The following is a 115343-nucleotide window of genomic DNA, read 5'->3' as shown; positions in this document are numbered from 1 at the left end:
GTTGATTGTATTAGTATGGGAGGCAATTTACTTCTGGATATTGGACCTAAACCAGATGGTACTATTCCAGAGGAGCAAGTGGCTATTTTAAAAGGAATTGGCAGGTGGACAAATAAGCATGCAGAAGCTATATATGGCACTAGAGCAGGAATCCCTTTTGGACATTTTAATGGTTATACCGCATTATCTAAAGACAAAACTATATTGTATTTATACGTTGATAATAATCCTAACGGACCTCTTTTAATAAAAGGTTTGAAAAATAAAGTCAACAGAGCGTGGGTGGTTGGTAATGGCACAAAATTAACGACAAATGTAGTAGGAAAACAATATTGGAGCGACGTGCCAGGCTTATTGTATATTGATTTGCCTGAGGAAGTTCAAGATACAGAGGTTACCGTAATCGCATTACAGCTAGAGGGCGAAGTGGCGCTTTATGGAGATAAAGGACAAGTAATAGAGAACAATTAAAAAATCATCATGATGAAAACAATTAAATTTCTTCTTTTTTTTCTTATGCTAGGATTTGTTTCATTCAGTCAAATTAAGCAAAAAAGTAAGAATGAAAATAGTTTAGAAACTAATAATCTAGCTGATTTAGTCAATCCTTTAATGGGAACTGATTCTGATTTTTCTTTATCTAATGGGAATACGTATCCTGTTATTGCAACTCCTTGGGGCATGAATTTTTGGACACCAATGACTTCAAAAATGGGCGATGGCTGGACGTATAACTATAATGCTAAAAAAATTAGAGGAATCAAACAGACACATCAGCCAAGTCCTTGGATTAATGATTATGCAGCGTTTTCATTAATGGCTGTAACGGGGAAATTAAAGTTTAAGGAAGAGGAGCGTGAATCTTGGTTTTCGCATAAGGCAGAAACTGTACATCCGTATTATTATGCTGTTTATTTAGCAGATTATGATGTTACAGTCGAAGTGGCTCCTACAGAGCGAGCGGCACAATTTAAGTTTACATTTCCAGAATCTGAAACTTCATATATAATGCTTGATGCTTTTTTTAAAGGTTCAATGGTGAAAATTATACCCGGAGAACGCAAAATTATTGGATATTGCAGAAATAATAGTGGTGGTGTTCCAGATAATTTTCATAATTATTTTGTTGCCGAATTTGATAAAGATTTTGAAATAAATCACACTTGGAATGACGGTTGGCAGTTAATAAAAAATTCAATTTCAGCCGAAGGAAAACATGTTGGAGCTATAATAGGTTTTAAAACCAAAAAAGGAGAAACAGTTCATGTAAAAGTAGCTTCTTCCTTTATAAGCCCTGAACAGGCGACATTAAATTTAGCAGCGGAAATTGGCACAGACACTTTTGAGCAGACTAAAGAAAAAGCCAGACAGACTTGGGAAAAAGAATTAAGCAAAATAGAAATAGAAGATGATAATATAGACAATATCAGAACATTTTATTCTTGCTTATACCGGGTTTTACTTTTTCCAAGAAAATTTTATGAGGTTGATAAACATAATGAGGTTGTACATTATAGTCCTTACAATGGGAAGACTCTTTCGGGTTATATGTTTACCGATAATGGTTTTTGGGATACTTTTAGAGCCGTTTATCCATTTTTTAATATGATGTATCCCGAATTGAATAGTCATATTATGGAAGGTCTTGCCAATACGTATAAAGAATCCGGCTGGCTGCCAGAATGGGCTAGTCCGGGACATAGAGATTGTATGGTCGGCTCCAATTCGGCTCCAATTATTGCAGATGCTTTTTTAAAAGCCGGAGAAAATAAAGATACAAAAGTGTTATTTGAAGCTGTTCTAAAAAATGCAACTGTTCAAGAAGGCAGGCCTGTAAGCTCTGTTGGCCGTGAAGGGCTTAATTATTATAATAGTTTAGGTTATGTTCCTTATAATGTTGATGTTAATGAAAATGTGGCAAGAACATTAGAATATGCTTACGCCGATTTTACAATAGCCAAAATGGCCGAGAAGTTAGGTGATAAAGAAATCGCTGCAACGTATTTTAAAAAAGCAATGAATTATAAAAATGTATTTGATCCCTCAACCCGCTTTATGAGAGGAAAAAATAAGGAAGGTGATTTTCAAACGCCTTTTAATCCTTTAAAATGGGGTGATGCATTTACCGAAGGTAATAGTTTGCACTACACTTGGTCTGTATTTCATGATGTTCAAGGGCTAATTGATTTGATGGGAGGAAAAGAAAAATTTGCTTCAAAATTGGATGAAGTATTCCTAATGCCACCAAATTTTGATGATTCGTATTATGGTCAGACTATTCATGAAATTAGAGAAATGCAGGTAGCAGACATGGGGAATTATGCCCATGGAAATCAACCCATACAACACATGATTTATTTGTATAATTATGCCAATAAGTCTTATAAAGCACAAGAGAAAATAAGGGAAGTGTTAACAAAATTGTATAAGCCAACGCCAGATGGTTATTGTGGCGATGAAGATAATGGACAAACTTCCGCTTGGTATGTTTTTAGTGCTTTAGGGTTTTATCCTGTTACTCCGGGTGTTAATCAATATGTTATTGGAAGCCCTTTATTTAAGAAAGCAACAATACATTTAGAAAACGGAAATGTGTTTGAAATAAATTCGAAGGACAATTCAAAAAGCAATTTCTACATACAGTCGGCAAGCCTTAATAAAAAAGCATATTCTAACAGTTTTATCAATTTTGAAACCATTCAAAATGGAGGAAAATTAGAATTTCAATTGGGAGACAAACCAAATAGAGACTGGGCTGGTAAGCCAGAAAATGTTCCTTATTCTTTGAGTAATGAAATAAACAAAAATAAGTAAAGAATTTAAATATAAAGGAGAGAGAACAATGAAAAAAAGAATAGCAATTTTAGCCCTGTTATTTTCGGTGCAGTTATTTTCACAAGCGATTTATGAAGACGAAAGATATGTACCGGAAACAGATCCGTTAGTATTAAAAAATTTGGATGTATGGCAAGGCGAAAAATTTGGTCTGCTGATGCACTGGGGAACTTACAGCCAATGGGGAATTGTTGAATCCTGGTCTATCTGCCCGGAAGATTATGGATGGTGCGAACGAAAAAAAGGAAGCAATCCAGCTAATTATAATCAGTATGTAAAGGATTATGAAGGATTGATAAAATCATTCAATCCAGTAAAATTCGATCCTAAAAAATGGGCAAAAGCGGCGAAATATGCAGGAATGAAATACATGGTTTTTACCACAAAACACCATGATGGATTCAATATGTTTGATACCAAGTATTCGGATTATAAAGTAACCAATAAAGACGTTCCTTTTAGTACTAATCCAAAAGCGAATATTGCCAAGGAAGTTTTTAATGCTTTTAGAAATGAAAATTTATCTGTTGGAGCTTATTTCTCAAAACCAGACTGGCATAACGAAAACTACTGGGATCCTTATTTTCCTCCATTCGATAGAAATGTAAATTACGATCCAGCATTATATCCAGAAAAATGGCAGAAATATGTTGATTTTACACACAACCAAATTTTAGAATTATTATCTGATTACGGTAAAATTGATATTTTATGGCTAGATGGAGGATGGGTTAGAAAAAGAGACCAGCTGAACATCAAAGAAAACTATGATGAAAAGTTTGCCGAAAACGAAGCGAAAAATGGTTTTATCAAACACAGAGTTGTAAATCAAGATCCAAAAATGGATGAACTGGTTGTAAAAGCCCGTCAGAAACAGCCAGGATTAATTGTTGTTGACAGAGCAGTTCATGGTAAAAACCAAAACTACCTAACACCAGAAAACAGAGTTCCAGAAAAAACGCTTCCTTACCCTTGGGAATCTTGTATTACTTCTGGCGGAGGATGGTCTTATACTCCAGATGCGGCCTATTTAACTGGAAGACAAGGAATACACATGCTTATTGATGTTGTGGCTAAAGGCGGAAATTTATTGTTGAATGTAGCTCCAAGTCCAGAAGGAGATTGGCAGCAAGGTGCGTACGATTTGTTAAACGCTTATGGCGATTGGATGAAAGTAAACAGTACGGCAATTTATAACACAGCACCCATTGCACCGTACAAAGAAAATAATATTTGCATGACCCAGAATAAAGCAGGGAATGTATTCTTGTTTTATATGGCGAAAGATGGAGAAGATAAAATTCCGGCAACACTTACGGTAAAATCTATCAGTCCTAAAAAAGGAACTAAGATTACGATGTTAGGTTCTAAAATAACTTTAAAATGGACAAAAGAAGCTGAAGGATTTAAAATTATAATTCCAGAAAGCTTAAGAAATAACTTGCCGGCAAAAGAAGCTTGGACATTAAAAATTGAAGCTGTTAACAGATAAAATTAAAAGTATGGTTTTGAATAAAAGGAGTATAATACAAACAGCATGTTTACTCATGCTGTTTTTTAGTAACGCAGTTATTTATGCGCAGCAGCCTGCAGATTACGTAAACCCATTTATTGGAACTTCAAATTATGGTGCCGCTTTTCCTGGTCCAATTGCGCCAAGAGGAATGGCGAGTATTAGTCCGTTTAATGTAGCTGGGCCTAAAAATTTACCATTAGAGAAAGACAGCCGCTGGCTCTCCAACCCGTATGTAAATGAGAATACCTTTTTAACTGGTTTTTCTCAGGTAAATTTAAGCGGGGTAGGCTGTCCAGAATTAGGTGTTATATTATTAATGCCTACAACCGGTAATGTTGAAACGGATCATTTAAAATATGGTTCGGCTTATTCTGAGGAAGTGGCAAAAACGGCTTATTACAGTTCAAAAATTGATAAATACAATGTTAAAGCTGAATTTACCGCTTCGAAAAGAGTGGGTGTAAGCAGATTTACGTTTCCAAAAGGGCAGTCTAATATTTTATTAAATCTTGGTTTGGGTTTAACAAATGAAGAAGGCGCGATGGTACAAATAGTTTCATCAACTGAAATTGAAGGAATGCGCAGTGTGGGTTCTTTCTGTTACAACAGCCCGGAAGCTGCTTATCCGGTATATTTTGCTGCCAAGTTTTCTAAACCCGCAGCAAAGTTTGGAGTATGGAAAAAACCGTCAAAATACAATGGAGTCGAAGCACAATGGATGACTTATAATGGAAAAACCAGATTGATGGAAAATAATACCAAAATGGTCGTTGGCGACAGCATTGGGACTTATTTTACGTATCATTTTGATAAAGAAGAAACTGTCGAAGTTAAAATTGGCGTTTCGTATGTAAGTATCGAAAATGCCAGAGAAAATTTAGAAAAAGAGACTGGAAATAAATCATTTGATGCCGTTTATAAAGATACCTATAACGAATGGAATCAGGAACTTTCGAAGATTTTAGTCGAAGGAGGTTCAAAAGAAGAAAAGACAGTTTTTTATACGGCATTGTATCATACCTTAATCCATCCAAATACTTTAAACGATTTTAATGGCCAATATCCTGAAATAAAAACAGGTAAAATTGGTCAAACAGCAGGAACCCGCTACACTGTTTTTTCACTTTGGGATACCTATAGAAATTTACATCAGCTCATGTCTTTGGTGTATCCAAAACAGCAGTCAGATATGGTAAAAAGCATGCTTCAGATGTATGATGAAAATGGCTGGTTACCCAAGTGGGAATTAAATTCGACAGAAACATTTACGATGGTCGGCGACCCTGCAAGTATTGTTATTGCGGATACTTATCTAAAAGGGATTCGGGATTTTGATGTGCAAAAAGCCTACAAAGCCATGCTGAAAGGAGCTGACCAGATTGAGAATAATCCTTTGCGTCCCGGACTTCAGGACTATATTCAAAAAGGGTTTGTGACGACCAAAGACAGAGGTTCTGTTTCTACGACTCAGGAATATAACGCTTCCGATTATTCGATTTCACTTTTGGCGGATGCCTTGGGTAAAAAAGAAGATTATATCCGTTTCAAAAATCGTTCCTTATCCTATAAAAAATTATATGATAAAGAATTGAAAATGCTCCATCCAAGAACAGAAAATGGCAGTTTTTATGAGCCGTTTGATCCTTTGTCGGGAGCTAATTTCGAAGAAAATATTGGTTTTATCGAAGGCAATGCGTGGCAATATTCTTTTATGATGCCCCACGATATCAAAGGACTCATAAAATTGATGGGAGGAGAAAAAAACTTCACGAATCAATTGCAACAGCTTTTTGATGTAAAACAATTTGATATGGCAAACGAGCCTGATATTGCCTATCCTTATTTGTTTAATTATGTAAAAGGCGAGGAATGGAGAAGTCAGGAATTGGTCAAGAAATTAGTGAAGGAATATTTTCAGAATAAACCAAATGGATTACCTGGAAATGACGATACCGGAACAATGTCTGCATGGCTGGTATACTCAATGATGGGAATTTATCCAATTGCTCCCGGTAATCCAATATACACGATTACAACACCAATGTTTGATAAAATAACGATTCAATTAGATTCAAAATATTATAAAAATAAAAGTATCGTAATTGAACGTGAAATCAATAATGACGGGAAAATTAAAAAAATCCAATTAGACGGAAAAGACCATAACAGCTTTTTTATCACTCACGATGATTTTGTAAATGGAACGGCACTAAAAGTGATTCAAAATTAAAAAAAACAAATTATGTTACGATCAATACTAAAAAAGAAAGCGATTGTTTTAGTTGCTTTTCTAGGCTTTTTTAACCCGATTTCGGCACAGAATAAATATCCGTATCAAAATGCTGCTTTGCCAGTTGAAGAGCGCTTAAATGATTTATTAAGCCGAATGAGTCTTGAGGAAAAAGTACGCCAGATGGATATGTATAAAGGCGAATTTTTTAAGGAAGGCGAAGACTTTTCAAAAGCCAAAACCAAAAACAAAGCTGGTAATCTAGGAATAGGAGCCATTCACGATATTTATCCAAGATCGGCTAAAATGATTAATGATCTTCAAAAAGAGATAATCAAAAGTAACAAATGGGGAATTCCAGCCCTTATTATGTGCGAGATGCTTCACGGTTATTTAGATGACGGAAGTACGGCTTTTCCAATGAACATTGGTCTTGGAGCAACCTGGGATACGGATGTTATTGGTAAAGTAGGAAAGGTTATTGCTACAGAAGCCAGGGCACACGGAGTACATTTTGGTTTAGGTCCAAATTTAGATTTAGGACGCGAACCACGCTGGGGAAGAGTTGCTGAAACTTTTGGGGAAGATGCGTATTTAAACAGTGAAATTGGTTTGGCATTTATAAAAGGGATGCAGGGCGATGATTTAAAATCAGATCGTTCTATAATTGCAGAACCGAAACACTTTGCAGTTCACGGTATTCCACAGGCAGGAGGAAATTCTTCGCCAATTTTGGTCGGAGAACGTTCGGCTCGTGAAGATCATCTTCCGTCATTTCAAAAAGCATTTACAAAAGGCGGTGCTTTAGGAACAATGTGTGCGTATTCAGAATTAGATGGAATTCCTTGTGCAGCAAATCATTGGTTATTAACTGATGTTTTAAGAAAAGAATGGGGGTTTAAAGGGATTGTAGTCTCCGATTTAGGGGCAATTAAATACCTTCAAACCACGCATCATGTAACAGATTCTCCAAAAGAAAGTATCAGACAAGCCGTTTTGGCTGGTGTCGATATGCAGTTTTATGATTTTACAAATGAGTTTTGGCAGCAAAGCCTTATTGAATTGGTGAACGAAAAAAAACTCACTATAGAGCAGATTGACCGTGCAGCTGGTGGTGTGCTGCGTCTTAAATTTTTATTGGGACTATTCGAAAACCCGTATACGGCAGACCATTTAATCAAAGAGCGTTTTCATACCAAAGAAAATCAGGATATTGCTTTGGAAGCTGGTCTTAAATCTATTGTTTTATTAAAAAACGACAATAGTATTTTACCTTTAAAAAAAGACATTCAAACAATTGCCGTTATCGGACCCAATGCTGATGCGTCAAGATTGGGAGGATATTCAGTTCATAACAAAGTGGGGAAAACCGTTCTAGAAGGAATTAAAGAAGTGGTTGGCGTTAATACAAATGTGCTTTATGAAGAAGGAGTCCCCTTAATTGTAAAAGGACAAATTATTCCGTCGAAATTTTTATTTACACCAGACGAATCACAAAATGGTTTAAAGGGAGAATACTTTAACAATAGAAATTTAGAAGGAAAGCCGGCATTAACCCGCACAGATAAACAATTGGAATTTGACTGGCCTTGGTCTCCGGGTGATGGCGTTACCGATGATGATTTTTCTATTCGCTGGACAGGTTACATAAAATCGGAAAAGTCTTTTGACGGCTGGTTAGGACTAAGTTCTGATGACGGAATCAGAATGTGGATCGATGATCAGCTTGTTATTGATAATTGGACAAAGGGAGCAACTAGTATAGTTACGACTCCAAAGAATATCGAAGCAGGAAAAAAATACAAAGTCCGTATCGAAATGTGGGAAGGTGGCTGGGGAGCCAGAGCTCACTTGCGCTGGAATTTAGAAAAAGTAAACTTTCAGCCGGCGATAGATATTGCTAAAAAAGCGGATGTTGCTATTGTGGTGTTAGGAGAATCTAACGAATTGGTAGAAGAAAACAGAGATGTTGCATCTTTAGACTTACACGGAATGCAGCAAGAACTTATTGAAGCAATTCAGAAAACAGGAACTCCTGTAGTTTGTGTACTGTTAAATGGCCGTCCGCTTTCGGTAAACTGGATCAACGACAATATTCCTGCAATTGTTGAAGGCTGGTTTTCTGGTGAAGCAGGAGGAAAGGCAGTAGCTGATGTTTTATTTGGAAATTACAATCCAGGAGGAAGACTGCCAATTACCTTTCCTAAATCTGTCGGACAGCTTCCTATTTATTACAATCAGAAACGATCTGCTATTCATAGATATGTCAGCGAAAGTGAAAATCCTTTATATACTTTTGGATATGGTTTGAGTTATACAAAGTTCGAATATTCGAATTTAGCTATCAGTTCGGCTGAAATAAAGACAAACGGAGAATTGAAGGTAAGTATTGATGTGAAAAACGTCGGAAATTTTGATGGTGATGAGGTTGTTCAGTTGTATATTAATGATGTTTACAGTAGTGTAACAACTCCAGAAAAAACATTAAAAGGTTTCAAAAGATTATTTATAAAGAAAGGTGAAACTAAACGTGTCGATTTTACTATTACTCCCAATGAGCTGTCTCTTTGGAACCGCGAAATGAAAGAGGTTGTCGAACCTGGAAACTTTGTTGTAATGGTAGGAGGAAATTCGACAGATTTACAAAAGTTAAGCTTCAGTGTCTTAAATAATTGATTTAGTTTGAATACTATTGATAATATTTAAATTAAATGTTAACAGTAAAACTAATCCTTGTGAATGAATATTTGATATCAATATTTCGATAGGATTTATAAAAATAAAAAGAGAGGCTGTATCACATAACCGGTGATAGAGCCTCTCTTTTTATTTGTTAATTTATATTTAACTCAAATAAAGACAAATTTTATTCTTTTAACATTTTGCTAAGTATAGTTTTTTTACTTAATCAGCGGTTATTATTGTGATTTATATGTCTTAAGAACAATTTGACTGATAATTATAGTTGAAATGAGTTTTTTTAGTGAAAAATTATAGCAAAATTAACGAACAGCGTGGTTGGTTAGTCATTGGTCGAAAATTTAGTTTTTCATTGGTTTAATGTTGTTAAATTTAACTAAATATTAACCAACAGTTAGTGTTGGCAGTTAACTTTTTTAACCCAAAAACTAAATTTATGATTCAAAAAGTATTAAAACTACTGTTTGTTTTTTGCATGCTCAGTTTCTATAGCGGTAATGCTCAAACAACAGTTACAGGTAAAATTACAGATGGTGCTGGTATGCCTTTGCCAGGAACCACTATCGTTGTTAAAGGATCTTCAACGGGTGCTTCTGCAGATTTTGATGGAGCCTATAGTCTTAAGGTGCCAAATTTGTCTGCGGTATTAGTAGTTTCTTACGTAGGATATGTAACAAAGGAAGTTACACTTACAGGTTCTGCTGTTCTTAATGTAAAATTGATATCATCTTCTCAAAATCTTAATGAGGTTGTTGTAACAGCACTTGGACAATCTAAAGAGAAAAAAGCTATAGGATATGCTACTAGTGTAATTAAATCTGAGGCAATCGTTAAGACAGGTTCACCTACCGTTGCTAACGCTATCTATGGAAAAGCTCCTGGGGTTCGTATTACTTCTACTCCGGGTGGTGCTGGAAATATCAATATCCAGATTCGTGGGATTAATTCTGTCACGGGTAAAAACCAGCCGCTTATCGTTCTGGATGGTGTGCCAATCCGTGATGGTGATGTGAAAAATAATGATTATTGGAATGATAATCGTATTAGAAGCAATGGTTTGGCAGATATTAATCCAGAGGATATTGAGAATATCTCCATTCTTAAAGGAGCTTCGGCTGCTGCATTATATGGTTCTGAAGCCGTAAACGGGGTGGTATTAATTACTTCTAAATCAGGTAAAGGAAAAAAAGGGTTAGGTGTAGACTTTAGTACCAGTTACTCAAATAACCAAATAGCATACTTGCCAAGATTCCAGTATGAAAGAGGTCCAGGCTGGACAAATGCAAACTATTCTTCAGGATACTTAGCACCTGATGGATTTGCTCATTATGATACAAATGGTGATGGTGTTGCTGATACTAGAGGTGTTTCAAATAGCACTAATAATTTTGGACCTTGGTTCGATGGACAGCCGGTTATGTCATGGGATGGAGTTGTTCGTCCATATTCTGCTCAAAAAGACGGATACAAAAATATGTTCCAAAATTCATGGGATGCAGTAACAAACATTGCACTATCTAATAATACAGATAATAGCAATATCCGTTTTTCTTATACTCATAATGAATCACGAGGTTTGAGTATGGGTAATATGAACAAAAAAAATACACTTAATTTGAATACATCATTCAAAACAGGTGAAAATTTGAAAACAGATGTGATTGTGAGTTATATGAATCAAAATGTTCATAACCGTGCTGTTGCTATGGATCGATTGATAAATAACTTTACCGGTATGATAAGTCCATTCGATAATGGTGATTGGTACAAAGCCAAATATCAAACCAGCCTAGGATACAAATATGTTACCGGTACAAATCAAAGTCTGACTCCAGATGAAAATATCATCCGTAATGGCTTCAAAGCAGATGTTGCTGATTATTTCTGGAATACAAATGCAAATCAGCAAGATGAAATTACAAACCGATTGATTGCAAGTGTTACTGAAACCTATACTATTTATAAAGATTTGAAATTACGCGGACGTGCTTCTACGGATTTAACTTCAGTAAACGTTGAAACTAAAAATCCTGTTGAAAAACCTTTGATTTACAAAAGTGGGACTGGTGCTTTTTTAATGGATTCTAAAGACTATAATATTCTTTATGGGGATGTGATGCTGACTTACAACAAAAAAATAAATGATGATTTTAGTATTGCTGCTATAGCTGGTTATACAGCAACAAAGGAAACAAGCTTTCTTTTAAATAGATCAACCAGAGATGGTTTGAGTGTTGAAGGCTGGTATGATATGAATTCTTCATATAATACTCCAAGTAGTACTTCATCAAGATATAAAGTTCTAAAAGACGCCATATTTGGAACTGTAAGCGGCAGCTACAAAAATTATCTTTTCCTTGAAGGAACAATAAGAAAGGATCGTACTTCTACTATGAATCCAAATAATAATGCCTTTACATATCCGTCTGTGAACTCCTCTTTTGTATTATCTGATGCAGTTACATTACCTGACGTAATCAGTTATGCAAAACTTCGTGCCTCTTGGGGTATTGTGGGTAATTATCCAGAAATGTATCGAGCAAACGTAGCATACAATCAAAATACATTGGGAACTCAGGATACAAAATCATCAATTTTATATACAGAATCGATGAACAATTATGGTAACGACCTTATCAAACCTGAAATGAAAAACGAGTACGAGTTTGGTTTTGAAACTAAATTCTTTGACAGAAGATTGGGATTAGATCTTTCGTACTATAATGCGCATGTTTATGATCAAATTTTAGATTTGACATTGGCACCTACAACGGGAGCATCGTCAATTTTAGCTAATGTTGGAGAATTGAGTAACCAAGGGGTTGAAATTGCTTTGACCGGCACTCCAATAAAAACAGCATCTTTCTCTTGGGATGTTACTTTGAACTGGGCCAAAAATGTGAATAAAGTTGTAAAATTGGCAAACGGTGCATCTGAATTATTACATGCTGACTATGATGGATCTGCAGCTCAATTAAAATCAGTAGTTGGAGACCCAATGGGAGGTATTTATGCACACCCTGTTAAGACAGATGCTAGCGGTAATAAAATGGTTGATTCTGATGGATTTTACATGATTGATGGAGACAAATGGGAAAAATATGGTAATGCTATGCCTCAAGGTGTGGGAGGTTTGCTGAATACTTTCGCTTATAAAAATTTCACTTTAGATATGAATATCGATTATTCTTATGGAGGTTATTTGATGCCAACAGGGGTTAATTGGATGACTTCAAGAGGTTTGACTGAAGAAAGTTTGAGCTACAGTACAAATGAGCGTGGAGGTTTAACTTATTATATGGATGCGAATGGTAAAGGTGTTCAAGTTCCTAATAGCACTACTGCCGGACCAGGCGGGCAAACATTATACCGTGATGGTATGCTGATGAATGGTGTTACAGCTGATGGCGCAGTAAATACTAATGTAATTTCTCAGGCAGGTTATTATAATATGACGTATAACTGGGGAGGTCCTCAATACAGCAGCTCACGTTACGAATTATATATTCAGGAAAATAACTATGTAAAAATGAGAGAGATATCTTTAACTTATAATTTACCATTTGCCTGGGCTAACAAGATTGGTGCTACTAAATTTAGTTTTTCTGCTTACGGGCGTAATTTGTTCTTTATCTACAGATCAATTAAGGATATGGATCCTGAGGCAACTACTGCAGGTTCTAAATGGTCTCAAAACATAAGCAATGCAGGAACTAATCCAGCTACTCGCAGTATTGGATTTATGTTGAGAGCCTCTTTTTAATTAGATATTTCATAATTTAAAAAAAATATAACATGAGAAAATTATTATATATATCATTAACAACTGCAGCTGTTTTTTTTAGCTCTTGTTCGAAAGACGATTTTGCAGAAGCTTATCCTGATCCGTCTAAAGTTCCAACGACCATCGTACCTAGACAGTTTACTGGGTTCATGAGGATTAACTTTGAAGATGTAATTCCGTCCTATTGGAATTATTATACGGTGCTGCAATCTACTTCTTTAACTTATACTCAGGGTCATGGATTTACAAATTCATCTGGTCGTTATGTTCCAGGTGCGGCGTCATTTGATAGATGGGGAAGGTATTATAAATTTGTTACACAATATAGGGAGTTGGAAACAGTGATGGCTTCTTTGTCTTCGGCAGAACAGGCTAGAAATAGAATCTATATGATTGCTTCAACTATTTATTTATATGATCATACACAAAAAATGATTGATAACTTTGGAGATATTCCTTTCTCCGAAGCTGGTAAAATTAGCTTAACTGGCGGTAATTATGCTGCTGCCTCAGCAAAATATGATAATCAAACGGAATTATATACCTTGATGCTGGATAAATTGAAAGCGTTTTCAGCCGAATTGAATTCAATTACTGTACCACAAGATATTGCTACTGATTTCAAAACTCAGGACTTGATCAATAAAGGTGACATGACGAGTTGGAAAAACTATTGCAATTCTTTGCGTTTAAAAATGTTGAACAGGGTTTCGGCTGTTCCAGCTTTCGCAGCAAGAGCAAATACTGAAATAGCTGCGATCATTGCTGATGGAAAAATTGTAGATGAAAATACTGAAAATATTGCCTTCAGAGTGTACACTCAGGAGGGTGATTTAGATACTTCAGGGTTTCATGATGCTATGGAAGACGGAAACAACATTGCTCCAAAACCAATGATTGATCACATGAATGCAAATAATGATCCTCGCAAACCTTGGCTGTTTGAAGCGGCTGTTAGAACTCCAGGTGTTTATACAGGACTTGATCCAATGCTGGCATCTGGAGCTCAGGTGCAGTTAATAACTGACGGTAAAATTTCGACTTACAATCGTTCTGTAATTAGTAGAAATGATTGGCTGCCTGGCACATTGATTAATGCTGCCGAGGTAAACTTGATTCTTGCGGAGTACTACGTGAGAACGGGTAATGCTGGTACAGCAAAAAATCATTTCGAGAAAGCGATCAGACAATCGGTTGAATATTATGTAAGATTAGGTGATAAAGCTGATGATTTAACTTGGAAACCAGCTACAGAACCAACAACAGCTGAAATTAATACTTATATTGCCACTATCAACTTTGCTGGAGCTACGACACCTGCAGCTCAATTAGAGTTAATTGCTTTCCAAAAGTATATTCACTACAATATGATGCAAGTAGACGAATCCTGGGCTGAACAAAGAAGATTAAAACTTCCGGCTTTAACATTTCGTGAGGATGAAACAAGCAGTATCAGAAAAACACCTCCAACACGCTGGACATATCCAATTTCTGAAAGTATTTATAATACTGCAAATTACAATGTTGTGAAAGCAAATGATAATTTAAGTACCAAAATATTCTGGGATATTAAGTAAAAATCAATAATTAAGAAAGTGCAGTAAAGTGCATATTTCTATTAGTTAAAACAGAGGTAAGATGTAATTCTTACCTTTGTTTTTTTAAATTTTTTCCAATTTAGTTTTTGTTTTAAAAAAAATATTTATAAACAAATGATGAAATTTTTTAATGCCATATTGTTGTTTTTTTCTGTAATACTAGCTGCTCAAACCAAATCTGAGGTGTATAAAATTAAGTATGATAAATTTGAAAACGGAAAAAAAACAGGCGGAAACACCGAAATCTATGTGTATAACCAAATGGTTTTTTTATCAAAACCAACTGATAATATACAGCAATACATTGATTTAAAAAACAATTACAACGTCAGCACCATTAAGGATGGAAATACTGTTTTCAAGAAAATAATTCCATTTGACAGTCTGCCAAAACCTAAATTTGATAATGATACCCAAATAATACTGGGTTATAAATGTAAACACGCTAGATTTTCGTATTTTTCTAATACTATAGATGTTTGGTTTACTGAGCAGACTACTGTAAAAGGAACTCCAAACAGCAGTTATTTACCAAACAAGAATGCTCTTGTGCTGCAACTGGTTTTTAACGGAAATTATGCCCTTACTGCAAGTGCCGTCAATAAAGAAAATAAATATATTCCGCAGCTTAATTATGATGATAAAACGCAAGAGGTTAATGCATCAGAATTTGAAGAAATTGCAATAAATTCAAGGTATAAAGTCGTAAAAATTTTCGATAACGAAATTTTAAATTTTGATCCCAATCGTATTATTCCTAAGGAATCAGAGCTTGAAACTGGTAAAGTCTATCATTTTTCGAAAGGAAGTGTGGTGTTGAAAAAAATTAAAATGACTCCCGAATTAAAAAACAGTGCTGCTGTATTTGTAAAATTAAGATGCATGTCTAATGGCGATGCTTATGACAGAACAGGTTCTGTTTTTATTATTCCTTCAAAGAAGCCGGGAGAAACAACTTCCTTGTTAGATGCTTATTTATACGGTATTGAAAAACTTCCAGTGTATAGAGATAAAAAAAACAGCCAATATCAAGGAATTGTAAAGGAAAATGAATATAGTCCACCAATTGAAATACTTAGTTTTTTTACGCCATTTGGAGTTAATTATTTTAATGATAAACGAAAAATAAATAATTATAACTGGGCAAAAGATGTAGTTTATAAAGAAGAAGTCAGTTCTCTTATTCCTACTGATGAAGATGAAATCTGGATTGGTGTTTTTATTGGTAATTATGATAGTGGAGGTCACAAAATAAGTCTGGAACTCGATTGTTATCCAGAGATGTCTAAAAACGATATTGTTTCAAAAAATAACTATATAGCACCTTTGTTTTCTACAGTCAATACTTTAGAAATGTCGGGACAAAACTACGGCAGCCTTTTTGCCAATGATACGCTAAAGGTTAATTTTGAAATTACTGCTGATGTCAGCAATTTACAGCTTTTATATACCACAACAGGTCATGGAGGCTGGGATGGCGGTGATGAATTTGTACCTCGAATGAATAAAATACTGATTGATGGAAAAGAAATGTTTAAAATTATTCCTTGGAGGACCGATTGTGCTACCTATCGATTATCAAATCCAGCATCGGGTAATTTTCCTGATGGTTTGTCATCGAGTGATTTAAGCCGTTCTAACTGGTGTCCAGGAACATTAACTCCACCCTACATTATTCCGCTTCCAACATTGTCAAAAGGGAAACATCTTTTAGAAGTTGTTATAGAACAAGGACCAGACTATGGTTCAAGCTCAAACCATTGGAATATTTCAGGAGTTCTTGTGGGACAGTCCAAGAGTAAATAATTTGTAAGCTTAACTAGTAGTTTTTATTTCAAATATTGATTCGTATTAGGAATGAAAACCTATTGTTTTAAAAAATAAATTTCAATAATAGTAATGAAAACAAGTATAGTAAGAAATTCTTTTTTAATGATTACACTAGCTTTTAGTGTTGTTGTAAACTCTCAAAATACGATTAACAGCAGCACATTTTATAAGCATGATAAATTTTTGTCATCGGATAAATTGGAAGGCCGTTTTCCAGGAACCAAAGGAAACAATGCAGCAGCAGCTTATATTCAAAAATATTTTAAGAAATATGGTCTTAAAAAATTCGGTGACATTTACTTTCAATCTTTTAAATTATTTGTGAAAGAAGGCATAAATAAGATAAAATCGGATAGTGTTACGACACAGAATGTAGTTGGTTATCTAGAGGGAACTGACAAAGAACTGAAAAATGAATTTATAGTAATAGGAGCGCATTATGATCATTGGGGATGGGGAGGAAAAGGATCAGGCAGTAAAAAGAAAGACACCATCGCAATTCATAATGGTGCAGATGACAATGCTTCGGGAGTTGCAGCTTTACTTTGTATTTTAGAAGAATTGTCTAAGTCAAATAACAAGCCCAAGAGGAGTATCATTTTTATTTCTTTTAGCGGAGAAGAGGAAGGACTATTTGGATCGAGATATTTTGTTAATCATTTGCCTGTTGATAAAAAAGACGTAAAAGTAATGCTGAATATGGATATGGTAGGAAGACTAAATAGTGAAAAACAACTCTATATGGGTGGTGCAGGAACTTTTCCAGAAGGGGTTGATTTAATGAAGAGTTTAGGTGTAAACAGCGGACTAAATCCTATTGTTCACGCTGGAGATGTAGGAGGGTCAGATCATGTTTCTTTTTACAAATCTTCAATATCTGCTGTGGGATTTCATACAGGAGGACACCCGCAATATCATACACCCGAAGACGATATAGAATTAATTAATAGTAAGGGAGGAGAATTGGCAGTTAAATATATTTATAATGCTTTGACAGCTATAGCTAATTATAGCCAGCCACTTTATTTTATTAGCCAAGATTAATATTTTGATATTCCTTAATTGTAATCTGTAAAGGAAGATATAAAATACGATCCTCATTTTTTAAGCAAACAGCAAAAGCATTAACCTTAAAATAAAGATTAATGCTTTTTGTTTAAAGGATATTCCAAATCGTTATGGAATAATTGCTATTTATATTTTTCATTAGTACTAATTTGTTAAATAGAATTTTTTTGGTTTGAAAAAATAGTGAAAACAAACTAACACCTTTTTAAATTTGTTATTGGTCGAAATTATAAAACGATAACAAATTATAGTTTTAAGTTTAACAAACAAAATGCTGTTATAGATGGAATCATAAAAGAGGAGTAACTCAATCAGGCAGAACTATACTTTACTTAATACAAATAAATAAGTTGTATTAAGTAAAGATAAAGAGATTCCTTGCTTGTAAATTCATAAAAACAAGATCTTCTTTTTGTTTTTTATGGATATTTTTTGTCACAAATAAAGCAGAATTTTAATTAGTACTGGTTGTGCAGATTTTTCAAATCATAATCTATCTTAAATATATAGTTTAACAATTAAATCACTAAATATGACTATCCTTAACTAATACCAAACAGATCGAATCAGCCACAGATTAAAAACATTTACACAGATTTTTTTAAAAAAAGTAATGAAATCTGTGAGAATTTGTGTAATCAGTGGCGAAAAAAATACATGGTATTATTTACGGAGTCATATCACTAAATATTAATTTTGCGATAAATGAGGGTTCCAAAATCAAACTTTTCGATAGTTTTATTAGTTCTGGTATGTGTATCTTGTGCATCGATAAAGAAGATGCCAAATGCAGATAATATTAGCAGCGAATTTATAACAGATCAGCCAGTTACCAACAATAGCCACGCGGCAACATTGGCAGAGATTAAACCTAATGTACTTATGGCCGCATGGTTTGGAGGAAAACATGAAGGAGCTGCAGATGTAGGTATTTATTATTCGACTTATAAAGAAAAAAAATGGTCTCCGCCTCAAAATATTATTAAACCGTCCATAATTCAAGGGGATACGTTACCATGCTGGAATCCTGTATTATTCAAAAGTAAAAGCGAATGTCTATACTTGTTCTATAAAATTGGAAAAAATCCGAGAGAATGGTTTGGAGCCATGATATTATCTCATGATAATGGAGTTACTTGGAGCGATCCTAAATATTTGCCGGATAATTTTCTAGGACCTATTAGAAATAAACCTATTGAGATAACTCCTGGAGTAATTCTGTGTGGCAGTAGTACAGAAAGTACTGAAAACAATAAGTGGAGAGCACATATAGAAAAATATACTGAATCAACGGGCAGGTGGTCTAAAATTGAGATTGAGAATAACAAGAATTTCGAGATTATTCAGCCAGCATTTTTAGTCCATTCTAATAAAAGTATTCAGGTTTTATTTAGAAGCAGGCATAATAAACTGATTACAAGCTGGTCTAAAGATAAAGGTGAAAAATGGATTCATACTGACAGTCTGGATGTTGTAAATTCAAATTCAGGCATTGATGCTTTGACAGTGTCTAAAAAAGGTTTTTTATTGGTAAATAATCCATTAAAGCAGGGAAAAGACTGGTTTAATGGGCGAAATGTATTAGATGTCGAATATTCAACAGATGGGATGCATTGGAGAAAATTATTTGATCTAGAAAACCAAAAAGAAGGAGAATTCAGTTATCCAGCAATTATCCAGACCGCTGACAGAAATATTCATATTTTATATACTTACAATCGAAAGTATATTAAACATGTCGTATTTGAATTAAATTAAATTGTAATCAAAAAGAAGTTGTTTCGAATCATAAAAAAACCTCCAAAATTAAAAGACTTTGGAGATTTGTATTTTGTAGATTACCAGTTTTACAATCGAAAACTTTTACCTGTTGTGGTATCTTTGATAAATTAAATCAAGTTAACTTAAATCTGAATCCCTTATACATGGTGAATACAAATATTGTCTGCTATTTTCAGACAATTATGTTTAATTCCATAGTTCAGGATTGTTTATGATTAGTTCTGCCTTTTTTTACTTTTAAAGAAAATCTGTTAAATAAGTTGCGATTCTTTTTCCGTATTAATTTTGCATCTTATGCAAAAAAAACATGGTTTCGTTCCTTTTTTTTAGCTCCAAATAAGTTGCCATACTAATTTTATTAAACTTATTAAAAATGGTTTATAAACTAAAAAAAACAATAGTATGGCAACATTAAAAGTAATTTTTAAGAACAACAGCGGTTTATCCGATAAACTTGTATCAATAGGTTTTGTTTCCGGAAGTGATACGGCTCCATTTTGTATTAGCTATCCGGCTCCAAATCAATTACAGCCTTTAGAATTGGAAATACAGCCTTTAAATCAAGAAGTAGGAAAAGGGAATTGGTATTCTTTAAACGATTTGAGCAAAGGAGTGTCTATTCAGAATTTTAGCGGTAGAATTTATATATCTTATGGTCAGACATGGTCTGTTTTGAATGCAGGTTATGAACCCGCTCAAAATATTACTGATCCTAATTTTTTTCTTCGTTATGACAAAATGGAAGTAACGTTTAATGGAAATCCGACTGATGTAGCCGATTTGACCAGTATTGACTATTGGAGTATTCCCATGCAGCTGGAGACATTTTTGAATAATTCAATTGTACAAACAGACAATGGCATCAAAACAGGCAAAACTTCTCAAATGATTTATACACAATTAAGTGCTATTACAGCTATACCACAGTCTGGCTTAAGCAATGCTTTGCCTGCTCTAGTTCCAGGAAGTTTTGATCAGCTGCCAACACAGCCCGGTACCGGTTTTGCACGTATTATAGGGCCTTCTTCTTATCCGCCAATTGGAGGTGTTCCAGTTACGCCTTATGACCTTTTTGAAGACTATCTTAACTCACTGATTCAAAATTTTGGACCAAATACTACTGTTGGAAAAGTGATTCCCGGATTAGGAAATGGAATTATAGCCATAATTGCAGGTCAGTTTAATGGTGTTGGGCCAAATGTACCAACTACCGGACCTCAAAGTGCCCAAGCTTATAATTTAACTGCTACAATTGATAATACGGGTGACGTTACTTTAACTGGCACTATAGGCAGTGTAATAGGGACAACAACTATCGTTTATAAAAAAAATGATTTAATCAATCCAAGTGGTATTTATGGTGCCAATGCCTCTTTTTCAATTAATGGAGGAGCTTCGCAAAATCCTGCTAACGATGTTTATGGGTGGATAACGGGTGATTTATTGGCAGGGTTTAATATTGGAGCAATTGGTTCGGAAACAGCCATTTGTAAAACAAAAGTGGGCGCAATGTCTAGTTCTGATTGGTTTTCCATACCCAGTACTTCCCTGTTTAGTGCTTTGCAAAATAGCCCATCATACTATAACCAATATGCAGCTGTTTTACAAAAACTTTCTGATGCTTATAATTTTGCTTATTCAGATCGTTTTTCACCTGTATTGGTTTCCGTGAGCCCTGCTATTGCAGATACATTGCAAATTTCCTTGCTTAATGTTGCAGAAGACAACTAATTAATAAATACACTTTCTTTAATCCAATGGGCTCAACAATTGTTGAGCCTATTTTGTATATTATAATTGACAGGCGAAACCTATTTTGTTTTGTAAAATGCTGACAAAAAAACCTTATTCCAGGGTTTCGCCTTCTTATGGTTGAAAAGCTCATACTTATGGTTATTTTGAATTTTAAACTATTATACCACAATACTTTTACTAAAGAAATTAAAAACTAGCTAGGTTTATTTCAACAATCAATACATAAAAGTGGAGTTCAGAAACCACTATAAAAGCGAGGCAAAATCCGAAAAGCCTTATGAGTAGGAACAAATGAATAAATTTTAGAAATCATGGGAAGTACAAAAGAAACAATTTTAGAAAAAGGAGATGCAATTACAGCAACTGACAATTCTCGCAGTTGGGGAACAGTTTCATGCATCGGAACAGCATATGGCAAAGTTGTTGTGAATTTCAATCCGTCCAATAATAGCCAATATCAAACAGTTATTGTTCCTGAAAATCTTCAAGAGTTTGCATTAATTGCGTTAAGAGAAAAATTAAGTGTATTAGCCACATTTAGCGGACCATTAGCTCCGTATGTATCCGTAACCGATCTTTTAATTTACAATTGATTACCAAAACAAATATTACTAGGACTACTTAACTCTTATTTTAATAGTCTTAGTCATTTTATATCACTTATGATTGTAAATAAGTCTTATTGCACGGCATTCGCATTTAAAAAAAGATAAATACGAATTTCACCAATTAATACTAATTCTTATCAAAATTGAAATCAAATTTTACAACTTTTACAGTTTCGAATATTTTGTGTAATTAAACAGCAATTTTAATTCGTGCAGATTAGTGTAATTCGTGTCAGAAACTTTTAAAAGCGAATGCCGTGGTCTTATTGTCAGTTCAAGCGCAGTCGAGAACACTTGAGACATTTTCGACTGCACTCGTTGTGGTAAAAACAAACGGACTATTATATATTCATAAATAGTATTAGTTATTTTATGAGAAAAGAAAAAGTGAATTCGATTTCTCACAAGAGTATATGGAACGATTAAAGCATATACCTATTCCAATAGATACAACTTTAAGACTATAAAATTTTAATTTAATTAATAAAAAATGACAACAAACAAAGTATTTCAATTATCTGCTCTAAGTCAAAACGATGCAGGGGCAGCAGACGGGAGTCAACTATTCTGTAAAGTAACCAAAATTACTAATGGAAATTTAAGAGCTGGCTCTTTTTCAATTAACGAAATGATAGCCTTACCAATTCCTCCTGGGCAAAATGGCTCTGCGCCTACGCCTACTTGGTTTTTAGTTCCAGATGATAACATTTTAGACACTTCTTTCAATCTGGAAATATCATGTCCGTCCGATTCGAACTACCCTATAACTACTATTACAGTTAAAGCTTCTGACGTTCAAAAATGGGCAACTATACCTTATAATGAAAGAGACAACCAAATCTATCAGCAAGGTCAATATGGTATTTTTGGTTTTGCACAAGATGGACCTAATGGGTTGATTTATACGGTTACTGCCGGGGTCTTAAATCCACAACTGCAAGGGTAATAAATAGTTTAGTTATGCGATTATTATCAGTTGTGTAATCTTATTTCAAAAAAAGCCGTCTCAAAACTAGATTTGAAGCGGCTTTTTTGTACCTTATAACAACGCTGTTTTTTTTGAATTCCAATTATATCTGTTATCTAATTCAAAAAGATTATTGGAACATTACTTTAGATAAAAATATCAAAAACTATTTTAATTATATGCTTTTGAATATAATAAAGAGTATTAATACAGAAAATAAAAGTATAACTCAATAAATGATAATCTGTCGATGAAATTTTAGCTAAAAATAATTTAAATCGAGAAGATTTTAAAACTTGGACAGGTTTTGATTTTTTGGTAGACTTTTACCGTTTAAGAAGCGCCGATGAATTGGCAATTACGGATGTAGATTTCTAATTCTGAATCTGGGTTTAATAGATTTCTACAGGAAGTTCCTGCAGATCATTTTAGTTACGACTTAAAATCAGGAGAAATTAAAAACCTTAAGTAAATTTTCAGCCGCAATTTAAACTGCGGCTGAAAACTAAATTTTACTTCTTCACGCCATTTACAGGATTTGGTCTGACATAAGTATTGTCATCATACTTAATCTGGTAAGGTGAATTAAAAAGAGTACTTGGCAGATAATAATCAGTTGTAATAATTTGTGCTCCTGATTTTTTGGCAGCTTCAAAATGCGAATAATCATTAGCTCTCGCTTCTTTCGTGTCAGAATCGGCTCTCGTACGAATGATATATCCTTTTGTTACTAACGACGGTATTTCTGGATCTTCAGAGTTATTTCGGAATAAAGCTGCAGCTTCTGGTTTTCCTGGTTCAGCATTTATAAAAACAGCGCGTCCTTTTAACGATGGATGATTTAAAGCATACATATCTCTTTTTGCTCCATTATTATCCAAAAGAAATAAAAATCTTCCCTTTGCTTTTTTTAGTGTTGGCCAGTTTTGATGTAAAACAGCTTCTTCGAGCGTACTATATTTTCCACGCACCATATCTGGTGTGATTAATTTATCGTTTCCTAATTCTTTGCGGATAATTTTATCTAATGCATCGAATAATTCAGGAGTAAAATCTTCTGGTTTGGTTCCGAAAAAATTTGCGTCACCATCTTTAGGTTCCAAAGTAATAAAAACAGGAATGTGGTCTGGATTCGCTTCAGACCATTTTTTTAATTCTTGAAGACAGATTTCAAAAGTATAACAAGAAGTTCTAAAATCGATATCGGGCATATGAAAAACCTTAAAACCAGGTTTGTTCATTAATCCTTTTGGATCATAATCTTGCTCAGATTTTGCAATATCTAAGCCTTTTGGATGTGCATATTTACCGCCTTTAGTGTCGGCATAAATATCGATTTCCAGGTTTCGCAGCCCTTTATTTAATTGTTCTTTAATTTCGATATGTGTGTATTGTAAGCCTTTTAGAGAACGTGATGTATCTTTTGCTTGGATAGTATTGTATAAATCAGTTTCAATATTTTGTCTGTAACTGTTGTGGGAGCCAATTACTTGAATTTGATTTATTTTAAGATTTTCGTCTTGTGCTTTTACACTGAATGGTATAGTGCCGGCAAGAAATAATGTAAACAGAATTTGTTTCATAATTTGAAGTTGAAATTAATAATTAGAAGATAAGAGGAAGAAGAGCTGAGAATACTGCCGCTTTTTGAGATTACTAAATTAAAATCAAGCTTTGATTTAAGTGTTATTAAAATAAAAAGAAAACGGAAAGGGATTGTCATTTCTGCTTAAAAATAGTAGTAATAGTAAAATAAACGCTTTCAATATTTAATTAAAAGTTAACCTTCATGCAGAAAATAATGGGTTTTCGTTTCATTATTTTGTACCTAATAATACCACACATGTTACTTATGAAGAATCCTCAAATCTTTAATCAAATGTATACTTCTTATTGGAAAAAGCTTAATGCCTTTTCGTATACAATGACACAGGATAAAGAGTTGGCACAGAATATTGTTCAGGATGTTTTTGTTGATTTATGGGAGCGAAAAGAGGAGCTGCATATAAATGCAATTGAACCGTATTTATTTCGTGCAGTAAAAAATCAGGTCTTTAAACATTATCAAAATAATAGATTTGATAAGACGGTTTTAGAAGATAAATTCGAAGACTACATTATAGATAATTTTTCGGCTATAGATCCTGAATTAATGGATTTACTTTATAGTTTATTAGAAAAACTTCCAGAGAAACGTAAAGAGGTTTTATTGATGTATAAATTTCAAGATATGTCTATCGATCAAATTGCAGACGAACTTGGAATATCCAGACAAACAGTAAAAAATCAAATTTCATCTGCTTTAAAACAGCTGCGCGAAGGCCTAAAAGACTTGACTTGGATGTTGCCGCTTGCAATTTTTTATAGAAACTTTTAAGATAACTTTCTGTTGATGTTTTCATAATATTTCCAGATAGTACGATTTTGCTTTTCTTGTACTTATAGGTAACAATAAGTATTATGGTAAAAAGAATTAAGCATAGTTTAGAATATCTTATAGATAAAAGTTTACAGAAAAAAACTTCTGAGGCGGAAGAAAATTTATTGAATGATTTTGTATCAAACGAATATAAAAACTCCAATTGGGATGAAACCGCTATGGGAAGTTCTGATGAAGCTTCCATAAATATATTTGAAAATATTCAATTTCGAATAGAAAAGAAAAAAACATTCAATCCATTTTTAAAATATATGGCAGCTGCCAGTATTCTTTTTCTTATCGGCTTAGGGGTTCTCTTTAAACCCAGTATTTCTACAGCAAAGCAATTAACATTTAAAACGTTAGATATCCCCAAATCAATCCAATTAAGTGACGGTTCGAAAATTTATCTGGCAGCAAACTCATTATTCAAATATCCTGAAAAATTTGATGCTGATGAAAGAAAAGTATCGCTTTTAAAAGGTAACGCTTTTTTTGAAGTAGCCAAGGATAGAAAACATCCATTTATTATTCAGTCAGGTGATCTGAAAACAAGAGTTGTCGGGACATCATTTCATATTCAATTGTCAAAATCTAAATGCGAAGTGATTGTTGTAACTGGAAAAGTAAATGTTGCAGCAAAAGGACAAAACGTGGATTTGGTTCCAAATGAAGAAGCGTTGTTTACAGAAAATAAACTGACCAAACAAATGGCTGAGAAGGCGTATCTGGTAAATTGGTACAATACCGATATTACATTAAATCAAACTACTCTTAAGCAGGTTATTGCCATTCTGCAATATAAATATGGTATTTCATTCGAGTATAAAAATGATAAAGTTTTGGATATGCGATTAACGGTATTCATTAAAAAAGAGGCATCACTAGAAAGTGTTTTAGAACAAATAAATTATATAACAAACCTAAAATTTAAAGTTTATGACGAAATAGTAAAAGAGAATTAAAAAACAAAAAAGCAGTTGCTGAGAACAACTGCCATCAATAATTAAGTATCGTAAAAAAACCAATAACTTAAATCATGTATTTTAAACTTTCCTATTTAAATCTAAAGAGAATTATCTTTTTAGTACTCACATTACTGTCATTTCATAATGGACACAGTAATACTAATTTTCTTGAAAATTCAAATTTAAAAAATAAAACAGAAAAAGCGACTCTTGTTTCCATTTTTTCAAAACTTAGTCAGCAAACGGACTATAAATTTAGTTACGGACAGGCTGTTATTGCTGATAACACTATTTATACAGTAGATTATAGCAACGAATCTGTTGCAGTAATTTTGAATGAACTTTCTAAAAAAGCTGATTTCAATTACAATATCAATGGTAAATTAGTTTTGATTCAAAAAACTAAAAAAAGAGTTCTTAAAACGGTCCAAACTATTGATAAACTAAAAGGAAAGATTTTGGATGAAAATGGAGTGCCAATTCCTGGAGCAACGATTTTAGAAGCGGCTACCAAAAATGCAGTAGTAACAGACTTTGATGGAGGCTTTGAAATTACAGTAGAGGAGGGCAGGACTCTTGAGATTTCATATTTAGGATATAAAACTAAAACGGTAATTGCCCAAAAAAGTTTTATGACAATTCAATTAGAACCTAATGCTTCTGTGCTGAATGAGGTTTTAGTTGTTGGATATGGTAAGCAATCAAAAAAAGATGTTACGGGGGCAGTAACACAGCTTACAGCAGAAAATTTTAAACAAGGTGTAAGCATTTCGCCAGACAATTTAATACAAGGAAAAGTGGCTGGAGTTCGTGTTGTAAGCACAAGCGGTGAGCCGGGAGCTGGTGTAAATGTTACTATTAGAGGTGTTGGGTCTATTCGTAGCGGAAGCACACCTTTGTTTGTTGTTGATGGTGTACCATTGTCTAATGATGATGTTAGTCCATCTGGTACCAATGTAGGTTTTGGCGCTTCTGCAGCTAAAAATCCATTAAATTTTTTAAATAATAACGATATTGAGTCGATTACAGTTTTAAAAGATGCTTCTGCTGCGGCAATTTATGGTGCAAGAGGATCTAATGGAGTTGTTTTGGTAACTACAAAAAAAGGAGCAAAGGGAGAGGGTACAATGACTTTTGACACATCTCTAGGGATTTCTGCTGTAGCAAATAAATTAGATGTTTTAAATGCGGATCAATACAAATCGGCTATTAAAGATCCTGCTTTTAATCATGGTGGAAATACAGATTGGCAAGATGTCATTTTTAGAGAGGCAATTACGACTAGTAATGCTTTATCTTTCGCTAAACAAACAGAATCAGGGAATTATTATGCTTCTATATCGCAGTTGGATCAGGAAGGGATCATTCATAATAGTAGTTTCAACCGCATGACTGGCAGAATTAACGCTGCTGAATCATTTTTAGATAATAAACGTTTGAAATTAAAAATGAATCTTACTGCGAGCGAAACAAAAGATAACGGTGTGCCTACAAGTGATGATGGTGGTTCTAACGGACAGTTATTAGTACATACTTTGATGGCAAATCCAACACGTTCTGTTTATGATGCCGACGGAAAATATACAAACTTCAATATGAATGCGCATTATAATCCAGCATATTTATTAAGTATTTATGAAGACCAAACACGTACTCTGAGAGTTTTAGGGAACTTTGAAGCTTCATTGAGAATAGTTAACGGATTAGAATATAAAATTAATTTTGGAATTGATCGTTCTATGGCGGAAAGAAATACAACAATTTTTCCAAACTTGACAGATTTAAATCCAAAGGGAAAATACGTTCAGAATAATCTCGATTCTAAAAATACTTTAACTGACAATTACCTGACTTATAATGGTTTATTTGGCAAACATAAAATCGAAGTTTTGGGTGGATTCTCCTATCAAAAGTTTGAAAGATCCGGAACTAGTTTCAGTGTAGACGGAGTTGCAGCCGAAGGAACCGGTGTTAAACCGTCAATTAATCCTGGTTTTACAGGAACACAGTCAGGAACTACTGGTTATGCTCAGGAAAACGAATTGCAATCTTACTTTGGAAGATTAAATTACACTTTTAATGAGAAGTATCTTTTGACAGCTTCTATGAGAGCAGACGGTTCTACTCGTTTTGGAGAAAATAATAAATATGGATACTTCCCTTCTTTTGCAATAGGATGGAATATTAATAAAGAAAGTTTTTTAAAAAATGTTGAGGCACTTAGTAATTTAAAAGTAAGAGGAAGCTGGGGACAAACTGGAAATCAGGAAGTAGAAAATAAAATTACAAAAGCAAGTTATTCTTTAGCTGGTGCTGATGGTTATTATTTATATGATGATTTGAATTTAGTAAATGGTGTTTCTGTAAACAGAACTCCAAATCCTGATTTAAAATGGGAAGTAGTAACACAATACAATGTAGGTTTAGATTTTAGTTTTTGGAATGATAAATTCTACGGAACACTTGATTATTTTAATAAAACGACTACAGATGCAATTTTAAAAATTCCTTCACAGGCTTTGAGTCCAACACCAACAGTTTGGACCAATGTTCATGGAGAAATTATAAACAAAGGGTTAGAGTTTATGATTGGTTCAAAATTAATCGATACAAAAGATTTCAGTTGGAATATCGATATGAACGGAGCTACTTTAAATAACAAAATTGAGAATTTACCAGTTTCCGAAATCTTAACAGGTACTATTTCGGGCCCAGGGCAGTCAGGTGTAAATGCCAATATTTACAGAAGCGGCTATGCAGCAGGGTCTTTCTATTTATTAGATCATATTGGTTTTGATGCTAATGGTGCTAACATTTTTAGAGATACTAATGGAGATGGTAAAATTGATAACAGCGACAGAGTTATTATCGAAGGAGCTTTGCCAACTTTCTATTATGGATTTAATAGTGATATGAATTATAAAAACTTTAGTTTTTCCTTCTCTATCATCGGTCAAACAGGAGGTTATCTGTTGAATAATACAGGATTGAATGCATTAAACATAAACAATTTGGCTTCGGACCGAAATGTTGCTACAGGGTATTATGAGTCGGGTGCAAATCCGGCAAATTCACCAATTTTATCCACTTTATTCTTAGAGAAATCTGATTTTATTAGATTAAATACAGCCCGTATTGGATATAATTTTAATCTAAAAGGAGTGAATTGGTTAAACGGATTAACACTTTTTGTTACAGGTCAAAATTTGCTTACGATTACGAATTATACAGGATATGATCCTTTAATTAACAGTCCTAAATCAAACGAAGGAAACCAATCTATTGGTATTGATTATGCTAGTTACCCAACTTCTAGAACTTTTAGTTTAGGAGCAACTTTAAAATTATAAATTTATTATGAACACAAAGACAATTTTTAGTACAAAGACATTAATTCTATTCTCTTTTGCAGTGCTTTTTAGTAACTGTACTAATCTGGATGAAGTTGTTTTAGACGAGGTTTCAAGTGGTAATACTTCTAATCCTGCTGGCGCACTTGCTGCAGCTTATGATAGATTAGGAGACGGAACTTTTACAGATCATGGAGCTGTTTTTTCTATGCAGGAATATAGTACAGATGAAGCTATTTTGCCAACACGGGGAAGTGATTGGGGCGATGGCGGAAAATGGAGAGCAATGCATGAGTTTACTTGGGCTTCTGATAATGCAGTTGTTGGAAACAACTGGAATTTATTGACAAATGGAATCACACGTTCTCTTACTGCAATTCAATCTGCTGAAGAAAGTACCATTCCTGAAAAGAAATTATTTTTGGCCGAGGCAAAAGGTTTGTTAGCGTATTATTTATACACAACATTAGATTTATTTGGGCAGGCTCCCTATAGAGATCCAATGAATCCAAATGCACCTTTACAGATTTTAAAAGCAGATACACAAATTGATAAATTAATTACTGATGTTGAAGCATTACTTCCTGATTTAGCCGATATGGGTTCTCAACAGACACATCACGGCAGATTTACAAAACAAGCAGCTTATGGTTTTTTGAGTACCATGTATTTGAACCGTGCAGTATTCAAAGATCGTTACAATGCGTCTTCTAGTTTTAATTTTAATGAAGCAGCAGTAAGCGGAAGCGGAACAGATATGGATCGAGTGATTTATTATACATCATTACTTATTGATTCGGGAAAATACAGTTTAGAAAGTAATTATTTTAAAAATTTTGCAATAGACAATACAAAAGGGACTGAGCTTATTTTCGCTATTTCCCAGAAAATAGATTATATCAGAAATGGTTCCAACAGTTTCGCTTACGTATCTATGGAGCGTAACCAAAGGACTTCTGCTGCAAACAGAGGTACAAATGCAGCTTGTATAACTCCAGAATTTTATGCAACATGGGATAATAATCATGAGGATCCTAGATTCAACCAAGCCTACCAATATTCTGACGGGACATGGTTTACAAATGATGGTACAACTCCAAGTGTTCCTGCAACAGATATTGTTCCTAAGAGTGCTGGTTTACCATGGTTTCACTTTACAAGAGGTATTATAGCCGGCCCTCAATATGGACCAATATTGTTGTCATCAGGTTCTTTAGAAATGGTAGGGAATCGTATAAAAGTTTCTCCATTGTATATGGAAAAAAGTTCGACTACCAGAATGGATTTTACACCATCATTAACTTTCAAAAATCCTACTCAAGCTGTTTTTGCTCAAAATGAAATCAACCAAGGAGCACGCGTTTTTAAGTATGAATTTGATCCTGAAGAAGGAAATGGTTCAAGTAATGTTGATATTCCTTTGTATCGTCTTGGAGGTATTTATACCATGAGAGCAGAAGCTTATTTTAGAAAAGGAAATACAGCAGCTACGCTTCAGGATTTAAATAAATTACGCACTAGCAGAAAAAGGGAATCATTGTATGCCAGTGCTCCAGGAAAAGAACTTACTGCTGTGGATGCGACAGTACTATATAATGAAATAGGTTTTGAATTATACTGGGAATTATACAGAAGACCACAGATGATACGTTTTGGAAAATTTGATTTAGCAGGAACTGCAAAACCTGTATCACAGCCATTCAGAAGAATATTCCCAATACCCCAGTCAACAATTGATGTGACTAAACAATTTAAACAAAATCAAGGTTACAAGTAAGTTTGTGTTAGTTAATTTTTTTTTCTTCAAAAGTCTATTTTAAAAAATAGGCTTTTGTTTTTTTTTAAGATATTTTAATGAAAACTATCTTGAAAACAATCATTTATAATTTATTTTCGACATCTGTTTTTCAATATGAATACGAATAAAAATTTAAAAAAAAACAGCTATTACACAATTTATATAATTGCCTCAAACTTGTAAATTTTAGATTGTTTTATATGATTGTCAGCAAATAGTACCTTGTATTTTTTTTCGCCGCTAATTAAAAAGATTCTCACAGATTTCATTACTTTTTTTTTAAAATCTGTGTAAATCTTTTTAATCAGTGGCTAATTCGATCTGTTTGGTAGTAGTTAAGGATAGTCATATTGTTTTAAGGTATTTTACTCAAAAGAAATTTAGCGAATAACAGACAAAAGTTATTTTCGTTTCAATAGTTTTCTAGTTTTACAAAACTGATAATTTATCTAAATTTGTTTTAGATGTTTTAAAATCGGGATTTTGTTTATGCAGGAAAACAAGTGTATATTACTTTCTTTATTAATTGTGTATTTTCAAGCATAGGGAATAGAAAAAAACGGATTGGTTACTAAATTAAACAAAGGAACTGAATTCTAATTTTATAAAATAATTATTTGTCATATGAAGAAGATTACCATTTTAAAATATATTTTTTTATGTCTGATGGTTTCCCACTCATTATTGTCGCAAAGCACAAAATCAAAAAAATATAAATATAATTTTATTGTAGCACAAGACGGAAGCGGTGATTATAAAACGGTACAGGAAGCATTTAATGCTGTTTCAAAATTAAATCCTGAACGCACTGTTATTTTTGTGAAAAAAGGGACATATAAAGAGGTTATAACTTTGGAAGCAGATAAAAATAATGTGGTATTGATAGGGGAAGAGGCAGACAAAGTTATTCTGATCTACGATAATTATTCCAGTAAAATAAATCCGGTGACAGGCAAAGGTTACGGGACAAGCAATTCTTCCAGCTGTTTTATTATTGGGACAGGTTTTTATGCAAAGAATATAACATTCGAAAATTCTTCTGGGCCGGTAGGGCAGGCGTTGGCAATTAATATTCAGGGTGATAAAGCGGTTTTCGTTAATTGTAAATTTTTAGGTTTTCAGGATACATTGTATGGAGCAGACTGCAGGCAGTATTTCAAGGACTGCTATATAGAAGGCTCTACAGATTTTATATTTGGCAGTTCTACAGCATTTTTTGATCATTGTACCTTACATACCAAGGGAGGCAGCGCTATTACCGCAGCTTCTACCAAGCAGCATGTAAATTTTGGCTATGTATTCAATAATTGTAAAATTACAGGCACAGGAGCACATATAACCACTTTGGGCAGACCTTGGAGACCTTATGCTGCTGTTGCTTTTATAAATACAGAAATGTCAGATGCAGTAAAACCTTCAGGATGGAATAACTGGGGCAAAACAGAAAATGAATCTACAGCGCGATACAGCGAATACAAATCTTCGGGCTGGGATGCATATACTGATGAAAGAGTAAAATGGATGAGAATTTTAACCCCAGATCAGGTAAAGCTCTATTCTATGGAAAATGTTTTAAAAACAATTAATGCAAATCCTCCAGTGGCTGATAATTGGAATCCGAATGTGGTCATTGAGACATATAAATGATTGTTTTAAAAGGAAACTTCTCCAAAAATAACGGGATATAGCTGCCTCAAAAGAAATTCTTCATTCTTGAGAGCAGTCATGGCTGATTAGTTAATTAAAATTATTAAAAGAAACTTATTGGAAATTTAACATCTGATTTTAGAATTATTTTTTATATGTTTGTAAAAACAATCGGTTGCGTAACTTTGTTTTCGCTGATTGTTCAAAGATTTTAAATCGTTTAGAAACCGCCGATACCGTTATTAAAAAAATTAACACCATAAATTATGAACCAAAAAATTGACAATTTAGCTGCCGACAACATAAGAGCGCTGGCTATCTCTATGGTAGAAAAAGCAAATTCAGGACACCCAGGAGGTGCCATGGGAGGTGCTGATTTTATGCATATTTTATACACGGAATATTTAAATTATGATCCATCACAAATGGACTGGCCTTTCAGAGACCGTTTCTTTATGGATGCGGGACATTTATCCGCTTTGATGTATGCACAGTATTATTTATTAGGAAATTATAAAAAAGAAGATGTACAGCAGTTCAGACAATGGGGATCGGTAACACCGGGCCACCCTGAAGTGGATGTTTTAAGAGGAATCGAAAACACCTCAGGACCTCTTGGACAAGGCCACGCAATGGGGGTTGGAGCAGCAATTGCGGCCAAATTCCTTGGAGCAAGATTCAAAGACCTTTTTGACCACAAAATATACGGATTCATTACCGATGGGGGCGTTCAGGAGGAGATTTCGCAGGGAGCCGGAAGAATCGCAGGACATTTGGGACTGAACAATTTCATTATGTTTTATGATTCAAATGATGTGCAGCTTTCCTCGATTACCGATGAAGTAACATCCGAAGATACTGCCATGAAATACCAGGCCTGGGGATGGAATGTAATTACAATTGACGGACACGACCATTCGCAGATCCGTAAAGCACTCGATTCTGCCAATCAGGAAACAGAAAGACCGACCTTGATTATCGGAAAAACAATCATGGGCAAAGGCTGTGTTACTGCTGATGGTTCTATGTATGAAGGTGAATGCGAACTGCACGGAAAACCTATCGGCGATACCAAAGCGGATTACACAAAAACCTTAATAAACTTAGGAGCCAACCCAGAAGATCCTTTTACAATTTATCAGGAAGTAGCTTCGCATTATGCATCTATTCTGTCCCAAAAAACAGAAAAAGCGTCTGCCAAAAAACAGCAGATTGCACAGTGGGAGAATGAAAATCCGGCATTGGCACAAAAAATGGAACTGTTTTTATCGGGAAAATTGCCTGAACTGGATTTGAGTAAAGTGGTTCAGAAACCAAATGCGGCAACCAGAGATGCTTCGTCTGCAGTGCTGGCTTATCTGGCTGAAAATGTTGAAAATATCATTGTTTCTTCTGCCGATTTATCCAACAGTGATAAAACTGACGGCTTTTTGAAAAAATCATCTGTACTGCAGAAAAATAATTTCAGCGGTGCCTTTTTACAGGCAGGAGTTGCCGAACTGACGATGACTTCCATTGCAAACGGTATTGCGCTGCATGGCGGTGTGATTCCGGTAGTGGCAACATTTTTTGTGTTTTCAGATTATATGAAACCAGCCATCCGACTGGCGGCCATTCAGGAACTTCCTGTGAAATATGTGCTTACGCACGACTCTTTCCGCGTGGGAGAAGACGGCCCGACACATCAGCCAATCGAGCAGGAAGCACAAATGCGTTTATTAGAAAAAGTAAAAAATCATAAGGGTCACCAAAGCCTTCTGGCTCTGCGTCCTGCTGATGCTGTTGAAACTTCAGTGGCATGGGATATGGCTTTGAAAAATACTAATACACCAACGGCTTTAATCCTTTCCAGACAGGGAATTAAAGATATTCCGGCTGTCCAAAATTCAAGATATGATGAAGCTCTTGGAGCCCAAAAAGGAGGCTATCTGGTAAAACAGACTGCAGATCCTGACATTACTTTAATCGCAAACGGATCGGAAGTTTCTACGCTTATCGGAGCTGCAGTGATTTTAGAAGAAGAACATAATCTGAAGGTAAATATCGCTTCAATCATATCCGAAGGATTGTTTAAATCACAGTCCAAATCGTATCAGGAGAGCGTTATTCCAAAAGGGAAATTAGTTTTTGGACTTACGGCAGGATTACCAGTTAACCTTGAAGGATTAATAGGCGACAGCGGAAAAATTGCAGGACTGGATCATTTTGGATATTCAGCTCCGGCGGGTGTTCTGGACGAAAAATTCGGATTTAACAGCCTAAGCGTTGCTGCAGAAATACTGAAATATATTGAGGAGAGTAAAATAGCTGCTGAGAAACTAAGTTTCTAAACGGTTTTAAATTTGTTAGTTAGAAGCTGGGAGTTAAATCTCTTGGCTTTTTTTAGCTTTATGTACTAAAAAAAGGTTAAACAAGATAAAAAACCGTATAAATTTTTCGCCGGCATTAATTTTTTAATACTTTTACACAACCGATTGTTTTTTTAAATTAAAGAGTAAAAAATAATCCATTGCTTGCCATTAACCCCACAAATACCCCTCACAAATAATGAGTACTATTTCTCAAAAATTATCCGTAAAGGAAAAAATCGGATACAGCCTAGGCGACTTAGCAGCCAATTTAGTTTTTCAGACCCTGATGACGTATCTGGCTTATTTCTATACCGATATCTACGGATTATCTCCCACACATTCATCAATAATTATGCTGACAGTGGGCTTGATTGCCGCTTTTGGTTTTAATCCTATTATAGGTGTTCTGGCAGACAGAACCAGTACCAGATGGGGCAAGTTCCGTCCCTGGATCCTGATCACGGCATTACCGCTGGGCTGTGTTGCTCTGGCGGCTTTTACCACCCCCGATTTTTCATACAGCGGCAAAGTAGTTTATGCCGTTGCCACTTATACATTATTACTGCTTTTTTACGCAGGGAACAACCTGCCGTATTCAGCCCTGAGCGGGGTGATTACAGGAGATATGTCCGACAGGAACAGCCTGTCTTCGTACCGTTTTGTTGCAGTGATGTTTGCACAGTTTTTTGTTCAGGTTTTCATGCTTGGGATCATCAAGAGTGCCGGAGGAGGGGACAAGGCAGTAGGAATTGAAAAAGTGATGACAGTACTGGCCGTCATCGGCACCATTATGCTTTTTATCACCTTTCTGACCACCAAGGAACGTATCATTCCAAAACCGGAGCAGAAGTCAAGTGTGAAGGAAGATCTAGCCGATCTGGTAAAAAACAGACCGTGGGTAATCATGCTGACACTGACAACATTAGTGTTTATCACTCTGGCTCTAAAAGGCGGTTCGTATGTTTATTATTTTGAAAATTATGTAGATAAACAGCAGCTGGCACTTTTTATCCAGCCGATATTGGATACGCTGACCAGTGCCGGATTAAACTATTTTGGTAATGACCCTGTTGCAGCAGGATTCGGACTGTTTAATGCGGGCGGGATTATTTTTATGATAATAGGAATCACTTTATCAAAAGGCTTGGCTGATAAATACGGAAAGAGAAATATCTTCGGAATATTTCTGTTTATTTCGACAGTCTTCGTTCTGGCTTTTTATTTCTTTTCAGCCGACAGTATTTCCCTTATTTTCCTTTCGCAGATTCTGCACGGGTTTTTCTACGGAATCACCATTCCGATTCTCTGGGCAATGATCGCCGATGTAGCCGATTACTCAGAATGGCTCAATAACCGCCGTGCTACAGCCATTATATTTTCAGCAATGATGGTCGGACTGAAAGCCGGACTAAGCATAGGAGGATCTTTAACGACTTTATTTTTAGGATATTTTCAGTATATACCTAATTCACCGGCACAGTCTGAGGTAACGATAAACGGCATTAAATTATTAGTGAGTGTTTTTCCGGCAGTTCCGTTTTTGATAGGATGCGGTCTGCTGTTTTTCTATAAGATAGATAAAAAAATGGAGACTCAGATAGAGAGCGACCTAAAAGAAAGAAGAAATTAATTATAAAAAACGAAAAAAAGAGTATGCCAGAAGATAGTATTGAACAAATTAATTTTGAGCAGATTAACAAAACAGCCATTTCACAGCCTTTGGTGTCACATATGTATACCGCTGATCCTTCGGCGCATGTATTTAACGGAAAAATTTATATTTATCCATCGCATGATATTGATGCGGGAATTCCGTTTAATGACAACGGGGATCATTTTGGGATGGAGGATTACCATGTTTTTTCGATGGAAAGCATAACGTCCGACACGGTAGATAACGGAGTTGCCCTGCATGTGGATGATGTTGCCTGGGCCGAAAAACAGATGTGGGCTCCAGATGCAGCGCACAAAAACGGAAAGTATTATCTGTATTTCCCGGCCAAGCGCGCCAATGGTATTTTTCAGATTGGAGTTGCTGTGAGTGATTCACCCGCAGGGCCTTTTACAGCCGAAAAAGAACCCATTAAAGGAAGCTACAGCATTGACCCGGCAGTTTTTGAAGATCAAGACGGTGCACATTATATCTATTTTGGAGGTATCTGGGGCGGTCAGCTTCAGAAATACCGAAACAATCAATATGCAGAAAACAACGAAGAACCGACAGAAAAAGAACAGGCATTAGGGCCTATAGTGGCAAGACTCAGAGACGATATGCTTGAGTTTGCAGAGGAGCCGAGAGAAATCGTGATTCTGGACGAGAACCGAGAGCTTCTGCTGGCCGGTGACAATGACCGCCGTTTCTTTGAAGCTTCATGGGTTCATAAATACAATGGGAAATATTATTTTTCCTATTCCACAGGCGATACGCATTTTATCTGTTATGCGATAGGAGACAGCCCATACGGACCGTTTGTGTATCAGGGACGCATCCTGAATCCGGTTGTGGGCTGGACCACGCACCATTCAATATGCAGGGTTGAGAATGACTGGTATCTGTTTTACCATGATTCGAGTCTTTCCAAGGGTGTTACTCATTTGCGGAGCATGAAAGTGGCTAAAATCGAGTATAATGATGACGGGTCAATTGTGACTATTGATCCCTATGGCAGAGAGATTTAAAACAGGAAGAGATTCTTTTTTTAATGTAAAAAATAGAGCAGTTAGTGCATAATTTTTCGGCGAAAAATAAATATTCATATACTAGTCTGCTGAGGCTGTAGATGAGAATTTGTCTTTCGTCGGAAAAACATAAAAGTTTTCAAATAATAAATGTTGAGAAGACAAAAAAATAGGAGCAAATATTTTTTTTATTAGATAAAAGTGACTAGTTTAGCAGACCAGAACAGAACGGAACGGAATGACAAACGAAGAAGAAGATAAATTTGTATTTGTAATAAATCATGACAGTGATATTCCAAAATACCAGCAGCTGGTAAATGGGATTACAAATGCAATAGCTGAGAATATATTACAGAAAGGAGAACTGCTTCCTTCGGTTAACAGCATATGTAAAAATAATCAGCTGTCAAGAGATACTGTTTTTAAAGCGTATTCAATATTAAAAGAGCAAAAAGTTATTGAATCGGTTCCTAATAAGGGCTATTATGTTTCGGGTGAAACGAGAAAAGTGCTTTTGGTGCTGGATACTTTCAAAGCTTATAAAGAAGTTTTATATCATTCTTTTGTAAATAATCTGGCTGATAATGTAATTACTGATGTTCAGTTTCATCATTATAATATAGATGTTTTTAAAACGATAATTAATAATAGTGTTGGAAAATATTATAAATACGTGGTCATGAATTTTGATCATGAAGAAATAATCCCAACACTGTCGTCAATTTCTAATGATAAGCTGCTCTTGATTGATTGGAATGTACATTCAAAAAAAGAGAACAATTATATTTTTCAGGATTTTGGAAAAGCATTTTATGATTCTTTGACACAGGCGGCTGATTTATTCAGGAAATATAAAAACATACAATTTGTATATCCTGAATATACTAATCATCCAAAAGAAACAATTCAATATTTTGAGAAATTTTGTGCTGATTATGATTTTGATTATAAAATTATCACGGACTCAAAAGAGTTTATCATAGAAAAAAACATTGCTTATATAAGTGTGAGTGACAGAATTTTAGGTCATTTTTTAGAGCAATGCAAGGAGAAGGATTTTGAGCCTGGTACAGATGTTGGTTTTTTGTCATACAATGAAACACCAATGAAGAAATTTATATACAAAGGAATTTCAGTAGTATCGACTGATTTTGCCGCATTAGGAACAAAAGCAGCAGTATTTATCACGCATGACGAAATAGTTCAGTGTTACGTGCCGACAAATTTAATATTAAGAGAATCATTATAAGTTATAGTTATGTATTATATAGGATATGACATTGGAAGTTCTTCGGTTAAGGCAGCCTTAGTTGAAGCAGCAACAGGAAAAAAAATAATTGTTTTGAATGAGCCTCAAAACGAAATGGAAATTGTTTCGCTTCAGTCTGATTGGGCAGAACAAGATCCTGAAGTTTGGTGGGAACACATTTGCACAGCAACTAAAAGAGCTATTCGTGAGGCTAATATTGATGCTTCAAAAATTCAGGGTGTTGGTATTTCGTATCAGATGCATGGTTTGGTCGTTGTTGGTGAAGATGGCAGCTCTTTACGCAACTCCATTATTTGGTGTGATAGTAGAGCAGTTGAAATTGGAAACAAGGCTTTTGCAGAATTAGGCGAAGATAAATGTATGACACATTTGTTGAATTCTCCGGGAAATTTTACTGCTTCAAAATTAAAATGGGTAAAAGAGAATGAACCTGAGATTTACAAAAAAGTATATAAATACATGCTTCCGGGAGATTATATCTCTTATAAACTGACAGGCGATATTACTACAACCAAAAATGGTCTGTCAGAAGGAATGCTTTGGGACTATAAAGAAAATAAAGTAGCAGATTGGTTATTGGAGTATTACGGAATTGAAACTTCTATGACACCTGCTATTGTTGAGAATTTTAGCAATCAAGGGGTTACAAATGAAAAAGGTTCTCAGGAATCAGGGCTTCCCGTTGGAATTCCGATTGTGTATAGAGCAGGAGATCAGCCTAATAATGCTTTGTCATTAAATGTATTAAATCCTGGTGAAGTAGCTGCTACGGGAGGAACTTCAGGAGTTTTTTATGCCGTAACCGATGCTACAATTGGAAATAGTACACGTGTGAATAATTTTGTGCATGTTAATTTTGAAGAAAAAAATCCTCGAATCGGAAAGTTATTAAATATCAACGGAGCTGGAATTCAGTACCGATGGCTGCGTAATAATATGGGAGACGAAACCTATGAATCTATGAACCACAAAGCTGCCAAAATTGCAATTGGTTCAGAAGGGTTGGTAGTAATTCCTTTTGGAAATGGTGCTGAGCGTATGTTTAACAACAAAAACATTGGAACGCATTTCCTAAATCTTAATTTAAACATTCACAGTAATTCTCATTTATTTAGAGCGGCTTTAGAAGGAATTGCCTTTTCATTTGTTTACGGAATGGAATGTCTGAAAGATGACAATGCTGCCATTGGAGTAATTCGTGCAGGGAATGATAATTTATTTCGTTCGGAAATATTTTCGAATACTGTTGCGTCTTTAATTGGTCACGAAATTGAAATTTATAATACAACAGGAGCAGTGGGAGCAGCAAGAGCAGTCGGATTAACCGATGGTGATTTTGAAAAATTTGGTTCAAATATTTCAAAAAATGATCACGTTATGACATTTTTGCCTTTGCAGAATAGCGAACCATATCAAGCAGCTTATCAAAAATGGAAAAAAGAATTAGAATTAATATTAACAAATAAATAGTAGAGAAATGATAGTTTTAGGAAACAAAGAGTACTATAAAGGTATCGGACAGATTAAATTTGAAGGAAAAGAATCTGACAATCCTTTAGCATTTAAATATTACAATCCAGACCAAGTTGTTGCTGGAAAAACAATGCGTGAGCATTTTAAATTTGCCATTGCATATTGGCATACTTTCTGCGGACAAGGGAGCGATCCTTTTGGACCAGGTACACAGCATTTTGCCTGGGATCAGCCTGCTGATGCAATTGAAGCAGCAAAAGAAAAAGCGGATGCAGCATTCGAATTCATTACTAAAATGGGTTTTGGTCATTACTGTTTTCACGATTATGACTTAGTTAGAGAAGGTGCAACTTTTGCAGAATCAGAAAGCAGATTAGCTACGATAACTGATTATTTGAAAGAAAAACAAGCCGCTTCTGGAGTAAAATTGCTTTGGGGAACTGCAAACTGTTTTTCTAACCCGCGTTATATGAACGGAGCGGCAACCAATCCTGATTTTAATGTTGTTGCTAGAGCAGGAGGGCAGGTAAAACTGGCTTTGGATGCTACTATTGCATTAGGAGGAGAAAACTATGTATTCTGGGGAGGACGTGAAGGATATATGACTTTGCTTAACACTGATATGGGAAGAGAATTGGATCACATGGGACAATTTTTGGTACAAGCCAGAGATTATGCAAGAGCACAGGGATTCAAAGGAAATTTCTTTATTGAGCCAAAACCTATGGAGCCTTCAAAACATCAGTATGATTTTGACTGTGCTACTGCTATTGGATTTTTACGTCAATACGGTTTAGATAAAGATTTCAAAATGAACATTGAGGTAAACCACGCTACATTGGCACAGCACACTTTTCAGCATGAAATTGAAGTGGCCGCCAAAGCTGGAATGTTAGGAAGTTTAGATGCGAACAGAGGTGATTACCAAAACGGATGGGATACGGACCAATTCCCAAATAACATTCAGGAGACTACCGAAGCTATGCTTGTGTTCTTGAAAGCTGGCGGTTTACAAGGAGGAGGAATCAATTTTGATGCTAAAATCAGAAGAAATTCTACAGATATGGAAGATGTTTTCTTAGCGCACATTGGCGGAGCAGATACTTTTGCAAGAGCATTATTGACTGCTGATAAAATCATCACTTCTTCTCCTTACGAAAAATTAAGAACAGAAAGATATAGTTCTTTTGATTCTGGAAACGGAAAAGCTTTCGAAGAAGGAAAATTAGATTTACAGGCTTTGTATAAAATTGCCCAGGAAAATGGAGAATTAAATTTACAGAGCGGTAAACAAGAATTGTTCGAAAATATAATTAATCAGTATATTTAATAGTAAAAATTGAATACTGCAGAAATGTGTGTTCCGATTGCTGCCAGCTTGATTGTCATTTAAGATTTTTGAAAAAAGATTTAAAGGTTTAGTTACTTTTTTATGAATTTTATTTGAGATGTAAAGTCAGCTTTAGTAATGTTTTTAGGTTATTTGTTATCAAATGTTTTAAAGACTAACGCAATTGGAGTGCACATTTTTTTTGCTTTATAACGAAGCAGTTTATTTCTAAAGAAATTTATTTAACTGTTTTTGAGATAATTGAATTTTATTAGAAATCATTAATTTAAAAAATAGATAAGTCAGGAAATCAGAGGGAATCTGATTATTGTTTAAAGTTAAAAAACTAGAATATGAAATTTTTTATAGATACAGCCAATTTAGGAGATATTAAAGAAGCTCAGTCATTGGGAGTTTTAGATGGGGTTACAACCAATCCGTCATTGATGGCAAAAGAAGGAATTACTGGAAAAGCAAATATTTTGCAGCATTACCTTGATATTTGCAATATTGTTGACGGAGATGTTTCAGCCGAAGTTATTTCTACAGATTATGAAGGAATGGTAAGAGAAGGTGAGGAACTTGCTGCTTTACATCCGCAGATCGTAGTGAAACTGCCTATGATTGCTGATGGTGTAAAAGCTTGTAAATATTTTTCGTCAAAAGGTATCAGAACGAATGTTACTCTGGTATTCTCAGCAGGTCAGGCACTTTTGGCGGCTAAAGCCGGAGCAACTTATGTTTCTCCTTTCTTAGGCAGATTGGATGATATTTCTACAGACGGAATACATTTGATTTCTGAAATCAGAGAAATATATGATAACTATGATTATCAAACACAAATTCTTTCTGCTTCAATCAGGCATACTATGCATATTGTCGATTGTGCAAAAGTTGGATCTGATGTAATGACCGGTCCGCTTTCTGCAATTAAAGGATTGTTGAAGCATCCTTTGACAGATATTGGTTTAGCACAGTTTGTTGAAGATGCTAAAAAGATGAATTTGTAAAATATTCTAATTTCTTCTTTATAATTTATGGAACTCTCTTCAAAATAATATTTGGAGAGAGTTTTTTTATGCAACCGCTTGTTTTACTCTTCGCTTTTGAATATCTCTCTTTTTTTTAAAATAGCACCTATATTATACTGAATATTTATGTAATCTTTTTTTTAATTAGACTTAGTTATTTGAAAGAATATAATTCTAAAGTTTTATAAATTTTGTTTTTTTTTAGAAAAATATTTTTTTTTTAACTTTTTATATTTTTTTTAATTTTTCAGTCTAAATGACTTTTTATTTACAGTAAAGATACTTAAATAATAATTTTATTTAGTGAAAATTTAAAAGTTAGTTATTAAAAATATGCATATTGTTTTTTTATTGCACTTTTTTTTCATTTTATTAAAAAATAATCAACACAACCGATTGTGTTGTGTTGATTATTTTATATATTTGAATCAATTACATCAAAAACAATTTGATGTAAATATGACTAACCCTAATTTTAATTAATTAAATCAATTTTTATGACTAACTATTTTGTTACAAGCAAATCAAAGCATTGTAAATGCCTTGGTTTTTTGATTTTAATGTTTGTTCTTTCGCTCAGTGCGGGTGCGCAAACGGCGGTTACAGGAATAATATCAGACAAAAATGGTCCTGTTCCTGGAGCGAATGTAAACCTGAAAGGAACAAGCAGCGGAACCAGCTCTGATTTTGACGGTAAATATTCGATTAAAGATGTTCCTTCAAATGGAGTACTTGTTTTTAGTTTTTTAGGATATAAAACAAAAGAAGTAATAGTAAGCGGACGTACTACTATAAATGTTACTCTTGAAGAAGAATCCAATATGCTGAAAGAAATTGTAGTAATTGGATACGGTGCCGTTCGTAAGGAGGCAGTTACGGGATCTGTTTCTACAATTGCAGGAAAAGAATTGGGGGAGTTTGCATCAGGAAATGTAACTCAGGCACTGCAGGCAAGACTTCCTGGTGTTGAATTAACTCAAACCTCTACCAAACCAGGTGCTTCAATGCAGATCCGTATTCGCGGTACTAGATCGTTAACAGCTAGTAATGATCCTTTGATTGTACTTGACGGCGTTCCATTTGCAGGGTCAATTGGTGATATCAACCCAGTTGATATAAAATCTCTTGATATTTTGAAGGATGCTTCAGCGACTGCTATTTATGGTTCTCGCGGTGCTAATGGAGTTGTGCTGATTACAACAAATAAAGGACGAAAAGGTCAAAAAGCTAAATTTACTTATAATGGATTTGGCGGTATAAAGAATGTGTTTGGTGAATACGATATGATGAATGGCAATAAGTTTGCTGCACTTCGTGATGTTACTAAATTATACTCAGATGGTAGAGATGAAGTAAGAGGAACTAACACTGACTGGCAGGGTCTATTGTATGATTCTGGGCAAATAATAAGTCATGATGTTAGCGTTGCAGGAGGAAGTGAAGGCGGTTCTTATACAGGCGGTTTAGGATATTATAAAGAAGAATCTGTTTTGCCTGGACAGTCTTATGAGCGTTTTAGTCTTAGAGCATCATTAGATCAGGAAATTGGAACTGCATTTCGCATAGGATTTACAACTAATAATAACTATGCAGTTACTAATGGTGACAATATTGGACCTGGAACTGCTTTAGGTTTGTCTCCTTTAGTTAATCCGTATGATGCTAATGGCAAATTGAAAAGAACAGTAAATATAGGATTAATAGATGATAAATGGGTTTATACAAGAGAATCTATTAATGCTTTAGGTGATAAATATATTAATCTAAACAGAGCATTTAGTTCTTATAATAATGTTTTTGCAGAACTAAAAATTCCAGGCGTAGACGGATTGAAATACAGATTGAATTCTGGATTAAATTTCCGTGCAACCAATAATGGATATTATGAAGGGCAGGGTGTTTTTGATGTAAATGCAGCTACTTTATCTAATGCTTCAATTAGTAATTTCATGTCAACACAATGGCTGCTTGAGAATTTAATTACTTATGATAAGACTTTTGCCCAAAAACATACTATTAATTTTGTTGGACTATATTCTAATGAAAGTTATACAGGAAATAATTCGAGAATTGCAAGAAACGGAATTACTTCTGATGCATTTCAATTTTATAATATGGGGCAAAGTGAGGAACCGATCACTATAACACCTTCTGAACAGGATTATACAAAATGGGGATTACGTTCTTACATGGCAAGGTTAATGTATTCTTATGATAATCGTTATTTTATTTCTGGGACATTGCGTTCTGATGGTTCTTCAAGATTAGCAGAAGGTCACAAATGGGTTACTTATCCAGCGGTTTCTGCAGGCTGGACTATTTCAAATGAATCTTTTATGAAAAATATTTCTTGGCTTAGTTCGTTAAAATTGCGTGCAGGTTATGGTGAAACTTCAAATCAGTCAGTTGATCCATACGCTACTTTAGGAACTTTGAGTACAAGACCTTATAATTTTGGAACTACCAATTCTACAGGAGTTTATGTTACTGAATTGCCTAACCCTGCTTTAGGTTGGGAGTATTCTAAGACTATGAATTATGGTTTAGATTTTGGATTTTTCAACAGCCGTTTAACAGGTACAGTAGAATATTATAATACACAAACGGAAAATTTATTACAAAGAGTAGCACTGCCAACAACATCTGGTGTTAGCGGTTATACAGCAAATGTTGGTGCTACAGAGAATAAAGGGTATGAGATTTCATTAAATGGGGTAATATTGGATAACCCAAATGGTTTAACATGGACAGTTGGTTTAAACTTGTATGCCAATAAAAATCAAATTACTTCTCTTGCTTCTGGAAAAGACAGAGATGAAGGCAACTTATGGTTTGTAGGGCATAATATAGCTTCTATTTATGATTATGAAAAAATTGGTCTTTGGCAGGAGGGCGACGCTTTTATGGATAAATATGAAGCAGGACCAACAGGTGTTAATCAAGCAGGAACTGTTGTAGGGTCTATTAAAGTAAAATATACGGGAGGTTTCAATCCTGATGGTTCTCCTACACGCAGAATTGATGCTACAGATAGACAAATCATTGATACCGATCCTGATTTTCAAGGTGGTTTCAATACTAACTTAACATATAAAGGTTTTGATTTTAGCGCTGTTGGAGCATTTAAAAGCGGCGGAATTTTAGTAAGTACACTTTATGGAAGTGCGAGTTATCTGAACTTGCTTAATGGACGAAGCAGTAATGTGGATGTAGATTATTGGACACCAACAAATACAGGTGCAGATTTCCCTAATCCAAACGGTGTTAGAAGTGGTGATAATCCAAAATATATGTCAACAATGGGATATTTTGATGCGTCTTATTTAAAAATCAGGTCGATAACTCTTGGTTATACGTTACAGCAGGATTTCATGAAAACAGTTGGTATTGATAAATTAAGAGTATATGCATCTGTTCAGAATCCATTTGTTTTCTTTTCTCCTTACCATGATATGTCTGGTATGGATCCCGAAACAAATTCTGTTGGTGACCAAAACCAGGCGGTAAACTCTTACCCTAGCAGAATTTTAGTTATTGGTACCAATACACCATCAACTCGTAACTTTTTAATGGGGCTTAACTTAACATTTTAATAAAAAATAATATGAAACGATATATATTTAAAAATATAATTGTAGGATCAGTAGCTTTGTTTAGCTTAGCGGGTTGTTCTGACCTATTGGAGGAAAAACCGCATGATTTTTATGAGCCTGGCTACTTTAAAACAGAGCAGGGTGTAGTTCAGGGGTTAACATCTCATTATGCCCGTTTGCGATGGCTGTACGGAAATGCATATTTTTATAATTCATTAGAAACCGGAACAGATGAGTCTACCTATGCACAAAGTGCAGATGGTAACTTTAAAGACCATGATTTATCAGGTGTTGGATCAATTACTCCAAGTTCTAGCCGTTCGGATGTGTTGTGGAATAATTCATTTTCGGATATTAATACAGCTAATGGAATTATTGAAAATGGAGCAGCGGTTGGTGTTGCCCCAAGTTTGGTTGCTGAATCTAAATTTTTCAGAGGATTTGATTATTTCTTGTTAGTTCAGACTTTTGGAGGAGTGCCTTTGGATTTGGGAGCAGGGGAATTAAAATTCAATAGTAAACCTACAAGATTTTCAGTACGTAACAATGTGGCTGAAGTTTATACTAAAGGGATTTTTCCTGATTTAAAAGCTGCGGTAGCTGAGCTTCCTGATGCACCTAGACTGACTGGTACTGCAACCAAAACATTGGCTCGTTTATATTTGGCAAAAGCTTATTTGACGTATGCTTGGTGGCTGCAAAACCCAAATAATATTCCAACCTATCCAGATACTCCAAGAACAGACCCTGACGGTCATAATGCACAATGGTATTTCCAGGAAGCATATAATGTTGCTTTAGACGGTATTAATAATGCAGGAAGTAATTTTGCTCTGCAGGCAAGTTTCTACGATGTTAATTTGGGTTCTAACGACCGTAATAAAGAAATGCTGCTTTATGCTGATCATACAGAGGCTAATGAGTATTATAACGGATCCAGCCTTACTTATGCTAATGGCGGCGGTGCAGATAATTTTGCCGGATGGATGGCAACTTGGAATTATACAGCCATCAAAAGTAAAAATGCAGCTGGCGCTTTAGTATCTCCTGTTCAGCGTGAAGCAGCTCAGGCTTTGGGACGTCCTTGGACCCGTATGGCGCCTCCTATTGATGTTTTTACAAACACATTTGCTGATAAAACAAATGATTCACGTTATGATGGTACTTTTACAACAGTATATCGCGGGAACTGGAATTTAAAAGGAACTGGTTTAACAGATGTTACAACATTGTATAATGCAAATTCATTGCCTATAACATCAAAAGATGCTGTATTATCATTCTTAGATGCTGAGCCTGCTACTCCTATAGCATATCCTTCTGGAGGCGGTGACAGTGGTATTGGTGCCGGAGTTTTACCAGGAAGAGCTGATTATGTAATCTCACCATTAGGGATTAGCAGAATTGTGTATCCAGGATTCTGGAAATTAGGGCCATACCGTACAGACAATGCAGGTACTTTAGGACAGCCTAATGCTGCAAGTACAAGACCATTTCCAATTGCTAAATTTTCGGAACTTTATTTTGTAGCTGCTGAAGCTGCTGTTAAAGGTGCTACAGGATCCATGACAGCTAGAAACCTAATTAATGTTATCCGTGCACGTGCTGGTAAATGGCGCTGGGATAATAATGGTAATGTAGCAAAAGCTGCAGATAATAGTGCAGCACTTACTGCAGCAACTCCAGCTGTTATTGATATTAACTATGTTTTAGCTGAGCGTTCACGTGAATACTTTGGCGAAGGATACCGCTGGTATGATTTAGTCCGTACTCAAAAATGGAATGAGTTAGCAGGAACCTACCGAATTGGAGGAGCTAGTTATGGTAATCATACTCCAGCAACAGTAACAAGAACTATCCAGCCATATCATTATTTAAGACCAATTCCAACTGGCCAGCTTGATGGAATGGAAATGACAGATGCTGAAAAGAAAGCATATCAGAATCCTGGTTATTAAGTTTTATACCTAATGAAGAACAACTTTAAATGATGCATTTTGGTTAATAATTATAAGCGTAGTTTTTACAGGATACCTTCATAATTAGTTAGTTATTAAGTTTGTTTTAGTTAGGCAGCCGGGAGTGGTGATTCACTCTCGGCTTTTTAAATTAAAATTCAAAATATAGTTTACTGTCTGTCAGTTGTAATTACTAAAAAAAAAAGTAATATTAGCTGTTTTACAGAAATAGGAAAACGGATAAGTATTAGTCATAAAAATTAAGAGTTTTAATCATTAAGTCTAATTGTATCCGAAGGGTTAATTTTATATATAATTTTAAAAGAAATATAATGAAAGCTTTGTCGAAATTTATTGTAACACTTGCTGCAGTCTGTATTTTTAGTCCATTAAAAGCAGCAGAACCTTTTATCACGGCCGAAAAAAGTGCCGATGCTGTTGTTCTTAAAGAAAAATCATTACGGCTTTCATTGTTTGTAAATAATGGAACAGATAAAGGCATTCTGCGTGCAGTGAACAATCTTCAGTCTGATTTTGAAAAAGTAACAGGGGATAAGCCTGCAATTCTCAATCAGATAGTAAGCACTTCATCTCCGCTGATAATAATTGGAACAATCGGTACCAATTCTGCAATTGATGATTTAATAAAACTTAAGAAAATTGATGGTAAAGAACTGAAAGGTAAGAATGAAAAATTTATCATTCAAAGTATTAAAAATCCTTTCAAGGGAGTAGAGGAGGCTGTTATAATCGCTGGAAGCGACAAACGGGGAACCATTTATGGAATTTATGAATTATCTCGTCAGATAGGCGTTTCTCCTTGGTATTACTGGGCTGATGTACCGGTAGAGCATAAAGAAAACCTGTATTTCAAAAAAGGAATGTATACTGATGGCGAACCTGCTGTGAAATACAGAGGTATTTTCCTGAATGATGAGGCCCCAGCTTTAAGCGGCTGGAGTAAAGCATCGTTTGGAGGATTTAATAGTCAGTTTTACGAAAAAGTTTTTGAACTGCTTCTTCGTCTCAAGGCCAATTATATGTGGCCGGCTATGTGGGGAAATGCTTTTTATGATGATGATGTTAAAAATGGTCCGCTGGCGAATGAAATGGGAATTGTAATGGGGACATCACATCATGAACCAATGGCTTTGGCACAGCAGGACTGGAAACGATATATTCAAAAAAATAAGCTGCAGAATGTTTGGGATTATTCCAAAAATAAGCCGGTTTTAGATGAATTTTGGAAGACTGGAATCGAACGCAGTATGAATTGGGAAAAATTAGTCACTGTTGGAATGCGCGGAGATGGAGATGAAGCAATGACAGAAGGAACCAATATTAGTCTGCTGGAGAATATTGTAAAAAATCAGCGTCAGATAATAGAAAAGATTACGAAACAAAAAGCTGAAAAAACACCGCAGGTTTGGGCCTTGTACAAAGAGGTGCAGGAATATTTTGATCAGGGAATGAAAGTTCCTGATGATGTGATTCTGCTTTTCTGTGATGATAATTGGGGAAATGTACGCAAGCTTCCAGATCCAGTAAAACCGATGCACAAAGGAGGTTACGGAATATATTATCATTTTGACTATGTTGGCGCTCCAAGAAATTCAAAATGGATTAATATCAGTCCTATACAAAGAGTTTGGGAGCAGATGAGTCTTAGTTACGAACACGGCGTTGATAAAGTCTGGATTGTAAATGTAGGAGATCTTAAACCAATGGAATTTCCTATTAGTTTCTTTCTGGACATGGCTTGGAATCCAAAGCAGTTCAATTCTAAGAATCTTTTTGAATTTACAGAGAATTGGGCAGCACAGCAGTTTGGAAAAAAACAGGCCAAAGAAATTGCAGATCTGTTAAATACTTACCCAAGGTATAACCGACGTATTACTCCTGAAATGCTGAACAGTAAAACTTTTAGCCTTGATAATTATAATGAATTTGAAACTGTTGTCAATGATTATAAAAATTTGGCATTAGATGCTTATCGTCTTTATGATGAAATTCCTGTACAATATAAAGACGCTTATTTTCAGCTGGTGCTTTATCCGATAGACGCCTGCAGTAATCTTTATGAAATGTATTTTGCACAGGCAAAAAACAGAAAACTTGCGGATGGAAAAAATATTTTGGCCAATGATTATGCTGATAAAGTAAAAACTTATTTTGCCCGTGATTCTATTCTTCAGGATAAATATAACAATAAAATTGCTGGAGGCAAGTGGACTCATATGATGGATCAAATGAGAATTGGCTACAAAAGCTGGCACGATTCGCCTAAAAATATATTGCCAGACGTTACTTATATTTCTGAAAAAGATGCGCATACCAGTAAAACTTTCAAAGAAAGGAACGGTTATGTTTCTATAGAAGCGGAACATTTTTCCAAAGCAAATAATTCAGATAAAATTCATTGGGAAGTGATTCCGGATTTTGGAAAGACAAAATCAGGTATTACCACTTTTCCGCAAAATGTCTATCCGAACGAAACTGAAAATGTTTTTGTAGAATATGAAATCGACTTTGCCTCCAGCGGCGAGTTTAGTGTTGAGCTGCTTTTGGCACCTACTTTAAATTTTAACAGTAATAAGGGATTGCGCTATGAGATCTCTTTTGATGGAGAAAAACCACAGCTTGTAAACTTCAATGGTCATTACCGCGGTGAATTAGGAAAATGGCAGGCAGAACAGATTATACGGTCTTCAGTAAAACTTTCTATTCAGAAACAAGGAAAACATACACTGCGTTTTCGTGTTTTAGAACCCGGTATTGTTCTGCAAAAGATTCTGATAGATACCGGAGGATTACTGCCATCTTTTCTAGGCCCTCCTGAAAGTGAAATTATTGATTGAAAATTCTTTAAAAAATAAGTTTATTTTATTGACAAATAACAGCTCCCTTCAATTTTTTTGGAGGGAGCTGTTTTGTTTTAGAAACAACCGATTGCTTTTTTGCTGTTAACTCCTAAATAGCACTATTACCGCTGAATAAAAATAATACTTAAATAATAAGTAAAAATTGTTTTTTATGTATTATTTAAGTATTTATTTAAAAAGATTTGTTTTCTACAGCGTTTTCGTGTTACAATAGATACTTATTGATAAAAACGCAAAGTTTTACGAATATAAATAGTTTTAATGTTTTATTTACGTTCTATTTTTTTGTTATTTATAAAAAAAATAAACACAACCGATTGCGTATTATTGTTTTTTATGTATATATTTGTTTCAAGAACGTCTAATTATAGGTTTGATTTTTTAACTAATAATAATACAGTAAACAAAAAACAACAACTAAACCAATTCTATTAACTTATTAAAACAATTATTTATGACTAACTTTTTACTTACCAAAAGCAAATCAAAATACTTTAAAAACTTGGGATACCTGTTCCTGATGTTAGTATTTTCTGTTGCGGTAAATGCTCAAACAACTGTTACAGGAACAGTTTCTGACAGCAGCGGACCAATTCCTGGAGTAAATATTATTGTAAAGGGAACTAAGAATAGTGCAGTTACCGATTTTGACGGCGGCTATTCTTTAAAAGGAGTTCCAGCTAACGGAGTTTTGGTTTTCAGCTTTGTAGGCTTCAAAACCAAAGAAATTGCAGTGAGTGACAGAACTAAAATTGATGTTGTCCTGCAGGAAAATGCAAACGACCTGAAAGAAGTCGTAGTAGTAGGGTATGGAACTATGAAAAGAGGTGACTTAACAGGTTCTGTTTCTTCAGTTTCAAGTAAATCTATTGCACAAACGGTTACTACATCGATTGAACAGGTGCTGCAGGGACGCGCTGCCGGGGTTCAGGTATCACAAAACAGCGGGGCACCTGGTGCAGCTTCTTCAATCCGCATTCGCGGTATAAGTTCTATTAATGCATCAAACGAGCCAATTTATGTTATTGACGGGGTTATTATTGATGGACAAAGCAGTAATACAAATTTTAATCCTATATCATCTATAAATCCTTCGGATATCGTTTCTATTGATATTTTGAAAGATGCTTCTGCTACCGCTATATATGGTTCTAGAGCTTCGGGCGGTGTTATTATGGTGACTACTAAAAGAGGAAAAAAAGGTGAATTGGCACTATCATTAGACAGTTATATAGGATGGCAGGAAATTCCAAAACATTTAGATGTCCTTAACCTTAAAGAATACGGAGAGCATAAAAATACACGTTCTGATTTAGGTATTGTAGAGAGAGATCCTTACTTTATTCGTACCGATTTATTGGGCGAAGGTACAGACTGGCAAGATGAATTATTTACAAAGGCTTTGGTTCAAAGTTATAACTTATCAGCTTCTGGCGGTTCAGAAAAAAGTACTTATTACATGGGAATAGGGTATCTGAATCAGGATGGTATAGCAGTTGGATCTGGATTTGACCGTTTTAACTTGAGCAGTAATCTGGATTCACAAGTAAAGGATTATTTTAAAGTAGGTTTGAATTTTGCATTAAATAATTCAAAACAAACAACTACCGTTTCTGATCAGTCTTTGATTCTTACAGCACTTAAACAGACTCCAAATGTGGCTGTCCGTAATGCAGATGGCTCTTTTGATGGTCCGGATACCGATCAATTTGTACAAAACAATCCAATTGGTTTGGCTAACATTAATGATAATCACAATGAAAATGTTGGAATTAGAGCAAGTACTTTTGGAGAAATTACTTTTACAAAAGGATTGACTTTTAAAACACAATATTCTTTGAATTACGGTTTTACAAATGATTATACTTTTAATCCTTCCTATACTTTTGGACAGATTAAAAATGAAACACGTACGGGTTCACGTACCAAAGGTTTTAGTAAATTTTGGAGCTGGAATAATGTTTTAAACTACAACCGTACATTTGGAAAGCACACGATAAATGCAATGTTAGGGCAGGAAGCGCAAGAGTCGTATTGGGAAAATTTATATGGATCTATTTCTGGTTATTTGACAAATACGTCAACGGATCTGTCTATGGGAGATCCTAAAACTGCTATAGTATCAAATAATAGTAATGGCAGTTCTTTAAATTCTTATTTTGGCAGAGCTTTTTATTCGTTTGATGATAAATATTTATTAACTGCAACTATGCGCCGTGACGGTTCATCCAAGTTTGCAGAAGGCAATCGCTGGGGCTGGTTCCCTTCAGCCGCTTTTGCCTGGAAGGTTTCTAATGAAAATTTCTTAAAAGATAATAAGACTATCAGTAATTTGAAATTAAGACTAGGATGGGGAGCAGTTGGTAATCAAAATGTACCGAACTACGCCTATACTTCTACTTATAGATCAAGTGCTACAGCTAACTGGGGAACAGGATTACTGGCCTCAAATACAGCTAATAAAGATTTGAAATGGGAAACAACTTATTCAAGTAATATTGGTATAGATTTAGGTTTGTTTGATAACAGAATTGAGCTTGTCGCAGATGTTTATTACAAAAAGACAGATGACTTATTAAACCAATTGGCATTGCCGGCTTATGTTGGAACATCAGGTCAAGGATCAACTTCTCCGCCTTGGTACAATATTGGATCTCTTGAAAATAAAGGAATTGAAATCGCTTTGAATACAATTAATTTTCAGAGAGATGAATTCAAATGGACTTCTAATTTTGTTTTTTCAATGAACAAAAATAAAGTATTGTCATTAAACAGTGATTCTGGACATTATGATGAGAAAATTCAGCAGGGATCGGATGTTACTGTAGTAACCCGTACAGCAGTAGGTAATCCTATCAGCCAGTTTTATGGTTACAAAGTAATTGGCCGTTTTGAAAAAGCAACTGATTTTTATTATAAAGACGCAGCAGGAAACGTAGTGCCGACTGCTTTGCCAAAAGACATGAAAATTAGTGAAAATGGTGCATGGATTGGTGACTATATCTTTGAAGACAGTAATAAAGACGGAGTTATTGATGATAAAGATCTTCAGTACATTGGTAATCCATTACCGCAATTCACTTTTGGTATTGGTAACACTTTTACATACAAAGGGTTTGATATAAATATATTTCTAGATGGATCTTATGGAAATGATGTGGTAAATTACCAAAGACGTTTTCTAGAAAATCCTCGTGAGAACACGAATTTATTCTCAAAAGCTTTGGGTTATGCACAGTTAGAATTAATTGACCCAACTGGACCAAATGATTACCGTAATGTGCAAATCGTAGGAGGTGATCCTTACATGCCTCGTATTGCTGCTTCATCAGCTTCATCAGCTTCGAACTTCCGTTTTAGTAATCGTTTTGTAGAAGACGGGTCTTTTGTACGAATCAAAAATATTTCGATAGGATATAATCTGCCAAGCTCTTTTGTTTCAAAAATTGGAGTTGCAGGAATCAAATTATATACAAATATGCAGAATATAATCACATTTACTAAATATTCTGGTTATGATCCAGAAGTAGGATCGTTAAATCAAAATGCTCTGATAACGGGTGTAGACAATGGCCGTTATCCTACGCCGCGTTTTACAACCTTTGGTGTAAATGTTAAATTTTAAACGTAAAATAATATGAAAAAGATACATATAAAACGCATTTTTCTTTTTGCAGCATTGTCTTTTTTGGTAACAGGCTGTAGTGAAGACTTTCTTGATAAAGCTCCTAATGATTTAATTACCAAAGAGAATTTTTATAAAACAGAAGATGATTTTAAAGCTGCTACAGCTCCTTTATATAACAGAGTGTGGTTTGATTTTAATGATAAATTTTATTACGGATTAGGAGACGGCCGTTCATACAATTTATACGCACCTTATTCGGATTATATTTATCCATTTGCCGATTTGACCGAAACAGGATTAACAGGACCTTTAGTATCTGCTTGGGGATCTTTATACAATGTAGTACAGCAGTCTAATAACGTTATTATCGGAATTGAAGCCAGCAATGTTGATGCAGCTGTTAAAAATAAATATATCGCTGAAGCTCGTTTTATGAGAGGTACTGCCTATTGGTATTTGGCTTCATTGTGGGGAAATGTAATTATTTCTACAGATCCGGGAGTTTTGGTAAAAAATCCTGTGGTTAACACGAATCCAACAAAAGATGTTTATGAATTTGCTATTCGTGATTTAGAATTTGCTGCCAAGTTTTTACCGGAAACTGCACCACAAACTGGACGTTTAACGAGATATAGTGCTTTCGGAATGCTGTCTCGTCTGTATTTATCCGTTGCAGGTTTAAGTGATAATCCTAATTCTGGTACAAGAAGCCAATCTTATCTTGATTTAGCTAAAAAGGCAGCAGAAAAAGCAATTACAGACGGACCTTATCGTATGTTAGTTAATTATGCTGATTTATTTGAAGTAGACAATAACAACAACCTTGAATCTATGTTTGCTTTGCAGTGGGTACCATTTGGAGGTTATGGTGTTAATAATACGCAGCAGGCTTATTTTGCTTTAAGTTCAGATATTACTGGCGATGATGCTGCCTGGGGATATTGGACAAGAGCATCAAATAATGTTTTATATGAATATGAACCAAAAGATAAAAGACGTCAAGCTACTTGGATGGCCGATGATGATCATTATTCCACTATTAATGCCGCCAATGGGGGGTATACTGTAGATCATGCAAATACTTTTGTAAATGTCAAAAAAGGAGTTGTAGGTTCCACCAAAGATAACAGCAAAATCACAAGACAAAATTCATCTTTGAATACTTATATGTTGCGTTTGGGAGAAGTGCTTCTTAATTATGCAGAAGCAACTTTAGGAAATAATGCCAATACTACAGATGCTAATGCTTTGACTTTTGTAAATCTTTTGAGAAAAAGAGCAGGATTGGATCCAAAAACATCTTTAACATATGAAGATATTAGACATGAACGCAGAGTAGAGCTGTGCATGGAAGGGCAGTATTGGTATGATTTAGTAAGAAGGTCTTACTATAAACAGCAGGAAGTTATTAATTATGTTACTGGTCAATCAAGAGGAATTATTGTGCCGATTACTTATGCCGCAGCAACAAATACTGTTTCGGTAGATGCCACAAGAGATAATTCTACAAGACCGGTTGGGGCTATAGATGCTTCAATATTTTTGATGCCTTACCCAGAATCAGAAGTAATTCAGAATCCATTATTAAGCCAAGCACCAGTTCCTTATGATTTCAAGGAAGCTAAAATAACTGATTTATTTAATTAAAACTGAAAACACAAAATATGAAAAATTATATTTTAAATAAAAAGTATTGGGCGTCTATTACAATCATAGTCATGATGTTTGTATCCATGTTATTCAATGCTTGTGATAACAATGACAGCAGTGACGGTGGACCAATAACGATAAGTAAAGTTTTTTTGGAGGATGTTAATTCATCTGTACCGGACAGAGAAGTTTCTTTTGCCCGTTTAGGACAGTTAATCCGTGTGGAAGGAACAGGTTTTACAGGTTTAAAGAAAGTGTATATCAATGGTTTTGAAACCTATTTTAATGTCGTATTTGTTTCTGATACTTCAATGTTAATCAGCATTTCTAAAAATACGCCGACTATTGATGCAGATCCTGCGGTTCGTAACACGATTCGTTTTGTAAATGACTCGAACGAAGCTGTTTTTGCTTTTAATATCCGTTCAGCAGCACCTAAAATTATTTCTATTTCTAATACAATGCCAAAAGCTGGTGAAGTGATTACAGTTTCGGGTACTGGTTTAACAGAAGTTAAAAAAGTAGTTTTCCCTGGTAATATAGAAGTAACAAACGGAATTACATCTGATGTTAAAGGAGAATTTTTTACGGTAACCATGCCGGCAGGAGTTTCAGCAGAAGGAGGTTCTTTATTAGTAGAAAGTGCTAATGGAGGTGTGTATTCACCGGCTTATTTTAATTTCAAAAAAGGAGTGATTCTTGATTTTGACGGATTAGGTTCTCATGGCTACTGGGGTTCTGGAACAAGTATGATTCAGCCTGCTGATTTGTTATCGACAGCAGCTGGTACAGGAAATGTTTCTCAAGGAAAATATGTACCGCATCGTCCAGCACGTATCGCTTCATTTGCGGCAGCTACAAACCGATGTTCCGAAACTTGGACAGCAGGGAATGGTGTTGATAATTGGAGAGCACAATTGACACCATACATTCCAGCTTCAACTCCATTGGATCAGGTTGCTTTACAATTTGATATTTATGTTCCAACAGCCTGGACCAATACAGGTTTTTTAAAAATATGTCTGATAAATAACTTTAACGGGGGAGAATGGACAGGTGCCACTTACAATTATGTACCTTGGATAACAAGTGAAGGGAAAGTGGTTCCATTTCAAACAACAGGATGGCAGACAGTAACTATTCCATTGAATAAGCTGTACAGTTTTTCAAAAGCAGCTTTTACATTTGATGATGTTCTTAAAGCCAGAGAAGCAGCAACGTATCAAAATTTCGGTTTCTTTTTTGAAAATTCTGATGTAAAATTAACTAACGTTACGGGACAGGCTAGTGAAGCTGTATTTGCATCATCAGCTACTTCTGTAAGCGTGTCTACAGATAATTGGAGGATTGTATCATTGAAAACACCAACTTACAGCGATTTTCCTAATTAAATAACAACTTTGATATTGTTTAGAATTTAAATAACAATAGCACATTAGTTTCACCTTAAAAAATAATTAAATGAAATATAATAAAATACTGCCAGCAATTGCTTTGTCTTGTATCTTGTTTGCATCTTGTGATGATAATTTGATGGAATGGGGAAAAGATCCTTCTCACGGAGATATAGCTTCTTCGGAACTTCCTTTGGAATTAGCCGAAAAAATCAGCAGATATGAACCGCTTAAAACGTATACTGATTTCAAACTTGGAGCAGGTATAGGTTTGGACGAGTATATGAATGATGCCGCATATCGTACTCTTGTAAATGAAAATTTTGACGAGGTAACAGTAGGATACGCAATGAAACATGCTCCAATGGTAAGTTCAACAGGCGCAATTAATTTCACCAAAGTTGATGCTTTTATTGCCAAAACAAAAGAGGCAGGATTATCTGTTTTTGGGCATACTTTGGTTTGGCACTCAAATCAAAATGCGAGTTATTTGAACAGTTTAATTGCTCCAACTATTATTCCGGGTTCAAGCGGCCCAAATACACTTAATATCGCTGGTTTAAAAGATGGTACTTTTAGCAGCTGGGCAAAAAACAACCCGGGTGCAGGTATAACAGCAGTAGATGGAGCTGGATTATCCAGTACTTCCAAAGCTATTAAGTTAGTTTCGAGTGCAACATCTTCACAGGCTTATAATTTGCAATTAACTTCACCTAGTATACCTGCGGTGAGCGGACATAGATATGAAATTTCATTTTTCATCAAATCCGATCAAGCGGGTAAAGGGCGTATTTCTTTTGACAGTAATGTAACTAATCAATATCCGTATCAGGATTGGTATGCTGCAGGAGCCACTTATACAGAAGCTTTTGTAACAACATCATTATGGAAGCAGGTTAAATTCGTTATTAAAGACATTAAAGCAGCATCTACAGCATTTAAGTTTAATTTTGATTTAGGTTATTTGCCGAATGTTACTTATTATATCGATGCAAGTACTGTTGCGGTAGTTGATTTAGATGCAGCTCCAACAGTTACAAATTTGGTTGCTAATGGTAATTTCAATACTGATATATCAGGCTGGTCAAAATGGAATGGAGATGCAAACGCATTAAATCTGGGCACTGCAGCTGAGGCTTATGAAGGAAATGGAGTAATGAAGGTAATTAATTCGACCAGTAATCCTGGAAGCCAGTATAAAACTCAAATTCATTCTAATTTCACAAGTAAATTAAAGGCAGGGACAGCATATACTGTTTCTTATTATATTAAATCAGATGCAGCAGGTTCTGTACGCTGTTCTACCACAGGAAATGCGATGTATCAAGGAGATCAGAATACTTCAACAGCTTGGAAATATGTGGAATGGAAGATTACAGGAACAGGTGCAGAGGATGGTTTCAACTTCGATTTGGGAGCCGTGGCAGGAACTTATTACATTGATAAAGTAGTAGTAACTGATGGAGTTGCTAGTGGCGGTGGAGCTGGAACGCCTTCTGTCACTATTGAAAAAACTGATGCTGAAAAAGCTACCCTTATTGGTAACGCTATGACAGATTGGATTTCAAAAATGGTGAGCCATTATAAGAATGATGTTAAAGCTTGGGATGTTGTAAACGAGCCAATGAAAGAAGGCGGAAGCCTGCGCGACGGAGTTGTAACAGACTTAGCTTCTGATGAGTTTTATTGGGTAAAATATTTAGGTAAAGATTATGCAGTTACAGCATTCAAATTAGCACGCCAATATGGAAATGCAACGGATAAACTGTTTATCAATGATTATAATTTAGAGGCTAACTTACCAAAATGTGACGGATTGATTGACTACGTAAAATACATCGAAAGCCAAGGCGCAGCTGTTGATGGTATTGGTACGCAAATGCACATTTCATTGACTACTGATAAAGCTAAAATTGTTGAAATGTTCAAAAAAATGGCTGCTAGCGGCAAATTGATAAAAATTTCTGAATTGGATGTGAGATTAGGAACAGCTTCACCAACTTTAGAACAATTAGCAAGTCAGTCTGCAATGTATCAGTATGTTATAGATTCTTACAGACAGTATATTCCTAAAGCACAGCAATACGGAATTACTATTTGGGGTATTTCAGATAGAAAAGAGGAGCACGTAAACTGGCTGCCAAATGAATCTCCAAACCTATGGGATGCCAGCTACAAACGCAAGCATGCATACAAAGGAGTTGCTGATGGTTTAGCAGGAAAAGATGTAAGTGCTGGATTCTCTGGCGATTTAGTAAAAAAATAGTTTTTTTGTTAGTTAACAATCCATAGTGCAAATCTGTCAAAGGGTTTACGCTATGGATTGTTTTTTTTTCTATTTTTCGGTTCTGTTTTTTTAATTCTTAATATTAAAATAAAAAGGATGTTTAATTTTATAAACTGCAGATTTCTTTTACCCGCATTATTGTGTATACAGCTGGGATTCTGTCAAAATTCAATACCAAGTCTTCAGAAAAAAGGCAATAAAACACAATTAATAGTCAACGGAAAGCCTTTCATTATAAGAGGCGGCGAGTTAGGAAATTCCTCCGCTACTAGTATGGAGAGTATGGAACCAATCTGGCCAAAACTTACTGATATGAATCTTAATACTGTTCTGATGCCTATTTATTGGGAACTTATTGAAGAGGAGGAAGGGAAGTTTGATTTTTCCTTAGTCGATGATCTGATTCTAAAAGCCAGAAAAGAGAATCTAAAACTGGTTTTTCTTTGGTTCGGATCATGGAAAAACAGTATGTCGAGCCATGCTCCGGCTTGGATAAAGTTAAATCAGAAAAAATATCCGAGAATCAAAGATGACAAAAATAAAAGCCATGAAATCTTAACGCCGTTTAGTGAAAATAATTTGAAAGCAGATTTGAATGCTTTTCAAAAATTAATGGCTCACATAAAAGATTTTGATCAGAAAGATCATACTGTCATAATGATTCAGGTGGAGAATGAAATCGGAATGCTGCCAACAGCAAGAGATTATCATCCATTGGCAAACGAAGCTTTCAAAAAAGAAGTACCCAAAGAATTGTTGCAGTACATGCAAAAGAACAAAGAAAAACTGGTGCCTGAGTTTTTTGAATTATGGAAAAAAAATGGTTTTAAAACCTCTGGAAACTGGGAAGATGTTTTTGGAAAAGGACTGCAGACAGATGAAATTTTTATGGCTTGGTTTTTTGCAAAATTCACTAATGCTGTAGCCAAAGCAGGAAAAGACAGTTACGGAATTCCAATGTATGTAAATGCTGCCCTGAATGCTCCTGGAAAAAAACCGGGCGAATATCCAAGTGCCGGTCCGCTCCCGCATGTAATGGATGTTTGGAAAGCAGCAGGAAATGCAATTGATCTTTTGGCTCCAGATTTTTACAATCCTTCTTTCAAACAGTGGAATGATTTATTTACCCGTCAGGGAGATCCTTTATTTATACCAGAGCATAAGTTTGATACAACTGCACCATTTAAAGGATTGTATGCAATAGGTCATTATGAAGCTATTGGTTTTTCTCCGTTTTCTATTGAATCAGTTGAAGATGGTAAAAAAGAACCTTTGAGCAAAATATATGATCTGGTGAAACAATTGACTCCAGTTATTGAGCAATATAAAGGATTGGGCAAGATTGACGGTGTACTTTTGGACAAAGAAAATGCTTCACAGATTATTACACTAGGAAATTATGAGTTTACTTTTAAACACGATTATACTTTAAATTGGTCTGATGGTGCCAAAGAAAATGTTTGGCCAATGTCCAGTGCGATTATCATTGAAACTGCACCAGACGAATTTTATATAGCCGGTTCCGGGATTGTGGTGACTTTTAAACCGTTAAAAAATAGTGATTTAAATGCTGGAATTTTAAAAGTTGACCAAGGCCGATTTGATGAGAACGTTTGGAGAACAATCCGTCATTTTAATGGTGACCAGACGCATCAGGGAAGGCATCTTAGGATTTCTGTTGGTGATTATGAAATTCAAAAATTAAAATTATATACTTACGAATAGTTGAATTTCGGTAGAAGACAATAATATAAAGCCTGATGCGATTGATTTTATTATAAATAATTTATAATCAATATATTAATTATTTATATTATAATCGAACTCAGGTTATAAGAAAAAATATTCTGTAATAAGCGAAAGATCTTTCTGCCCAGGATAGCAGCGGAAAGCCCGCAAGGGAAGAGCCCTTAAAAAAACAAAACCCAAAAGAGCGACCAGCGGAAGCTCCTTTTGGGTTTATGTTTTTTTGGGCGATGACCGCGGACTTGAAGCGGATAGCCTGAATTGGCAGCCTGATGATTATTTAATAGTTACTGCACTTTTAATTAGTCCGCTGCTTGATAGGTTATGTTCGTCAGGCTGATGACCGCCTACAGCAATTTCGACTTTGCCGTTAAGCTGCTGTAGTTTGCCTTCAGCAGTAACATACGATAAATCCTGCGGAGTTAAAGTAAAAGTTATTGTTTTGCTTTGTCCCGGATTAAGAGAAACTCTTTCAAAACCTTTCAGGGCTTTAATAGCGGTTTTTATTTTTTTGCCTTGCTCAAGGACATATAATTGTGCTACTTCTTCACCTGAAAATTTGCCAGTATTTGTAATAGTTACCGATACTGATACATTTTTGTTTTTTTCAGCTTGAACAGGTATTTCTAATTTGCTGTATTTAAAGGAGGTGTAGCTCAGTCCGAATCCAAAACCATATTGCGGCACACCTTTGAAATATCTATAGGTTCGGTTTTCCATATTATAGTCATTGAAAGATGCCAAGTCGCTGTCTCCTTTGTAAAATGTGATAGGCAGACGGCCGGATGGATTATAATCGCCAAATAAAATATCTGCAACTGCGGTTCCAGCTGACTGACCTCCATACCACGCATTTAAAATTGCAGGAATGTTTTCGGACTCCCATGGTGCAGCGATCGCACTGCCAGTCATCATGACAAATATTACAGGCTTGCCAGTTGATTTTAGGGCTTTCATCAGTTCCGTCTGTACAGTTGGCAGCTGTATTGAGGTACGGTCTCCGCCGTCAAATCCTGGGTCGCTTACTTTCATTTCTTCGCCTTCAAGCTGTGGAGAAATTCCTCCTGTAAAAATAAATGCATCAGCATCTTTAAAGCGGTCAGCAAGCTGATTATAATCCGTTTTAACATAACTGCCCGCATTCATTTTAATATACGCGCTTCCTTCGCCCTGCCAGTATTCTACAGCTAAGGTATAATGGGAGTCTTTTTTTACTGCAAGTTCATAGGTTTTTGCTCCCCAGCGGTTTTTTTTCCATGAATCAATAACAACTGTCCCGTTTACAATAAATCGGAAGCCTTCATCACCTTGGAGTTCAAAAGTTATATTACCGTCTTTTTCAGCTTTAAAATCGGCAGTATATCTGGCTGAGAAATTATTGGCTCTTATTGTGCCGGTTACCGCTTGGCCTTCCTGCCAGATATTGTCTACTTTGGTTTCTCTGGCTACTATCGGAGTGCCTTCAAGGTCTTTGTTATTGTAATATTCGGCTTTAAATCCCTGTTTCCCTTCATAAGAATACTGCTGGGATAAATCCTGATATTGCAAAAGATTGTTATTGGTGAAGCTGACTGCTTTTTCATAAACAACTTCGGTAGATGTGCCAACTTTGTCTTTTATGCCCTGCAGAACTGTTTTCAGCGTAGAAGGCGTACCGTTGTAATTGCCCAAAATGGCTATATCATTATCCGCATTTGGCCCAAGAACAACAATTTTTTTCAGTTTTTTACTGAGAGGAAGGGTTTGTTTTTCATTCTTTAGCAGTACCATTGACTGCTGTGCCATTTTTAAAGCATGTGCAGCGTGTTCTTTGCTTTCGAGAACATTATCAGAGGTTTGTGCGTATTTAACCATTGAAATTGGATCAAACATTCCTAGACGGAAACGCACCATGAATAAACGTTTAACCGAAACGTCTATCTGAGCTTCAGTAATTTTACCTTGTTTTACGGCCTGTACTAGTGCTTTGTATGCATCGGTACCACAATCGATATCTGTTCCGTGAAATACAGCATCTGCCGATGCTGATGTAGCGTCAGGATGTGTTTTATGATTCTTAAAAAAGTCGTCGATTGCCCAGCAGTCGGAGGTTACGTAACCGTCAAATTTCCACTGGTTTCTTAATATATCGGTCATCAATATATCGCTGGCACAGCAGGGCTGCGTTCTGAAAGCATTGTAAGCACACATAACGCCGACAACATGAGATTCGGTTATTAATTTTTGAAAAGCTGGAAGATAGGTATCCCACAGATCGTAGGCACTTACATTTACATCAAAGACATGTCTTAGGGGTTCAGGACCGCTATGTACAGCATAATGTTTGGCACAGGCTGCCGCCTTAATATATTTTGGATCATCACCCTGCAGTCCTCGTACAAATGCATCGCCCAGCATGGCAGTAAGATATGGATCTTCTCCATAAGTTTCCTGTCCGCGTCCCCAGCGCGGGTCACGAAAAATATTAATGTTTGGTGTCCAGTAGGTGAGTCCCAAGTACCGCTCATTTGTAAGGCCGGAAGCAACCGCTTTGTTGTAAATGGCCCGGCCCTCGGCTGCAGAATAGTCGGCCATGGTAAACAATGAATTTTTATCAAATGTTGCTGCCATGGCGATGGCCTGCGGATAGACAGTCACTTTAAAAGGAGTTCGGGCTACTCCATGCAGTGTTTCGTTCCACCAGTCATAAGCCGGTATTCCCAAACGTTCTATAGCAGGGGAGGCGTTAAGCATTTGTGATACTTTTTCTTCAAGAGTGAGATGAGAGACTAAATCATTTACCCGTTCTTCAAAGGTTAAATTATAATCTTGAAAGCGATATTGATTCTGCGCATTACAATTGAACGTACCGTAGACGGTAATACTAACAAATAGTATTTTAAAAAGAATGTTTATTTTCATCGTAAAGTTTTTTAAACTGAAAGGAGTATAATCTAATGTTAAAACATCATAAATGGAATACTATTTCTTTAACCCAATTCATGATGTTTCGGCTAAGATATAAAAAAACAACCGATTGTTTTAAAAATAAAAAAAAGATAGTATTGGATATTACTTCAATACTATCTTTTTTATAAAACGAAAAAATACTTTATGAAATACTGTTCTTTACTTTATGTCCAAATACACCAAAATAAAGAATAATGACAAAACAAACCAGCGGAATAATGTAACCCGCCTGAATATCGTCATGTTTCATATCGATTAAAGTTCCCATAGAGTAAGGAAGTATTGCCCCGCCGACAATGGACATTACTAACCAAGATGAACCAGTTTCGGTATTGGATTTCAAGCCAACTAATCCCAGCGAGAAAATTGTCGGGAACATAATTGACATGAAAAAACCTAATCCGCCTAAAGCATAAATTACTTCAATACCGCTTGCGTAAATAGCTACAATGCATAAAATAATGCTGATAACACAGTAGATAGATAACAAAATATAATCTTTTACATAACGCAAAAAGAAAGTTCCAATGAAGCGTCCTGCCATAAATAAGAAACCATAAATACCTAGGTAATAACCCGCTGTTTTTTCATCCAATCCTGCACTTTGTTCAGCAATTCGAACAAAAAAACTGGTAACGCATACTTGAGCACCTACATAGAAGAATTGTGCTGCTACTGCCCAACTCAAATGCGAAAATTTTAAAACAGAGAAAAATCCAGGTTTGATTTCAACTTCGGTATGGGTAGGTTTCATCGAAGGCAAGTGCATGAAGTAAAATAATATAGCCATAAGTACCAATATACTTCCTAGAATCATATAAGGCATTTTTACGGTTGAAGCTTCTTCAAGTAAATATGCTGCTTTAGCTGTATCAGGCATTGCATTCATTTGTACAGGTGTAAAGCTTTTTCCTGACAATATAAACATTGAACCTAATACAGGTCCAAGCATAGCAGCCAATCCGTTAAAAGAGGCAGCCAAATTTAATCTTTTTGAAGAAGATTCAGCAGGTCCTAAAATAGCAGCGTACGGATTTGCACTAGTTTCTAAAATCGTCAATCCACAGCCAATCACAAATAAAGCGAACAAAAATAATTCATACGTTCTAGAATTAGCAGCAGGAATAAATAGAAAAGCGCCAGCAGCAAATACTAATAATCCAGTGATAATACTGTTTTTATATCCAAAACGTTTAATCAGCATTCCAGCAGGAATTGCCATAATAAAATATGCAAGAAACACAGCAGTGTCTATTAAAGTAGATTGTCGGTTGTTTAACTCACAGGCTTTTCTCAAATGCGGAATTAAAATTCCATCAAAACCGTGTGCCATTCCCCAAAGGAAAAATAAGCTGGTAATTAAAATAAAAGGTAAAAGATATTTTTTTCCAGATCCTTCTTCTACTCCTTGTTCTGTTGGCACTTCGTGCTGGTCGCCAATTTGGTTGGTTATTTGCATAATTTATAGTTATAGGTTAGTTAATTATTTCTTTTTTACTAATAATAGATGGTCGCATACAAGCACGACTTCACCTCGCTGGTTGATGATTTCAACATGCTCGGTAACAGTTCCCATTTCAGGCTTTTTGGCTTCTCCTTTTTCTGAAATTGTGATTTCCGAATGAATGGTATCGCCAATATGAACTGGCTTTACAAACCGCATACGTTCATATCCTTTAGAAAAAGCTTCAGGATTTATTTCTGATGCTGTAAGTCCGATTCCAATGCTGAAAACCATTGTTCCGTGGGCAATCCGCTGTCCAAAAGGCTGTGTTTTACACCATTCCTCATCCATATGATGCGGAAAAAAGTCACCTGTGTGACCCGCATGAACCACAAAATCAGTTTCAGTAATTGTTCTGCCTAATGTAACTCTTTTATCATTAAGCTGATAATCTTCAAAAAATGTTGATTTGAAATACATATTTTTTTAGTTTTTTTACCATGTAAGTCATATAAGTTTATTTGATTTTAAAGCCTATATCTTTTTTGAACTTATTTATAAGTTAAAAAAGAGGTTCATTTAATTTCTTGGTTCTTATATGACTTATATGTTTAAAATTTTTAAATTGTTTTTATAATTTATCTAGTGAGACCGCTCCTCTTTCATTACTGATGTAACAGGCCTCTACCACTTTCATAGTGCCTAAAACATCCTGCACGCTGGTGTGCAGAACAGCATCAGAACCTTCTTTAAAACGCATCAGATTTGACATCGTGCCAATGAAAGCCTCTGGAAACCACGAACCTTCCAGTTCCTTTTTTTGCCATTCATAGGAACCTTTTTCAGTCTGCAGTGCATACTCGAATTCATCAGGCATACCATCAGGATAATTCATTAATAAACCCATCTTAGCCTTAATGGCACCTTTGGTTCCTTCCCATTTGATGTAGCTTTCTTCATGTTTTGGTCCAAAATGATGATCGTGATTGGTATTAATCACCACACGCATCGAATCGCCGTAATCCAAAATAATCGAAGAACGGCAGGAGGATAATTTCTTCAAAGGATGATTCGCTGTTTTGGCATAAACGCCCTTTGGATTTCCCATAAAAGAGCGAATGCAATCGATATAGTGAACACTGTGAAAAAGAATTTCCAATCTTGGATGCTCCTTAATCAGCGGAAACAATTCCCATGGCGTATTCACCGTTACTTTTACTTCAAGATCATACAGATCTCCAATAATTCCCTGATTGATCATGTATCGGGCAGCACTGATATAAGAAGCAAACCGCAGCTGAAAATTAATAGCAGCTACTAATTTTTTTCTTTCGCATACTGCCACAATTTCTTTGGCCTGCGCCAAATCATTTCCCATAGGTTTTTGAATCAGCACGGCGGCACCATCTGGCAATTGTTCTAATATTTCGATGTATTGATCAGGAAGGACAGTAATGTCATAAACAGCGTTTGATGGAGCATTTTTTACAGCTTCGGCTACATTTTCAAAAACATGCGGAATATTGAATTCTTCAGCCATTGTATGTGCTTTTGCTATTGTCCGGTTGGTAATTCCGAAAACCGAAAAGCCGGCCATTTTATAAGCGGGAAGATGGGCATCTTTTACAATACCGCTTGCACCAATAATGATTATGGGCTGTACTGTTTCTGGCAATGAGGGTTTATAAGGTATATCCATGATTAGTATAATTTTTGGATTGATTTTTGAGTGTCTTTTAAAAGTTGTTCTGATGAAACACTGCTGTCAATAGCCTTGAGTACCATTTGGTCAATCAATTCGGCTACTTTGGGCCAAATCGGTGTCTGCGGTAACGTTAAAGCATTTTCGTGAAGCATTTCTAATTTATGATAAAACGGAATTGTGGTATTGATTTCAGAATCATTCCAGGTTGATTTTCGGCATCCGATTCCGCCTTCATTGGTCAGTAATTTATCACTTTCGGGGCTAGTAGCAAACCGCAGAAAATCGTACGCCAGTTTTTGGTGTCTGCTTCCTGAACCAATTGTATACAGCCAATATACATTCAAAGAAGCTGTTTTGTGATTTGAATTGTGTGGTAATTCGGTAATATCTACTTTCCCTTTCACGTTTGATTCTTCAATTACTTCGCACATTGAGGCAAATCCAAACCAATTAATAGACATTGCTGCTTCTCCTTTGGCGAAAGCCAAACCAGCTTCTACCGAACCAAATTTTTTTGTTTTTGGATGAACGGCTTTGGGGTTATTGATTATTTTTCTGTAAAAATCCAAAGCTTCGATGGCTTCAGGACGTTGGATGTCGATTTGGTTTTGTGCATTCAGTAAAGAACCTCCGCGTGTCCATAACTGCAGGCAGAAATCGAATACCATATTATGCCCATCAGGAAAATTGGCAAACACACTTCCGTATAAATTCTGCTCAGGACGGTTGAAAAACTCGGCAATCTGGCTGAATTGTTCCCAAGTGCAGGGAGGGTTTAACTCGTAACCGTACTGTTTTTTGAATTTTTCTTTTTCGATTGTATTTTCAAATAAATCTTTTCTAAAAATCAGACATTCCGGACCGTCATGAAAAGGAAGTCCATAAGTTCTGTCATTGATCTGCTGTAAATGTAACAGCGACTGATGCCAGCCTTCTGGATAATTCTGCGGTGCATTTTGGGCAATTAATGGATTTAAATCCAGAACTGCTTTTTCATTGACAGCATCAAAAATCCAGTCTGTGTTAAGATGAGCAATATCCCAAGTTCCTTTTTTTAGTCCCTTTTTGCTGATTGTTTCGGTATATAAATCATGTAATTCTAACGGAATCATTTCAGCTTCCATTTCAATATTATTTTCGATACAGAACAAATCCCACAGTTTTTGCAATGTACTTTCAAAAGGATCAAATTTCCTGACAGCGATTCTTAACTTTTCCATTATTAAGCTATAAATTCTTTAATAATCCGTTCGTTATCCTGTCCTAATTTTGGGGAACCTTTAACTGATGTGAAAATTTCTCCATCAATTTTAATTGGGCATCGGGTTGTTTTATAAGTATAGCTGTCTGTCATTTCGACTTTCTGCGTGAAATTTAAAACGCGGAATCCTTCTTCAGCAAAAAGCTGTTTGTAGTTCAGTACTTTGGCACACCAAATATCTGCTGGTTCTAAAATATCCAGCCAAAACTGAGTTTCCTGTGTTTGTAAATGCGTGGCGAGTATGTTTTTGATTTCGTCACGTAATCCAAATTTGTTTTCAGAGAACTGTAACAAGTCATCACATTTTAAAAGAGAGGCCAAAACTGGGATTGATCCCATTGCCAAAGCTAAATAACCATTTTGTGTTTTGTAAATTCCGTAGGGCGCACCCAGATATGCGTGTGCATTGTTGGATTTTGTACGAACAGGCAGTTCACCGCCGTCGTTAAAATATGTCGTAATGGTTTCAAACTGAAAATCAAAAGCAGATTCCAGCATGCTTACCTGAACTTTTGCTCCGATACCGTGAGTTGCTTTTCTATATAAAGAGGCCAAAATTCCTTGTGCCAAATGCGCTCCTGCAAGCATATCCACTATTGACAATCCCATTGGTACCGGGCCGTCTTCCTGATTACCGCTCAGCCAGGTTAATGCAGTCAATGATTGCAGTAATAAATCCTGTCCCGGTAAATCTTTTAAATCCGATTTAGTACCATAGCCCGAAATTTCGGCATAGATAATATTGGGATTGATTGCTGTAACATCGTCATAACTCAAGCCAACACGTTCCATCACGCCGGGTCTGAAATTGTGCATAACAACATCAGCTTTGGCTAGCAGTTTTTTTAATTTTTCAAGTTCATTCGGCTCTTTGAAATCAATGGCAAATGATTCTTTGTTTCTGTTGATGGTATGAAAAACGGAAGATTCCCCATTCATAATCAAGTCAGAAGTATATAAGGTTCTGCAGATGTCTCCAGTTCCCGGTTTTTCAATTTTTATCACACGAGCACCCAGATCGGCCAATCGTAAACTCGCTGAAGGCCCGGAAAGAAACTGGCTGAAATCTACTATTAAATAATCTTCTAATGGTTTCATTTTTTGTTTAATCGTTTTTGATTGTTTAACTGTTTAATCGTTTATTTGTTTAACTGTTTGTGATAAAACGATTAAACAAATAAACGGTTCAACGAATAAACTCTTCATGTATCACAGTATTGTCTTCACCCACTTTTGGTGCTGCTTTCGGGCTGGCCAAAATTTCTCCATCCAATTGAATAGGGCTTCTGGTAGTAATCAAGGTTTCTCCAGCAGCATTTTTAACCGTTTGTTTTAATTGTAATTCTTTCACAAAAGGCTGGCTGTCCAACTCTTCGTAATTGAGAACTTTGCCACACCAGATTCCTTCTTTTTGAAGTAAATTCAGCCAATAATCAGCTGTTTGAGTCAGCAGTTTTTCAGTTATTATTTCTCTGATTTCATCTCTTTGTGAGAACCATAAATGTTTATCGGAATATTTATTTAAATCGATTCCTAACGTATTTCCAATGAAAAGTAAATCACCCATGGCCAATGAAATGTATCCTTCCTGAGTGGGATAAACTCCATAAGGCGCACTTAGAAAGGCGTGGGCACTTCCTTTAACATCGCCTCTTTGCGGCTGCTGTCCTCCGTCATTTAAGTAGGAAGTAATGGCTTCAAACTGAACATCTAAAATCGATTCCAGCAGGCTGACTTCTACTAAAACTCCTTTTCCGGTTTTGGCTCTTTTGAGTAATGCGGCCAAAATACCCTGAACAAAATGATTGCCGCACATTAAATCGGCGACAGCGAGACCAAATGGAACAGGCCCTTGGCTTTTTCGGCCGCTTAACCAGCTCAGTCCGGAAAGTGACTGCAGCAGTAAATCCTGTCCCGGTTTATTTGCCCATGGACCTTTGTCTCCGTAACCTGTTATTGTTCCATAAATTATTTTTGGATTAATGGTTAACGCTTCCGCAAAAGTTAAACCTATTTTATCCATAACACCCGGCCTGAAATTATGGGTCATAATATCGGCTTTGGCGATTAGTTTTTTTACTAAAATTAAATCTTCAGGGTTTTTAAGGTCGGCTGCAAATGATTCTTTGTTTCTATTGATGGTATGAAAAAGCAGACTGCTGTCATCCACAAAAAGGTCTTTAATGCTCAGCTGACGGCAAGCTTCGCCTTTTACCGGACGCTCGATTTTAATAATTCTCGCGCCTAAATCAGCCAATTTTAAGCCCGCAGAAGGCCCTGCCAAAAACTGGCAGAATTCCAATACAACTAATCCTTCTAATGGTCTCATGCTGTTATAAGTTTAATGACTTGATGTAAAGCGCATCCATTGCTGCTAAAACGGCTTCTTCATCACCGCCGTTAATCAGATAATCACGAACCACATCGCCCGCATGATCCTGAAAATACATGTGTCCCGAATATCTAGGTCTTAAAAAAGCTCTTTCCAAAGCAGGCAGTGTATTTTTGAAATAATCGTGAGTTATCCCATTGATTCGGTCATTTTTCCAAGCCTGAAGATGTCCCGGCTGTCCGCCATTGTCTGCAAAAATATTCTGCTGTACGTGTGATGATCCTGTGAATTCTGCATATTTTACCGCTTCAGGAATGTGTTTGCTGAAAGAAGAAACTGCGAGTCCTGTTCCGCCTAAAGAGCTAATCATTGGCTGGTCATTCAATTTTACTAAATCATAAAAATGAAGTAAGTTTTTGCTGTAACCAATTCTTGAATAATTAGAATAGCCGTAAGCAAAAGGGCAGTAGGCAATTTCATCGGAGTTGACCATTGCTTCATACACCTGAATCGGGTTTCGGTTAAAGTTTGCCGGATCCATTAACTGTGCCAGTTCGCGATGCATCTGCAGGGCTTTTTTTCCTGTTTCAATCGAAATTACTTTTTCCTGCGACTGAAAAGGGGCTTCACCCAGACTGCAGCAAAAAGAATAGAACGTCATTAACGAATCTACCGGAATTCCTGCAAAAGCAATCAGTCCTTTTTTGGCCAGAGCCAATAACTCATCATATGTCTGCGGTACATTTAAACCGTTTTTTTCTAAAATATCCAATCGTGCTGCAGCTACCGGAGTGGCAGCGTCAATTGGCAGTGCCCATAATTTATTGCTAAAAATGTAACTTCCGTAAGAACGTCCTACAGTATTGATTTCCTGGTCTTTTATATATTCTGGAGAAAGATAGTCGGACAAAGGAAGAATCGCATTGGTATGTGCTCCAAAACCTGTCCAGGGATGGTCGATAACTAACAAATCAAATCTTTTTGCTAAATCTTCAATAGAAGCATCTGCAAATTCCTGTAAGCTTCTTTTTTCCCAGCTGATTTCAATATCAGGATTAAGTTCTGTAAAACGCTGCGCTGTGGCAACCATAGGTAAAAGTCCTCTTGTATGATTCCAAGTTATGCCTTTAAGTTTTGTCATTTTTTATGATAAATTGTTTGTTTTTTGGCTAAAAAATAATAAATGTAAAAATTACAATTACAAATGTATAAATTATGTTTGGAATATTGATATTTAAAATTACATTTGTGTAATCGATTACAATTTATTTGTTTTTTGTGTAAAAAAAATCAGCAAAAACTAAAGAATTCATAATAATCTTATTTGTAACAAAGATGAATAATTCATTAAAAATCATTTTTTTTGTAAGGACAAGTGTGATGCTTGCTTTGTTAGTGTTCAGCGGCCACATTATGGCTCAAAAAACCGAAACCGAAGCAGTTTCAGGAAAACAGAAAAATGAAATTTCGGATAAACTGAAATGGTCTGAAAGAATGGCTTTGACACTGATGAACCGCCATCCGCAGTCCTATATGATAGACGATGCAAAAAATCCGCATTGGGATTACGTACACGGATTGGTTTTGTATGCTTTTGAAGAATTGAATAAGCAGAAAAAGGAACCAAAATATGCTGCCTATATAAAAGGTTATGCAGATGATTTAATTGATGGAGAAGGAAATATCAAAACGTATGAGCCGGATACTTATAATATTGATAATATAACTGCAGGAAGATTACTGTTTGATTTGTATAAGAAGACAAACGATAAGCGATATTTAACCGCAATGCAGACTTTACGCAGGCAGTTAGAAAATCAGCCAAGAACAGCAAGCGGGGGATTTTGGCATAAAAAAATATATCCAAACCAAATGTGGCTGGATGGATTATATATGGGAGAACCATTTTATGCTCAGTATACAGCAGTTTTTGAAAATGGAAAATTCTTTGACGACATAGCCAAACAATTTGAATTAATCCAAATGCATGCCACTGATAAAAAAACAGGATTGCTTTACCATGCCTGGGACGAAAGCAAAGCCATGCCATGGGCGAATAAAGAGACTGGTGTTTCACCAAATTTTTGGTCGAGATCTATTGGCTGGTATGTGATGGCTTTGGTTGATGTATTGGATTATTTTCCCAAAGAACATCCGAAAAGAAAAGAATTAATTGCTTATTTAAATGCTGTTTCAAATGCATTGATTAAATTTCAGGACAAAAAATCGGGTATGTGGTATCAGGTAACTGACATGGGAAGCAGAAAAGGTAATTATTTAGAATCTTCGGGTACTGCTATGTTTGCTTATGCTTTTGCAAAAGGAGTGAACAAAGGCTACCTGCCTAAAAAATTCAAAAACTTTGCCAATAAAGCATTTGACGGATTGACTTCACAATCGATAGTAATTGACTCTAAAGGCGAAGTAGAATTGACTAATGCCTGTGCTGTAGCAGGTTTGGGCGGTAATCCTTATCGCGATGGTTCGTACGAATATTATATTAACGAAAGAAAGAAAAATAATGACCCGAAAGCGACAGGGCCTTTTATTTTGGCAGCTTTAGAATTGAATAGATAAAATTAAAATTAGAATATATGTTTTCATTACAAAATAAAAAAGCAGTAGTAACAGGAGGAGGCAGCGGTATTGGGAGAGCCATAGCTGCGCTGTTTGCTAAACAGGGAGCCGAGGTTCATATTATCGATTTAACAATCGAAAGTGCTCAGGAGGCTGTTGATGATATTAAACAATTGGGCGGAAAAGTATTTTCTTATGCCTGTAATGTAGCTAATCAAAAAGAAGTTACCGATACATTTGAAAAAATAGGAAACTTCAATATTTTGGTTAATAATGCCGGAATTGCGCACGTTGGAAAAGTTGATACGACACCAGAAGCCGATTTCGACCGAGTGATGAATGTAAATGTAAAAGGAGTTTATAATTGTCTGTACGCAGCAATTCCGCAATTTAGACTGTCAGGCGGCGGTGTAATTTTGAATATGGCTTCAATTGCAGCATGGGTTGGTATACCTGACCGTTTTGCATACTCAACTGCAAAAGGAGCTGTAATGGCTATGACTCTGTCGGTTGCGAGAGATTATATCAATGAAGGCATCCGCTGTAATTCGATTTCTCCTGCGAGAGTTCACACGCCTTTTGTTGATGGTTTTATCAATAAAAATTATCCGGGAAAAGAAGCTGAAATTTTCGAAAAATTATCAAAATCCCAGCCAATCGGAAGAATGGGCAAACCAGATGAAGTTGCGGCTTTAGCACTGTATTTGTGCAGTGATGAAGCAGGTTTTATTACTGGTTCAGATTACCCTATTGACGGAGGATTTATCAAATTAAATAATTAAAAGATGCTGCTAAGCTTCTAAGATACTAAGTTCCTAAGATTAAAGATACTTAGCATTTGAGGAAATCAGGAACTTAAAAAATACAACTTACTAAATTTGCCGAGATGAAAAACTTAGCAGCTTAGTAACTTAACAACTCAGTAACTTAAAAAAAAAAGAAAATGAAATTAATACGTTTTGGAGCTGTAGGAAAAGAAAAGCCAGGAGTTATTATTGGAGAGAAACGATATGATGTATCTTCAATTGTTTCAGATTTTAATGAAGCTTTTTTTGATGAAAACGGTTTAGAAAAATTAAAAAAAGCATTGGAAAGCAATCCGGTTTTGCCAGAAGTGAGTGCCGATGTCCGTTTGGGTTCTCCAGTAGCGAGACCTTCAAAAATAATCTGTATTGGATTGAATTATGTAGATCACTGTCATGAAACAGGTGCGCCGATTCCAGCAGAACCAATTATCTTTTTCAAATCAACGACTTCTTTATGCGGTCCAAATGATGATTTGATTATCCCAAAAAACAGTGAAAAAACAGACTGGGAAATCGAATTGGCATTTGTTGTAGGCAAAAAAGCAAGTTATGTAGAAGAAGCAGAAGCTTTGGATTATGTAGCAGGTTATGCTTTATTAAACGATTACAGCGAAAGAGCTTTTCAGATAGAAATGGGCGGACAATGGGCAAAAGGAAAAGGATGCGATACGTTTGCGCCTCTTGGGCCATTCCTTGCTACTCAGGATGAAATTGCCGATGTAAATAATATTCCGATGTGGTTAACTGTAAATGGTAAAAAATTCCAGGATAGCAATACATTGAACTTAGTTTTCAAAATTCCATTTTTAGTACATTATCTAAGCCAGTTTATGACTTTAATGCCTGGTGATATTATTAGTACAGGAACGCCTCCGGGAGTTGGATTAGGAATCAAGCCAGATCCAATTTATATCAAGCCCGGTGATGTTATTGAGTTAGGCATGGAAGGTTTAGGATCCAGCAGACAGGTAGCAAAAGCATATAGTAAATAATATAAACTTAGGAGTTGTTTATCCAATTTCTAAAAAAATAATTCTAATAAAATGAAATATATTGTTTGCGAAAAACCGAAAGAGTTTCTGCTGAAAGAGAAACCAATGCCGGAACCAAAAGAAGGCGAAGTTCTTTTGAAAATTAAAAGAATAGGGGTCTGCGGAACCGATATACATGCTTTTGGAGGAACACAGCCTTATTTTGAATATCCAAGAATTCTGGGGCATGAACTTGCTGCAGAATATATAAAAGGAAATGCAAAAGGTTTTGAACCGGGAGACAAAGTAACTTTTATTCCTTATTTCAGCTGCGGAAAATGCGTTGCCTGCAGAAACGGTTTGACAAACTGCTGTGCAAATATCAAAGTTTTTGGTGTGCATATAGATGGCGGAATGGCAGAATATGTGACTGTTCCTGAACAGTATCTCCTTCACGGACAAGGTTTGGATTATGATGAACTGGCTTTGATAGAACCGCTTGCCATTGCAGCACACGGTGTTCGCAGGGCAGCTGTAAAAGCAACCGATACTGTTTTAGTAATGGGAGCAGGACCAATCGGATTAGGATTGATCCAGTTTGCAAAAATTGCCGGGGCTAAAGTGATTGTTATGGATATCAATGAATACCGCCTTAATTTTTGTAAAGAAGCGCTTCAGGCAGATGAAACTATAAACCCGCTGCACGATGATGTTGCTGCAAAATTAGCAGAACTGACCAATGGTGATATGGCCAATGTGGTGATTGATGCGACCGGAAATCAAAAAGTGATGAACAGTGCTTTCAATTACATTTCTCATGGCGGTCGATTTGTTTTGGTGGGACTTCAAAAAGGAGAACTGAGTTTCAGTCATCCTGATTTCCATAAAAGAGAATCTACTTTGATGAGCAGCCGAAATGCGACCATCGAAGATTTTGAATATGTAATGCAATGCCTGAAAGAAGGTAAAATCGACCCTAAAAAATACATCACTCACCGTGCTGATTTTACAGACATGATTGGTGAATTTGAAAAATGGATTGATCCAAAAAACAATACTATTAAAGCAATCATAGAATTGAATTAATTCTAAAAAATATAAAATATGGATTTACATTTAAAAGGAAAAATCATAGTAGTATCAGGTTCCGCCGGAAAAGAAGGCAGTATTGGTGAAACCATCATCAACCGCCTTGCTGATGAAGGTGCTATTCCGGTTCTTGTAGACAGAAACAGCAGAGGTTTTGGTTATGCCGAAGCTTTGCAACAAAAAGGAATTGATTCTTTATTTGTGCAGACGGATGTTACCAATCCTGAGGCGATGGAAAATGCAGTAAAAAAGATTGCCGAAAAATACGGCAGAATTGATGCTGTTATCAATAATGTAGGAGTTAACGACGGAGCAGGATTAGATGCTACTTATGAAGAATTTATGGATTCTTTAAAATTGAATGTAGTGAGTTACTTCCTGCTGGTAAAATTTGCGCTTCCTTATTTGAAAGAATCAAAAGGAAATATTCTGAATATTGGTTCAAAAGTAGCTTTGACAGGACAGGGCGGTACTTCCGGTTATGCTGCCGCAAAAGGAGGGGTACTTGGATTAACCAGAGAATGGGCTGTAGATTTGATTCAGTTTGGTATTCGTTCCAATGCGATAATTATAGCTGAATGTTACACACCAGCATACGAAGACTGGATCAAAACGGTACCAGATGGTGAAGCAGTTTTGAAAAAAATCAATAAAAGTATACCATTTGAGGGAAGAATGACTAAAACTGAAGAAATCGCCGATGCAGTTTTGTTTACTATTTCCGACCGTTCTTCTCACACTACAGGGCAGTTTGTTTTTGTTGAAGGCGGTTATGTGCATTTGGATCGTGCTTTAATTAGCGATGTAAATTAATAAGGATGAACAAACGAATTGATTCTCATCAGCATTTTTGGAAATTCGATCCCATTAGAGACAGCTGGATTGATGATTCGATGCAGAAAATTCAAAGGGATTTTCTGCCGGAAGATTTACTGCCTTTGCTGACCGAAAATAAATTTCAGGGCTGTGTAGCTGTTGAAGCACATCAATCGGAAGAACAGACTAATTTTTTAGCGGATCTGGCTTCTAAAAATGATTTTATTAAAGGTATTGTCGGCTGGGTAGATTTACGCAGTGAAAATATAAGTGAAAGACTGAATCATTTTTCAAATAATAAAATCATCAAAGGTTTCCGTCACGTAGTACAGGCCGAAGCTGATGATTTTATGCTGCGAAATGATTTCAGAAATGGAATCGCTACATTAAAGGAATTTAATTTTACTTATGATATTCTAATTTTTCATCGGCAGTTACCGGCCGCAATCGATTTGGTAACACGTTTTCCGGAACAAAAATTTGTCATCGATCATATTGCAAAACCGAATATCAAATCGGGCGAAATTGCTTCTTGGGAAAAAGATATCAAAGAGATTGCAAAATTTGATAATGTAAGCTGTAAAGTTTCTGGAATGGTTACAGAAGCCGATTGGAACAATTGGAAATCACAGGATTTAAAACCTTATCTAGATGTGATTTTTGAAAATTTTTCGACAGATAAATTGATGTTCGGTTCTGATTGGCCGGTTTGTAATGTGGCAGCGGATTATGCAGCAGTTGTAAATACTTTAGAAAATTATATCGCTCAATTTTCCATTCAGGAGCAGAATAAGATTTGGTTTGAAAACGCAGAGGCATTTTATAAATTGGAAATCTAAATAAAAATATTGGTGATAAATTGAATAATCAGATGATTGATGTCTTATAAATTATTTAAAATCAGCAGTCAAAATATAAGTCATATTAGTAAGATTCATAAACTTATATGACTTATATGTTTTAAAAAAAGTATCAGTTATGATTTAATTGTCTTTAATTTCTTGATTTCTATAACGGCCTGGAGTGGTTCCCGTTCTTTGCAAAAAAGAAGAAGTAAAATGCTGTAACGATGAAAAACCGCAGGAATAAGCAATATCCGACATCGATTTATTTTTAGGATTTAAGATTAGTTCAATAGCTTTTTCGATTTTTAGATTAATGATGTAGCTGTTTGGAGGGTATCCGGTTAGTCTTTTTACTTCATAGGTAAATTTTGTTTTTCCCATTCCAAATTTATGCGCCAGATCGTCAATATTCCATTTTTTGCTGATGTCATCAGAGACGGTTTTAGTGAATTTTTCTATAAAATTGGTTTCTTCATCAGTTTTCAGGACCATGCTCGAAAGCTGTCTGTATAAATCGATTAGTAAATTCTCTAAAATATTACCGACCATAATTTCAAAACCTTCTTCCTGATTGGCCAGCTCCCTGCGAATTTCAGTGAAATATTTTTCAAAGGTTTTGGCTTTTTCTACAACCACATTTCTGTTGTCAGCAATCAAATCACCTAGCTTTTCCTGAATGCTTTTGGATAATTTTGACCAGTTTCCTAAGTTTAATTTCTTTTTTTGATTGTATTCCAAAGGTTTTAATATAATCCAGTCGATATATCCAATATCCATTTTGCCGCTTGGGCTTCCGTTCCAATGCCAAGGTGCCGTAACAGATAAATTGCCAGGCAGTAATTCAATTTGATTACCTTCAACAACCCAATCGTATTTTCCGCTGGTTACAAAATGAATTTCAATTCCGTCATTCAGGTGTGGCCGCATATTTTCGTCCATCTGCACTTTGGTAAAGCGCATACTGCCGAATTGTTTGATGAAAGGTATATTTATTAATGGCCCAGGATTTTTTTCATGCCACCAGACTCCAGAATTTCCAGCGCTATTTTTTTGGATGCTGTTTGAATTTAAATTATCCATAATTTTTAGTTAAGTCAATTAGTTATTTTTCAATGGCTAAATTAGAAAATTTTTATAGAATTGTTCGTTGTTTAAAAATAACACGGAATAATTATATAAATATTACTTTTAACATTTCAATGATTATTTATAATATAAAATTTAATATTCATAAAAATAGATTCCTATTTAAATAGGATTAATAAATAAAAAGGCGAATATCTTACATTTTTAAGATTTAAGATAGTCACCAAATTAAAATTAAAAGGTAAAATGATTTTAAAGCAAAAAAATAGACTTTTTTTGGTTTTTTTCCTGATTGGAATGATGTTTACTGCCAATGCTGCCGAAATTTGGGTGTCAGTTTCAGGTAAGGATAGTAACATTGGAACCAAAGATAGTCCGCTGGCAACTGTACATATGGCCGTAAGAAAAGCCAGAGAATTACGCCGATTAAAAGATGCTTCCATAAAAGATGGTATTCATATTATAATTATGGATGGAACCTATAATTTAAATGAACCTTTATTTATAAGACCCGAGGATTCAGGAACTGCCGAAAGTCCAACTACAATTGAAGCGGCTGCCAATGCAAAACCTATTTTTAGCGGTGGATTGGAAATCAAAAACTGGAAAAAATCTGCAATCGCTATAAACGGCTTAAAAGCAGAAACAGTTTGGGTAGCTGATGCGCCTAAGCAGGCAGGAGAAATATTGAATTACAGACAGCTTTGGGTAAATGATATAAAAGCTGTTAGAGCCAAAAGCACTGCTGGAAACAAAATGGACCGCATTCTCTCTTGGGATGCTGCATCAGAAACCTGCTGGATTCCTTTCAAAGACAAATCGGTTAAGTTCGAGCCCGGTATGGAAATGTTTATTGTGCAATGGTGGGCTATCGCCAATCTGAGAATCAAAAATATCGAAATACGAAAAGACAGCGCCAGACTTTCATTTGAAAAACCTGAAAGCCGTATTCAGAGTGAGCACCCTTGGCCAGCACCTTGGATTTCTAAAAATAACGGTAACTCTGCATTCTATTTAAACAACGGAATGTCAATGTTGAACGAAGCTGGAGAATGGTATTTGGATAGAAAAAATGCTAAGATTTATTACATTCCAAGAACAGGCGAGAATATGGTTTCTGCAAAAGTTACGGTGCCAGTTTTAGAAAATTTGGTGGAGGTAAAAGGAACTATAGATTCGCCGGTAAGTTATTTTAAATTTAAAAGAATTTCATTTCAATACAGCAATTGGCTGCGTCCGTCACAACAAGGGCATGTTCCTTTGCAGGCTGGAATGTATTTGCTGGATGCCTATAAATTGAAAATACCTGGAACGCCAAATCAGGCAAATTTAGAAAATCAGGCTTGGGTTGGGAGACCAAGAGCGGCAGTTGAGGCGAATTACACTAATAACATAGTGTTTGAAGGCTGTAGTTTTGAGCATTTGTCTTCTACAGGTTTGGATTTTAATAAGGGAACGAATCACAATAGAATACAGGGAAATCTTTTCAAGGACATTGGTGGAAACGGAATGAGCTTGGGTGTTTTTTCTGAAGAGTCTTTTGAAGCGCATTTACCATTAAATGTAAAAGATGAAAGAGAAGTTTGTTCAGATGAACTGATTGCGGATAATTTGATTACCAATGTAGCCAATGAAGATTGGGGATGTTTAGGAATTGCTGCCGGTTTTGTCAAAAATCTGACTATCGAACACAATGAGATTTCGGATGTTGCCTACAGCGGCATTTCGATGGGCTGGGGTTGGACACACACAGCAAATGTGATGCGAAACAATAAAATTATTGGCAATAAAATTCATCATTATGCCAAACATTTGCACGATGTAGCTGGTATTTATACACTTTCTTCTCAGGCAGATAGTAGAATTGAAGAGAATTATATAGACAAAGTATATTTTAGTCCTTATGCTCACGATCCGTTTTTGTGGTTATACATGTACACGGACGAAGGTTCACAACATTTTACAATACAAAACAACTGGATTCCAATTCAAAAAATATTAAAAAACAACAATGGTCCTGAAGGGAATATTTGGAAAGACAATTATGCATTTGTAAATCCAAAAATTAAGGAAAATGCAGGAATCAGAAAGCCTTATGCTGATTTAACGAAGCAAGTTGTTGTTGATGAAGCTTGGGGCTTGCAGGAAATGCCAAAAGCTGTGGTGGTTGAAATAGTTGGAACCGATTTGGATATAGAAAAAATAAAATCAACCATAAAAGGTTTCCGAATTGTAGGTGAAGAATTGTACCAATGGCAAAATCATTTGGTGATTTACGGACTAATGAATCAGCCGGAAAGAGTGAAAAAGAAACTGGCTTTGGCTTTTCCAAAATTAGAAATAAAGGTATACGAAAATCCTGTTTATGATTTCCAGAAATTCGAAAGATGCAAGGATTCAAATCCTGTATCAGAATGGGAAAATATAATTTTGACAGCTAATTTGGTTGATGATCCCAAAATGCAAAAAGAATATGTTGATTATCATGCCACTCAATTTGAAAAGTGGCCTGAAATTGCAAAAGGTTTTTGTAATGCCGATTTTCAGCAGTTACAGGTTTTCAAAAATGGAAGACAATTAATGCTGATTATCAGTATTCCGAAAGGAGAAAGCTTGGATAAACTGAATCCAAAAACAACCGAAAATAATCCCCGTGTCAACGATTGGAATAATTTGATGAAAAAATATCAAACAGGAATTGAAGGTACAAAACCTGATGAAACGTGGATTTTTTTGAATAAAATAAAATAAAAATCAAGCCACGAATTAACGAATTAAAACAAATGTTTTCTGGATATAATTTCACAAATAGAATTAGTGAGATTTTTGATGATAAAGATTAAGAAAGATTATTCGTGAATTCAAGGCATTAAACTAAAAGCAATGTTAAAAATAGCCATTTTAGGACTTGGAGAAGGCCGCAGTACAATGTCGGCCGTTTTAGAAAGTTCAAAACTAGAGCTTGTCAAAATATGTGACAAAAGTGAGGAGTTATGTAAGAAGAGATCAAAAGAGTTTGATTTTCATTCTTTTACAACAAACTATGATGATTTATTGCAAGATAGCGCAATCGATATAATTGCAATATATACACCGGATCATCTGCATGCACAGCATGTTAAGCAGGCATTATTACATGGAAAACATGTAGTGTGCACAAAACCGTTTATTGATGATTTATCAGATGCCAAAGAATTATTAGAATTAAGTGAAAAGACAGGCAAAAAGGTCTTTATCGGACAGAGTTCTCGTTTTTTTGAACCGGCAAAAAGACAAAGAAAAGATTATAAAACAGGAGTAATAGGGGATTTAATTACAATTGAATCCCATTACCATGCGGATCATCGTTGGTTTTTGGAAAAAGAATGGTCCTTATTGCAATCATTTAAATGGCTGTATGGCGGTTTGAGCCATCCTGTAGATTTCATTCGTTGGTATTTGCCAAATATTGAAGAGGTAATGGGGTACGGAATGATTAGCAGCAACGGAGTAACAGCGGGTTTGAAAAATGAAGATACAATGCACTTTATTTTTAAGGCAACCGATGGCAGAATTGCTAGAGTGAGCGGTGTTTATACTTCGCCAACACAGCCAACCAAAAGAGACAGCGGTATGAGTGTTATTTTGAGAGGTACTGAAGGGGCAAGCCAAGCTGATTATCACGAATTACGTTATTCAGTTACTGACAAAAAGGGAGAAGAAAAAATAATTCATTGGGGTGATTCGACTATTAAATATTATTTCCGTTTTGAGGGGCAGAGCCACCATGGCGGTGAATACCAAAATTACCTGGAATATTTTGCAGATAGTATTGAGCAGGATTTTACGGCTTATCCAGACATGAACGAAGGAATAAGAACCGTAGCCTTATTGCAGGCAATGGATAAATCATTACAAACAGGAATGCCAGTAAAAATTACTGATGTTCTTAATGAATATGGCCTATGAACAGCATTTATGACAAATTAACGATCCTCGATTTTATAATAGTTGCTGTTTATTTAGTGACTTTATTGGTCATTGGTTATGTGGTCAGTGTCAAGCAGAGCAAAAAGAACGAAACGCTTTTTATGGCGGGAAATTCGCTGAATTGGTACAATATCGGATTCAATATGTGGGGAACCAATGTGGGACCTTCTTCCTTATTGGCTTTTGCCAGTATTGGTTATGCCACAGGAATTGTGGCAGGAAATTTTGAATGGTACGCTTTTGTTTTCTTATTGCTTTTGGCAATGGTTTTTGCGCCTCGTTATATTGCGAGTAAAGTAAGTACGATGCCCGAATATATGGGAAAACGGTATGGCGACAGTACTCAGACTATCTTGGCTTGGTACGCCATGGTCAAAATTTTGGTAAGCTGGTTGTCTCTGGGACTGTTTAGCGGAGGTATTTTGGTACGTCAGATTTTAGGAATCCCGATGTGGCAGAGCGTTACAGTTTTAGTCATTTTCTCTGGGATTTTTACGTTTGCCGGAGGATTGAAAGCCATTGCTAAAGTGAATGTTTTCCAGATGATTTTATTAATTGCTGTATCGCTTACGTTATCTTATTTAGGATTGCAGAAAGTAGGAGGAATCGAAGCTTTGATTGCCAAAACACCTTCGAATTTCTGGAATTTAGTACAGCCTGCAAACGATGCGCATTATCCATGGACAGCTATTTTATTAGGATATCCTGTTGCCGCAGTGGCTTTCTTTTGTACGGATCAATCTATGGTGCAAAGTGTTTTGGGAGCAAAGAATTTAGAACAGGGACAATTGGGGGTTAATTTCATTGGCTGGCTAAAAGTTATGGCATTGCCATTATTTATTCTGCCTGGAATCCTTTGTTATGTTTTATATCCTGAATTGGGTAAAAATTCTGATTTGGCGTATATGACAATGGTTACTAATTTATTTCCAAGCGGCATGAATGGACTGGTGATTTGCGTAATGATTGCTGTTTTAGTGGGAACAATTGGTTCGTCTCTTAATGCGTTGAGTACGGTTTTTACAAATGATATTTATGTAAAGAAAATCAATCCGGACGCAACCATTAAGGAACAAATTAAAATAGGACGTATTACAATTGCTGCGGGGTGTTTATTTGCCATTCTCATCGCTGTGGCAATTGATAATATAAAAGGGCAAAATTTATTCAATATTTTCCAAGCCGTTTTAGGTTTCTTGGCTCCGTCTTTATCAGTGGTGTTTTTGTTGAGTATTTTCTGGAAACGCACTACCAAAAAAGCAGTAAATGCAACTCTTTCATGGGGTTCGGCTTTTAGTTTGTTTGTGGGAGTTTTATATCTGTGGGTTTTCCCGGCAGACAAGTATCCTGTTTGGCCCCACTTTTTATTGATATCATTTTACATTTTTGCGGTTTTAATGATTGGGGCAATTATCATTTCATTATTGGATAAAAATCCGGAAACTAATTTTGTTAGTGAAACCGATGTTCCTAAAACCAGTAAACGAGTGAAGATCTTGTTCGCTTTATTGGGACTAACCATTTTGAGTTTATACCTCATTTTTAATTTCAATTAATATGATCACATTTACTTCTTTAGGTCAACGTTTTAAAACGGCTGTTAGTGTTATCGCATTATTGTTTTTATCCGAAATGTCTTCGGCTCAAACATGGATTTATTATCCTGGAGATTTTGAAGTTTGGTTAAGTAATAAAATGCAGGTAAGACGTACAGAACGCGAAGCCGTATTTCCACCGCTTTGGCAATATTACAGTCCGTATGCTTTGGTGACTTTTCAAACTGAAGTGGATATTCCGCAATCAGACGAGGTAAAAATTTATTCGGAAGGAACTTTTCAGTTGATTTTAGACGGTGTTCAAATTTATGGACAACCAAAATCATTAAAAATTCCTGCCGGAAAACACAAAATTTCCTTTAAAGTATATAATCAGGAAGTGTTGCCGGCTATTTATATTGCTGGTAAATACGTTAAATCAGACGCTTCTTGGAAGGTGACTAATGAAGACAAACTTTGGATTGATGAAAATGGAAAAGCACAGCAATCCGGCACGCCTTGGGTGCCTGTTGGATCCTGGAATTTTGACTCGCCAGAGCATAAACCTTCCGAATTTAAACTCACAACCAAACCTTTGAGTGCCAAAAAAACAGAAAAAATAGGAACTGGTCAATTGGTCGATTTTGGTAAAGAAACTTTTGGTTATATCAAAATTCACGGTTTAAAAGGAAAAGGGAAAGTGGCTCTTTATTATGGTGAATCTCGTGAGGAAGCGCTGGATACGGCCAAATGTGAAACATTAGACCATTTATCTTTTGATGGAAATCAGTCCGAAACCTACACACATACAGGTTCCAAAGCATTCCGCTATGTTCAGGTACAGGCAGATGCAGGAGTAAAATATGATTCTATTTCGATGTTGTATGAATATTTGCCATTGGACTATCGTGGTGCATTCAAATCTTCGGATCAATTATTGAATAAAATTTGGGATGTGTCGGCTTACACGATGCATTTAACATCCCGCGAATTTTTTATAGACGGAATTAAACGCGACCGCTGGGTTTGGTCTGGCGATGCATATCAAAGTTACTTGATGAATTATTATTTATTCTTTGATTCGGCTTCGGTAGAACGAACGCTGTTGGCGCTTCGTGGCAAAGAACCCGTGACAGCTCATGTAAATATCATAATGGATTATTCGCTCTATTGGTTTGTGGGTGTTTACGATTACTATTTACACACTGGCGATACGAAATTTATCAAGACTTTTTATCCGCGAATGAAATCATTGATGGAGTTCTGTTTAAAAAGAAGAAATACAAACGGATTCCTCGAACCCTTGGAAGGTGATTGGGTTTTTATTGACTGGGCAAACGGATTACCAAAAACCGGTGAGGTTAGTTTTGAACAAATGCTTTTGGCAAGAAGTTTAGAGGCTATGGCTGTCAGTGCTAAAATTGCAGGTGAAAATGAAGACCAAAAACAGTATCAAAAATTAGCTTCTGATTTAAAAACAAAACTATTTGATGTGTTTTGGGATAAAAAAGAAAACGTGATGATGCATCAGCGTATCGACGGTAAAATGCAGGATATTGTAACTAGATACGCTAATATGTTCGGTATTTTCTTTAATTATTTTAATGAAGAACAAAAACAAAGCATCAAAAATAAGGTGTTGCTTAATGATAAAATTCTTAAAATCACGACACCTTATATGCGTTTTTACGAGTTGGAAGCCTTGTGCGCTATGGGCGAACAGAATTATGTGTTGAAAGAAATGAAAGACTATTGGGGCGGAATGTTAAATGAGGGAGCAACTTCTTTCTGGGAAGAATACAACCCTAGTAAAAAAGGTACAGAACATTTAGCGATGTATGGACGCCCTTATGGGAAAAGCCTTTGCCACGCCTGGGGTTCAAGTCCAATCTATTTGCTGGGTAAATATTATTTAGGAGTAAAACCAACCGCTCCCGGTTATGCTGAATACGAAATCAAACCTAATTTAGGTGGTTTACAATGGATGGAAGGAAAAGTACCAACACCAAAAGGAGAAGTTAACGTTTATTGCAGTACCACAGAAATTAAGGTTAAAGCAGCTGAAGGAGAAGGTAAATTGATTTTTGAAAGTCAAAATAAACCAAAAACCAATTCAGGAACGATTACAGAATTAGCAAAAAATAAATATCAGTTGATCGTAAAGCCGAATGTGGAGTATAAAGTGATTTATAAGGCGATTTAAGTGTCATTGCGAGTAACGAAGCAATCTCACTAACAATTAGACAAAGCTTGATTTTGCAAATGTGATTGCTTCGTTCCTTGCAATGACAAGACTGTGGAAATTAAAAATAAAAAAAATGTTTTCGAAAAACACAACATACAATTTTAAATTAAAAACCGCTTTTCTTGCGCTTTTTTCAATCTGCATTCAATTTGCAGAAGCACAAAACACAGCTTGGAAACCTGCAGCTTTTGAAATAATAAAATCCAATTACAAAACATTCAAAACAACACAATACGCCCATGTTTTTTCAGGAAGCAAACACAATATTGTAGGTTTAGCTCCAGAATTACAGGGATTAACAGGAATTGAATTGCCTTTGGATGCCTATAAAAAAGGTACAAATGCTCCGTTACAGCTAAAGTTCAAAGAGCCGGTTCAGCTTTTGGTTGGTGTTTTTCAGGAAACAAATAACAAAGAATATCTTCAGCCGAATGCAATTGAAAACGGAAAATTGATTCTTGAAAATGGAGTTACGATTACTGGATTAGCTCCCGTAAATATTTATGCCATCGCTTACGCAAAAGGAGCACACACGATTCTGCCAAACGCAAAAGGATTGTTTGCCGTTTTGGGAGTAATAAAAAGCAGTCAGCAATTGGCAACAAGAAATGCTCAGTTATTAGACGGAAAACTTTGGAATCCAACCTACATCATTGAAGGGTTCTCAGATGAAAAACCGCTTTTTGAAATTATAGGAGGAGAAAATAAACCCGTTATCGACGATGGAATGCCCGGAACAGAAGGAATTCAAGGTGGTTTTGAAGGCGGACGTGTTGTAAAAGTCGGTGATACCTATCATATGTTTCCAACGGAAAGAGCAGGAGAGAAAGGAGTGGAAATGTATTATGATCGTGTAAAAACTAAAATCGGTCACTGGACGAGTAAAGATGCAATTCACTGGAAAAGAGAATCCACCATTTACCAAGCCAGTGGAACTTATGCCGTAACCGAAGATGACAATCCAATGAATGACCGTCGAGGTGCAATTTGGTCGTATATGCCTGTTTTTAGTGAAAAAACAAACAAATGGTACGGTTATTATTTGGCGTATACCGTTCACAAAGAAATTCAGCCCAACCATTCTTTTGGAAGAATCTGGAGATGCGAATCGACTGTAGAAGGCATCAACGGAATCGGCGGGCCATACAAAGATATGGGTATCATTATGGAGCCGGGATTGGATTCACAGCCTTGGGAAGGTCGTCAGGGCGTAGCTTCGTTTTTTCCGTATAAAGTAGGAGATAAGTATTTTGGTTTTTACAGTGGTGCCTATCCATTTGAATCCTGGGCAGATTATCCAAAGAAATCCGGAAAAGGCTGGTTCGTTGCTTTGGCAGAATCGAATAGTTTAGAAGGTCCATGGAGCCGAATGAATAAAGGTTTAGAACCGATAAAAACGATACATCCTCAATTTGTTGAAAACCCGATTGTGAGTCAGTTACCAAACGGTTTGTACATCGCTGTTTTTGACGGAGGCCCGGAAGGCTGGGGACATCATTTGCCGAATATGATTGGATATACACTTTCAAAAGACGGAATCAATTGGTCGGAAGCACATTATCTGCCAATCGAAACCAAAGTAGATAAAAGCTGGGATATTATGAGAACACCATTGTGTTTAATTCCAGAGGGAAATGATGTTTACACAATTGTATACAACGCTATTGATCTGAAAAAACGATTTCACCCAACCGGAATGGTAAAAGTAAAACTGAATAAAGAAGTAATGGAATCGAGATTGAAGGAATTGAAATAGAGCCAAGAAGAAAGGATATAGACAAAAGAGGATAAAAAACTTTGCGACTTAGCGTCTTTGCGAGAACTATCAAGAATAAACCAAGAATGAAAAACTCAATTAAATACATCGTAATTGCAATCACAGTTTTGTCAATTGAAAGCTGTGCGACAAAATACAAAAAACGTGAAATCACTGAAACGGTAATGCAGGAGATTTATAACGAAATCAAAACGCCTTATAAATACGGTTTGGTGATGGTGCCAACAGACAACTCCTATAAAATGGACTGTCCTTCTGTATTTAGAAAAGATGGCAAGTGGTATATGACGTATTTAATTTATGACGGAAGAGGTTATGAAACTTGGCTTGCTGAAAGTGATAATTTACTGGACTGGAAATATTTAGGAAAAGTAATGTCGTTTTCTGAAAACGAAAAACACTGGGATGTCAACCAGAAAGCAGGATATATTTCACTGCAGGACATGACTTGGGGCGGAAGCTACGAATGGGAAAAATACGATGATAAATACTGGATGAGTTATTTTGGTGGAGACAGCAAAGGCTACGAAGCAGGAGTTTTATCAATCGGAATGGCATATACGAAAGAAGCGCCGACAAAACCGCACGAATTTCAGAGATTGGAAAATCCGGTTTTAACGCCAAAAGATAAAGACGTTAGATGGTGGGACAATAGTACGATGTACAAAAACAGCGTGATTCGTGATAAAGATAAACTGACAGGACACAATTTTATCATGTATTACAATGCCCGTGGCGATAGTATAAATCCTGCGAAAGGAGCAGAGCGTATTGCTATGGCAGTATCGAACGATATGAAACACTGGGAGCGTTATGGCAACAAACCTTTGATTAATCATCATAAAGGAATCTCAGGCGATGCCTATATTCAGCGTATTAATGATACTTGGGTGATGTTCTATTTCGGCGCTTTCTGGACGGGCTGGAATCAAGGTGCATTTAACCGTTTTGCAGTTTCAAATGATTTGGTTAACTGGACCGATTGGAAAGGCGAAGATTTGATTAAATCGTCTGAACCTTATGACAATATGTTTGCGCACAAATCATTTGTGGTAAAACATGATGGTGTAGTGTATCATTTTTATTGTGCCGTAAACAAAGCAGAGCAAAGAGGAATCGCAGTAGCAACTTCGAAGGATTTAGGAAAAAGTGAAATGAATTTTGTAGCACCTCCTGAAAAGGTTAAGAAGAATTAAGTATAAAGTATTAAAAATTAAGACAAAGTTTGTCAATTCCGACGAAGGACAAATCTCCGCGACGTGAGCAGCCAAAGAAGATTCCTCCTTCGTCGGAATTGACAAAAAAACTAAAAATAAAATAATGTTTCAGCCAATTCAAAATAATCACTTTTCTAGGTTTCGATTTTCGATAGTATTCTGCTTGTTTGGTATTTGGATAAGCTACGCCCAATCCGTTACAGGAGAACCAGCCGGAATTCCTGAACTGCACAAAAAATACGAATTTGCACCGTGGGAAGATCCAACCGTAACCAGTATCAACAGACAGCCGTCTAGAGCAACGGCCTATTCTTATACAACTGTTGAAGATGCTTTAAAAGGTGACAGAACCAAAAGTCGAATCCAGATGCTGAACGGCGACTGGGATTTTAAATACGCCGTAAACTTAAAAGAAGCTTCAAAAGATTTCTATAAAAATACTGTTTCAGGCTGGGATAAAATCGAAGTGCCATCCAACTGGGAAATGAAAGGGTATGATAATCCTATTTACAAAAGTGCCGTTTATCCGTTCAGACCGATAAATCCGCCTTATATTCCTAAAGATTATAATGGAGTTGGTTCGTACCAACGTAGTTTTACCGTTCCCGAAAACTGGAAAGATATGACGGTTACTTTACATTTCGGAGCTGTAAGTTCAGGTTTTGAAGTATGGTTGAACGGAGAATTTTTAGGATACGGAGAAGACAGTTTCCTGCCATCTGAGTTTGATGTAACGCCATATTTGAAAGCTGGCGAAAATGTAGTTTCTGTGCGGGTGATTCGCTGGGCGGATGGTTCCTATTTGGAAGATCAGGATCACTGGCGTGTGAGCGGAATCCAGCGTGAAGTTTTTATTATGGCAGAGCCAAAGTTACGCATTCAGGATTTCTTTGTTCAGACCAAATTAGACAAAAAATACGAAGATGCGATTTTCAAACTACGACCGAAAGTAGAGAATCTGACGGGACAAAAAATCAAAGATTATATGATGAATGTTCAGTTGTATGATGCCAACAATACGGCAATGTTCAAAGAACCGCTTCAAAGGCCGGTGATTGATTTAATCAACGAAAGCTACCCGCGTCTGGACAATGTGCGTTTCGGATTCTTTCAGGAAAACATCAAAAATCCAAAAAAATGGAGTTCCGAAGAGCCGAATTTATATACGATGGTCATTTCGATAAAAGATAAAAATGGAAATATCACCGAAGCCAAAAGCTGTAAAGTAGGTTTCCGTTCGATTGAATTTTCGAAAGAAAACGGAAAAATGCTCATCAACGGAAAAGAAACGTATGTATATGGTGTAAACCGTCACGATCATAACCCTGTACGTGGAAAAGCATTAACCAGAGAGGACATCAAGCAGGATATTACCACGATTAAAAAGTTCAATTTCAATTTTATACGTACCAGTCATTATCCAAACGATCCTTATTTCTATGAATTGTGTGATCAGTACGGAATTATGGTAATGGACGAAGCCAATCAGGAAACACACGGAATTGGAGGAAAACTGAGTAACGATCCAAAATGGACCAACGCCTATTTGGAGCGTATGACCCGAATGGTTGAAAGAGATAAAAATCACCCGTCAGTAGTGATGTGGAGTTTAGGCAATGAAGGCGGAAAAGGGCCAAATCATTCCGCAATGTCGGGCTGGGTTCACGATTTTGATATTACTCGTCCGGTACATTATGAACCTGCTCAGGGAAATGCAAAGTTAGACGGTTACATTGACCCGCTTGATCCAGGATATCCAAAAACAATTGATCACGCTTACCGATTCGAAAACCCGCAGGACGATTCATATGTCGATATGGTCAGCCGTTTTTATCCGGGCGTTTTCACACCTAAATTTTTGGTAGATCAAAAGAAAGATACAAGGCCAATTATTTTTGTTGAATACTCACACGCTATGGGGAATTCAGTTGGAAATTTAAAAGAATTATGGGATGAATTCCGTTCGCTTCCAAGAGTTATCGGAGGCTGTATCTGGGAATTCAAAGATCAGGGACTGGTGAAATTCGATTCGAGATCAGGTCAGAACTATTTTGCCCACGGAGGAGATTTTGGCGAAAAATACCATGATGGAAACTTCAATACAAAAGGAATTGTAGATTCTAACGGAAAACCCAAAGGCTCTATTTATGAATGTAAATGGGTGTTTCAACCGGTGACTTCAACCTTAAAAGACGGCAATCAATTAGAAATAAAGAACCGCAGTGCTGAAAAATCTTTAGCGGGTTATATTCCGGTTTTGAAGATTTTAGAAAACGGTAATGTAATCAAAACACAGATTTTAAAACCTTTCACTTTAGAAGCAGGACAATTCACAACATTAAATGTGAGTCAGTATCTTCCAAAAATGAAAGCCGATGCAGAGTACATTTTAAATATCGAATTCCAGCTTTCGAAAGATGAGTTGTGGGCTTCAAAAGGCTACGCTGTTGCAGAAGATCAGTTTCTGCTGAAAAAGAAGGAAGTTACTTTAGAATCTAAAAAAGGAAATCTAAGCGTTTCCGAATCAGATGCTGATTTTAATATCAAAGGAAAAACTTTTGATATCAAAATCAACAAAGTAAACGGAGCATTGAGCTCGTATGTTTTCAATGGAGAAGAACAGGTTTTTGCGCCATTGCTTCCAAATTTCGTAAGACCACTTACAGACAATGACAAAAGAGGATGGAAATCCCAAAAGCTTTTGAAACAATGGTACAAAGCGAAACCTAAATTGATAAACATTAAAATAGATAAATCAGCTTCAGATATTAAAATCATCAGCGATTACGAAATTATAAAAGACAGTGCTAGTGTAAATGTAGTGTACAATATCAGTCCAGACGGCGTGATAAAAGTTGATTATAGTTTAAAAGCTTCAGACAAACTGCCAAACATTCCAAAAATCGGAATGCAGATGGGTGTTCAGAGAAAATTCGACCAGATTTCGTGGTACGGAAAAGGCGAACTAGAAAATTACAACGACAGAAGTTTTGGCTCGTTTGTTGGTAAATATTCACTGCCAATAAATGATTTTATCGAACATTATCCAAAACCGCAGGAAAACGGAAACCGATGTGATGTACGATGGATGGCATTAAGCACTCCACAGAAAAGCAATGGATTTTTGGTGGTGAATGATTCCAAAGTTTTAAGCATGAGTGCGTGGCCTTACACACAAGAAAACCTGAGTTCAGCAGGTCATACGTACGATCTAAAAGATCCGGGATTTTTGACGGTAAATATCGACTTAATGCAGATGGGAGTGGGAGGGAACGATAGCTGGACATTAGTTGCACAGCCTTTGGAACAATATCAAATTAAATCAGGAGATTATCAATATAGTTTTTATTTAACGCCTTTCAGTGGTTCAAAAAACCAGCTGGAAAGCAGTTTGAAGAAGTTTAAGTATTAATGAAGTCATTGCGAGGAACGAAGCAATCATGTTTAGTTGCTCTCGGTATGAGATTTCTCCTTACGTCGGAATTGACAAACAAAACGGTTAAAAACAATTAAAATGTTTCAAAAAGCACACCTCTTTTTTATCCTCCTTTTCGCATGCTTCGTCTCTGCGCAGGAAGTCTATAAAAAAGAATCATTTCAGCCAACGATAGAATCCTCAAAACCTTGGGTGTATTGGTATTGGATGAAATCTGCTTATTCTAAACGCGGCATCACAGCCGATTTGGAAGCCATGAAACAAGCCGGAATTGCAGGCGCGTATTTAATGACCATCAAAGGGCCGGCAAATCCGCCATTGATGGATCCGCCGGTTTTACAGCTGAGTCCTGAATTTTGGGATATGATTCACTGGGCATTTAAAGAAGCAGATCGTTTAGGTTTGAAACTGGCTTTTCACGGTGCAGATGGTTTTGCCGTTGCAGGAGGTCCATGGATTACACCCGAAATGTCGATGCAAAAAGTAGTCTGGTCAACAACTGAAATTTTGGGAGGAAAAAAAGTAGCTTCAAAACTGCCAGTTCCCGAACATTACAAAGAGTATTATAAAGACATTGTGGTTTTTGCCCTTCCGATAAAAGAATATCAGACGACTTCGCAGATTCAGTTACCAAAAGTAACGACATCAAATAATACAGATGCTTCATTTTTAGCTGATCCTAAAAAGGATGAAAACTTCAAGTTTGCTGATGCAGGCTGGATTCAGTACGAATTTGCACAGCCTTTTACCTGTAAATCGATTGTTATTGAAACCAAAGGGAGAGATTATCAGGCACAGCGTTTAATTGTCGAAGTGAGCGATGACGGAGTTCATTTTAGATTCCACGAAAGACTGATTGCCCCGCGTCACGGCTGGCAGGATATGGATTTTCCAAATACGCATATCATTGCGCCTGTTACGGCAAAATATTTCAGATTTGTGTATGATCCTGTTGGAACAGAACCAGGAGCTGAAGATTTGGATTTTGCCAAATGGAAACAAAACCTGAAAGTGAGTAAAATCACACTTTCGAATCAGGCATTGATTAATAACTACGAAGGAAAATCCGGAGCAATCTGGCGTTTGACTCCACAGACAACCGAGAAACAAATTCCGAATTCTGAATCATTTAAAAAATCAGAAATCATCAATATTTCGAAATTTGTTGACGTCAACGGAAACCTGAACTGGAAAGCCCCAAAAGGAAAATGGAAAATTATCCGAATGGGACATACTTCTACAGGTCATGAAAATGCAACTGGAGGAGCAGGAAAAGGCTTGGAAGTAGATAAATTCAATCCTGAATTAATCCGTTTTCAATTGGATCACTGGTTTGGAGAAGCCGTTCGTTCTGCTGGTCCGGAAGTGGCTTCAAGAGTTTTGGAAATCCTGCATTTTGACAGCTGGGAATGCGGAAGCCAAAACTGGTCTTCGGTTTTTAGGGACGAATTTAAAAAGAGACGCGGTTATGATCTGGTAGATTATCTGCCGGTTATGGCTGGAATTCCAATCGAAAGTGCGGATTTCTCTGAGAAAGTTTTATACGATGTCCGAAAAACAATTGCCGATTTAGTTGCCGATAATTTCTACGGAACTGTTGCTCAGATTGCCAAAGAATATAACGTCAAATTAAGTTCAGAAAATGTTGCGCCAACCATGATGAGTGATGCTTTGCTGCATTACAAATATGTTGATTATCCGGGAGGTGAATTTTGGCTGAAAAGCCCAACTCACGACAAACCTTTTGATATGGTTGATGCCATTTCTGGCGGACATATTTATGGAAAAGATATTATTCAGGCAGAATCGTTCACGGCTTTAAGAATGGACTGGGACGAACATCCCGGAAATCTAAAAACTACGGCAGACCGAAATTATGCATTAGGAATCAACCGTTTGTTCTACCATGTTTTTGTTCATAATCCGTGGACAGATAGAAAACCGGGAATGACCTTAGACGATATCGGAACATTCTTCCAAAGAGACCAGACCTGGTGGAAACCCGGAAAAGCTTGGTTTGATTATTGTCAAAGAGTGCAGTTTCAATTACAAAAAGGAAAACCTGTAATTGATTTGGCGGTTTTTATTGGAGAAGATTTTCCTTCACGTTCTTTTGTTCCAGATCGTTTGGTGCCTCTTATTCCGAATGTATTTGGAAAAGAAAGACTCGAAAGCGAGAAAATCCGTTTGGAAAATGAAGGTCAGCCGACAGCCAAAATGCCCAAAGAAGTTACGTATTCAAAAAATATAACGGATTTATCACAATGGATTAATCCGCTAAACGGTTATCAATACGATTCTTTTAATGCAGATGTTTTGATAAACAGAGCAAAAGTGGTGAACGGAAAAGTAACTTTTGAAGGCGGAATCGAATACGGAGCTTTACTGTTTCCGGGAAGTCATAAAATGGCGCCGAATAAAATGTTGTCTTTGGCTTCCGCCGAAAAAATCCTGCAGTTGCTAAAAGATGGCGCAACGATTTTTGTAGATGAAAAACCAACGATTCAGTCCGGAATTCAATCAGATGCAGATCAAAAGAAATGGCAGAATGTAATTGATGAAATTTGGAATAATGCCAATTCGACTTCATGGAAAATCGGAAAAGGAATGGTTGTTAAACTACCTTATTTAGGAAACGATTTTGCTTCTATCGGAATTACACAGGACGTTTATTTTCCAAATCTAAACAGAGCGGATTCTGAAACGATTGCCTGGACACACCGAAAAGCAGAAAACGAAGAAGTATATTTTCTTTCGAATCAAAAAGGAGAAAAAAGAACATTTGATGCTTCTTTTAGAATTTCAGGAAAAATTCCGCAATGGTACAATCCGGTTACTGATAAAACAAGATCAGTAGAAAAGTGGATGATTTTAGACGATAGAACAATTGTTTCATTGACTTTGGATGCCAACGAATCCGGTTTTGTGATTTTTAAAGATGAAATGAAAGAGGTAATTAATGAAAATTACAAAAAAAGTTATGAATTTGAAAAAGTCCAGGTCTTAGATGAAAACTGGGAATTGCAATTTGATCCGGAATTCAAAGGTCCGAAAGAAGTCGTAAAAACAAATAAACTTTTTGATTGGAGCACTTCAGAAAATGATCAGATTAAGTATTATGCTGGAACTGTAATTTACAAAAAAGAGTTTGTTTGGAAAGGAAAAGATACAAGCAAAACTTGGCTTGATTTAGGTGAAATTGCCAATATTGCCGAAGTTTCTATCAACGGAAAAGATTGCGGAACGCTTTGGACTTTTCCTTTCAAAACCGATATTTCGCAGGCATTACAAAAAGGAAAAAATACAATCGTAATAAAAGTGACAAATACGTGGGCAAACCGTTTAATCGGCGATCAAAAATTGCCAAATGAAGAAAGATTAACGTGGACAACAGCACCATTTAGATTGGAAGGAAATCCGTTGTTGAAGGCAGGATTGTTGGGGCCGGTTTCAATTTTAAAAGAGAAATAATAGATATGTCGCTCCTCTGGAGCTTTTGTATGATGGTGATGCTTGTTCTATAAATATTTCGTCCCTCTGGGACTTTCTCAGTAAGATTGGGATATTTATGAAAGACAGTTTTAATAAGACGAAAAAAAAGCTCTGGAAGAGCGAAATATTTATAGAAAATAATAGTATAAGAGTTGTTTAGCTCCAGCAGAGTGACACATCTTTTCAGAATTTAAGAATAAAAACAAATGAAAAATTTTAAACACATTTTTTTAATTGTAATTGCATTTCTATCAAGTCTGCAAATCAATGCGAAAATCAAAATGCCAGCATTGTTTTCCGACAATATGATGTTGCAGCAAAAATCAAATGCGCCAATTTGGGGCTGGGCAGAAAAGAGTACAAATGTTACAATCAAAACATCTTGGGATTCTAAAATTTACAAAACTAAAGCCGACAGTCAGGGAAAATGGCGAGTTGAATTGCAAACGCCAACCGCAGGCGGACCATTTACAATTGAAGTAAATGAAGGAGCTGAAGAAGTAAAGATTAAAAACATTTTAATTGGCGAAGTTTGGCTTTGTTCTGGGCAATCCAATATGGAAATGCCATTGAAAGGATTTCAGGGACAGCCCGTTAAAAACGGAAACGAAATCATCGTAAGATCAACCAATAAAAACATTCGTTTAATTACGATTCCGCGTGCGACGGTTTTAGAACCAAAAGATGATTTTGAAGGAAAATGGGAAGTTGCTTCTCCAAAATCGACTTCAAATTTCAGTGCGACGGCATGGTATTTTGGATCGCTTTTGCAAGAAGTTTTAAATGTCCCAGTTGGGTTGATTCACGTTTCGTACGGAGGTTCAAGTATGGAAGCTTGGATGAATCAGGAAATGCTGAAAGATTTCGCTAGTGCTAAAATTCCGACCACAAAAGAGGAGTTGGCAAAAGATCCAAACCGTATCCCAACAACTTTGTTTAACGGAATGCTTTCGCCGGTTATAGGTTACGGAATCAAAGGCTGTATTTGGTATCAGGGAGAATCAAATTACGAACGAGCAAATGAATATACGGCTTTGATGAAGAAAATGGTAAGCAGCTGGAGAACAATGTGGAATGAAGGGGATTTTCCTTTTTACTTCGCTCAAATTGCACCCTTTAATTACGCTTCTTTTCATCCGAAAGATTATGTAGAAAAATACAATTCGGCTTATTTGAGAGAGGCGCAGTTTAAAGCTTCGAAGGAAATTCCGAATTCGGCAATGGCAGTTTTAATGGATATTGGTGAAGAAAATAACATTCACCCAATGGACAAGGAAAAAGGAGGAAACCGTTTGGCGTTTCAGGCTTTGGCAAGAACATACGGAATTGAAGGTTTCGAATTCGAAAGTCCTAAATACAAATCAATGGAAATAAAAGAGGGTTCAGTAACGGTTTCTTTTGATGATGCCGCCAATGGAATTACATCTTACGACAAAGAAGTTACAGGCTTTGAAATTGCAGGTGAAGACAAAGTTTTTTATCCGGCTAAAACCGTAGTACGAAGAAAATCAGTGGTCTTGACTTCGGATAAAGTAACGAAACCAGTTGCTGTCAGATATTTGTGGAAAGATTTCGCGAAAGCGGAATTATTCAGCGGAGGAGGTTTGCCGGTTTCTTCGTTTAGAACGGATGAGTGGTAATTAGTTATGAGTTATGAGTTGACCTCAGAATGACAAGCAAGACTTTAAAAACATTAAAATTGAAAAATTTAATATTCATATTTTCTTTTTTCTTCACGCTTTGCATCAAAGCGCAAATCCCTGTGCTTGATACTTACAACCAGGTCTGGAAAACGCAAAGCAACAATTCATCAGAATCTATGCCTTTGGGAGGCAGTGATATTGGTATGAATGTCTGGGTCGAGAAAGGCGATCTGTATTTCTATTTTTCGCGAAGCGGAACTTTTGATGAACATAATACATTATTGAAATTAGGTCGAGTGAAAATTACTTTAACTCCGAATCCGTTTAAGGATAATGAAGGTTTTCATCAGGAATTGAAACTCAAAGACGGTTATATTTTAGTTGGACAAAATGAGACTAAAATCAAACTTTGGGTTGATGTTTTTAAACCGATTATTCATGTTGATTTAGAAAATAAAAATCCGCTGAAAATGACGGCTTCTTATGAAAGCTGGCGTTATCAGAATCGTATTTCAAAAGGAAAAGAAAATAATGCCAATTCTTATAAATGGGCACCTCAGGGAGATCTTGTCAATTTTAAAGATTCGATTGCTTTTGAAAATAATGGACTTAAATTCTATCACAGAAACCGCGAGCAGACTGTTTTTGATGTTGCCGTAAAACAGCAGAAAATGGAATCGGTTAAAGACCAGATGATGAATCCGATTGCCAATCTGACTTTCGGCGGATTCATTAAAGGTGATAACCTAAAACCAGACGGAACTTATTTAGGAAAATATCAGGATACCGATTTCAAAGGGTTTAGTTTAACGAGCGTTAAACCTTCAAAAAAACAGTCGCTGGAAATTTATTTAAACACCAGCCAGTCTGATTTTTCGACTTGGAATAATGGCTTGCAAAGTTTGATTGTTTCAAATGAAAACACTGCCAAACAAGCAGAGAAAAACACCATAAAGTGGTGGAATAATTTCTGGAACCGCAGTTTTATTTTTACCCAAAAAAATCAATCGACTGAAAAAGATTCGGTGTATCAAATCGGGCAGAATTATCAATTGTTCCGTTACATGCTCGGATGTAATGCTTACGGAAAGTATCCCACCAAATTTAACGGCGGACTTTTTACAGTTGATCCCGTTTATACCAACAAAGACCTGAGTTTCACTCCTGATTTTAGAAACTGGGGAGGAGGAACGATGACAGCTCAAAACCAGCGATTGGTTTATCATCCGATGGTAAAAAGCGGTGATTTCGATATGATGAAATCGCAGCTGGATTATTATTTAAGTATTCTAAAAAATGCCGAATTACGCAGTAAAGTCTATTGGAAACACAATGGAGCATCTTTCACAGAGCAATTGGAAAACTTTGGACTTCCAAATCCAGCGGAATATGAATGGAAACGGCCCGCAGATTACGATCCGGGAATGGAATACAACGCTTGGCTGGAGTACGAATGGGACACTGTTTTAGAATTCTGTCAAATGATGTTGCAGCAGAAAGAATATGCTGGAGAGGATATTCAGAAATACAATTCGTTCATCATTAGCTGTCTTCGTTTTTTTGATGAACATTATCAGTATTTAGCCAAACAAAGAGGCAGAAAAGTTTTGGATGGAAACGGACATTTGATTCTTTTTCCGGGTTCAGGCGCGGAAACGTATAAAATGGCGAATAATTCAAACAGTACTATTTCGGCATTGAAAGTTATTACCGAACAGTTTTTAAATCTTTCCGAAAAAGAATTGTCGGAAGAAGATATTGAATATTTAAGAGGCTTTCAAAAACGTATTCCTCCTTTAAATTTTGGCATCATTGAAAATCATAAAGTTTTGGTTCCGGCAAAATCGTGGGAACGCATTAATAATTCTGAGATTCCGCAACTATATCCAGTTTATCCTTGGGGAATTTATGGAGTGGGAAAACCCGATTTAGAAACCGCTTTGAACACATGGAAGTATGATACGGATGCTATTAAATTCAGAAGTCATATTGGATGGAAACAGGATAATATTTTTTCGGCTCGATTAGGTTTAACAGAAGAAGCAAAAAAATACAATCTTTTGAAAATGTCCAATTCAGAAAGAAGGTTTCCTGCATTTTGGGGTCCGGGTTATGATTGGGTTCCTGATCATAATTGGGGAGGAGCAGGGATGATTGGCATGCAGGAAATGCTTTTGCAGGAAGTTAACGGAAAAATATATCTTTTTCCAGCTTGGCCAAAAGACTGGAATGTGCATTTCAAATTGCACGCTTCCCAAAACACAACAGTGGAAGCTGAACTGGTAAGTGGTGAATTAAAAGTTTTGAAAGTAATTCCGGAAGAAAGAAAAAAAGACATTATAAACCTGCTCGGAAAATCTGAAGCAGAAAAAATGAAATTAAATTAAAAGAAAATGATAAAGAAGTTAGTGAGTTCTTTTGCTTTGGCAATGATTTTAGGAACTAATGGACAGGCGCAGAACAACGACAAGCAAATTGTAAAAGTTGATTTTGACTTTTTTCAGAGAAGATTGGAGGAAGTGCACGATCCAAGTTATGATTCGTGGGTGGTGAATGAAATGAAGGAAGACCAAAAGATATTTAATGGAATAACTTTTAAGCTGAAAGGGAATTTTACTTCCAAATGGAACAAGGTGGGAATTAGCGCTCCTTTTTACAACAAATTAGCGAGCGACGGCTTGGTTACTGCCGAAAATTTGGAACTGAAAATCAGTGGATTGAAAGAAGGAAAACATACGCTTCTGACTTTTCATAATGCTTTTGATGTTATAACCGGAAAAACTTTTTCTCCGATAAAAATCTTTGTAAACGGAAAATTAGCAGAAACTGTAAATGCTAGTCAGAGAGCCAATGCCAAAATTGACGCGACAATGGCGTATTTGACTTTTAATGCCGTAAAAGCTCAGGATGTAATCATTCGTTTTGAAATCGATCCGATATCAAACCCTGATGTCGTAAAGCAGATTGTAATTAATGGATTTGAGTTGGACACACCAAATTTAATGAATCAAGCGCGTACTCCGGAACCAAAAAATGGAGACGAACACGTTGAGGCAGCTAAAAATGTTATTTTAAAATGGGATGCCTCAAAGAATGCTGTAGCCCACAAATTGTATTTTGGAGAAGATAAAAATGCTGTTGCAAATGCCAATGAATCTTCAAAGGAATTCAGAACAAAATCAATAGAGACAATATTTCCGGTTTCGGATTTATACAGCGGTACCACGTATTACTGGCGTGTGGATGAAATTGATAGCAATGGTGATATAACCCTAGGAAATGTTTGGTCATTCAAACCGGCTCAGCTGGCTTTTCCAGGAGCGGAAGGTTATGGCCGTTTTGCTGTTGGAGGCCGTGGCGGAAAAGTGGTTGAAGTAACCAACCTAAACGATGACGGACCAGGAAGTTTGCGCGATGCAGTCAATCAGCAAATTGGTCCAAGAACGATTGTATTTAACGTTTCTGGAGATATCAAACTGGATTCAAGATTGGTGGTGAACCAGCCTTATATTACGATTGCCGGACAGACAGCTCCGGGTGAAGGAATCACAATTACAAGAGCGCCAATCGGGTTGACCGGTGATGATGGTGTTATCCGATTTTTGAAAGTCCGAATTGGTAGCGGAAAAACCTATGACGGAATGGGGCTTACAGGTGCCAACTTCAGTATCATAGACCACTGTTCTATCAGCTGGACAATTGATGAATCATTTAGTTCCCGTGGAGCACACCACATTACATTGCAGAGAACTTTAATTTCTGAAGCATTAAATGTAGCAGGTCACGATAAATACGAAGCTGGAAAAATGCATGGATACGCTGCTACAATTGGAGGAGATATTGGCAGTTTTCACCACAATTTATTGGCCCATAATGAAGGACGTAACTGGAGTATTGGCGGTGGTTTAAGCGGTGATGGATTCTACACGGGAAGAGTAGATATCAGAAACAATGTGGTTTACAACTGGGGACAAAGAGCAACAGACGGAGGAGCAAATGAGGTTAATTTTGTGGGTAATTACTATAAGCCGGGCGCTTCAACCAAAATTTTTGTGGCACTGAATGCACAGCACGAAGGGGTTGGAAAAGGAATGCAGCGTTATTATTTTGACGGAAACGTTATGCCTGGATATTTTGATGAAAAAACGCAGGATAAAGGAAGAAAAATGACAATAACTCATAATGAAATTGTCAACTATCTGACGTTTGTCGATAAACCGTTTTTTGAATCTTTTGTGAACACACAATCTGCGAATGGAGCATATAAAAATGTGCTTTCTGATGTTGGGGCTACTCAGCCGTTTTTTGACAAACACGATAACCGAATCATTGATGAAACCCTAAAAGGAACCTTTACTTACAAAGGAAGCAAAAGCGGTTTGGGAGGTATGATTGATAACGAAGCCGATCAGGGAGGATGGCCAAATTTTGCCTCCGAAACCCGTCCTGCGGATTGGGACACCGATCACGACGGACTGCCAAATTGGTGGGAAAAAGCTTTTGGTCTAAACGAAAATTCGAAAGCTGGTGATTTTTCAGAAGCTAATTCAGATGCTGATAAAGACGGATTTACACAATTGGACAATTATTTAGACTGGATGGCACAGCCTCATTTTTTTGTGAATTTGGGAGAAAAAACAGTTTTGAGCGCTTCTGATTATTTTAAAGGATATGAGAATAAACCAGTTTATACTTTCTCTAATCTTAACAACGGGAAAGTAGATTTAAAAGGAAAAGAAATTCAGTTTTCAACTGTAGAGAAAGGATTAGCTTCTTTTGTGATCACAGTAAAAGATGCCGATGGCGATTCTATGAGCCGAACTATAAATTTCTTTGTAAAGTAAGAGGAATAAAATATCTGCTCAATCTGCAAAATGTATGCTAGTTATTTTTCAAGTAGATTTTGCAGATTAAGAAGGTTTTAAAATTTAATCAAAATGAAAAAAAATAGCATCATATTATCAGCCATACTTTTTTCAACTGCGTTATTGGCGCAGAACAAAGGTCTGGTTGCTAATTCCGAAAGTCCTTATTCTAAATTACAGAGTGTAGGATTGCAGGATGTAAAGTGGACGAATGGTTTTTGGAAAGAACAATTTGATGTTGAAACCAAAAACACGCTTCCGTATATGTGGGATTTGTATCATAACGATTCGATTTCGCATGCTTATAAAAACTTCGAAATTGCAGCAGGAGAAAGCAAAGGAACTTTCAAAGGGCCTTCTTTTCATGATGGTGATTTTTACAAGATTTTTGAAGGGATGGCCGCGGCTTATGCCGTTACTAACGATAAAAAACTCGATGCCGAAATGGATAAAGCCATTGCTCTTTTTGCAAAAGTACAGCGTAAAGACGGTTACATCCACACACCGGTTTTGATAGACCAGCGCTGGGGAACTTTGGGGACTGAGGAAGTAAAAAAACAATTGGGTTTTGAGAAATACAACATGGGGCATTTGATGACTGCAGCCTGTATTCATTATCGTGCTACCGGGAAAACCAATTTCTTGGAAATAGCAAAAGGTGTTGCTGATTTCTTATATGATTTCTACAAAAAAGCTTCGCCTGAATTAGCCCGAAACGCCATTTGTCCTTCTCATTATATGGGGATTGTTGAAATGTACCGTACCACGAAAAATCCGAAATATCTGGAATTGGCCAATAATCTAATCGATATCAGAGGAACTACTAATGATGGAACGGATGACAATCAGGACAGAATTCCGTTTAGACAGCAGACAACTGCCATGGGTCACGCCGTAAGAGCGAATTACCTGTATGCCGGTGTAGCCGATTTGTATGCTGAAACGGGAGAGAAAAAATTATTGGATAATCTGGAATCGATTTGGGATGATGTAGCCTACAGAAAAATGTATATTACTGGAGCCTGCGGTTCATTGTACGATGGTGTTTCGCCAGACGGAACTTCGTACAATCCTGCCGATGTTCAGAAAATTCATCAGGCGTATGGAAGGCCCTTTCAATTACCAAATGCTACTGCACATACAGAAACCTGTGCCAATATTGGAAACGTTTTGTGGAACTGGAGAATGCTTCAGATTACAGGTGATGCCAAATATGCAGACATAGTTGAATTGGCATTGTATAACAGTGTGCTGTCCGGAATTAGTCTGGATGGAAAAGAATTTTTTTATAACAATCCGCTGAATGTTTCTAATGACCTGCCTTTCAAACAAAGATGGAGCAAAGAACGCGAAGGTTATATCGCTTTGTCGAACTGCTGTGCACCGAACGTAACCAGAACGATTGCCGAAGTAAGTAATTATGCTTACAGCTTTTCGAAAGAAGGGTTGTATGTGAATTTATACGGAAGTAATAATTTGAATTCCACTACGCTTTCGGGAGAAAAAATTGAAATCGAACAGCAGACGAATTATCCATGGGATGGAAAAGTTACTTTGAAAGTTATAAAAGCTCCGAAAGACATTTACGCTTTTTTATTGAGAATTCCGGGCTGGAGTGCGGGAGCTGCTATTTCGGTTAATGGTAAAAATAGGAATGAAACTATAGTTTCTGGTGCATATCAAAAAATAGAGCAAAAATGGAAAAAAGGAGATGTTATTGAATTGAATATTCCAATGCCTGTTGAATTGATGCAGGCGAATCCATTGGTAGAAGAAGTAAAAAATCAGGTAGCTGTAAAACGCGGTCCCTTGGTATATTGTTTGGAATCGAATGAACTTCCGGCCAATGTTAGTGTGAACAATATTGTTTTAAATGTGAATTCTAAATTCACGACAGATTTTATAAAAATTAACAATAGAGAATTATTGAGTATAACGGCCAGCTCGTCAATATTATCAGATAATTCTTGGAATAAAAAATTATATCAACCCATTTCTACTAACGAAGGAGTGAAGGTTTCTATAAAATTTATTCCTTATTATGCGTGGGGAAACCACGGGAAAGGAGAGATGGCTGTGTGGCTTTCGCACTAATTTCTAGTGTTATTATTATTTAAATTTTTGGATGTAATACTCTTTCAATTTTTTTGTGAGAAAAATAATTATTTTAGAATTTATTATAGCATAAATGATTAAAATGCGCTATTTTAAATATTGAATATTTTATAATATTGTGCGATTTTTTTTTGATTTATTTTTAATATGTGTAAAAAAATCAATTTTGTATTGCAATAAATATTTTTATTATCCTTTTATTTTAATAATTGATCAAATACAGCATAGTACAGGATGCATGCGGATATGTATCATTATAAATTTGAACAAAAATGATAAATGTTGTTTTTACATTTAAACATCGAAAACGATATAGATAATTATTAAACATTTATTTATTTTTTTTAACCTAACCAAGAAAATTAACAATTAACTAAAAACAAATTTTATGAAACAAACACTAGTAGTGAGAAGATGCAGTGTTATTTTATTTGTACTGATGAGTATGTTTACTTATGCTCAAACTGCAGTCAGTCAAATTAATGTCACAGGTACTGTTACTGATAATGCAGGAATACCTTTATCAGGTGTTAACGTAACCGAAAAATCATCGAAGAATACTGTTACTACAGATTTCACAGGTCATTATAAGATTACTGTAAAGAGTGATGCAACTTTGGTTTTCTCTTTTATAGGAATGAGAAAAATAGAAATTCCAATAGCAGGACGTACTGTTTTAAATACAAAACTGCAAGATGACACTAATCAGTTAGATAATGTTGTAGTTGTTGGATACGGTTCTCAGAAAAAGAAAGATCTTACAAGTGCTATTGCTACAATAAAACCACAAGAGCTGATGGATTTGCCTGCGACTAACCTATCTGACGCATTAAGAGGTTTGGTTCCAGGGCTTAATGTTTCAAGTTCGTCTGGACGTCCTGGAGATTCTGGGGCTATCTCGATTCGTCAAACTTTTGGTTTTTCAAAAGATGGGAATTCAACTATACCGTTAGTCATAATAGATGATATGATTCAGGTGGATCCAGCTACTGGTAGAGCTACATTAGATACTTTTAACAGATTGGACCCTTCTGAAATTGAAAGTATGTCTATTCTAAAGGATGCATCTGCCGCTATTTATGGTTCTCGTGCAGCACAGGGTGCTATTATAATAAAGACGAAGAGAGGAAAATCGGGTAAAGCTAAATTTAGTTATAATAGCCAGTTAACAATTAACGATGCTGTAAGTCATACAAAAACCATGGATTCTTATCAGTATGGTGTATTTGCTAACAGATATTATACCGGAGGATTACTTCCAACTGCTGTAGTTGACCCTGCTAAGATGTTTTCTGCAAAAGAATTGGAAGAAATGAAAAGTTTGAATTACAATTGGCTAGATGAGGCTTGGAATACTGCCATCCAGCAAAAACATTCATTGAATGTAAATGGAGGTAATGATGGTGTTACCTATTTTGCAGGAGCAACTTATCTTACGCAAGATTCGAATATGGGTTATCAAAAATATGACAAGTGGAATTATCGTACAGGAATTAATGCAAAAATTGCAAATAATTTAGATTTCTCCGCATCTATTTCTGGAAATACTGGTTTTGTTGATAAATCGTTCACTAAAGCGTCATCAAGTATTACCGACGGTAGTTATGGAAGTACTGCTTCTGGTGAACAGGCAGATTATGGATATTTGGTGCATATGCCGAAATACATTCCAATTCAGACTACGGTAGGAGGTATAGATTATTATACGTCCCCATTTAATCGCCCTGACAAAACTATGGGAACGGCAAATAATAGATCATCAATTGCTGGGTGGAATTATTTTGCGAATTTAAATAATGGTTCGCATCAAACAAATGATGACTCTTCGTTTAATGTGAATGCTTCGTTAAATTATAAATTAGCTGCTGTTAAAGGTTTGTCCTTTAAGGCTAATTTTGCTAAAACAAAAAGTTCTATTTATACCGAACAAGTTCAATTACCATATGACTTAGCAAGAATTAGAAATTATGAAACACAGGACAATAAGCTTGCAAGCGAAGCAAATCCTAGTGTCTATAACGTAAATACTAATCCTGCAGGGGATTATTTGATAGAAACCAATGTACAGTCAACAAGAGTTGCCTATAACTCTAATTTTGCTGCAAGCACGCAATTAAACTTTTTTACCAATTATGAAAGAACTTTTGGTAATCATCAAATTAGTGCGATGGCTGGAGTTGAAAAGTCAGAGTATGACAATCAAAAGGTTAGTTTACTTTATATAAATACTCCTAAAGATTATCTTGGGACTTATGCTACTGCAGGAACAGTAGATACTGGAAATTCTCAAACAGCTAGAACAGAGGGTGGTACACTTTCATATTTTGGGACTGTTAACTATAATTATAAATCAAAATATTTGGCACAATTTGTTTTGCGTTCTGATGCTTCTACAAAATTTGCACCAGAAAATTACTGGGGTACTTTTCCTACTTTAGGATTGGGTTGGGTAGTGTCTAAGGAAGATTGGTTTGAAAAGAATGTACCAGCAGTGAATTTCTTTAAATTACGCTATACAATTGGTAAAACTGGAAAAGACAATCTTCAGGCTTGGAAATGGTATCAATTTTATCAAGTTATTGTCAATAAAGGTGCCACATTTGGACCTGGTGGAGGACAGTTGGGGGCAGGTTTGACTCCCGAAGTGAATCCAAACAGAGATGCAGCATGGGATAATATCATAAAGAATAATATTGGTATTGATTTGGCTTTTTTAGATAATAGGTTACAATTTAATGCGGATTTCTATTATGACATAGCAAAAAATGTCTTGACAGATATGGGTAGCGCTGTTGGTGTACCAATTTCTATTGGTGGAGCTTTTGCTGAACAGAATTATGCAGGTTATGATGCTTGGGGATCAGAGCTTAGTTTAAATTGGAGTGATAAAATAAAAGGTGATTTTAGCTATAATATAGGTGTGAATTTTGGTTATGGAGATAATAAAGTAACAAAATACCCTGATCAAGGAAACCTTTTCCCATCTAATAATGCCAGAAGAGAAGGATATTCAGAAGGATTTAATCCAGTTTGGGGATTCCGTACCTGGAAAGAAACCTCTACAGGTGATGGTATTTTGCGTACTGATGCAGATATTACTAATTACTGGAATTATTTGAAGCAGCATGCTGATGCTGTGGGCGGTACTCCAAATTATTTTAATATAGTGGATCCTGCTAAAATTCTGAAAGGTTCGTTAGCTTATGAAGATGTAGGAGGACAACTTAAATCTGATGGAACTGTAGGTCCGGCCGATGGTCAAATTGCAAAAGAAAATGATTATGTGAAATTGGCAAATAGTGCAAGAATATATACAGTTAATACCAATTTGGGTTTCAAATACAAAAATCTTTCTTTTAAAACCCAAATCGCAACTTCTTGGGGAGGTGCTACATTTGTTGATTTAATAGGAATGGGGAATAGTGCTGCGAGTATTTGGTCACGTGAAACTTTTTGGAGTGATATGTATGGTGCAGACAATCTAAATGGAAAATATCCTAATATTGCAGGGACAGAAGTATTGAATAAATCTGATTTTTGGCAATTGGATACCTTTCGTTGTTATATTCAAAATTTAACAGTTGCGTATGAAATTCCTAAGCAGGCTCTTGCTAACACAAAAATTCAGAATATATCTTTTGGTCTAACAGGTAATAATCTTTGGGATTTTTACAATCCTTATCCAGAACATTATCGTAATATGTATGATAGCTCTTCTACACCGTATCCTACACTTAGATCTTGGACAGTTAATTTGAACGTATCATTCTAATTTAAATATTTGATAGTAATTATGAAAACAAAACTTAATATATATATAACGCTAGGGCTTGTGCTTGTATTGGGCGCTTCCTGCAGCGATAACTTTCTGGAAGATATGAAGCCTTATGGAAAGTACGATGATTCATTCTGGAAAGTCCAAGAGCGTGTAGGGAATTATGTTGATAATCAGTATAATGAATTTTATGCAGCTTATAAATCACCTACAGCAACTGTAATGGGTTTATATACAGATACCTATAGTAAGATGACCGAAGAATTAGGTGGGGTTCAGCCTTTAATTAATCCAAACAATAATTATATTAATTCAATTGATGCCTCTGGTTATTATGGTCTGAAAATTGGAGCTGGATTAAATCAAGGGAGTAATCCTTATGGAAGAATTAGAGAATGTACTATCTTATTGCAGGATATTGATGTAAAAGGAGCTAATTTGGATAAAACATTTCGCGATCAGGCAAAAGGGCAGATGTATTATATGCGTGCTATGCAGTATTTTGACTTGATGCGTGTTTATGGAGGTGTACCTGTTGTTACAACTGTTGAAGATGCAGCTGTCGACAATCCAGCTATTCAGCTTCCGAGAGCAAAAGTTTCTGAGGTAGTAGCACAAATAGTAAAAGATTTAGATATGGCTGCTAGTCTGCTTCCTGCAAATTGGAACGCAGCCAATTACGGGCGTTTTACAAGAGGGGCCGCTTTGGCACAAAAATCTCGTGTCCTTTTAACGTTTGCAAGTCCTTTGTTTAATAAAAATTGGGATAGTTCTAATGAGCGTTGGCAAGCAGCTTTAGATGCTGGACTGGCTGCAGAAACTCAATTAACACAAGATGGATACGGCTTATACGGAAGTTCTGCAAAAGACTGGGAATCTATGTTTTATATAAAAGATAATGCTCCTATTTCTGAGGCAATTGCGATTAACCTTTGTGGGATTGCAAGTTCAGATTTAACCTTAAACATTAATAATAGCTGGGAAAAAGCGATTCGAGTGGCTGGTCAAGGTGGATCTCCTGGCAGTGGAGGTGTTGCTGCTCCTAAAGAAATGATAGATTTGTTTCCAATGGGTGATGGTAAAAGACCTACCGCAGCTGGTAGTAATTATAATGATTTTACATTTTTTGTTAACCGTGATCCTAGATTTTACAGAACATTTGCTTTCTCTGGGGTTAGATGGCCATATAAGGAAAATACTACTTCTGTTATTTGGACTTACCGTTGGTTAGATGCTGCAAATAAACCATATTTTTCTGATGGCAATACTGGAGCATCAAGCCCCGCCATTGTTCGTAAAATGACAAACCCTACAGTTACTAATGGAGGAACTTTAACTTATGGACAATCAGGTACCGACATTATGGAATACCGTTATGCTGAATTGTTGTTAAATATTGCAGAATGTTATGCTGCATTAGGGCAAACCAGTAATACGCTGGCTTATTTAGGGAAAATTAGAGCCCGTGTAGGTATCCCTTCTGCAAACAATTATGGAATTGGTACATTGGCAGATAAATATGCGGCTATTGAAGCTTGTCTGTACGAAAGAAGAGTAGAGTTGGCTTATGAAGGAAAACGTTACTGGGATATTCAGCGCTGGATGCTTTATGACAATGCTTCACTTTCTGGTATTGCAGGCGGTACAGTTAGTAAATTAGGTTTAAAAGCTATCAATGGTACACAGCGAACAGGGAATTATTTGGAAAGCAAAGTAAAAGGTACAGCTACTGCTGATCCTTTAGCAACACTTCGTGCAAGCCAGGGAGCTGACCCAGATTCTGCTAATTTTCAAACACAGTTAACGGCTTTGGCAACATTTTATAATGCTAATTTTATTCGTACAAATTTGATTACCCCTATGGATAATGTTAGTGGTACTCCAGCTGTGATTAAATTTAATCCAAATTATTACATTAGTGGTCTTAATACAACTGCCTTCACATCAAACCCTTGGTTAGTGCAGACTTTAGGATGGAATAATAATGTTGGTACAGCTGGAACTTTTAATTATCAAGAATAGTAATAATATAAAGTATTTGAAAAACAATAAAACCAATCACCTGTATTCATAAGATACAGGTGATTTGTTTAAAAAGATTATCATAATCAAAAATTAACATGAAAAATTTCACTTTATCGGCTATTTCTCTATTGTTCTTGGGAAGTATCCAATGTTTTGCACAGTACCCAAAAATAAGTCCTGAAATGGCGGCGCAATCCAAAGCTTTTATAGATGAAGCTGATAAACGTTCGGACGAAGCTTGGGAAAAAGCATTAGTTATTATTGAAGAAGAAGCTAAACACGGAAAGCCTTATATCCCTTGGGCATCAAGACCAAACGATTTACCACAGGCGTCTATACCTGCTTTTCCAGGAGCTGAAGGAGGAGGTATGTACACTTATGGCGGACGTGGCGGAAATGTTTACACCGTTACAAGCCTTGAAGACAAAGGTCCGGGAACTTTACGTGAAGCCTGCGAACAGGGCGGAGCCAGAATCATTGTTTTTAATGTATCAGGAATTATCAGAATTAAAACGCCGTTAATTATTCGTGCGCCTTATATTACGATTGCAGGACAAACCGCTCCAGGCGATGGTATCTGTGTAGCGGGAGAATCTATTTGGATCAATACTCACGATGTAGTTATTCGTCATATGCGTTTTCGTCGAGGCGAAACTTTCGTCGGACGCAGAGATGATTCAATTGGAGGAAATCCTGTTGGGAATATCATGATTGATCACGTTTCTGCTACTTGGGGATTAGATGAAAATATGTCCATGTACAGACACATGTACAGTCCGGGTGCAGGTTATCCAGATGTAAAATTGGGTACGGTAAACATTACCATTCAAAACAGTCTGTTCGGAGAAGCTTTGGATACCTATAACCATGCTTTTGGAAGTACCTTAGGCGGTGAAAACTGTTCTTTCATGAGAAATATGTGGGCAAATAATGCAGGCAGAAATCCATCTATCGGCTGGAACGGGATTTTCAATTTTGTAAATAACGTAGTTTTCAACTGGTATAACAGATCAACAGATGGCGGCGATTATACAGCCAACTATAATATCATTAATAACTTTTACAAACCAGGACCAGTTACTGATTTGACTCAGCCAATCAGCTACAGAATTTTAAAACCGGAATCAGGAAGAAGCAAATTGCCTTATATGGTTTTTGGAAGAGCTTATGTAAACGGAAATATCGTTAATAATAATGATAAAATAACCAAAGACAACTGGGACGGCGGTATTCAGATCGAAAATAAAAAAGGAGAATTAATGGGGTATGATGAAGCCAAAACTTATTTCGATAAAATGAAAAGTGACAAACCTTTCCCAATGCCATGGTTCCGTCCTTTCATGAAAGCAGATGAAGCTTATGAATTCGTTCTTAAAAATGTAGGAGCAACTTTGCCAATCAGGGATAAGGTTGATGAAAGAATCGTAAGAACCGTGAAAACTGGTGTTCCTGAATATGCAAAAGGATTGGAGAAAAAAGAATTTTATCAATTTGAACACCGCCGTTTACCGATGGATTCATACAAGCAGGGAATCATCACGGATATTTCACAAGTAGGAGGATATCCAGAATACAAAGGGAAGCCTTATGTTGACACAGATAAAGACGGTATGCCGGATGCATGGGAGAAAAAATATGGTTTGAATCCGAAAGATCCATCTGATGCAAAAGGAGATTTAAACGGTGATGGATATTCTAATATCGAAGACTATATTAACGGAGTAAACCCGGCTATCAAAGTGGATTGGACAGATTTAGCCAATAACAAAGAAACATTAGTTAGACCTTTGTTAGATTTAAACTAAAAATGATTTTTGACAATAATCTTGTTTCAGGATTACCGAATTATGAAACAAGATTGTTATCAAAAACTAAATAAAATAAGATGAAGTCAATAAAAAAAATAAGTTTGATGTTTTTGCTTTTTGCTTTTTGCAAACTAAGCGCACAGCAATATGCGGACCCCGAGTATATCAAGGTTACCAATGAAAGAGCAGCTAAAATTGTCGAAAAATTAGCCTTGAATAACAAACAAAAAGAAACTGCTGTAACCGATATCATTGCACAGCAGTTCCGTGATTTGAGTAAAATCCAGGATGCTAGAGATGCTGAAATTAAAAAAATAAAAGAAGACAGCAGTTTAGTCAAAGAAAAACAAAATGAGAAAATTGATAAGCTGAAAGCAGATGCTGATAAATCAATTGACAGACTGCACAAGTCCTATTTGAAAAAATTAGGTACTCAGTTAAACGAAGCTAAAATCATTGAAGTAAAAGACGGAATGACTTATGGAGTGCTTCCTATTACTGTTGCAGGCTATAACGATATGCTGCCAAATTTGACAGAAGCACAAAAAAAATACATTTACGATGCCTTGGTTGAAGCAAGAGAGCATGCTATGGACGGAGGTTCATCTAAGGAAAAACATGGCTGGTTTGGTAAATACAAAGGTAGAATCAACAACTATTTATCAAAAGAAGGTTACGATCTTAACAAAGAAAGTGCTGACTGGCACAAGCGTATTGAAGAAAGAGAAAAAGCTAAATCAGGTAAATAAGCGATTAATTTCGTAAATTCAATTCTTAATAAAAATTCAAATGCTGCATATTTTCCAAAAAAAAAGTTTCCAAAAAACGATGATGGCGGTTATTTTAGGCTTTTCATTTTCATCAGCTTTTGCCCAATATCCTATAATTCCTCCTGCATTACAGGCAAAAACAGATTCCATTCTTGCAAAAGAGGAAGTTCGATTGGCTGAGATTTGGAAAAACAACGAAAACATACTTAAAGAAGAAGCCAAACACGGCAAACCATACTTGCCTTGGGCATCCTATCCAAAAGATTTTGTTCAGGCTGATATTCCGGCATTTCCTGGAGCCGAAGGAGGAGGAGCTTATACTCAAGGAGGCCGTTGCGGAAAAATATTTGTCGTGACCAGTCTGGAAGACAGCGGAAAAGGCACTTTCCGTGAAGCCTGTGAAGCCGTTGGAGCAAGAACTATTGTCTTCAATGTTTCAGGAATTATTCAGTTGAAGAAAAGAATCAGCATGCGTGCGCCTTACGTAACCATCGCTGGACAAACTGCTCCAGGTGACGGAATCTGCATTGCTGGCGAAACCTTGGAAATTGATACACATGACGTAATTATCCGTCACATGCGTTTTCGCAGAGGTGCAACAGAGGTAACCCGAAGAGACGACGCGTTGGGAGGAAATCCAATGGGAAATATTATTGTTGACCA

General features: G+C 36.1%; 66 protein-coding genes (2 of these 66 running past the window's edge). 56 read left to right on the top strand and 10 right to left on the bottom strand.

The window, feature by feature from the left end:
• The 13 genes from OZP07_RS13685 to OZP07_RS13625 form a co-directional block, all read left to right on the top strand.
• Positions 1 to 471, top strand: partial view of an alpha-L-fucosidase gene (locus OZP07_RS13685; RefSeq protein ID WP_281635535.1) — the end only. The gene continues 855 nt to the left of window position 1, outside the view; the window shows 471 of its 1326 coding nt (coding positions 856–1326); its start codon lies off the left edge, out of view; its stop codon occupies positions 469 to 471.
• 12 nt (positions 472 to 483) lie between these two features.
• On the top strand, positions 484 to 2814 hold the full coding sequence (locus tag OZP07_RS13680; protein WP_432419567.1) for a GH92 family glycosyl hydrolase: 2331 nt from the start codon (positions 484 to 486) through the stop codon (positions 2812 to 2814).
• 28 nt (positions 2815 to 2842) lie between these two features.
• A complete protein-coding gene (locus OZP07_RS13675) occupies positions 2843 to 4327 on the top strand; it encodes an alpha-L-fucosidase (protein WP_281635533.1) in 1485 nt (494 codons plus the stop codon).
• Between the two features lie 55 nt (positions 4328 to 4382).
• Entirely contained in the window at positions 4383 to 6581 is a 2199-nt protein-coding gene (locus tag OZP07_RS13670; RefSeq protein WP_281635532.1) for a GH92 family glycosyl hydrolase, read from the top strand.
• A gap of 12 nt (positions 6582 to 6593) precedes the next feature.
• Positions 6594 to 9257 (top strand): glycoside hydrolase family 3 N-terminal domain-containing protein, encoded by a 2664-nt coding sequence (locus tag OZP07_RS13665; protein WP_281635531.1) that lies wholly within the window; start codon positions 6594 to 6596, stop codon positions 9255 to 9257.
• A 460-nt stretch (positions 9258 to 9717) separates the two neighbouring features.
• Complete coding sequence (locus OZP07_RS13660; RefSeq protein WP_281635530.1) at positions 9718 to 13044, top strand: SusC/RagA family TonB-linked outer membrane protein; 3327 nt, start codon at positions 9718 to 9720, stop codon at positions 13042 to 13044.
• Positions 13045 to 13076: 32 nt separating this feature from the next.
• On the top strand, positions 13077 to 14642 hold the full coding sequence (locus OZP07_RS13655) for a SusD/RagB family nutrient-binding outer membrane lipoprotein (protein WP_281635529.1): 1566 nt from the start codon (positions 13077 to 13079) through the stop codon (positions 14640 to 14642).
• Positions 14643 to 14777: 135 nt separating this feature from the next.
• Entirely contained in the window at positions 14778 to 16469 is a 1692-nt protein-coding gene (locus OZP07_RS13650; protein ID WP_281635528.1) for a PNGase F N-terminal domain-containing protein, read from the top strand.
• Positions 16470 to 16562: 93 nt separating this feature from the next.
• Positions 16563 to 17537: a M20/M25/M40 family metallo-hydrolase gene (locus tag OZP07_RS13645; protein WP_281635527.1), complete on the top strand. Its 975-nt coding sequence runs from the start codon at positions 16563 to 16565 to the stop codon at positions 17535 to 17537.
• A gap of 729 nt (positions 17538 to 18266) precedes the next feature.
• On the top strand, positions 18267 to 19319 hold the full coding sequence (locus tag OZP07_RS13640; RefSeq protein WP_194642605.1) for a sialidase family protein: 1053 nt from the start codon (positions 18267 to 18269) through the stop codon (positions 19317 to 19319).
• A gap of 426 nt (positions 19320 to 19745) precedes the next feature.
• On the top strand, positions 19746 to 21074 hold the full coding sequence (locus OZP07_RS13635) for a beta-1,3-glucanase family protein (RefSeq protein WP_281635526.1): 1329 nt from the start codon (positions 19746 to 19748) through the stop codon (positions 21072 to 21074).
• A 335-nt stretch (positions 21075 to 21409) separates the two neighbouring features.
• Positions 21410 to 21691 carry a hypothetical protein gene (locus tag OZP07_RS13630; RefSeq protein ID WP_281635525.1) on the top strand — a complete coding sequence of 94 codons (282 nt, stop codon included), beginning with the start codon at positions 21410 to 21412 and terminating at the stop codon, positions 21689 to 21691.
• 505 nt (positions 21692 to 22196) lie between these two features.
• A complete protein-coding gene (locus OZP07_RS13625) occupies positions 22197 to 22652 on the top strand; it encodes a hypothetical protein (protein WP_281635524.1) in 456 nt (151 codons plus the stop codon).
• A 533-nt stretch (positions 22653 to 23185) separates the two neighbouring features.
• On the opposite strand, the gene OZP07_RS13620 is transcribed toward OZP07_RS13625, so the two are convergent.
• The gene (locus tag OZP07_RS13620; protein ID WP_281635523.1) at positions 23186 to 24256 is read right to left on the bottom strand and encodes a phosphatidylinositol-specific phospholipase C1-like protein; all 1071 of its coding nucleotides are present in this window, start codon (positions 24254 to 24256) and stop codon (positions 23186 to 23188) included.
• Between the two features lie 269 nt (positions 24257 to 24525).
• Here OZP07_RS13620 and OZP07_RS13615 point away from each other — a divergent pair, with 269 nt between their 5' ends.
• The 20 genes from OZP07_RS13615 (at position 24526) to OZP07_RS13520 (ending at position 62106) form a co-directional block, all read left to right on the top strand.
• A complete protein-coding gene (locus OZP07_RS13615) occupies positions 24526 to 25050 on the top strand; it encodes an RNA polymerase sigma-70 factor (RefSeq protein WP_281635522.1) in 525 nt (174 codons plus the stop codon).
• Positions 25051 to 25133: 83 nt separating this feature from the next.
• Complete coding sequence (locus OZP07_RS13610; protein ID WP_281635521.1) at positions 25134 to 26057, top strand: FecR family protein; 924 nt, start codon at positions 25134 to 25136, stop codon at positions 26055 to 26057.
• Positions 26058 to 26131: 74 nt separating this feature from the next.
• Positions 26132 to 29410, top strand: a complete 3279-nt coding sequence (locus tag OZP07_RS13605) for a SusC/RagA family TonB-linked outer membrane protein (protein WP_281635520.1) — start codon at positions 26132 to 26134, stop codon at positions 29408 to 29410.
• A gap of 7 nt (positions 29411 to 29417) precedes the next feature.
• On the top strand, positions 29418 to 31187 hold the full coding sequence (locus OZP07_RS13600) for a RagB/SusD family nutrient uptake outer membrane protein (RefSeq protein ID WP_281635519.1): 1770 nt from the start codon (positions 29418 to 29420) through the stop codon (positions 31185 to 31187).
• Positions 31188 to 31832: 645 nt separating this feature from the next.
• Entirely contained in the window at positions 31833 to 32855 is a 1023-nt protein-coding gene (locus tag OZP07_RS13595; protein ID WP_281635518.1) for a pectinesterase family protein, read from the top strand.
• A 266-nt stretch (positions 32856 to 33121) separates the two neighbouring features.
• On the top strand, positions 33122 to 35185 hold the full coding sequence (locus tag OZP07_RS13590; RefSeq protein WP_281635517.1) for a transketolase family protein: 2064 nt from the start codon (positions 33122 to 33124) through the stop codon (positions 35183 to 35185).
• A 217-nt stretch (positions 35186 to 35402) separates the two neighbouring features.
• The gene (locus OZP07_RS13585) at positions 35403 to 36836 is read left to right on the top strand and encodes an MFS transporter (RefSeq protein ID WP_281635516.1); all 1434 of its coding nucleotides are present in this window, start codon (positions 35403 to 35405) and stop codon (positions 36834 to 36836) included.
• A 23-nt stretch (positions 36837 to 36859) separates the two neighbouring features.
• On the top strand, positions 36860 to 37885 hold the full coding sequence (locus OZP07_RS13580; protein WP_281635515.1) for a glycoside hydrolase family 43 protein: 1026 nt from the start codon (positions 36860 to 36862) through the stop codon (positions 37883 to 37885).
• 238 nt (positions 37886 to 38123) lie between these two features.
• Positions 38124 to 39134 carry a GntR family transcriptional regulator gene (locus OZP07_RS13575; RefSeq protein WP_281635514.1) on the top strand — a complete coding sequence of 337 codons (1011 nt, stop codon included), beginning with the start codon at positions 38124 to 38126 and terminating at the stop codon, positions 39132 to 39134.
• Positions 39135 to 39143: 9 nt separating this feature from the next.
• Entirely contained in the window at positions 39144 to 40625 is a 1482-nt protein-coding gene (locus OZP07_RS13570; RefSeq protein ID WP_281635513.1) for a xylulokinase, read from the top strand.
• A gap of 7 nt (positions 40626 to 40632) precedes the next feature.
• A complete protein-coding gene (xylA, locus tag OZP07_RS13565; RefSeq protein ID WP_194640184.1) occupies positions 40633 to 41958 on the top strand; it encodes a xylose isomerase in 1326 nt (441 codons plus the stop codon).
• Positions 41959 to 42311: 353 nt separating this feature from the next.
• On the top strand, positions 42312 to 42968 hold the full coding sequence (gene fsa, locus OZP07_RS13560; protein ID WP_194640185.1) for a fructose-6-phosphate aldolase: 657 nt from the start codon (positions 42312 to 42314) through the stop codon (positions 42966 to 42968).
• Between the two features lie 518 nt (positions 42969 to 43486).
• On the top strand, positions 43487 to 46582 hold the full coding sequence (locus OZP07_RS13555; RefSeq protein ID WP_281635512.1) for a SusC/RagA family TonB-linked outer membrane protein: 3096 nt from the start codon (positions 43487 to 43489) through the stop codon (positions 46580 to 46582).
• Between the two features lie 11 nt (positions 46583 to 46593).
• Entirely contained in the window at positions 46594 to 48540 is a 1947-nt protein-coding gene (locus OZP07_RS13550) for a RagB/SusD family nutrient uptake outer membrane protein (protein WP_281635511.1), read from the top strand.
• Positions 48541 to 48872: 332 nt separating this feature from the next.
• Positions 48873 to 51398, top strand: a complete 2526-nt coding sequence (locus tag OZP07_RS13545) for a glycosyl hydrolase 115 family protein (protein ID WP_281635510.1) — start codon at positions 48873 to 48875, stop codon at positions 51396 to 51398.
• 478 nt (positions 51399 to 51876) lie between these two features.
• Entirely contained in the window at positions 51877 to 55047 is a 3171-nt protein-coding gene (locus OZP07_RS13540) for a SusC/RagA family TonB-linked outer membrane protein (RefSeq protein WP_281635509.1), read from the top strand.
• A gap of 12 nt (positions 55048 to 55059) precedes the next feature.
• Positions 55060 to 56697, top strand: a complete 1638-nt coding sequence (locus OZP07_RS13535) for a RagB/SusD family nutrient uptake outer membrane protein (protein ID WP_281635508.1) — start codon at positions 55060 to 55062, stop codon at positions 56695 to 56697.
• Between the two features lie 17 nt (positions 56698 to 56714).
• The gene (locus tag OZP07_RS13530; RefSeq protein ID WP_281635507.1) at positions 56715 to 58091 is read left to right on the top strand and encodes a glycan-binding surface protein; all 1377 of its coding nucleotides are present in this window, start codon (positions 56715 to 56717) and stop codon (positions 58089 to 58091) included.
• Between the two features lie 70 nt (positions 58092 to 58161).
• On the top strand, positions 58162 to 60360 hold the full coding sequence (locus OZP07_RS13525) for an endo-1,4-beta-xylanase (RefSeq protein ID WP_194640192.1): 2199 nt from the start codon (positions 58162 to 58164) through the stop codon (positions 60358 to 60360).
• A gap of 117 nt (positions 60361 to 60477) precedes the next feature.
• Positions 60478 to 62106, top strand: a complete 1629-nt coding sequence (locus OZP07_RS13520; RefSeq protein WP_228520792.1) for a GH35 family beta-galactosidase — start codon at positions 60478 to 60480, stop codon at positions 62104 to 62106.
• Between the two features lie 297 nt (positions 62107 to 62403).
• Here the strand turns inward: OZP07_RS13520 and OZP07_RS13515 are convergent, their stop codons facing one another.
• The 8 genes from OZP07_RS13515 to OZP07_RS13480 form a co-directional block, all read right to left on the bottom strand.
• Positions 62404 to 65028 (bottom strand): glycoside hydrolase family 3 C-terminal domain-containing protein, encoded by a 2625-nt coding sequence (locus OZP07_RS13515; RefSeq protein WP_281635506.1) that lies wholly within the window; start codon positions 65026 to 65028, stop codon positions 62404 to 62406.
• A 190-nt stretch (positions 65029 to 65218) separates the two neighbouring features.
• Entirely contained in the window at positions 65219 to 66535 is a 1317-nt protein-coding gene (gene fucP, locus OZP07_RS13510) for an L-fucose:H+ symporter permease (protein ID WP_281635505.1), read from the bottom strand.
• A gap of 24 nt (positions 66536 to 66559) precedes the next feature.
• Positions 66560 to 67000: a MaoC/PaaZ C-terminal domain-containing protein gene (locus OZP07_RS13505; protein WP_281635504.1), complete on the bottom strand. Its 441-nt coding sequence runs from the start codon at positions 66998 to 67000 to the stop codon at positions 66560 to 66562.
• A 151-nt stretch (positions 67001 to 67151) separates the two neighbouring features.
• On the bottom strand, positions 67152 to 68219 hold the full coding sequence (locus OZP07_RS13500) for a Gfo/Idh/MocA family protein (RefSeq protein ID WP_281635503.1): 1068 nt from the start codon (positions 68217 to 68219) through the stop codon (positions 67152 to 67154).
• 2 nt (positions 68220 to 68221) lie between these two features.
• Complete coding sequence (locus tag OZP07_RS13495; RefSeq protein ID WP_281635502.1) at positions 68222 to 69445, bottom strand: extracellular solute-binding protein; 1224 nt, start codon at positions 69443 to 69445, stop codon at positions 68222 to 68224.
• A 2-nt stretch (positions 69446 to 69447) separates the two neighbouring features.
• Positions 69448 to 70584, bottom strand: a complete 1137-nt coding sequence (locus OZP07_RS13490) for a CaiB/BaiF CoA transferase family protein (RefSeq protein ID WP_281635501.1) — start codon at positions 70582 to 70584, stop codon at positions 69448 to 69450.
• 88 nt (positions 70585 to 70672) lie between these two features.
• Positions 70673 to 71815 carry a CaiB/BaiF CoA transferase family protein gene (locus OZP07_RS13485; protein ID WP_194640200.1) on the bottom strand — a complete coding sequence of 381 codons (1143 nt, stop codon included), beginning with the start codon at positions 71813 to 71815 and terminating at the stop codon, positions 70673 to 70675.
• A 4-nt stretch (positions 71816 to 71819) separates the two neighbouring features.
• Positions 71820 to 72959, bottom strand: coding sequence for an ABC transporter substrate-binding protein (locus tag OZP07_RS13480; protein WP_194640201.1), 1140 nt, complete (start codon positions 72957 to 72959; stop codon positions 71820 to 71822).
• 194 nt (positions 72960 to 73153) lie between these two features.
• On the opposite strand from OZP07_RS13480, the gene OZP07_RS13475 reads away from it, so the two are divergent.
• From OZP07_RS13475 to OZP07_RS13450, 6 genes are all read left to right on the top strand, one after another.
• A complete protein-coding gene (locus OZP07_RS13475) occupies positions 73154 to 74395 on the top strand; it encodes a glycoside hydrolase family 88/105 protein (protein ID WP_281635500.1) in 1242 nt (413 codons plus the stop codon).
• A 17-nt stretch (positions 74396 to 74412) separates the two neighbouring features.
• Complete coding sequence (locus OZP07_RS13470) at positions 74413 to 75177, top strand: SDR family NAD(P)-dependent oxidoreductase (RefSeq protein WP_194640203.1); 765 nt, start codon at positions 74413 to 74415, stop codon at positions 75175 to 75177.
• 161 nt (positions 75178 to 75338) lie between these two features.
• Positions 75339 to 76193, top strand: a complete 855-nt coding sequence (locus OZP07_RS13465; RefSeq protein ID WP_194640204.1) for a fumarylacetoacetate hydrolase family protein — start codon at positions 75339 to 75341, stop codon at positions 76191 to 76193.
• Between the two features lie 51 nt (positions 76194 to 76244).
• A complete protein-coding gene (locus tag OZP07_RS13460; protein WP_281635499.1) occupies positions 76245 to 77258 on the top strand; it encodes a zinc-binding alcohol dehydrogenase family protein in 1014 nt (337 codons plus the stop codon).
• An 18-nt stretch (positions 77259 to 77276) separates the two neighbouring features.
• Positions 77277 to 78074, top strand: coding sequence for an SDR family oxidoreductase (locus OZP07_RS13455; RefSeq protein WP_281635498.1), 798 nt, complete (start codon positions 77277 to 77279; stop codon positions 78072 to 78074).
• Between the two features lie 5 nt (positions 78075 to 78079).
• Positions 78080 to 78916, top strand: coding sequence for an amidohydrolase family protein (locus tag OZP07_RS13450; RefSeq protein WP_281635497.1), 837 nt, complete (start codon positions 78080 to 78082; stop codon positions 78914 to 78916).
• 144 nt (positions 78917 to 79060) lie between these two features.
• Here OZP07_RS13450 and OZP07_RS13445 read toward each other — a convergent pair whose 3' ends face one another.
• Complete coding sequence (locus OZP07_RS13445; protein WP_194640208.1) at positions 79061 to 80002, bottom strand: helix-turn-helix domain-containing protein; 942 nt, start codon at positions 80000 to 80002, stop codon at positions 79061 to 79063.
• Positions 80003 to 80254: 252 nt separating this feature from the next.
• Here OZP07_RS13445 and OZP07_RS13440 point away from each other — a divergent pair, with 252 nt between their 5' ends.
• From OZP07_RS13440 to OZP07_RS13360, 17 genes are all read left to right on the top strand, one after another.
• Positions 80255 to 82759, top strand: a complete 2505-nt coding sequence (locus OZP07_RS13440; RefSeq protein WP_281635496.1) for an L-rhamnose mutarotase — start codon at positions 80255 to 80257, stop codon at positions 82757 to 82759.
• Between the two features lie 132 nt (positions 82760 to 82891).
• On the top strand, positions 82892 to 83956 hold the full coding sequence (locus tag OZP07_RS13435) for a Gfo/Idh/MocA family protein (RefSeq protein ID WP_194640210.1): 1065 nt from the start codon (positions 82892 to 82894) through the stop codon (positions 83954 to 83956).
• A complete protein-coding gene (locus OZP07_RS13430; protein WP_281635495.1) occupies positions 83953 to 85533 on the top strand; it encodes a sodium:solute symporter in 1581 nt (526 codons plus the stop codon). Before OZP07_RS13435 ends, OZP07_RS13430 begins: the two co-directional genes overlap by 4 nt.
• 1 nt (position 85534) lies before the next feature.
• A complete protein-coding gene (locus OZP07_RS13425) occupies positions 85535 to 87715 on the top strand; it encodes an alpha-L-rhamnosidase-related protein (RefSeq protein WP_281635494.1) in 2181 nt (726 codons plus the stop codon).
• Positions 87716 to 87830: 115 nt separating this feature from the next.
• Positions 87831 to 89513 (top strand): glycoside hydrolase family protein, encoded by a 1683-nt coding sequence (locus OZP07_RS13420; RefSeq protein WP_281635493.1) that lies wholly within the window; start codon positions 87831 to 87833, stop codon positions 89511 to 89513.
• Between the two features lie 86 nt (positions 89514 to 89599).
• Positions 89600 to 90730 carry a glycoside hydrolase family protein gene (locus OZP07_RS13415; protein ID WP_281635492.1) on the top strand — a complete coding sequence of 377 codons (1131 nt, stop codon included), beginning with the start codon at positions 89600 to 89602 and terminating at the stop codon, positions 90728 to 90730.
• 124 nt (positions 90731 to 90854) lie between these two features.
• Positions 90855 to 94163, top strand: a complete 3309-nt coding sequence (locus OZP07_RS13410) for a glycoside hydrolase family 2 TIM barrel-domain containing protein (protein WP_281635491.1) — start codon at positions 90855 to 90857, stop codon at positions 94161 to 94163.
• Between the two features lie 102 nt (positions 94164 to 94265).
• Positions 94266 to 97658 carry a glycosyl hydrolase gene (locus OZP07_RS13405; protein WP_281635490.1) on the top strand — a complete coding sequence of 1131 codons (3393 nt, stop codon included), beginning with the start codon at positions 94266 to 94268 and terminating at the stop codon, positions 97656 to 97658.
• A gap of 227 nt (positions 97659 to 97885) precedes the next feature.
• The gene (locus OZP07_RS13400) at positions 97886 to 99319 is read left to right on the top strand and encodes a sialate O-acetylesterase (RefSeq protein ID WP_281635489.1); all 1434 of its coding nucleotides are present in this window, start codon (positions 97886 to 97888) and stop codon (positions 99317 to 99319) included.
• 59 nt (positions 99320 to 99378) lie between these two features.
• A complete protein-coding gene (locus OZP07_RS13395) occupies positions 99379 to 101709 on the top strand; it encodes a DUF5703 domain-containing protein (protein ID WP_281635488.1) in 2331 nt (776 codons plus the stop codon).
• Between the two features lie 6 nt (positions 101710 to 101715).
• Entirely contained in the window at positions 101716 to 104166 is a 2451-nt protein-coding gene (locus OZP07_RS13390; RefSeq protein ID WP_281635487.1) for a pectate lyase family protein, read from the top strand.
• A 93-nt stretch (positions 104167 to 104259) separates the two neighbouring features.
• Positions 104260 to 106281: an aceric acid hydrolase gene (locus tag OZP07_RS13385; protein ID WP_281635486.1), complete on the top strand. Its 2022-nt coding sequence runs from the start codon at positions 104260 to 104262 to the stop codon at positions 106279 to 106281.
• Positions 106282 to 106690: 409 nt separating this feature from the next.
• On the top strand, positions 106691 to 110074 hold the full coding sequence (locus OZP07_RS13380; protein WP_281635485.1) for a SusC/RagA family TonB-linked outer membrane protein: 3384 nt from the start codon (positions 106691 to 106693) through the stop codon (positions 110072 to 110074).
• Between the two features lie 21 nt (positions 110075 to 110095).
• Positions 110096 to 112099 carry a RagB/SusD family nutrient uptake outer membrane protein gene (locus tag OZP07_RS13375; protein WP_281635484.1) on the top strand — a complete coding sequence of 668 codons (2004 nt, stop codon included), beginning with the start codon at positions 110096 to 110098 and terminating at the stop codon, positions 112097 to 112099.
• 98 nt (positions 112100 to 112197) lie between these two features.
• Positions 112198 to 113907, top strand: coding sequence for a pectate lyase family protein (locus tag OZP07_RS13370; protein ID WP_194640223.1), 1710 nt, complete (start codon positions 112198 to 112200; stop codon positions 113905 to 113907).
• Between the two features lie 80 nt (positions 113908 to 113987).
• Positions 113988 to 114659: a DUF3826 domain-containing protein gene (locus OZP07_RS13365; RefSeq protein ID WP_228520793.1), complete on the top strand. Its 672-nt coding sequence runs from the start codon at positions 113988 to 113990 to the stop codon at positions 114657 to 114659.
• Positions 114660 to 114738: 79 nt separating this feature from the next.
• On the top strand, positions 114739 to 115343 hold the 5' portion of the coding sequence (locus OZP07_RS13360) for a polysaccharide lyase (protein WP_432419566.1). Its footprint extends 1057 nt past the window's final position; only the first 605 of its 1662 coding nucleotides appear in the window; it begins with the start codon at positions 114739 to 114741; its stop codon lies off the right edge, out of view.

The organism is Flavobacterium marginilacus, from assembly GCF_026870155.1.
Taxonomy (GTDB): domain Bacteria; phylum Bacteroidota; class Bacteroidia; order Flavobacteriales; family Flavobacteriaceae; genus Flavobacterium; species Flavobacterium marginilacus.
The sequence above is the reverse complement of the archived record's forward strand: the minus strand, read 5'-3'. Positions and strand labels throughout refer to the sequence as shown.

Coding starts and splice junctions, on each gene's coding strand:
- OZP07_RS13680 (WP_432419567.1), top strand. CDS start 484: ATGAAAACAATTAAATTTCTTCTTTTTTTTCTTATGCTAGGATTTGTT.
- OZP07_RS13675 (WP_281635533.1), top strand. CDS start 2,843: ATGAAAAAAAGAATAGCAATTTTAGCCCTGTTATTTTCGGTGCAGTTA.
- OZP07_RS13670 (WP_281635532.1), top strand. CDS start 4,383: ATGCTGTTTTTTAGTAACGCAGTTATTTATGCGCAGCAGCCTGCAGAT.
- OZP07_RS13665 (WP_281635531.1), top strand. CDS start 6,594: ATGTTACGATCAATACTAAAAAAGAAAGCGATTGTTTTAGTTGCTTTT.
- OZP07_RS13660 (WP_281635530.1), top strand. CDS start 9,718: ATGATTCAAAAAGTATTAAAACTACTGTTTGTTTTTTGCATGCTCAGT.
- OZP07_RS13655 (WP_281635529.1), top strand. CDS start 13,077: ATGAGAAAATTATTATATATATCATTAACAACTGCAGCTGTTTTTTTT.
- OZP07_RS13650 (WP_281635528.1), top strand. CDS start 14,778: ATGATGAAATTTTTTAATGCCATATTGTTGTTTTTTTCTGTAATACTA.
- OZP07_RS13645 (WP_281635527.1), top strand. CDS start 16,563: ATGAAAACAAGTATAGTAAGAAATTCTTTTTTAATGATTACACTAGCT.
- OZP07_RS13640 (WP_194642605.1), top strand. CDS start 18,267: ATGAGGGTTCCAAAATCAAACTTTTCGATAGTTTTATTAGTTCTGGTA.
- OZP07_RS13635 (WP_281635526.1), top strand. CDS start 19,746: ATGGCAACATTAAAAGTAATTTTTAAGAACAACAGCGGTTTATCCGAT.
- OZP07_RS13630 (WP_281635525.1), top strand. CDS start 21,410: ATGGGAAGTACAAAAGAAACAATTTTAGAAAAAGGAGATGCAATTACA.
- OZP07_RS13625 (WP_281635524.1), top strand. CDS start 22,197: ATGACAACAAACAAAGTATTTCAATTATCTGCTCTAAGTCAAAACGAT.
- OZP07_RS13620 (WP_281635523.1), bottom strand. CDS start 24,256: ATGAAACAAATTCTGTTTACATTATTTCTTGCCGGCACTATACCATTC.
- OZP07_RS13615 (WP_281635522.1), top strand. CDS start 24,526: ATGAAGAATCCTCAAATCTTTAATCAAATGTATACTTCTTATTGGAAA.
- OZP07_RS13610 (WP_281635521.1), top strand. CDS start 25,134: ATGGTAAAAAGAATTAAGCATAGTTTAGAATATCTTATAGATAAAAGT.
- OZP07_RS13605 (WP_281635520.1), top strand. CDS start 26,132: ATGTATTTTAAACTTTCCTATTTAAATCTAAAGAGAATTATCTTTTTA.
- OZP07_RS13600 (WP_281635519.1), top strand. CDS start 29,418: ATGAACACAAAGACAATTTTTAGTACAAAGACATTAATTCTATTCTCT.
- OZP07_RS13595 (WP_281635518.1), top strand. CDS start 31,833: ATGAAGAAGATTACCATTTTAAAATATATTTTTTTATGTCTGATGGTT.
- OZP07_RS13590 (WP_281635517.1), top strand. CDS start 33,122: ATGAACCAAAAAATTGACAATTTAGCTGCCGACAACATAAGAGCGCTG.
- OZP07_RS13585 (WP_281635516.1), top strand. CDS start 35,403: ATGAGTACTATTTCTCAAAAATTATCCGTAAAGGAAAAAATCGGATAC.
- OZP07_RS13580 (WP_281635515.1), top strand. CDS start 36,860: ATGCCAGAAGATAGTATTGAACAAATTAATTTTGAGCAGATTAACAAA.
- OZP07_RS13575 (WP_281635514.1), top strand. CDS start 38,124: ATGACAAACGAAGAAGAAGATAAATTTGTATTTGTAATAAATCATGAC.
- OZP07_RS13570 (WP_281635513.1), top strand. CDS start 39,144: ATGTATTATATAGGATATGACATTGGAAGTTCTTCGGTTAAGGCAGCC.
- xylA (WP_194640184.1), top strand. CDS start 40,633: ATGATAGTTTTAGGAAACAAAGAGTACTATAAAGGTATCGGACAGATT.
- fsa (WP_194640185.1), top strand. CDS start 42,312: ATGAAATTTTTTATAGATACAGCCAATTTAGGAGATATTAAAGAAGCT.
- OZP07_RS13555 (WP_281635512.1), top strand. CDS start 43,487: ATGACTAACTATTTTGTTACAAGCAAATCAAAGCATTGTAAATGCCTT.
- OZP07_RS13550 (WP_281635511.1), top strand. CDS start 46,594: ATGAAACGATATATATTTAAAAATATAATTGTAGGATCAGTAGCTTTG.
- OZP07_RS13545 (WP_281635510.1), top strand. CDS start 48,873: ATGAAAGCTTTGTCGAAATTTATTGTAACACTTGCTGCAGTCTGTATT.
- OZP07_RS13540 (WP_281635509.1), top strand. CDS start 51,877: ATGACTAACTTTTTACTTACCAAAAGCAAATCAAAATACTTTAAAAAC.
- OZP07_RS13535 (WP_281635508.1), top strand. CDS start 55,060: ATGAAAAAGATACATATAAAACGCATTTTTCTTTTTGCAGCATTGTCT.
- OZP07_RS13530 (WP_281635507.1), top strand. CDS start 56,715: ATGAAAAATTATATTTTAAATAAAAAGTATTGGGCGTCTATTACAATC.
- OZP07_RS13525 (WP_194640192.1), top strand. CDS start 58,162: ATGAAATATAATAAAATACTGCCAGCAATTGCTTTGTCTTGTATCTTG.
- OZP07_RS13520 (WP_228520792.1), top strand. CDS start 60,478: ATGTTTAATTTTATAAACTGCAGATTTCTTTTACCCGCATTATTGTGT.
- OZP07_RS13515 (WP_281635506.1), bottom strand. CDS start 65,028: ATGAAAATAAACATTCTTTTTAAAATACTATTTGTTAGTATTACCGTC.
- fucP (WP_281635505.1), bottom strand. CDS start 66,535: ATGCAAATAACCAACCAAATTGGCGACCAGCACGAAGTGCCAACAGAA.
- OZP07_RS13505 (WP_281635504.1), bottom strand. CDS start 67,000: ATGTATTTCAAATCAACATTTTTTGAAGATTATCAGCTTAATGATAAA.
- OZP07_RS13500 (WP_281635503.1), bottom strand. CDS start 68,219: ATGGATATACCTTATAAACCCTCATTGCCAGAAACAGTACAGCCCATA.
- OZP07_RS13495 (WP_281635502.1), bottom strand. CDS start 69,445: ATGGAAAAGTTAAGAATCGCTGTCAGGAAATTTGATCCTTTTGAAAGT.
- OZP07_RS13490 (WP_281635501.1), bottom strand. CDS start 70,584: ATGAAACCATTAGAAGATTATTTAATAGTAGATTTCAGCCAGTTTCTT.
- OZP07_RS13485 (WP_194640200.1), bottom strand. CDS start 71,815: ATGAGACCATTAGAAGGATTAGTTGTATTGGAATTCTGCCAGTTTTTG.
- OZP07_RS13480 (WP_194640201.1), bottom strand. CDS start 72,959: ATGACAAAACTTAAAGGCATAACTTGGAATCATACAAGAGGACTTTTA.
- OZP07_RS13475 (WP_281635500.1), top strand. CDS start 73,154: ATGAATAATTCATTAAAAATCATTTTTTTTGTAAGGACAAGTGTGATG.
- OZP07_RS13470 (WP_194640203.1), top strand. CDS start 74,413: ATGTTTTCATTACAAAATAAAAAAGCAGTAGTAACAGGAGGAGGCAGC.
- OZP07_RS13465 (WP_194640204.1), top strand. CDS start 75,339: ATGAAATTAATACGTTTTGGAGCTGTAGGAAAAGAAAAGCCAGGAGTT.
- OZP07_RS13460 (WP_281635499.1), top strand. CDS start 76,245: ATGAAATATATTGTTTGCGAAAAACCGAAAGAGTTTCTGCTGAAAGAG.
- OZP07_RS13455 (WP_281635498.1), top strand. CDS start 77,277: ATGGATTTACATTTAAAAGGAAAAATCATAGTAGTATCAGGTTCCGCC.
- OZP07_RS13450 (WP_281635497.1), top strand. CDS start 78,080: ATGAACAAACGAATTGATTCTCATCAGCATTTTTGGAAATTCGATCCC.
- OZP07_RS13445 (WP_194640208.1), bottom strand. CDS start 80,002: ATGGATAATTTAAATTCAAACAGCATCCAAAAAAATAGCGCTGGAAAT.
- OZP07_RS13440 (WP_281635496.1), top strand. CDS start 80,255: ATGATTTTAAAGCAAAAAAATAGACTTTTTTTGGTTTTTTTCCTGATT.
- OZP07_RS13435 (WP_194640210.1), top strand. CDS start 82,892: ATGTTAAAAATAGCCATTTTAGGACTTGGAGAAGGCCGCAGTACAATG.
- OZP07_RS13430 (WP_281635495.1), top strand. CDS start 83,953: ATGAACAGCATTTATGACAAATTAACGATCCTCGATTTTATAATAGTT.
- OZP07_RS13425 (WP_281635494.1), top strand. CDS start 85,535: ATGATCACATTTACTTCTTTAGGTCAACGTTTTAAAACGGCTGTTAGT.
- OZP07_RS13420 (WP_281635493.1), top strand. CDS start 87,831: ATGTTTTCGAAAAACACAACATACAATTTTAAATTAAAAACCGCTTTT.
- OZP07_RS13415 (WP_281635492.1), top strand. CDS start 89,600: ATGAAAAACTCAATTAAATACATCGTAATTGCAATCACAGTTTTGTCA.
- OZP07_RS13410 (WP_281635491.1), top strand. CDS start 90,855: ATGTTTCAGCCAATTCAAAATAATCACTTTTCTAGGTTTCGATTTTCG.
- OZP07_RS13405 (WP_281635490.1), top strand. CDS start 94,266: ATGTTTCAAAAAGCACACCTCTTTTTTATCCTCCTTTTCGCATGCTTC.
- OZP07_RS13400 (WP_281635489.1), top strand. CDS start 97,886: ATGAAAAATTTTAAACACATTTTTTTAATTGTAATTGCATTTCTATCA.
- OZP07_RS13390 (WP_281635487.1), top strand. CDS start 101,716: ATGATAAAGAAGTTAGTGAGTTCTTTTGCTTTGGCAATGATTTTAGGA.
- OZP07_RS13385 (WP_281635486.1), top strand. CDS start 104,260: ATGAAAAAAAATAGCATCATATTATCAGCCATACTTTTTTCAACTGCG.
- OZP07_RS13380 (WP_281635485.1), top strand. CDS start 106,691: ATGAAACAAACACTAGTAGTGAGAAGATGCAGTGTTATTTTATTTGTA.
- OZP07_RS13375 (WP_281635484.1), top strand. CDS start 110,096: ATGAAAACAAAACTTAATATATATATAACGCTAGGGCTTGTGCTTGTA.
- OZP07_RS13370 (WP_194640223.1), top strand. CDS start 112,198: ATGAAAAATTTCACTTTATCGGCTATTTCTCTATTGTTCTTGGGAAGT.
- OZP07_RS13365 (WP_228520793.1), top strand. CDS start 113,988: ATGAAGTCAATAAAAAAAATAAGTTTGATGTTTTTGCTTTTTGCTTTT.